General features: G+C 56.5%; 102 protein-coding genes (1 of these 102 only partly in view). 55 read left to right on the plus strand and 47 right to left on the minus strand.

Translation table 11 applies throughout. The annotated features are described in order from the left end of the window. From livJ to CSE01S_RS07995, 3 genes are all read right to left on the minus strand, one after another. Positions 1-770, minus strand: the 5' portion of a protein-coding gene (gene livJ / locus CSE01S_RS07985; RefSeq protein ID WP_148365383.1) for a branched chain amino acid ABC transporter substrate-binding protein LivJ. Its footprint begins 334 nt before the window's first position; only the first 770 of its 1,104 coding nucleotides appear in the window; it begins with the start codon at positions 768-770; its stop codon lies off the left edge, out of view. Between the two features lie 252 nt (positions 771-1,022). After that, the gene (locus CSE01S_RS07990; RefSeq protein ID WP_042286519.1) at positions 1,023-2,267 is read right to left on the minus strand and encodes an aromatic amino acid transport family protein; all 1,245 of its coding nucleotides are present in this window, start codon (positions 2,265-2,267) and stop codon (positions 1,023-1,025) included. A gap of 136 nt (positions 2,268-2,403) precedes the next feature. Further along, a complete protein-coding gene (locus CSE01S_RS07995) occupies positions 2,404-3,669 on the minus strand; it encodes a 4-aminobutyrate--2-oxoglutarate transaminase (protein WP_042286522.1) in 1,266 nt (421 codons plus the stop codon). Between the two features lie 118 nt (positions 3,670-3,787). On the opposite strand from CSE01S_RS07995, the gene pdxR reads away from it, so the two are divergent. Further along, positions 3,788-5,284 carry a MocR-like pyridoxine biosynthesis transcription factor PdxR gene (pdxR, locus tag CSE01S_RS08000; protein WP_042286524.1) on the plus strand — a complete coding sequence of 499 codons (1,497 nt, stop codon included), beginning with the start codon at positions 3,788-3,790 and terminating at the stop codon, positions 5,282-5,284. 51 nt (positions 5,285-5,335) lie between these two features. Here the strand turns inward: pdxR and rpoH are convergent, their stop codons facing one another. From rpoH to ftsY, 4 genes are all read right to left on the minus strand, one after another. Then, complete coding sequence (gene rpoH, locus CSE01S_RS08005; protein ID WP_042286526.1) at positions 5,336-6,190, minus strand: RNA polymerase sigma factor RpoH; 855 nt, start codon at positions 6,188-6,190, stop codon at positions 5,336-5,338. 253 nt (positions 6,191-6,443) lie between these two features. Beyond that, the gene (gene ftsX / locus CSE01S_RS08010) at positions 6,444-7,502 is read right to left on the minus strand and encodes a permease-like cell division protein FtsX (RefSeq protein ID WP_042286529.1); all 1,059 of its coding nucleotides are present in this window, start codon (positions 7,500-7,502) and stop codon (positions 6,444-6,446) included. After that, on the minus strand, positions 7,495-8,163 hold the full coding sequence (ftsE, locus tag CSE01S_RS08015; protein WP_012908291.1) for a cell division ATP-binding protein FtsE: 669 nt from the start codon (positions 8,161-8,163) through the stop codon (positions 7,495-7,497). Before ftsE ends, ftsX begins: the two co-directional genes overlap by 8 nt. 2 nt (positions 8,164-8,165) lie before the next feature. Beyond that, the gene (gene ftsY, locus CSE01S_RS08020) at positions 8,166-9,656 is read right to left on the minus strand and encodes a signal recognition particle-docking protein FtsY (RefSeq protein WP_042286532.1); all 1,491 of its coding nucleotides are present in this window, start codon (positions 9,654-9,656) and stop codon (positions 8,166-8,168) included. 125 nt (positions 9,657-9,781) lie between these two features. Between ftsY and rsmD the strand changes: the two genes are divergently transcribed. Beyond that, positions 9,782-10,378 carry a 16S rRNA (guanine(966)-N(2))-methyltransferase gene (gene rsmD, locus CSE01S_RS08025; RefSeq protein ID WP_042286534.1) on the plus strand — a complete coding sequence of 199 codons (597 nt, stop codon included), beginning with the start codon at positions 9,782-9,784 and terminating at the stop codon, positions 10,376-10,378. Beyond that, entirely contained in the window at positions 10,368-10,637 is a 270-nt protein-coding gene (locus tag CSE01S_RS08030; protein WP_042286536.1) for a DUF1145 family protein, read from the plus strand. Before rsmD ends, CSE01S_RS08030 begins: the two co-directional genes overlap by 11 nt. 20 nt (positions 10,638-10,657) lie before the next feature. Here CSE01S_RS08030 and CSE01S_RS08035 read toward each other — a convergent pair whose 3' ends face one another. Beyond that, positions 10,658-11,023, minus strand: a complete 366-nt coding sequence (locus tag CSE01S_RS08035; RefSeq protein ID WP_042286539.1) for a DUF2500 domain-containing protein — start codon at positions 11,021-11,023, stop codon at positions 10,658-10,660. A gap of 141 nt (positions 11,024-11,164) precedes the next feature. On the opposite strand from CSE01S_RS08035, the gene CSE01S_RS08040 reads away from it, so the two are divergent. Then, a complete protein-coding gene (locus tag CSE01S_RS08040) occupies positions 11,165-11,791 on the plus strand; it encodes a lysoplasmalogenase (protein ID WP_042286542.1) in 627 nt (208 codons plus the stop codon). Positions 11,792-11,867: 76 nt separating this feature from the next. Next, the gene (gene zntA / locus CSE01S_RS08045; RefSeq protein WP_042286544.1) at positions 11,868-14,066 is read left to right on the plus strand and encodes a Zn(II)/Cd(II)/Pb(II) translocating P-type ATPase ZntA; all 2,199 of its coding nucleotides are present in this window, start codon (positions 11,868-11,870) and stop codon (positions 14,064-14,066) included. 76 nt (positions 14,067-14,142) lie between these two features. Here the strand turns inward: zntA and CSE01S_RS08050 are convergent, their stop codons facing one another. From CSE01S_RS08050 to tusA, 6 genes are all read right to left on the minus strand, one after another. Beyond that, complete coding sequence (locus CSE01S_RS08050) at positions 14,143-15,429, minus strand: TRAP transporter large permease (protein ID WP_042286546.1); 1,287 nt, start codon at positions 15,427-15,429, stop codon at positions 14,143-14,145. 10 nt (positions 15,430-15,439) lie between these two features. Continuing rightward, on the minus strand, positions 15,440-15,949 hold the full coding sequence (locus tag CSE01S_RS08055) for a TRAP transporter small permease (RefSeq protein WP_042286548.1): 510 nt from the start codon (positions 15,947-15,949) through the stop codon (positions 15,440-15,442). A 23-nt stretch (positions 15,950-15,972) separates the two neighbouring features. Beyond that, positions 15,973-16,944, minus strand: a complete 972-nt coding sequence (locus tag CSE01S_RS08060) for a TRAP transporter substrate-binding protein (protein ID WP_042286551.1) — start codon at positions 16,942-16,944, stop codon at positions 15,973-15,975. A gap of 184 nt (positions 16,945-17,128) precedes the next feature. Further along, positions 17,129-17,389, minus strand: a complete 261-nt coding sequence (locus CSE01S_RS08065) for a hypothetical protein (protein WP_042286554.1) — start codon at positions 17,387-17,389, stop codon at positions 17,129-17,131. After that, positions 17,383-18,522: a type VI secretion system tube protein TssD gene (gene tssD, locus CSE01S_RS08070; protein ID WP_042286556.1), complete on the minus strand. Its 1,140-nt coding sequence runs from the start codon at positions 18,520-18,522 to the stop codon at positions 17,383-17,385. Before tssD ends, CSE01S_RS08065 begins: the two co-directional genes overlap by 7 nt. A gap of 412 nt (positions 18,523-18,934) precedes the next feature. After that, positions 18,935-19,177 carry a sulfurtransferase TusA gene (gene tusA, locus CSE01S_RS08075; RefSeq protein ID WP_042286560.1) on the minus strand — a complete coding sequence of 81 codons (243 nt, stop codon included), beginning with the start codon at positions 19,175-19,177 and terminating at the stop codon, positions 18,935-18,937. Positions 19,178-19,419: 242 nt separating this feature from the next. Between tusA and CSE01S_RS08080 the strand changes: the two genes are divergently transcribed. Both CSE01S_RS08080 and CSE01S_RS08085 read left to right on the plus strand, forming a co-directional pair. Further along, positions 19,420-20,085 (plus strand): 7-cyano-7-deazaguanine/7-aminomethyl-7-deazaguanine transporter, encoded by a 666-nt coding sequence (locus CSE01S_RS08080; RefSeq protein ID WP_042286562.1) that lies wholly within the window; start codon positions 19,420-19,422, stop codon positions 20,083-20,085. A 72-nt stretch (positions 20,086-20,157) separates the two neighbouring features. Further along, positions 20,158-20,715 carry a DcrB family lipoprotein gene (locus CSE01S_RS08085; RefSeq protein ID WP_042286564.1) on the plus strand — a complete coding sequence of 186 codons (558 nt, stop codon included), beginning with the start codon at positions 20,158-20,160 and terminating at the stop codon, positions 20,713-20,715. 4 nt (positions 20,716-20,719) lie between these two features. Here CSE01S_RS08085 and CSE01S_RS08090 read toward each other — a convergent pair whose 3' ends face one another. Continuing rightward, a complete protein-coding gene (locus tag CSE01S_RS08090; RefSeq protein WP_072014968.1) occupies positions 20,720-21,979 on the minus strand; it encodes an MFS transporter in 1,260 nt (419 codons plus the stop codon). A gap of 89 nt (positions 21,980-22,068) precedes the next feature. Between CSE01S_RS08090 and CSE01S_RS08095 the strand changes: the two genes are divergently transcribed. From CSE01S_RS08095 to acpT, 20 genes are all read left to right on the plus strand, one after another. Continuing rightward, positions 22,069-23,118, plus strand: coding sequence for an AI-2E family transporter (locus tag CSE01S_RS08095; RefSeq protein WP_042286945.1), 1,050 nt, complete (start codon positions 22,069-22,071; stop codon positions 23,116-23,118). Between the two features lie 376 nt (positions 23,119-23,494). Then, entirely contained in the window at positions 23,495-23,872 is a 378-nt protein-coding gene (locus CSE01S_RS08100) for a hypothetical protein (protein ID WP_131729044.1), read from the plus strand. Between the two features lie 73 nt (positions 23,873-23,945). Further along, positions 23,946-25,007 carry a methyltransferase gene (locus CSE01S_RS08105; protein WP_042286572.1) on the plus strand — a complete coding sequence of 354 codons (1,062 nt, stop codon included), beginning with the start codon at positions 23,946-23,948 and terminating at the stop codon, positions 25,005-25,007. 54 nt (positions 25,008-25,061) lie between these two features. Further along, entirely contained in the window at positions 25,062-25,784 is a 723-nt protein-coding gene (locus CSE01S_RS08110) for a beta-ketoacyl synthase chain length factor (protein ID WP_042286575.1), read from the plus strand. Further along, the gene (locus CSE01S_RS08115; RefSeq protein WP_148365385.1) at positions 25,763-26,602 is read left to right on the plus strand and encodes a lysophospholipid acyltransferase family protein; all 840 of its coding nucleotides are present in this window, start codon (positions 25,763-25,765) and stop codon (positions 26,600-26,602) included. The genes CSE01S_RS08110 and CSE01S_RS08115 overlap by 22 nt, the downstream gene beginning before the upstream one ends. After that, complete coding sequence (locus tag CSE01S_RS08120; RefSeq protein WP_042286581.1) at positions 26,577-26,834, plus strand: phosphopantetheine-binding protein; 258 nt, start codon at positions 26,577-26,579, stop codon at positions 26,832-26,834. Before CSE01S_RS08115 ends, CSE01S_RS08120 begins: the two co-directional genes overlap by 26 nt. Before the next feature lie 11 nt (positions 26,835-26,845). Then, entirely contained in the window at positions 26,846-27,097 is a 252-nt protein-coding gene (locus CSE01S_RS08125; RefSeq protein ID WP_042286585.1) for an acyl carrier protein, read from the plus strand. 5 nt (positions 27,098-27,102) lie between these two features. Continuing rightward, positions 27,103-27,684: a COG4648 family protein gene (locus tag CSE01S_RS08130; RefSeq protein ID WP_042286588.1), complete on the plus strand. Its 582-nt coding sequence runs from the start codon at positions 27,103-27,105 to the stop codon at positions 27,682-27,684. Then, complete coding sequence (locus CSE01S_RS08135) at positions 27,681-29,039, plus strand: class I adenylate-forming enzyme family protein (protein WP_042286591.1); 1,359 nt, start codon at positions 27,681-27,683, stop codon at positions 29,037-29,039. Before CSE01S_RS08130 ends, CSE01S_RS08135 begins: the two co-directional genes overlap by 4 nt. Next, positions 29,026-29,379 carry an ApeI family dehydratase gene (locus CSE01S_RS08140; RefSeq protein ID WP_042286593.1) on the plus strand — a complete coding sequence of 118 codons (354 nt, stop codon included), beginning with the start codon at positions 29,026-29,028 and terminating at the stop codon, positions 29,377-29,379. The genes CSE01S_RS08135 and CSE01S_RS08140 overlap by 14 nt, the downstream gene beginning before the upstream one ends. Next, on the plus strand, positions 29,370-31,061 hold the full coding sequence (locus CSE01S_RS08145) for a glycosyltransferase family 2 protein (RefSeq protein ID WP_042286597.1): 1,692 nt from the start codon (positions 29,370-29,372) through the stop codon (positions 31,059-31,061). Before CSE01S_RS08140 ends, CSE01S_RS08145 begins: the two co-directional genes overlap by 10 nt. 3 nt (positions 31,062-31,064) lie before the next feature. After that, positions 31,065-31,487: an acyl-CoA thioesterase gene (locus CSE01S_RS08150; protein ID WP_042286599.1), complete on the plus strand. Its 423-nt coding sequence runs from the start codon at positions 31,065-31,067 to the stop codon at positions 31,485-31,487. Continuing rightward, complete coding sequence (locus CSE01S_RS08155; protein ID WP_042286603.1) at positions 31,484-32,089, plus strand: outer membrane lipoprotein carrier protein LolA; 606 nt, start codon at positions 31,484-31,486, stop codon at positions 32,087-32,089. Before CSE01S_RS08150 ends, CSE01S_RS08155 begins: the two co-directional genes overlap by 4 nt. Continuing rightward, positions 32,058-34,376 (plus strand): MMPL family transporter, encoded by a 2,319-nt coding sequence (locus tag CSE01S_RS08160; protein WP_042286605.1) that lies wholly within the window; start codon positions 32,058-32,060, stop codon positions 34,374-34,376. Before CSE01S_RS08155 ends, CSE01S_RS08160 begins: the two co-directional genes overlap by 32 nt. Further along, positions 34,373-34,948 carry a DUF3261 domain-containing protein gene (locus CSE01S_RS08165; RefSeq protein ID WP_042286608.1) on the plus strand — a complete coding sequence of 192 codons (576 nt, stop codon included), beginning with the start codon at positions 34,373-34,375 and terminating at the stop codon, positions 34,946-34,948. The genes CSE01S_RS08160 and CSE01S_RS08165 overlap by 4 nt, the downstream gene beginning before the upstream one ends. 1 nt (position 34,949) lies before the next feature. Further along, a complete protein-coding gene (locus CSE01S_RS08170; RefSeq protein ID WP_042286611.1) occupies positions 34,950-36,119 on the plus strand; it encodes a beta-ketoacyl-[acyl-carrier-protein] synthase family protein in 1,170 nt (389 codons plus the stop codon). Beyond that, positions 36,116-36,592, plus strand: a complete 477-nt coding sequence (locus CSE01S_RS08175; RefSeq protein ID WP_042286614.1) for a hotdog family protein — start codon at positions 36,116-36,118, stop codon at positions 36,590-36,592. Before CSE01S_RS08170 ends, CSE01S_RS08175 begins: the two co-directional genes overlap by 4 nt. After that, positions 36,589-37,320 carry a 3-ketoacyl-ACP reductase FabG2 gene (locus tag CSE01S_RS08180; RefSeq protein ID WP_042286618.1) on the plus strand — a complete coding sequence of 244 codons (732 nt, stop codon included), beginning with the start codon at positions 36,589-36,591 and terminating at the stop codon, positions 37,318-37,320. The genes CSE01S_RS08175 and CSE01S_RS08180 overlap by 4 nt, the downstream gene beginning before the upstream one ends. Continuing rightward, positions 37,317-38,546, plus strand: a complete 1,230-nt coding sequence (locus CSE01S_RS08185) for a beta-ketoacyl-ACP synthase (RefSeq protein WP_042286622.1) — start codon at positions 37,317-37,319, stop codon at positions 38,544-38,546. The genes CSE01S_RS08180 and CSE01S_RS08185 overlap by 4 nt, the downstream gene beginning before the upstream one ends. Position 38,547: 1 nt before the next feature. Next, on the plus strand, positions 38,548-39,132 hold the full coding sequence (acpT, locus tag CSE01S_RS08190; RefSeq protein WP_042286624.1) for a 4'-phosphopantetheinyl transferase AcpT: 585 nt from the start codon (positions 38,548-38,550) through the stop codon (positions 39,130-39,132). On the opposite strand, the gene CSE01S_RS08195 is transcribed toward acpT, so the two are convergent. After that, complete coding sequence (locus tag CSE01S_RS08195) at positions 39,129-39,635, minus strand: phenolic acid decarboxylase (protein WP_042286629.1); 507 nt, start codon at positions 39,633-39,635, stop codon at positions 39,129-39,131. The two genes, acpT and CSE01S_RS08195, sit on opposite strands and share 4 nt — an antisense overlap. Before the next feature lie 99 nt (positions 39,636-39,734). Between CSE01S_RS08195 and CSE01S_RS08200 the strand changes: the two genes are divergently transcribed. The 7 genes from CSE01S_RS08200 to nikR all read left to right on the plus strand — a co-directional run bounded on the left by CSE01S_RS08200 (position 39,735) and on the right by nikR (position 46,046). Beyond that, positions 39,735-40,595, plus strand: coding sequence for a LysR family transcriptional regulator (locus CSE01S_RS08200; protein ID WP_042286632.1), 861 nt, complete (start codon positions 39,735-39,737; stop codon positions 40,593-40,595). Positions 40,596-40,722: 127 nt separating this feature from the next. Next, the gene (nikA, locus tag CSE01S_RS08205) at positions 40,723-42,297 is read left to right on the plus strand and encodes a nickel ABC transporter substrate-binding protein (RefSeq protein ID WP_042286635.1); all 1,575 of its coding nucleotides are present in this window, start codon (positions 40,723-40,725) and stop codon (positions 42,295-42,297) included. Continuing rightward, the gene (nikB, locus tag CSE01S_RS08210; RefSeq protein ID WP_042286639.1) at positions 42,297-43,241 is read left to right on the plus strand and encodes a nickel ABC transporter permease subunit NikB; all 945 of its coding nucleotides are present in this window, start codon (positions 42,297-42,299) and stop codon (positions 43,239-43,241) included. The genes nikA and nikB overlap by 1 nt, the downstream gene beginning before the upstream one ends. Further along, entirely contained in the window at positions 43,238-44,071 is an 834-nt protein-coding gene (gene nikC, locus CSE01S_RS08215) for a nickel ABC transporter permease subunit NikC (RefSeq protein WP_042286641.1), read from the plus strand. The genes nikB and nikC overlap by 4 nt, the downstream gene beginning before the upstream one ends. Next, entirely contained in the window at positions 44,071-44,835 is a 765-nt protein-coding gene (gene nikD, locus CSE01S_RS08220) for a nickel import ATP-binding protein NikD (RefSeq protein WP_042286643.1), read from the plus strand. The genes nikC and nikD overlap by 1 nt, the downstream gene beginning before the upstream one ends. Further along, positions 44,832-45,632 (plus strand): nickel import ATP-binding protein NikE, encoded by an 801-nt coding sequence (gene nikE / locus CSE01S_RS08225; protein ID WP_042286647.1) that lies wholly within the window; start codon positions 44,832-44,834, stop codon positions 45,630-45,632. Before nikD ends, nikE begins: the two co-directional genes overlap by 4 nt. A gap of 12 nt (positions 45,633-45,644) precedes the next feature. Next, positions 45,645-46,046 carry a nickel-responsive transcriptional regulator NikR gene (gene nikR / locus CSE01S_RS08230; RefSeq protein WP_042286649.1) on the plus strand — a complete coding sequence of 134 codons (402 nt, stop codon included), beginning with the start codon at positions 45,645-45,647 and terminating at the stop codon, positions 46,044-46,046. 81 nt (positions 46,047-46,127) lie between these two features. Here nikR and CSE01S_RS08235 read toward each other — a convergent pair whose 3' ends face one another. From CSE01S_RS08235 to CSE01S_RS08255, 5 genes are all read right to left on the minus strand, one after another. Beyond that, entirely contained in the window at positions 46,128-46,487 is a 360-nt protein-coding gene (locus CSE01S_RS08235; protein ID WP_042286652.1) for a type II toxin-antitoxin system HicB family antitoxin, read from the minus strand. Then, positions 46,484-46,759: a type II toxin-antitoxin system HicA family toxin gene (locus CSE01S_RS08240; protein WP_042286656.1), complete on the minus strand. Its 276-nt coding sequence runs from the start codon at positions 46,757-46,759 to the stop codon at positions 46,484-46,486. Before CSE01S_RS08240 ends, CSE01S_RS08235 begins: the two co-directional genes overlap by 4 nt. 124 nt (positions 46,760-46,883) lie before the next feature. After that, a complete protein-coding gene (locus CSE01S_RS08245; RefSeq protein ID WP_042286658.1) occupies positions 46,884-48,008 on the minus strand; it encodes an ABC transporter permease in 1,125 nt (374 codons plus the stop codon). Beyond that, positions 48,008-50,752 (minus strand): ribosome-associated ATPase/putative transporter RbbA, encoded by a 2,745-nt coding sequence (rbbA, locus tag CSE01S_RS08250; protein ID WP_042286662.1) that lies wholly within the window; start codon positions 50,750-50,752, stop codon positions 48,008-48,010. Before rbbA ends, CSE01S_RS08245 begins: the two co-directional genes overlap by 1 nt. After that, on the minus strand, positions 50,749-51,816 hold the full coding sequence (locus tag CSE01S_RS08255; protein ID WP_042286665.1) for an HlyD family secretion protein: 1,068 nt from the start codon (positions 51,814-51,816) through the stop codon (positions 50,749-50,751). Before CSE01S_RS08255 ends, rbbA begins: the two co-directional genes overlap by 4 nt. Before the next feature lie 632 nt (positions 51,817-52,448). Between CSE01S_RS08255 and CSE01S_RS08260 the strand changes: the two genes are divergently transcribed. From CSE01S_RS08260 to CSE01S_RS08280, 5 genes are all read left to right on the plus strand, one after another. Beyond that, a complete protein-coding gene (locus CSE01S_RS08260) occupies positions 52,449-53,402 on the plus strand; it encodes a hydroxyacid dehydrogenase (protein ID WP_042286667.1) in 954 nt (317 codons plus the stop codon). A gap of 10 nt (positions 53,403-53,412) precedes the next feature. Further along, positions 53,413-54,111, plus strand: a complete 699-nt coding sequence (locus tag CSE01S_RS08265; protein WP_042286670.1) for an RraA family protein — start codon at positions 53,413-53,415, stop codon at positions 54,109-54,111. A gap of 65 nt (positions 54,112-54,176) precedes the next feature. Further along, positions 54,177-55,571: a DASS family sodium-coupled anion symporter gene (locus CSE01S_RS08270; RefSeq protein WP_042286947.1), complete on the plus strand. Its 1,395-nt coding sequence runs from the start codon at positions 54,177-54,179 to the stop codon at positions 55,569-55,571. 11 nt (positions 55,572-55,582) lie between these two features. Then, the gene (locus CSE01S_RS08275; RefSeq protein ID WP_042286672.1) at positions 55,583-56,746 is read left to right on the plus strand and encodes a metallo-dependent hydrolase; all 1,164 of its coding nucleotides are present in this window, start codon (positions 55,583-55,585) and stop codon (positions 56,744-56,746) included. A gap of 81 nt (positions 56,747-56,827) precedes the next feature. Next, entirely contained in the window at positions 56,828-58,711 is a 1,884-nt protein-coding gene (locus CSE01S_RS08280) for a sigma-54-dependent Fis family transcriptional regulator (protein WP_042286676.1), read from the plus strand. On the opposite strand, the gene CSE01S_RS08285 is transcribed toward CSE01S_RS08280, so the two are convergent. Further along, positions 58,701-59,909, minus strand: coding sequence for a BaiN/RdsA family NAD(P)/FAD-dependent oxidoreductase (locus CSE01S_RS08285; RefSeq protein ID WP_042286678.1), 1,209 nt, complete (start codon positions 59,907-59,909; stop codon positions 58,701-58,703). The two genes, CSE01S_RS08280 and CSE01S_RS08285, sit on opposite strands and share 11 nt — an antisense overlap. Positions 59,910-60,139: 230 nt before the next feature. Between CSE01S_RS08285 and pitA the strand changes: the two genes are divergently transcribed. Then, positions 60,140-61,639: an inorganic phosphate transporter PitA gene (gene pitA / locus CSE01S_RS08290; protein WP_042286680.1), complete on the plus strand. Its 1,500-nt coding sequence runs from the start codon at positions 60,140-60,142 to the stop codon at positions 61,637-61,639. Between the two features lie 146 nt (positions 61,640-61,785). Here the strand turns inward: pitA and uspB are convergent, their stop codons facing one another. Further along, a complete protein-coding gene (gene uspB / locus CSE01S_RS08295; RefSeq protein ID WP_042286682.1) occupies positions 61,786-62,121 on the minus strand; it encodes a universal stress protein UspB in 336 nt (111 codons plus the stop codon). Positions 62,122-62,519: 398 nt separating this feature from the next. Here uspB and uspA point away from each other — a divergent pair, with 398 nt between their 5' ends. Further along, the gene (gene uspA, locus CSE01S_RS08305) at positions 62,520-62,954 is read left to right on the plus strand and encodes a universal stress protein UspA (protein WP_000323571.1); all 435 of its coding nucleotides are present in this window, start codon (positions 62,520-62,522) and stop codon (positions 62,952-62,954) included. A 234-nt stretch (positions 62,955-63,188) separates the two neighbouring features. After that, positions 63,189-64,661 carry a dipeptide/tripeptide permease DtpB gene (gene dtpB / locus CSE01S_RS08310; protein WP_042286688.1) on the plus strand — a complete coding sequence of 491 codons (1,473 nt, stop codon included), beginning with the start codon at positions 63,189-63,191 and terminating at the stop codon, positions 64,659-64,661. A 97-nt stretch (positions 64,662-64,758) separates the two neighbouring features. Here dtpB and CSE01S_RS08315 read toward each other — a convergent pair whose 3' ends face one another. Further along, positions 64,759-65,262 (minus strand): RrF2 family transcriptional regulator, encoded by a 504-nt coding sequence (locus tag CSE01S_RS08315; RefSeq protein ID WP_042286691.1) that lies wholly within the window; start codon positions 65,260-65,262, stop codon positions 64,759-64,761. A gap of 219 nt (positions 65,263-65,481) precedes the next feature. Between CSE01S_RS08315 and CSE01S_RS08320 the strand changes: the two genes are divergently transcribed. Further along, positions 65,482-66,684, plus strand: a complete 1,203-nt coding sequence (locus tag CSE01S_RS08320; protein ID WP_042286694.1) for an NAD(P)/FAD-dependent oxidoreductase — start codon at positions 65,482-65,484, stop codon at positions 66,682-66,684. 24 nt (positions 66,685-66,708) lie between these two features. Here CSE01S_RS08320 and rsmJ read toward each other — a convergent pair whose 3' ends face one another. Together rsmJ and prlC are read right to left on the minus strand one after the other, a co-directional pair. Further along, positions 66,709-67,467, minus strand: a complete 759-nt coding sequence (gene rsmJ, locus CSE01S_RS08325) for a 16S rRNA (guanine(1516)-N(2))-methyltransferase RsmJ (protein ID WP_042286698.1) — start codon at positions 67,465-67,467, stop codon at positions 66,709-66,711. Between the two features lie 7 nt (positions 67,468-67,474). Further along, positions 67,475-69,517: an oligopeptidase A gene (gene prlC / locus CSE01S_RS08330; protein WP_042286700.1), complete on the minus strand. Its 2,043-nt coding sequence runs from the start codon at positions 69,515-69,517 to the stop codon at positions 67,475-67,477. A gap of 214 nt (positions 69,518-69,731) precedes the next feature. Here prlC and CSE01S_RS08335 point away from each other — a divergent pair, with 214 nt between their 5' ends. Then, entirely contained in the window at positions 69,732-70,574 is an 843-nt protein-coding gene (locus CSE01S_RS08335) for a 23S rRNA (adenine(2030)-N(6))-methyltransferase RlmJ (RefSeq protein ID WP_042286702.1), read from the plus strand. A gap of 71 nt (positions 70,575-70,645) precedes the next feature. Beyond that, the gene (gorA, locus tag CSE01S_RS08340) at positions 70,646-71,998 is read left to right on the plus strand and encodes a glutathione-disulfide reductase (RefSeq protein WP_042286705.1); all 1,353 of its coding nucleotides are present in this window, start codon (positions 70,646-70,648) and stop codon (positions 71,996-71,998) included. A 49-nt stretch (positions 71,999-72,047) separates the two neighbouring features. Here gorA and CSE01S_RS08345 read toward each other — a convergent pair whose 3' ends face one another. Next, positions 72,048-73,442 carry a cytochrome-c peroxidase gene (locus CSE01S_RS08345; RefSeq protein ID WP_042286708.1) on the minus strand — a complete coding sequence of 465 codons (1,395 nt, stop codon included), beginning with the start codon at positions 73,440-73,442 and terminating at the stop codon, positions 72,048-72,050. Between the two features lie 421 nt (positions 73,443-73,863). Between CSE01S_RS08345 and CSE01S_RS08350 the strand changes: the two genes are divergently transcribed. Then, positions 73,864-75,513, plus strand: coding sequence for an alpha,alpha-trehalase (locus CSE01S_RS08350; RefSeq protein ID WP_042286711.1), 1,650 nt, complete (start codon positions 73,864-73,866; stop codon positions 75,511-75,513). A 47-nt stretch (positions 75,514-75,560) separates the two neighbouring features. Here CSE01S_RS08350 and CSE01S_RS08355 read toward each other — a convergent pair whose 3' ends face one another. Next, the gene (locus tag CSE01S_RS08355) at positions 75,561-77,144 is read right to left on the minus strand and encodes an STY4199 family HEPN domain-containing protein (RefSeq protein WP_042286713.1); all 1,584 of its coding nucleotides are present in this window, start codon (positions 77,142-77,144) and stop codon (positions 75,561-75,563) included. Between the two features lie 151 nt (positions 77,145-77,295). Here CSE01S_RS08355 and CSE01S_RS08360 point away from each other — a divergent pair, with 151 nt between their 5' ends. Continuing rightward, positions 77,296-77,850: a GNAT family N-acetyltransferase gene (locus CSE01S_RS08360; RefSeq protein ID WP_042286716.1), complete on the plus strand. Its 555-nt coding sequence runs from the start codon at positions 77,296-77,298 to the stop codon at positions 77,848-77,850. A gap of 12 nt (positions 77,851-77,862) precedes the next feature. On the opposite strand, the gene CSE01S_RS08365 is transcribed toward CSE01S_RS08360, so the two are convergent. Together CSE01S_RS08365 and CSE01S_RS08370 are read right to left on the minus strand one after the other, a co-directional pair. After that, the gene (locus tag CSE01S_RS08365; protein ID WP_042286718.1) at positions 77,863-78,462 is read right to left on the minus strand and encodes a response regulator transcription factor; all 600 of its coding nucleotides are present in this window, start codon (positions 78,460-78,462) and stop codon (positions 77,863-77,865) included. 358 nt (positions 78,463-78,820) lie between these two features. Then, on the minus strand, positions 78,821-79,579 hold the full coding sequence (locus CSE01S_RS08370) for an SDR family NAD(P)-dependent oxidoreductase (protein ID WP_042286722.1): 759 nt from the start codon (positions 79,577-79,579) through the stop codon (positions 78,821-78,823). 119 nt (positions 79,580-79,698) lie between these two features. Between CSE01S_RS08370 and CSE01S_RS08375 the strand changes: the two genes are divergently transcribed. From CSE01S_RS08375 to CSE01S_RS08385, 3 genes are all read left to right on the plus strand, one after another. After that, positions 79,699-80,598, plus strand: coding sequence for a LysR family transcriptional regulator (locus tag CSE01S_RS08375; RefSeq protein WP_042286725.1), 900 nt, complete (start codon positions 79,699-79,701; stop codon positions 80,596-80,598). A gap of 48 nt (positions 80,599-80,646) precedes the next feature. Beyond that, positions 80,647-81,675: an inner membrane protein YhjD gene (gene yhjD, locus CSE01S_RS08380; RefSeq protein WP_042286727.1), complete on the plus strand. Its 1,029-nt coding sequence runs from the start codon at positions 80,647-80,649 to the stop codon at positions 81,673-81,675. Positions 81,676-81,983: 308 nt separating this feature from the next. After that, a complete protein-coding gene (locus CSE01S_RS08385; RefSeq protein WP_042286730.1) occupies positions 81,984-83,306 on the plus strand; it encodes an MFS transporter in 1,323 nt (440 codons plus the stop codon). Positions 83,307-83,404: 98 nt separating this feature from the next. Here CSE01S_RS08385 and CSE01S_RS08390 read toward each other — a convergent pair whose 3' ends face one another. Together CSE01S_RS08390 and pdeH are read right to left on the minus strand one after the other, a co-directional pair. Next, positions 83,405-85,465, minus strand: coding sequence for an AsmA family protein (locus tag CSE01S_RS08390; RefSeq protein ID WP_042286733.1), 2,061 nt, complete (start codon positions 85,463-85,465; stop codon positions 83,405-83,407). A gap of 76 nt (positions 85,466-85,541) precedes the next feature. Further along, a complete protein-coding gene (gene pdeH / locus CSE01S_RS08395; protein WP_042286736.1) occupies positions 85,542-86,309 on the minus strand; it encodes a cyclic-guanylate-specific phosphodiesterase in 768 nt (255 codons plus the stop codon). 229 nt (positions 86,310-86,538) lie between these two features. Between pdeH and kdgK the strand changes: the two genes are divergently transcribed. Further along, positions 86,539-87,468: a 2-dehydro-3-deoxygluconokinase gene (gene kdgK / locus CSE01S_RS08400; RefSeq protein WP_042286740.1), complete on the plus strand. Its 930-nt coding sequence runs from the start codon at positions 86,539-86,541 to the stop codon at positions 87,466-87,468. Positions 87,469-87,522: 54 nt separating this feature from the next. Here the strand turns inward: kdgK and CSE01S_RS08405 are convergent, their stop codons facing one another. From CSE01S_RS08405 to bcsR, 9 genes are all read right to left on the minus strand, one after another. Continuing rightward, the gene (locus CSE01S_RS08405; RefSeq protein ID WP_042286742.1) at positions 87,523-89,016 is read right to left on the minus strand and encodes a M16 family metallopeptidase; all 1,494 of its coding nucleotides are present in this window, start codon (positions 89,014-89,016) and stop codon (positions 87,523-87,525) included. A 221-nt stretch (positions 89,017-89,237) separates the two neighbouring features. Continuing rightward, positions 89,238-90,524: a C4-dicarboxylate transporter DctC gene (gene dctA, locus CSE01S_RS08410; protein ID WP_042286745.1), complete on the minus strand. Its 1,287-nt coding sequence runs from the start codon at positions 90,522-90,524 to the stop codon at positions 89,238-89,240. Positions 90,525-90,699: 175 nt separating this feature from the next. Beyond that, positions 90,700-92,688: a biofilm formation regulator HmsP gene (hmsP, locus tag CSE01S_RS08415; protein ID WP_042286748.1), complete on the minus strand. Its 1,989-nt coding sequence runs from the start codon at positions 92,686-92,688 to the stop codon at positions 90,700-90,702. Positions 92,689-92,852: 164 nt separating this feature from the next. After that, entirely contained in the window at positions 92,853-96,350 is a 3,498-nt protein-coding gene (gene bcsC / locus CSE01S_RS08420) for a cellulose synthase complex outer membrane protein BcsC (RefSeq protein ID WP_042286750.1), read from the minus strand. Beyond that, complete coding sequence (gene bcsZ, locus CSE01S_RS08425; RefSeq protein WP_042286949.1) at positions 96,332-97,438, minus strand: cellulose synthase complex periplasmic endoglucanase BcsZ; 1,107 nt, start codon at positions 97,436-97,438, stop codon at positions 96,332-96,334. Before bcsZ ends, bcsC begins: the two co-directional genes overlap by 19 nt. 6 nt (positions 97,439-97,444) lie before the next feature. After that, complete coding sequence (gene bcsB, locus CSE01S_RS08430; protein WP_042286752.1) at positions 97,445-99,796, minus strand: cellulose biosynthesis cyclic di-GMP-binding regulatory protein BcsB; 2,352 nt, start codon at positions 99,794-99,796, stop codon at positions 97,445-97,447. A 10-nt stretch (positions 99,797-99,806) separates the two neighbouring features. Continuing rightward, the gene (gene bcsA / locus CSE01S_RS08435; RefSeq protein ID WP_042286755.1) at positions 99,807-102,428 is read right to left on the minus strand and encodes a UDP-forming cellulose synthase catalytic subunit; all 2,622 of its coding nucleotides are present in this window, start codon (positions 102,426-102,428) and stop codon (positions 99,807-99,809) included. Beyond that, entirely contained in the window at positions 102,425-103,177 is a 753-nt protein-coding gene (bcsQ, locus tag CSE01S_RS08440) for a cellulose biosynthesis protein BcsQ (protein WP_042286757.1), read from the minus strand. Before bcsQ ends, bcsA begins: the two co-directional genes overlap by 4 nt. An 11-nt stretch (positions 103,178-103,188) precedes the next feature. After that, positions 103,189-103,377, minus strand: coding sequence for a cellulose biosynthesis protein BcsR (gene bcsR, locus CSE01S_RS08445; RefSeq protein ID WP_042286759.1), 189 nt, complete (start codon positions 103,375-103,377; stop codon positions 103,189-103,191). A 288-nt stretch (positions 103,378-103,665) separates the two neighbouring features. Here bcsR and bcsE point away from each other — a divergent pair, with 288 nt between their 5' ends. From bcsE to bcsG, 3 genes are read left to right on the plus strand one after another with little or no spacing between them, the layout of a single operon-like run. Beyond that, positions 103,666-105,225, plus strand: a complete 1,560-nt coding sequence (bcsE, locus tag CSE01S_RS08450) for a cellulose biosynthesis c-di-GMP-binding protein BcsE (protein ID WP_042286763.1) — start codon at positions 103,666-103,668, stop codon at positions 105,223-105,225. After that, entirely contained in the window at positions 105,222-105,413 is a 192-nt protein-coding gene (gene bcsF, locus CSE01S_RS08455; protein ID WP_042286766.1) for a cellulose biosynthesis protein BcsF, read from the plus strand. The genes bcsE and bcsF overlap by 4 nt, the downstream gene beginning before the upstream one ends. Continuing rightward, positions 105,410-107,089: a cellulose biosynthesis protein BcsG gene (gene bcsG, locus CSE01S_RS08460; RefSeq protein ID WP_042286769.1), complete on the plus strand. Its 1,680-nt coding sequence runs from the start codon at positions 105,410-105,412 to the stop codon at positions 107,087-107,089. The genes bcsF and bcsG overlap by 4 nt, the downstream gene beginning before the upstream one ends. Positions 107,090-107,170: 81 nt before the next feature. On the opposite strand, the gene CSE01S_RS22725 is transcribed toward bcsG, so the two are convergent. Next, on the minus strand, positions 107,171-107,278 hold the full coding sequence (locus tag CSE01S_RS22725; RefSeq protein ID WP_012908207.1) for a type I toxin-antitoxin system toxin Ldr family protein: 108 nt from the start codon (positions 107,276-107,278) through the stop codon (positions 107,171-107,173). A gap of 352 nt (positions 107,279-107,630) precedes the next feature. Between CSE01S_RS22725 and CSE01S_RS08470 the strand changes: the two genes are divergently transcribed. Then, on the plus strand, positions 107,631-108,926 hold the full coding sequence (locus CSE01S_RS08470; protein WP_042286772.1) for an SLC5/6 family protein: 1,296 nt from the start codon (positions 107,631-107,633) through the stop codon (positions 108,924-108,926). A 50-nt stretch (positions 108,927-108,976) separates the two neighbouring features. Here the strand turns inward: CSE01S_RS08470 and dppF are convergent, their stop codons facing one another. The 5 genes from dppF to dppA all read right to left on the minus strand — a co-directional run bounded on the left by dppF (position 108,977) and on the right by dppA (position 114,685). Further along, positions 108,977-109,990: a dipeptide ABC transporter ATP-binding subunit DppF gene (gene dppF, locus CSE01S_RS08475; RefSeq protein WP_042286774.1), complete on the minus strand. Its 1,014-nt coding sequence runs from the start codon at positions 109,988-109,990 to the stop codon at positions 108,977-108,979. Beyond that, a complete protein-coding gene (gene dppD, locus CSE01S_RS08480) occupies positions 109,987-110,970 on the minus strand; it encodes a dipeptide ABC transporter ATP-binding protein (RefSeq protein WP_042286777.1) in 984 nt (327 codons plus the stop codon). Before dppD ends, dppF begins: the two co-directional genes overlap by 4 nt. Before the next feature lie 10 nt (positions 110,971-110,980). Further along, a complete protein-coding gene (gene dppC / locus CSE01S_RS08485; protein ID WP_042286779.1) occupies positions 110,981-111,883 on the minus strand; it encodes a dipeptide ABC transporter permease DppC in 903 nt (300 codons plus the stop codon). Positions 111,884-111,892: 9 nt separating this feature from the next. Beyond that, positions 111,893-112,912 (minus strand): dipeptide ABC transporter permease DppB, encoded by a 1,020-nt coding sequence (gene dppB / locus CSE01S_RS08490; protein ID WP_042286783.1) that lies wholly within the window; start codon positions 112,910-112,912, stop codon positions 111,893-111,895. Between the two features lie 165 nt (positions 112,913-113,077). Next, positions 113,078-114,685 carry a dipeptide ABC transporter periplasmic-binding protein DppA gene (dppA, locus tag CSE01S_RS08495; RefSeq protein WP_042286785.1) on the minus strand — a complete coding sequence of 536 codons (1,608 nt, stop codon included), beginning with the start codon at positions 114,683-114,685 and terminating at the stop codon, positions 113,078-113,080. Positions 114,686-115,343 lie beyond the last annotated feature (658 nt).

Here is a 115,343-nt window from a genome sequence, read left to right on the forward strand (position 1 = left end):
GACAGCGAGACGTTCGCCACCCCTTCCGGCCCCATAAACTGGGTTTTCAGACCGGCGGCACGCGCCTGGCGTAGGATCTGCCCCATTTCCGGGTGATAGCCCCCGTAATACACAAAATCGATATTCTCTTTCTTCAGACGCGCCACCAGCGTGGAGAAGTCTTTCTCTCCGGCGGTAATGCCGTCAAAGAACACCACGTTCGCATTGCCTTTTTTCAGGCCATCCTGCACCGCGCGCGCCAGCCCTTCACCGTACTGCTGTTTGTCGTGGACGATGGCGATGCGCTGCGGCTTCACTTTTTCCAGAATGTATTTCGCGGCGGTCGGTCCCTGATCGGAATCCAGACCGGTGGTGCGCAGCACCAACTGATAGCCACGCGCGGTCAGCTCCGGCGCGGTGGCAGCCGGGGTGATCATCAGGATGCCTTCATCTTCGTAGATATCAGACGCGGGTTGAGTCGATGAGGAGCACAGGTGACCGATGACATATTTAATGCCGTCATTGATAACCTTGTTCGCCACCGCGACAGCCTGTTTCGGGTCACAGGCGTCGTCATACTTTACCGCAACCAGCTTATTTCCCTTGATGCCGCCCTTGGCATTGATATCGGCGATGGCCTGCTCCGCACCGGTAAATTCCTGGTCGCCGTACTGCGCGACCGGACCAGACATCGCGCCGACAACGGCGACTTTGATATCTTCCGCCAGCGCCGGGCTGCTCATCATTAAGGCAATACATCCTGCCAGTAACGTTTTACCCTTCATATTCATCCTGAAGCTCCCCATTATTGTGGTTTTTGCATTTGTTATGATGTTGTTTATCAGCGCATTATTCTGTTATATGAAATAAGAAAAGCATATGATAGCTATCTCAAGGGCTGCCTTTCGCGCTTTTGCAGCACACTATGCTAAACATACCGTTATTTACTGGCGTTTGAAAAGACTAAATTGCGGCGAATGTAACAAATGAGTGACAAAAAAAACCGCGTCCTTCCGGAAGACGCGGGGGAGTAAAATACCGGATTACCAGCCAGCCGGAAGGTAACCCAGCGCAGAAGCAATGGCATACACGGCGCTGCACAGGTAAAGCAATACGATGAATCCCTGAATAACAGGATGAGTAATCCATGCCGGGCAGGTCCAGCCAGGCGTTACATCGCCGCGCTGACGCGCGCCTTTCAACATGAGAATGGGCATAATCGACAGAATCACGCCGCTGAACACCCCGGCGAAATAGAGCGCATTTACAAACGACACCATACCGCTGTAGGCAAGGATAAACGGCGGCACGGCCACCACCACCAGCACCAGAAAGCGCTTCAACGGCTGCGCATCATCGCCCAGGCGAAACTGATCGAAAATATTGGTCAGAAAGCTGCCGCCCAGCCCCCAGTACGAAGTCAACATGGCGCACAGCGCAAACAGGTTCGCCGAGAAGAAAGCCCACTCTCCCAACGCGCGTCCCCATGAGATGGTCGCCACATCGGTAATGTTATCGAGGCCGTTTAACATGATGACCGACATCGGCACCAGCGCCAGCAGGCTGAAAGTAATCGCCATTCCGACCATAATCGCTTTTGGCAGTTTTTCCGGCTTATCGACAAAGCCGCGCGCCATTTCCGGCACGATGTACTGCGCGGAGAAGCAAAACGCTACCACGTTAAACACCGGCACCATGTACAGCCAGTTGCCGTCCAGCAGATAGCGTACCTGAGTAGTCTCTTTCAGCATCGTGGCGACGATCAGCACAGCGATCATGACGACCATCCCGATGCTGATAAATTTCTCCCCGCGACCAATTGCCTTCAGGCCAAGATAAAGCACGCCGGCCGCCGGAATAAAAAACAGCGCGCTGCCGAGCGCGGGCGAAATCCCCAATAACGAGTGCAACAGTTTGCCGCTACCGGTCATGTAGGCAATGAGCGCGCCGACGCTGTTGACGCAGACGGACATAAACATCATCAGCGCCCCAAACCGTCCGACGTAACGGTGCGACAAACCGCTGAGCTGTAGATGCTTGCGGGTGCGAAGGGTGGATTCTGCAACGTACAACATGGTGATGGTGGTCAGGCTGCCAACCAGCACCAGCCAGAACAACAGCGGCAGGAAACCCGCTTTGCTGGAGGCGTAAGCGATGGATAATACCCCTGCGCCGATGTTGGTGCCGACGATCATCGACACGCCCTCAACAAAGCTCAACGATTTAGCGGGTACAGCGGTACGCTCCCGACGCGTCAGCGCCGGAGAAAAGGTGGAGTTTTCAGACATAATATTTTCCGTTTTACTCCGGCGACGAGCGCCGCCGGAAAAAAGGTGATATCAGGGTGATTAACCACTCACGCTGAACGGGAACAACTCAGTTGTCGTAGAGGCTTCCCTGCCGCTGCCTGCCGGTCCGGGTGCGTCAGCCCCGTAGCGCGCGGGTCAGAATATCCAGCGCTTTAGAGAACTGCGCATCCGGGATCGTTAAGGGATAAAGAAAACGTATGACGTTGCCATATACGCCACAACTCAACAGCAGCAGGCCGTTTTCCTGCGCTTTGCGCTGGACCTCGCGGGTAAATTCGGCAGACGGTTCGCCGGTTTGCGGATCGTTAAATTCCACCGCTACCATCGAACCGAGTCCCCGAACGTCAACAATCGCCGGGCAGTGCTCGCGCGCCTGATTCAGCACTTCTTTCAGATGCTCGCCCAGCTGGCTCGCCCGCTGGCACAATTGCTCTTCTTCAATGATGTCCAGCACCGCGTGCGCGGCGGCAACCGCCAGCGGATTACCGGCGTAGGTACCGCCCAGCCCACCGGGAGCGGGCGCATCCATTACCTCAGCACGCCCCACAACGCCAGAGAGCGGGAAGCCGCCCGCCAGGCTTTTCGCCATCGTCATCAGGTCGGGCTTCACGTCATAGTGCTGCATCGCAAAGACCTTGCCGGTACGGGCAAAGCCGGTCTGCACTTCATCCGCAATCAGCAGAATGCCGTGGGTATCGCAAATTTTACGCAACGCCTGCATAAACGCCGCAGGCGCGACGTTAAAACCGCCCTCGCCCTGAATCGGCTCAATAACAATGGCAGCGACCTGATCCGCGGCGATATCGGCCTTAAAGAGGCGCTCCAGGCTTTTGATCGCGTCCTCGACGGTCACGCCGTGAGCCGCGTTCGGGTACACAGCGTGATAGACCGAACCGGGGAAAGGCCCAAAACCTATTTTGTAAGGCGCCACTTTGCCGGTCAGCGCCATGGTCATGAAGGTACGTCCGTGAAACCCGCCGCCGAAGGTGATCAACCCCGGACGACCGGTATGGGCGCGGGCAATTTTGACCGCGTTTTCAACCGCTTCGGCGCCGGTGGTGAAAAACGCGGTTTTCGCCGGACCGTCGATCGGCGCAATGGCGTTGATGCGCTCCGCCAGCGTCACGTAGCTCTCGTAAGGCACAATCTGGTAGGCGGTATGGGTAAACGCCTGAAGCTGTTTTTCTACCGCCGCGACAATTTTCGGGTGGCGGTGGCCGGTGTTAAGGACGGCGATCCCGGCGGCAAAATCGATCACTTCTTTGCCTTCAATGTCCCAAATTGTGGCGTTTTCGGCCTTTTCGACAAAGTAGTCGCACATCACACCAACACCACGGGGAGTCGCCTGCTGGCGACGCTGATTCAGTTCTGAACTTTTCACCCTCGGATCTCCTGTTATGAATGTCACTTTATTGCAACAAATTCGAAACGATGACGTTTATTTACACAGGTGTTGGCCCTATAATCGAGTACCAATTCAGAATATCTGAGGGATCCAATTGCGGGCATTAGTGGGCGATCTCCTGTTGGTCAGACTCCAGCAGGAACAGGATGAATTCCTGCACAAACGGCTCTACAACGCGCTTCGCCGGGCGATTCTCGACGGTTCTTTACCGCCGCATAGCCGCTTGCCCGCATCGCGCGATCTCGCGGGCGAGCTTGGGATTTCCAGAAACACCATATTAACAACTTATGAACAATTGCTGGCGGAAGGATATGTGGTTTCCCGACGAGGAAGCGGGACATTCGTCGCACAAACCACCCCCGATACCTTTTTAACGGCGGCAGCCGGGGTGGAAAACAGTGAGACGGCCGCACAGGCATCCTCCGTTTCGCAGCGCGGCCATTTTTTGCTGCAACACGTCAGCGCCAGCCCACGACAATGGGGAGCATTTATTCCCGGCGTTCCCGACGTCAATGCCTTTCCCCATCCACTTTTCAGTAAGTTACAGGCACGCATCAGCCGTCGACCGAAGCCGGAACGGCTGAGCTACAGCTGCAATGGCGGGACGCCGGAACTGCAACATGCGTTGGTGGATTATCTGCGCGTCGCCCGGGGTGTGCGCTGTCAGGCAGATCAAATACTTATCACGGAGGGGATCCACCAGGCTATCGACCTGGTGACGCGGATGCTGGCTGATACCGGCGACCTGGCGTGGGTGGAGGAACCCTCCTACTGGGGGATCCGCCATGTGCTGGCGATGAACGATCTACGCATTACGCCTGTCCCCGTTGATGCCAGCGGCCTCGCGCCGCCCGACAGGCCCGATGAAGCACCGCGTCTGATCTTCGTTACGCCCTCTCATCAGTACCCGCTGGGCGCGGTGATGAGTCTTGAGCGACGTCAGCGGCTGCTGGCACTCGCCCGGCAGTACGGCAGTTGGATTGTGGAAGACGACTATGACAGCGAGTTTCGCTTTTCTGGACAACCGATCCCGGCGTTGCAGGGTCTGGTGCCGGATGCGCCAGTCGTTTATATCGGCACCTTCAGTAAAACGCTCTATCCGGGGCTTCGACTGGGTTATATGGTGCTGCCCCGCCCGCTGGCGCACGCCCTGAAAAGCGCCCATGCGGAGCTGTATCGCGGTGGGCATTCACTGATTCAGATGGCGCTGGCAGAGTTTATCAACGGCGGACATTATTCGGCGCACATCCGCCGTATGCGTTTGTTATACAGCCGCCGTCGCGCCTTTCTCACCGAGCTGATTGAACATCACTGTGGGACGCGGGCGCTGTCGGATTTCAGCGATAATGCCGGGCTCCATTTGATCCTCAACCTGCCGGATGAGGTGGATGATGTCGCCGTCGCGGCCAGCGCCAATGCGCAAAATATTCTGGTACGTCCGCTTTCGCGTTATTACCTGACCGCCCAGCGCAAGCAGGGGCTGTTGTTGGGGTTCGCCTGTCTGACGGAAGAACAGATGGTGCCTGCATTCACCACGCTGCTGGACTGTTTGCGTGACAACTGCCCGCAGGTGCTGCTGATGAACGCCTGAAAGCAAAACGCCCCAACCAATGTCGGGGCGTTTTTAGCTGCGCTTGCGGTGTTATGCTTCGATCGCGGCGCGCAGTTTTTTCATTGCGTTCTTTTCAAGCTGGCGGACACGTTCAGCAGACACGCCATAGCGGTCAGCCAGTTCCTGCAAGGTGGACTTGTTGTCTTCGTCCAGCCAGCGGGCGCGAATGATGTCCTGACTACGTTCGTCGAGACCTTCCATCGCGTGGGTCAGCTTGTTGGCCGCCTGATCTTCCCAGTTATCCTCTTCAATGCCGTCGGCAAAGTTAGAGGTTTTATCCTGCAAATACAGGACCGGGGCCATCGGCTGGCTGTCGGATTCATCGTCCGAAGACATGTCAAAGGTCATGTCCTGCGCCGCCATGCGGGACTCCATCTCACGCACGTCTTTGCTGGACACGCCCAGCTCGCGCGCCACCATTTCAACTTCATCCTGGTTAAACCAGCCCAGGCGCTGCTTGGTTTTACGCAGGTTAAAGAACAGCTTACGCTGCGCTTTGGTGGTCGCGACTTTGACGATACGCCAGTTACGCAGAACGTATTCGTGGATCTCCGCTTTGATCCAGTGTACGGCGAAGGAGACCAGGCGCACACCCACTTCCGGGTTGAAACGGCGCACGGCTTTCATCAGGCCGATATTACCTTCCTGAATCAAATCCGCCTGCGGCAGGCCATAGCCCGCGTAGTTACGAGCAATATGAACAACAAAGCGCAGGTGAGACAGGATCAGCGTCTTAGCTGCTTCCAGATCGCCCTGGTAATGCAGCCTTTCAGCCAGTGCCCGCTCTTCGTCAGCCGATAACATCGGCCACGCGTTCGCAGCCCGGATGTAAGACTCCAGGTTACCAACAGGGGCTAAAGCTAAATTTTGCATTTCTTTGGTCATTCAAATCCTCTCAATTTTTTATCGTCTGGCACTACCTGAAAGTCATCAGCAACAACCGTGCCAGCGTTAATGAGCAACGAGATTATCATTCACTCTTTTATCAGACCGTGATTTTATCCACAAGTTCCATGCAACGTTGTGTATAAATTGCGCACAAAATGTGACATGAAGATGAAAGCGGGGAAGAGGACAACGGAGACTCTTTCCCTGCGAACGGAAATCCATTGCAGGGAAAGATTATACCACGAATTTATTAATCGGGAGTAAAGTGGCGTAAATGTTGAACCGTGGCAAGCCACGCCGCCACCCAGCCGATCATCGAGCAAACCAGCAGCAATAACAGGCATTCATCGAACGATAACCCATTGAGATCAAACTTCGTTCCAAAAACCTGCGCCACTTCTGTCACTGCCGAAGACAGCCGCATCACCAAAATTTCAGATAAAATCAGTGAAAGAAACGCGCCGGAAAAGCCGAGCAGCGCGCCGCCGTAGAGGAACGGACGGAGAATAAATCCATCCGTCGCGCCAATCAGTTTTTGCACGTTAATGGTATCGCGACGGGCAAAAATGCTCAGGCGTACGCTGTTGCCGATCACCAGGAACACCGCTGCCACCATCAGTACGCCGATCATGGCTGATACGCGGCCCACCAGACAGGTCAGCGCCGCCAGGCGGGCAAACCAGCTGTCGTCCATACGTACTTCATCGATGCCGTTAATCTGCGAAATACGATCGCGCAGGGTATTAAGCGAATCGGTGCCCTGGAAATCAAGCTTCGGCACCACCACGGCCACCGCCGGGAGCGGGTTCTCTTCCAGCATGTCCAGCGCGCCGCCAAAGCCGGACCAGTTACGGAACTCACCCAGCGCGTCTTCCCGCGACAGGTAATTCACCTTGTCCACGCCCTGCTCGGCCTGAAGCTGCGCCACCACCCCCGCCGCCGCATCGTCATCCAGCGTTTTTTGCAGATAAACAGTGATCTGTGGAGACGGATAATACTGCGTCGCCGCCTGGTTGACGTTCTTGTAGACCATATAGCAAACGCTCGGCAGCGTCAGAGAGATGGCAATGACCATCACCGTTAAAAAGGTCGCCAGCGGTTTGCTTTTCAGATCCTGTAACGCGCCCTGGAACGCGTAGCGTACCTGCTCGTTGAAAACGTTGGTTTTCCGCGAGTTAGGTTTTGGCGACGGTTTCGCCCGCTTCGGGGTATTGCGGCCACCGTCGCCTGACGAACCGCCAGAGCGGCGCAGACGATCCAGACGCCCGCCGAACTGCCGGATATGATTCATCGCATCGCGCTTATTCATAAGCCACGCCTCCATGCAGGTGTCCATCGCTTAGCACCAGTTGGCGATAAGATCGGCGGGAAATCAGCCCGATGTCGTGGGTGGCCATCAGGACGGTGACCCCCACACGGTTAAATTCTTCGAACAAACGCAGGATCCCTTCCGACAACGCGTCATCCAGGTTACCGGTTGGTTCATCCGCCAACAGGACCGCCGGTTTATTGACCACCGCACGGGCGATACCCACACGCTGCTGTTCACCGCCGGAGAGTTGAATAGGGAAGTTTTTCGCTTTGTCCAGCAGCCCGACTTTATCCAGCGCCGCCGACACGCGGCGACGAATGTCGTCTCCGCTGGCACCGGCAATAATCAGTGGGATCGCCACATTGTCGTAAACGGTGCGGTCCATCAGCAGATGGTGATCCTGGAAAATCATGCCAATCTGCCGACGCAAAAACGGCACTTCACGATTCTTCAAACGGGTAATATCGTGTCCGCTGAAGATAATTTTCCCGGCGCTTGGCCGCTCAATCCCACAGATCAGCTTCAGCAGGGTACTTTTCCCCGCGCCTGAGTGGCCGGTCAGAAACGCCATCTCGCCCGGCTGCATGTGGAACGTGACGCCCTGCAGCGCTTGTCTCCCGCCGAGATAGGCCTTGCTGACATGTTCAAAGCGAATCATTGTTAATCCTCTCGGGCAAAAAGTGCCTCAATAAAATCGTCCGCCTTAAACGGACGCAAATCCTCGATACGTTCGCCCACACCAATATAGCGGATAGGAATGCCAAACTGGTCGGCCACCGAGAAGATCACCCCGCCTTTCGCCGTGCCGTCCAGCTTGGTCAGGGTGATCCCGGTTAACCCCACGGCTTCATGGAACAGTTTGGCCTGGCTTACCGCATTCTGCCCGGTGCTGGCGTCGATAGTCAGCATAACCTCATGCGGCGCGTCCTCGTCCAGTTTCTTCATCACGCGAACGATTTTTTTCAACTCTTCCATCAGATGCGATTTGTTTTGCAGACGCCCCGCGGTGTCGGCGATCAGCACATCAACGTTACGCGCCTTCGCCGCCTGAATAGCGTCAAAGATGACGGAAGCAGAGTCCGCGCCAGTGTGCTGGGCAATCACCGGAATATTATTACGCTGGCCCCAGACCTGAAGCTGTTCCACCGCTGCGGCGCGGAACGTGTCGCCTGCCGCCAGCATCACCGATTTGCCCTGCTGCTCAAACTGACGCGCCAGCTTGCCGATGGTGGTGGTTTTACCGACGCCATTGACGCCCACCATCAAAATCACAAACGGCGTTTTGCCTTCCACGTTCAGCGGTTCATCGACCTTCGCCAGAATCTCGCCCATCTCATCTTTTAACAGACCGTACAGCGCTTCCGCATCACGCAGTTGCTTGCGGCTGGCGCCTTCGGTCAGGTTGGTGATGATTTTACGCGTCGTTTCCACGCCCACGTCGGCGATCAGCAATTGTTCTTCCAGCTCTTCAAACAAATCATCGTCGATTTTCTTCCCGCGGAACAGACTGATAAATCCGGAACCGAGGTTTTCTTTTGTTTTCAGAAGGCTGCGCTTAAGACGGGCAAAGAAACCCTCTTTGGTCGGTTTCTCCTGCTCCTGCGCAATCTCTTCAACCGGCGCGTCTTCTTCCGCTACCGGCACCACCAGCACCGCTTCTTCTGCGGCTTCTGCCGCCAGCGCCTGCGCTTCCCGCTCTTCATCGCTCAGCGGCGGCACGTTCTGCGCCTCTTCTTCTACCGCGTCAACGATCTCAACGGTTTCGGCTTCCGCCTGCCACTCTTCCGGAGAGATTTCTTCAGCCTTTACCTCTTCCGGCAGCGGCAGTTCTTCACGTGCGGCGACCGCAAGCGGTTCCACTTCCGGTTGTGGCTCGTCTGCCACGGCAGGCGGTTCAGGCTCAACCAACTGCGGCTTTTCGCTCTCCTGAACCTGTTCGGTGACCTCAACCACCTCTTGTGCAAAGTGGTCTGTCTCTTCTTTGCTGTGCGCAGGGGATTCTGCTTCTACGTCAGCTGCCGTTTCAACAGGCGTGTCTGCCTGTCGTTGTTCCTCGACAACCTGCTGTTCTTCGGTTTTTTGTTCTTGTTCCTGCTCTTTTTCACCAAAGCCCAGCCAGGAAAAGAAGCCACGTTTTTTCTGTTTTGCCATCTGCGGTTACACTCCTCGCGGCTCTATATACATGGAAGCTAAAAAAATGATGAAATAGTCTATCACTTAACTTAATTTACATCACCGCCTGGAAAGACCGAATTAGGGCGGTTTGAGCAGCAGAAATGAAAAAACCGAATCACTCTGGCAGTGGCCAGATCCGCATTATTGGCGGGCAATGGCGCGGCCGCAAACTTCCGGTACCGGACAGCCCCGGCCTGCGTCCCACCACCGATCGCGTGCGCGAGACGCTGTTTAACTGGCTGGCGCCGGTAATGGTCGACGCCCGTTGTCTCGACTGTTTCGCCGGAAGCGGCGCGCTGGGGCTGGAGGCGCTGTCGCGTTACGCGGCGTCTGCTACCCTGCTGGAAATGGATCGCGCCGTCGCGCAGCAGTTACAAAAGAATTTAGCGACGCTGAAGGCAGGCAACGCAAATGTCGTAAACACGAACACACTGGCATTTCTGGCGCAGACCGGTACGCCGCACAGCGTCGTGTTTGTCGACCCGCCGTTTCGCAAGGGTCTGCTGGAAGAGACCTTACGCCTGCTGGAAAACCACGGCTGGCTGGCTGACGAGGCGTATATTTACGTAGAAAGCGAAGTGGAAAACGGTCTGCCGCCGGTGCCCAATAACTGGTCGCTGTATCGCGAGAAGGTTGCCGGACAGGTTGCCTATCGCTTGTATCAACGCGAAGCACAAGGAGAAAACGATGCTGATTAATATTGGACGTTTACTGATGCTCTGCGTCTGGGCTTTTTTACTCTGGAATCTGGTGCAACCGTTTCCGCGCCCACTCAATATTTTTGTTAACGTCGCGCTGGTGTTTATGGCGCTGATGCACGGTATGCAACTGGCGCTACTGAAATCGACCCTGCCAAAAGACGGGCCGCAGATGAGCAACGGGGAAAAAGTGCGTATTTTCCTGTTCGGCGTGTTTGAACTGTTGGTATGGCAGAAGAAGTTTAACGTCAAAAAATGAGGCTGACAGCCGGATGGTATTTAATCCGGCCTGTGAACCACAAATTCGACAAACCGCGTTCCTTTAAAACTCAGCGTGCCTTTGTCGCCTACCGTCAGCGCGTGGTACTGCTGCGCGTCCAGGCGGAAGGTTTTTTCCTGTCCGCCGCGTAGCGGCTTAAAGCTCGCTTCGTATCGCATACTGGCGCCTGCGGGGGTGACCTGCTGCTGACGCGAGCGGCGGTCATTGAGCGGCTTTTCCCGCTTGTTGCTGACCATCATTGGCGCCTGTTGCAGGGGCGCAGCCTCGTTATCGGCTTTTTCCCGCCGCTGCTGCATAAAACGAAACGAGGCGGCAATGAGAATTAACACAATGATTAAAATAAAAAAGAGCGGTGGCTTACTCATACCCTTAACCCATCAGAAAATGCGGAAATCAACATACCCTGACCGTTATGGTGTTGTCATCCGCCCTTACCCGCCTCTAAACTGAAGAGTAAGACCGTAAGCATACCGCTTACGAAAAAATAACGAATTCAAGGAACTAAGATGCTTTGGTCGTTTATCGCTGTCTGCCTTTCCGCATGGCTGTTTGTGGATGCTTCTTACCGTGGCCCCGCCTGGCAACGTTGGGTCTTTAAACCTGTCACGCTGCTTCTCCTGCTGCTGCTCGCCTGGCAAGCGCCGATGTTTGACGCTATCAGTTATCTGGTGCTGGCGGGTCTCTGTGCGTCGCTGTTAGGCGATGCGTTAACGCTCTTGCCACGTCAGCGTCTGCTGTACGCGATTGGCGCGTTTTTCCTTTCGCATCTGCTGTACACCATCTATTTCGCCAGCCAGATGACGCTTTCATTCTTCTGGCCATTGCCGTTAGCGCTCCTGGTACTGGGCGCGCTGCTCGTCGCGGTAATCTGGTCGCGTCTTGAGGAGCTGCGCTGGCCGGTATGCACCTTCGTCGCCATGACGCTGGTCATGGTCTGGCTGGCCGGTGAACTGTGGTTTTTCCGACCCACCGCGCCCGCGCTGTCGGCGTTTATGGGGGCGGCGCTGCTGTTCCTGGGTAACATTGTCTGGCTGGGCAGTCATTACCGCCGCCGCTTTCGTGCCGACAACGCTATCGCTGCGGCCTGCTACTTCGCCGGGCATTTCCTGATCGTCCGCTCACTTTATCTCTGATAGTGCTTGACTCTGGAGTCGACTCCAGAGTGTATCCTCCGGTTAATGAGAAAATTATCATCAACCGGAGGATGCCATGTCGACACCCGATACTAATGGCAAAAAAGCCCCACAATTTTCATCCTTCAGACTTGCCCCTGCGCCGCAGAAAGCCGATGCCTGCTGCTGCGACGGTGCCTGCGACTCGCCGGAAACCGTCGCTGAAACGGTAAAAGGGGCCCGTTATAGCTGGAAAATCGCCGGTATGGACTGCGCCGCCTGCGCCCGCAAAGTTGAGAACGCGGTGCGCCAGATAAGCGGCGTGAATCAGGTTCAGGTGCTGTTTGCTACCGAAAAGCTGGTGGTCGACAGCGACGGCGATCTGCGTTCACAAATCGCGCGGGCAGTGCAAAATGCGGGCTATACCCTGCAAGACGAGCAGGCCAACGCCGCCGCGCCCGAATCGCGCGTCAAAGAGAATCTGCCGCTACTGACCCTGATTGTGATGATGGCGGTCAGTTGGGGGCTGGAGCAGTTCAACCCTCCGTTCGGACAACTGGCGTTTATCGCCACCACGCTGGTCGGGTTGTATCCCATCGCCCGCCAGGCGCTGCGCCTGATGAAATCCGGCAGTTGGTTTGCCATTGAAACGCTGATGAGTGTCGCCGCCATCGGCGCGCTGTTTATTGGCGCCACAGCGGAAGCGGCAATGGTGCTGCTGCTATTCCTGATTGGCGAGCGGTTAGAGGGATGGGCCGCCAGTCGCGCCCGCAAAGGGGTCAGCGCGCTGATGGCGCTAAAACCAGAGGTGGCAATCCGCCTGCGCGACGGCGTACGCGAAGAGGTCGCCATCAACACCTTGCAACCGGGCGATGTGATTGAAGTCGCCGCCGGAGGACGCCTGCCCGCCGACGGAAAACTGCTGTCTGCGTTCGCCAGCTTTGACGAAAGCGCCCTGACCGGCGAGTCGATCCCGGTTGAACGCGCCAGCGGCGAGAAAGTCCCGGCGGGGGCGACCAGCGTGGATCGTCTTGTCACGCTGGAGGTACTGTCGGAAGCGGGTGCCAGCGCCATAGATCGCATCCTGAAGCTGATTGAAGAAGCAGAAGAACGGCGCGCGCCCATCGAACGCTTTATCGACCGCTTCAGCCGGATTTACACGCCCGCCATCATGGTCGTCGCCCTGCTGGTGACGCTCGTTCCGCCGCTGCTGTTTGCCGGTAGCTGGCAGGAGTGGATTTATAAGGGACTGACGCTGTTACTGATTGGCTGTCCGTGCGCGCTGGTGATTTCCACCCCGGCGGCGATTACCTCCGGGCTGGCGGCGGCGGCGCGTCGCGGGGCGCTGATCAAAGGCGGCGCGGCGCTGGAACAGCTAGGACGTGTCACGCAGGTCGCGTTTGATAAAACCGGGACGCTGACCGTAGGCAAGCCGCGCGTGACGGCAATTCATCCTGCCACGGGTATCAGCGAGGCTGAGCTGCTGGCGCTGGCGGCAGCGGTGGAGCAAGGCGCGACGCACCCGCTGGCGCAGGCGATTGTACGTGAAGCGCAACAGCGGGCGCTTACCCTCCCCGCCGCCGACGGACAGCGCGCGCTGGTCGGTTCCGGCATTGAGGCTCGGGTCAACGGTGAGCGCGTCCTGATTAGCGCCGCCGGGAAACAGCCTGACGAGGCGTTTGCTGCGCGCATTAATCAGCTTGAACGTTCAGGTCAGACGGTCGTATTAGTGCGGCGAAATGACATCGTGCTCGGCGTTATCGCCCTCCAGGATACGCTACGGGACGATGCCCGTACCGCCATAAGCGCACTGAACGCGCTGGGGGTTAAAGGCGTCATCCTCACCGGCGACAACCCACGCGCGGCGGCGGCCATCGCGGAGACGTTGGGACTGGATTACAAAGCGGGACTCCTGCCGGAAGACAAAGTCCAGGCGGTCAGCGCGCTGAATCAGCAGTCGCCGCTGGCGATGGTGGGCGACGGCATTAACGACGCTCCCGCGATGAAAGCCGCCGCCATCGGGATTGCGATGGGCAGCGGTACCGATGTGGCGCTGGAAACAGCAGACGCTGCGCTAACCCACAATCGTCTGACCGGACTCGTGCAAATGGTGACGCTGGCGCGGGCGACGCACGCCAATATTCGCCAGAACATCGCCATTGCGCTGGGGCTGAAGGGGATCTTCCTCGTCACCACCCTGCTCGGCATGACCGGGCTGTGGCTGGCGGTGCTGGCGGATACCGGCGCGACGGTACTGGTGACGGCTAACGCGCTGCGACTGTTGCGTCGTCGGTAAAAAAAGCCCGGTGGCGCTTACCGGCCCTACGCGTAGCATGACGTGTAGGCCGGATAGCGCCATCCGGCTTTGTGTCTTACTGCATTCCCAGAAGCCCCGGCAGCCACAGCGAGATGGCGGGGATATAGGTCACCATTGCCAGCACCACCAGCAGCAGACCGTAGAAGGGCAGCATCGCCCGCACCACGTGTTCAATTTTCTGCTTACTTACCGCGCTGGCCACAAACAGCACCGACCCGACCGGTGGGGTAATCAGTCCAATCCCCAGGTTCACCATCATAATCATGCCGAAATGCACCGGATCGATCCCTAACGCATTGGTCACCGGCAACAGCACCGGCGTCAGGATCAGGATGATCGGCGCCATATCCATCAGCGTGCCAATCAGCAGCAGCATGATGTTGAGATACATCAGGATCACGTACTTATTATCGGAAAGCGAGGTGAAGAATTCGGTGATACGCATCGGCAACTGCATATAGGTCATCACCGCGCCAAACGCCGCGGCGAAGCCGATCAAAATCATCACGATAGTGACCGTTTTCACCGTCCGGCACATCAGTTTGGGCAGCTCATTCCACTTATAGTCACGGTAAATAAACATGGTGACGAAAAAGGCCCACAGGCAGGCCACCGCCGCCGATTCGGTGGCGGTAAAAATTCCCGACAATATACCGCCCAGAATGATCACGACCGTCATCAACCCCCACAGCGCGTCAATGAAGATTTTCACCGCCTGGCGAAACGGGATCCGTTCACCTTTCGGGTAGCCACGCTTACGCGCAAAACAGAGGCACAGCCCCATCAGACACAGCCCGAGCAGCAGCCCCGGCAACACACCCGCGATAAACAACGTGGCGATAGAGACCGTCCCGCCCGCCGCCAGCGAGTAGATCACCGAGTTATGGCTCGGTGGAATCAAAATCGCCTGCACTGAACCGCTCGCGGTGACCGCCGCCGCGTAATCGCGCGGATAGCCCTTTTTCTCCATCTCCGGGATCATCACGCTACCGATAGACGCCGTATCCGCCACCGACGAGCCGGAAATCGCGCCGAAAAAGGTCGAGGCGACAATGTTCACCAGCGACAATCCGCCGCGAATAAAGCCGACGAACAGATAGGCAAAGTTGACCAGCCGCCGGGCGATTCCCCCTTCCGCCATGATCGCCCCGGCAAGAATAAAAAACGGGATCGCCAGCAGGGTGAACTTGTTGACCCCGCTGGTGATTTGGATCATCAGCGCTTCCAGCGGTAAATCGATCCACAGCGCGCCCGCAACGGCGCTCAGGCCGACGGCAAAGGCCACTGGCATGCCCAGCGCCAGCAAAATGGCGAGGGTGAATAACAAGATAAAGGCGTCCATTGTTCACCCCTTAACCGTGGTTGCCGATCGTCACGACCGGACGGTGTTCCTGTGAGCCAAAGAACAGGCGCTCAAGGACGAAGAAAATCAGAATTGCCGAACCGATGGGCAGCGGCAGGTAGCTTTCACCCGACGTCAGTATTGGGAATTCCGCCACTGGCTGCTCCCACAGCTCGACGCACAGCAGATAGCTGTACCAGAACATGATCAGCGAAATCATCAGCATCAACAGATCCACCACCCGTGCGCAGGCGGTTTTCAGCACCGGCGGCAGACGGTCGGTCAGCATGTTCACCGCGATGTGCGATCCGGCGCGGTAGCCCACCGCCGCGCCGATAAAGGTAAAGGTCACCATGCAAATAATGGCGATCGGTTCCGGCCATGACTCCCCGCGATTCAGCACATAGCGCGAGAAGATGCCGATGGGGATGACGGTGGTCATCACCAGCAGCGACACCCCCGCCACGGCCATCGCCAGCAGGTACAGGCGATCCATCCACTTCAGGTACAGTTCGGACATATTTCCTCCGCAACGGGGTGGGATCACTTCACAGCCGCGATAGCGTTCATCAGATCCTGGTGTTTTTCGCCATATTGCGCGCGTACCGGCTCCGTGGCTTTCACAAACACCGCCTTGTCGATGTCATGGAACTGGACGCCGCCTGCCTTCATTTTTTCCAGCGCCTGCTGGTTATAGGCATCCCACAGCTTGCGCTGTTCAAACTGCGCTTCACGGGCGAGAGTGAGGATTTTTTGCTGCTGGTCGGCGTTGAGCTTGTCCCATTTCACTTTCGAATAGAGCAGCATTTCTGGGGTGATAAAGTGCCCGCTAAGGGTGTAGTTTTTGGCGACCGGCAGGTAGTTATGGGCAATATAGGTGGGCGGATTGTTTTCCGCGCCGTCAATCACGCCGGTTTGCATGCCGCTATACACTTCGCTGACGCCCATCGCCACTGAGTTCGCCCCCATATCCTTCAATGTCGCCAGCGCGACCGGACTGCCCTGAACGCGGATCTTCATACCTTTCAAATCTTCCGGTTTCGCTACCGGATTTTTTGTGATCAAGTTGCGGGTACCGGAATCCATCCAGCCTAAAAAGACCAGCCGCGATTTCGGGTTAGCAGTGAGCTTGTCGCCGATCTGCTTCCCGATATCGCCGTCGATCACCTTGTGCATATGGTCTTCGTCGCGGAACACGTACGGTAGGGTAAAGACTTCGATATCGGGCAGAATTGCCGCAACCGGCGCCATTGAGACGCGAATCATATCGATCGCCCCCATTTGCGCCTGCTCAATCATCTGTTTTTCATCCCCGAGCACGCCACCCGGAAAGACTTTGATTTCCAGCTCGCCATTGGTTTGTTGTTTTAATTTCTCGCCCATCTGCTGCACCGCCACCACGTTCGGGTAGCCTTCGGGATGGACGTCGGCGGCTTTAATCGTTTGCGCAGAAACGGCGCAGGAAAAAGCAGACAGGCACAGCACGGCCAGTAACGGCTTGAGGGTCGTTTTCATTACATGAGCTCCAGGGTAGTGAGGTAAGCGTTAAAACAGTGTTTTAGTTTTGTACGCTTAAAAACTAGACTACGCCCTGAAAAGCGGAGGTGAAGCACCTCACAAAATTGTGAAGTTTTGAAACGATGGTTTAGAACTGTGATGACGTTAAGCCGGGCAGAAGGAAATCTTACCCGGCTTTGGATTAAGACTCTTTTAGTTCATCCATATTTTTTATGTATTCATATCCCTTTTCAGAAACACGATATGTTGGCATTGAAGGCACTGTAGAAGGTATGAAATCAACTAAACCTTGCTCTTCAAGGTTTTTCACAAGCCTTGCGACATTGCCAATACCATCCATTTCCCTCGAACTCATCGCACGATCAAGGGTGTACCAATTCCATTTAACATCAACCCTTGAAGCTAACAGCTTAAGGATATTAAATTCAGTTTCATTTACCATGTTGGGGCATCCTTGTGATAAAGATCATCGCCAGTAATTCTATAATCCTCAAGAGTTGCTGTATGAGCATTATTCCATAAATCATATGATTCATCGTAATCCGTAGGCCGTCCAGTTTCCCAACCAAGATTACAGTATCGTTGATACTCTCTACATTCGTGAGTGTAGTAGTTTAAATCAACTTGCTCCGCAGTCATCTTACCATCTGCAATTTTTCTTAATCTATTAACCATGAATTCATTCCCGGGATCAGCATCAAACCGAGAAACATGCTTCTCTACAATGTCAACTCCTTCATGAGTGATCACAACGCCTTCTGTTGTTAAATGTTCAACAGGCCCACCGGCCTTTTTTGCATCAAATGGTCGTGATGTGAATGCTCCTTTCGCTCCATAAACATCAAGTTTTGATAGCTGCGGAAACTTCATCCTCCCCATCATTAATCCAGCCATCAACGACGCGCCAGTAATCAATAAACCCTGGTTATCCATCACTTGGTTGTAACCATCAGGCGCTTCTCCTCCCAGTTTTTTCGCTGTCTCTTCAAAGCCGTCGATATTCCCGTTATAAATCCCGCCAGCAGCGAGAAGCCTACCGACAGACTTGCTATTCAACGTTGTTAACGCATTGACCGCCGTTTCATTTTTGACGGGTATAAACAAGCGGTTATAGTCAGCAGGGAACGCCAGATAGCCAAACTCCGTGTTAGCAATAAGATGTTTGCTGAGGATATATTCATAATTTACAACAATAGTTTCCGTATCTAAATTACCTGGCGAAAATAGATAATGGATACTTGATATGAAAACGCCTCGCAATTGAAGGTAATAATATTTCTCCCATCGGCCATAGGCATTGATGCGGTAGAAATAAAACTCCATATATAACTGTTCGTTATTATTAATCGCATTCGACAACAATGGTGTGCTTTTATCGATCAGTTTCTTGAAACTTAGCCCATGCTGTTGCGAACCATTACCGGTACTGGTAAGACTATTCGTGAGCGAAAAAACAAAAATTTCGTTCTCGTGACCGATTTGTCGACGGTTCCCAATTGAATCAGCGGTTCCACAACTGTCAGAAATAGCGCCTTGTTGTTCCCCTGCGATCGTCAGGTAAACAATATCACTCATTTCATCCCTTTATTACATGTTGAGGTAATACAACAGTGGCAACAATATCCCTGGAAATTAACTTTTACGCTGATAAAGAGATTCCGTATAGCGAAATAATAAATTTTTTCAATTTATCGGCAATAATAAGGATTATCTGACAGGATGAAATGCGTAATGTGAATAGAGTGGTTTAAATTATAGAAGGCGATTATTTTATCGGGACAGGTACAGCATGTCGCCGCTGCGGATAAAAGCCTTTGTCAGCGAGAGTGGCACGATCTGTTGAATACGGACGATGTGGAAGCACCGGAGCGTGCACGCAATACGAAAGCATTTTTCGCGAAGCTCCCCCTTCGGGCCGTCCTGAAGGGGGTTCAAAACGCTCACGCGTTTTATCTGAGCCCGGCGCAGATTCAAAGCGGCAAATGATTTAGCCTTTACGCAGCAGATAACGATAGGGTAGCGCCTCGGTTTCCTGAGCCAGCAGTTCATGCTCCATAAAGGTACAGAAGCCGGGGATGTCGCGAGTGGTCGCCGGGTCGTCCGCCACAATCAGCAGCGTTTCGCCGCTCTGCATACCGCGGACGGTTTTACGTACCATCATCACCGGTTCCGGGCAGCGGAGCCCCTGGGCATCAAGAGTGTGGTCGGGAGAGGTAAACAGATCGCTCATGGTGGTCTCATATACATAAAAACCGCCGTAGTTTACGCCCTGTTGCGCGCTAAGCCAATCAGGTTAACGATTGCGTGAAAAACAACCATTGCAAAGTCCCGCTAAAGCAGTATCATGCGGCGGCCTTACCCGGTTTAAGACGCGTTATTGTCGCAGCCAGTTTACCTTAAGGGCAAAATGGCAAGGAAAATAGCGTGAAGCACGTATTGGGTTCCCTCACCCCAAAATTAAAAAGGTACAATATGACGTCGTTCTCTCAATCGCAGCGCGTAAAAGCGTTGTTCTGGCTATCGCTATTTCATCTGCTGGTGATCACCTCCAGTAATTATCTGGTTCAGCTTCCCATTACCATTTTTGGTTTTCATACCACATGGGGCGCATTCAGCTTTCCGTTTATCTTTCTCGCCACCGACCTGACCGTGCGTATTTTTGGCGCGCCGCTGGCCCGACGGATTATTTTCGCGGTGATGATCCCGGCGCTGCTGGTCTCTTATATTATCTCGTCGCTGTTTTACATGGGCGCCTGGCAAGGATTCGGCGCGCTGGCGCAGTTTAATTTGTTCGTCGCCCGTATCGCCGCCGCCAGCTTCATGGCTTACGCGCTGGGGCAGATCCTCGACGTGCATGTCTTTAACCGCCTGCGACAGAATCAGCGCTGGTGGCTGGCGCCAACCGCGTCCACGCTGTTTGGCAATATCAGTGATACCCTCGCGTTCTTCTTTATCGCGTTCTGGCGCAGCCCGGATGCGTTTATGGCCGAGCACTGGATGGAAATTGCCCTCGTCGACTACGGCTTCAAGGTGCTTATCAGCATGATTTTCTTCCTGCCGATGTACGGTGTGTTGCTGAATATGTTGCTGAAAAGACTGACAGATAAATCCGAAATCCCGGCAATGCAGACGAGTTAAAGGTTCGTTTTCCGAGTTGTGTTAAGATGAACCCATGAGCCGTTATGGCCGTTTATCGAAAGGAAGAAGTCAATGCGCAATCTGGTTAAATATGTCGGGATTGGCCTGCTGGTGATGGGGCTGGCGGCCTGTGATAATAGTGAGACGAAAGCGCCTGCAGACGGTGCGGCGGCAGAAAGCCAGGCCACCGGTCAGCCTATTACGTTGCTCGACGGTAAACTCAGTTTCTCCCTGCCCGCGGATATGACCGATCAAAGCGGTAAGCTGGGCACCCAAGCGAATAACATGCACGTTTACTCGGATTCAACCGGACAGAAAGCGGTGATTGTGATTGTTGGTGACAACACCAGCGAAGACCTGGCGGTGCTGGCGAAACGTCTGGAAGATCAACAGCGCGCCCGTGACCCGCAGTTGCAGGTGGTGACCAACAAATCCATCGAGCTGAAAGGCCACACGCTGCAGCAGTTAGACAGCATTATCTCCGCAAAAGGCCAGACGGCGTATTCCTCTGTCCTGTTGGGTAACGTCGATGACCAATTGCTGACTCTGCAAATCACGCTGCCTGCGGACGATCAGCAGAAAGCACAAACCACAGCCGAGAACATCATCAATACGCTGGTTATCCAGTAACGTTCTACGCGGATGAAGCGGCCTCCTCAGACTCCTGCGGAGGCCGTTTTTTTAACCGCCACGTCAGCAACAGCGCAATGACCACCAGTCCCGCCGCCGCAAGGTAGATCACCGGGACACCCGCCCAGCTCATCACCAGCCCCGCCAGCGGTCCCGTCACCCCAAGCGACAAATCCATAAAGACCGTATATGTCGCCAGCGCCGCCCCCTGATTCTGCTGCGGCACCGCCTTCACCGCCACCACGCCCAGCGCCGGGAACACCAGTGAGAAACCCATTCCCGCCAGCAGCACGCCGACTTTCGCCATCCACGGCATCACCGCCACGCCGACCAGCAACAGACCGACGATTTCGACGCTAAAGCAGATCATCGCCACGTTCAGCCCGCCCAGGCGGTTAATGCCGTTGGGAAACAGCAGCCGCGTCCCGACAAAAGCGCAGCTGAATAAGGTCAGCGCAAAGGCCGCGCCGTCCCAGCCTTTGGCGTCATAAAACAGAGTGATGAACGTGGCGATCACCCCGAATCCGGCGGATGCCAGCGCCAGCGCCATGCCGTACAGCCAGACGCGTCCAAGTACCGCGCGAAACGGCAGCGGTTTACCTTTGTTCGCTTTTACCGCCGGGCGCGGAATCGCCAGTAATACCGCCAGTAGCGCAACGCCCATGATGATCATCGCCAGTCCCTGCAGGCCGCCCCAGGCGTAAAACAGTACGCCAAGCGGCGCGCCCATCGCCATCGCGCCATACGTGACGATGCCGTTCCACGAAATCACCCGGCCAATATGCAGCGAACCGACAACGCCCACGCCCCACAGCGTCGATCCCGTACCGGCGAAGCTCTGCCCAATGCCCAGAATCACACGCCCCAGACACAGCAGCAGCAGACTGGCAACCGGCCACGGGCTGACGCTTGCGGCCAGAAAATAGCCCGCTCCGCTTAAAAAACAGCCGCACAGACCAAAAACGACGATTTTTTTCGGCCCGAGTAAATCGGCGTAGCGACCGGCATGAGGGCGGCTGAGCAAGGTAGCGAAATATTGCAGGCTGATAACCAGTCCCGCCCAGAACGCGCTAAATCCCATGACATCATGGACATAGCCGGGAAGTACCGCCAGCGGCAGGCCAATAGTGAGGTAGCTGGCAAAGTTAAACATGACAACAGAGACAATGCGCAGATTGAGGCGCAATCCAGTAAGCGCCGGGTCAGCGACAGGTTCGGGCATGGGGATCACCACGTTTTTACCACAGTGTTTCCCTTCTACCATGCAACGGCGGGAAAATCAGCATGAAGATTAGGATTATCGGCAGCAAGCCAGACGCTACACTTAATGAAAATCATAAACAGGACGTAACCATGACAACCCCCCAGCCCGACAAAACGGGCATGCATATTTTGCTCAAACTGGCTTCGCTGGTGGTGATCCTCGCCGGGATCCACGCTGCCGCCGATATTATTGTGCAACTGTTACTGGCGCTCTTTTTCGCTATCGTCCTTAACCCGCTGGTCACCTGGTTCGTGCGTCGCGGCATCAAGCGACCCGTGGCGATTACCATTGTGGTGGTGGTGATGCTTATTGCCCTCACCGCGCTCATTGGCGTGCTCGCCGCGTCGATCAATGAATTTATCGCCATGCTGCCGAGCTACAATAAAGAGTTAACGCGCAAATTATTGTATCTGCAGGATATGATGCCTTTTCTCAATCTGCATATGTCGCCAGAGCGAATGCTACAGCGGATGGATTCGGAAAAACTCATGGCCTTCACGACCACCCTGATGACCGGGCTTTCCGGCGCGATGGCCAGCGTCGTGCTGCTGGTCATGACCGTGGTTTTTATGCTGTTTGAAGTCCGCCATGTACCTTACAAAATGCGTTTTGCCCTGAATAACCCTCAAATTCACATCGCGGGTCTGCACCGGGCATTGAAAGGAGTATCACACTATCTGGCGCTGAAAACGCTGCTTAGCCTGTGGACCGGGGTGATTATCTGGTTGGGTCTGGCGCTCATGGATATTCAGTTTGCATTGATGTGGGGCGTGCTGGCGTTTCTGCTGAACTACGTGCCCAATATTGGCTCGGTGATCTCCGCCGTTCCTCCTATGATTCAGGCCCTGCTGTTTAATGGCCTCTATGAATGTTTCCTCGTCGGGGCGCTGTTTCTGGTGGTGCATATGGTGCTTGGCAACATGGTGGAGCCGCGCATGATGGGGCACCGTCTTGGCATGTCGACGCTGGTGGTCTTTCTCTCATTGCTCATCTGGGGTTGGCTGCTCGGCCCGGTAGGAATGCTGCTCTCCGTACCGCTGACCAGCGTGTGTAAAATCTGGATGGAAACCACCAAAGGCGGCAGTAAACTGGCAATACTGCTTGGGCCGGGCCGTCCCAAAAATCGATTACCCGGCTAACGACGTTACCTACCAACCAGGGTAGTTTTATTCCCGGACGGGTGAACGTATTATAAGGTGCGCTTTTTGTTATCATCATGTTTCATTTAGCGCGCCGATGATCATAAAAAATAAAATAAATACTCTGCGTCAATGATTTTAAGGCAAATCAATTCACTACGAAATTTCATTTAAGTAAGCGTTAATTGACTGATCTCATGCAGTACCGCAGGATATTTCCCCGCCTGCATCGCATAATAATTACAGATTTTTCGTGACAATCCGCGAAAGTCATCATTTAAAATAAGCGGTATTATTGTTGCGTAAACCAATAAAGAAATGTGTTCGACGTTAATATAAATAGTTATTTTGATAGGGAGTTTTCATGAAACAATACATTAAGTGGTTTGCGGCGATTGCCGTTGTGGGCGCCCTGGCAGGCTGCGCGCGTACTGCGCCAATCGATCAGGTTCACTCAACCGTGAGCGCAGGCCACACGCAGGATCAGGTTAAAAACGCGATCCTGAAAGCGGGCATCCAGCGTAAATGGATCATGAACGAAGCGGGTCCGGGCGTGATCAAAGCGCGCCAGCAGTCTCGCGACCACGTGGCGGAAGTACGAATCACCTATACCGCGACCAGCTACGATATCAAATACGACAGCAGCCTCAATCTGCAGGCGTCTGGCGGCAAAATTCATAAAAACTACAACCGCTGGGTACGTAACCTGGATAAAGACATTCAGCTGAATCTGTCTGCCGGCGCGGGTCTGTAATTCAAAAAAATTCAATTCGGGCCGTTTTGGCCCGATAACCTTATCATTACCCTTTTAACAGGTTGTGCTCGCCATGTACGAACAGGACTCTCTCAGCGCACTGGATGCGATTACTGAAGCGCAGCGTATCGCCTTCGCCCCGATGCTATTTCAAACCGCGCTGTGTCTGCGAAATACTGGCGTGCTGGCCTGGCTTGATAGCCAGCGAAAAAATGGGGCGACCCTTGCCGAGATAACCGAAAATAGCCAGATAAATGAATATGCGGCCAGCGTACTGCTGGATATGGGATTAAGCGGACGTATTCTTACCTATAAAGAGGGACGGTATTATCTGGGAAAAATCGGACATTTCCTTTTGCACGACACCATGACCCGCGTAAATATGGATTTCACGCAGGACGTCTGTTATCAGGGGCTGTTCTTTTTAGAGAACGCACTGAAAGAGGGGAAACCGTCAGGATTAAAAGTTTTTGGCGACTGGCCAACGATTTATCCGGCGTTATCCCAATTGCCGCCATCGGCGCGTGAAAGCTGGTTCGCCTTCGATCACTACTACTCAGACGGGGCATTTGACGCGGCGCTGCCGCTGATATTCGCCAGCCGACCTGCAACCCTGTACGATGTAGGTGGAAATACGGGTAAATGGGCGATCCGCTGCTGCCGCTACGACGACAATATCGCGGTAACCCTATTAGATTTGCCACAACAAATTGCACTTGCCCGCGAAAATATCGAAAATGCAGGATTATCTCATCGCATCGACTTTCATGCGGTAGATATGCTTGGCGATGCGCCTTTACCTACAGAGGCCGATATCTGGTGGATGAGTCAATTTCTGGACTGCTTCTCACCCGAACAAATTGTCGCCCTGCTCAGCAACGTTGCACGCGTCATGAAACCCGGTGCAAGGCTGTGCGTTATGGAGCTGTTCTGGGATGCACAGCGCTTTGAAGCCGCTTCATTCAGTCTGAATGCGTCTTCGCTCTATTTTACCTGCATGGCGAACGGCAACAGCCGCTTCTACAGCGCAGAAAAATTTTATGGCTATCTGGACATGGCAGGGTTCCAGGTAGAAGCACGCCACGACAATTTAGGCGTTGGGCATACCTTACTGATATGCCAAAAGAAAAAATAACAAAGTAGCGTCACCACGCTACAGGAATCACCGGTTTACCGCGGACGCGCGTTGATGAAATTCTCTTTAAACATGACCGACTGGCGGGCGATGGCGCCAGGGCTCAGCGAAGCTAATCAGTGGCTGCAATGGTCACGGCATTCGCACGCCATCGATCCGGGCGCGGCGCAAGGCAAGTTAAGCGAGCTGCCGATGATGACCGCTCGCCGCCTCAGCTCCGGCAGCAAACTCGCCGTAGAGTGCGGACTGACGATGCTGCGCCGTCACGCTATCGACGCGGTGCTGTATACCAGTCGTCACGGCGAACTGGAGCGCAATTACCGCATTCTGCACGCACTGGCGAACGAACAGGCGCTTTCACCGACCGACTTCGCCCTGTCGGTGCATAACTCCGCCGTCGGCAATCTGACTATCGCGGCCAAACAGCCTGTCGTCTCTTCCTCGCTCTCAGCGGGTCGTGACACTTTCCAGCAGGGTCTGTGTGAAGTGATTTGCCTTTTGCAGGCGGGTTACCAACGGATATTGCTGGTCGATTTCGACGGATTTCTCCCCGAATTTTACCATCCGCACCTGGCGGAAAACATGCCGACCTGGCCCTACGCGGTCGCGCTGGTATGCGAAGCAGGCGATGACTGGCACTGCCAGACCCGTCCGGCCCTTGCGGGCGCGGAGACAACACTTCCGCAAAGCCTGCTGTTTTTACAGCACTTTTTACAAGACGCCAACGCCTTTACGATCCCCGGAGAGCGCATGCAATGGCACTGGAGCCGCGCATGAACGGCGTTTTTACCTCTCTGAACCGGCTATGGCGCATCGCTATGACCGGCTTCTGCTTCGCCCTCTTTGGCCTCGGCGGCCTGCTGCTTTCTGTCGTCTGGTTTAACGTTCTGTTAGTTTTCGTGTGGGATAATTCCCGGCGTCGCCGCATTGCCAGGCGCAGCATTTCCGCCAGCTTCCGTCTCTTTTTAACGGTGACGCGGGTGCTTGGCGTGCTGGACTATCGCATGGAAGGGGTGGACATTTTGCGTCAGGAACGCGGATGTCTGGTGGTCGCTAATCACCCCACGCTCATTGATTACGTGCTGCTGGCCTCCGTGATGCCCGAAACGGACTGTCTGGTTAAAAGCGCGCTGCTGACGAACCCTTTCCTTAGCGGCGTCGTGCGTGCCGCCGACTATCTGGTTAACAGCCAGGCGGACGCGCTGTTGCCCGCCAGCCAGCAGCGGCTGGCGCAGGGCGACACCATTTTGATCTTCCCCGAAGGGACCCGCACAAAACCCGGTGAAACCATGACGCTACAGCGCGGCGCCGCCAATATCGCCGTGCGCTGTCACAGCGATTTACGGGTCGTGACGATCCACTGTAGCGAGCGGATGCTCGATAAAGAGAGTAAATGGTATCAGGTTCCGCCCTGCAAACCGCTGTTCACCATTGAGGTGCGAGAGCGCGTGAAGATCAACCAGTTTTATGACGCAGACTCACAAGAACCGGCGCTGGCGGCAAGACAGCTAAACCGGCATCTTTTACTTAAATTACAACCAGGTACGTTACCTCTCTCAGGAATTAATGATGCAAGCGCTTTATCAGGAAATTAAACATCTCATCATCACCACGCTGAATCTGGACGAGCTGTCGGCAGACGACATCGACACCGAAGCGGCGCTGTTTGGCGACGGCCTGGGGCTGGATTCAATCGATGCTCTGGAGCTGGGGCTGGCGGTTAAAAATCAGTACGGCGTGGTGCTCTCTGCGGAAAGTGAAGAAATGCGCCAGCACTTCTTCTCCGTCGCCACGCTGGCGTCCTTCATTCACGCGCAACGTGCCTGAGGAGAACCGTGATGACCGAACAACAAGCCATTTACGACGAAGTCTCCGCGCTGCTGGTCAAACTGTTTGAAATTGACCCGGAGGATATCAAGCCTGAGGCGCGACTGTACGAAGATCTGGAACTGGACAGCATCGACGCCGTCGACATGATTGTGCACCTGCAGAAAAAAACCGGTAAGAAAATCAAGCCGGAAGAATTCAAAGCGGTGCGCACCGTGCAGGATGTCGTTGACGCCGTAGAACGTCTGCTGAAAGAAGCGTAATCGCCATGTCGGGCGCACGCGCGCTGCCTGGCGTCAAGCTGCTGACGGGCATGTTATTGCTCGCCTGGCCGTTTCTTATCTGGTTTGGGCTGGCGCATAACAGCCTGCGTTGGTTACTTCCGCTGATGGCGCTGCTGCTGTTTCTGCGCTTTCGCCAGACCCGGCGACAGGCGGGTCCCCTGCGCGTAGTGACCCAGGTGGTTGCCGTGGCCGGGATCGCCCTGTGCGTCGGCAGCGCCCTGCTGAAAACCCATCAGCTGCTGCTTTTTTATCCGGTGGTGGTGAACAGCGTCATGCTCGCGGTGTTTGGCGGTTCGCTGTGGACGTCAATGCCGCTTGTCGAACGGCTGGCAAGACTGCGCGACCCGCAGTTGCCAGACGCTGCGGTACGCTATACCCGCCGGGTGACGCAAATCTGGTGCGTCTTTTTCATTCTTAACGGCAGCATCGCGCTCTTTACCGCGATTTATGGCGATATGACGCTATGGACGGCCTGGAACGGCATGATTGCCTATCTGCTGATGGGCGCGCTGATGGCGGGCGAATGGCTGGTTCGCCGTCAGATGATTAAACGAGATCCCCGATGAAGCAAACCCTGACGCTTGCCGAGTGGCTCACCGCGCCGCGTCCCGCACAAACGCCGATTGCCTGGCAGGACGACTTTACCTGGTCGCTGGGCCATCTGCGCCACGACGTCGCCCACCTGATAGCGCAGTTGCGCCAACAGCCGGGCGCTCGCTGGGCGCTGTGCTTTGAAAACAGCTATCTGTTTATCGTCGCGTTACTCGCCACCCTGCATGCGGGCAAAACGCCGGTCATTCCCGGACATAGCCGCGTTTCATTGCTCGACGAGCAGCGTGCCTTGTTTGACGGCGTACTGAGCGACAAAACCCTTGGCTGGCAAGGCACGCTACGGGTTGTCAGCACCGCGAAAACCCTTCGCGACGAGGCTTTCACCTTCCCGTCCGTCCCTGAAGACGCTTACGTGGAACTGTTTACCTCTGGCTCTACCGGCCAGCCGAAGCGCATCGTGAAGCCCATCGCTTGTCTTGACCGCGAAGCCGGGCTGCTGGCGGCGCGTTTCGCTGAAAGGCTGGCGGGCTGTCGCATCGTGGCCTCCGTTGTGCCGCAGCATCTGTACGGCCTGACGTTCCGCATCTTCCTGCCGATGGCCCTTAGCCTGCCGCTACATGCGGCCATGCTCTGGTACGCCGAGCAGCTTGCGGCGCTGGACCATCAACATCGTTACGCGTTTATCAGCAGTCCGGCGTTTTTAAAGCGCCTCGATGCCCAGCTTACGCCGCCGCCGGTGACGATGCTCCTCTCCGCGGGCGGCATGCTGCCCTGGCGGGACGTCACCCAAACTGCCGCCTGGCTCAACGTCTGGCCGGATGAAATTTACGGCAGTACCGAAACCGGCATCCTCGCCTGGCGCTACCGCCAGCAGGATGATGTCAGTTGGTTGCCCTTTCCTGGTATACGGTTTATGCCAGAAGCCGAAGGATATCGCGTATTTTCGCCGCTGATCGCCGACGATAAAGGATTAACGCTCGACGACATTCTGCAGTTCGAGGCGAACGGGCAGTTCCGGCTGATGGGACGCCGGGGCCGGGTGGTTAAAATCGAAGAAAAACGGATATCTCTCAGCGAAGTCGAACAACGCCTGCTGTCGCTGGAAGGCGTCCGCGAAGCCGCCGCATTGGCCCTGAACCGTGGCGGTCGCCAGGGCGTGGGCGTGCTACTGGTGCTGGAGGACGAGGCCCGCGCGCGCTGGCAGCGCAGCGGCAAAGCGCAGGAACTTAACTGGCGACGCGCCTTGCTGCCGTGGCTGGAGCCGGTTGCCGTCCCTCGTTACTGGCGGGTGATCGACGAGATCCCGGTCAACAGTATGAATAAGCGTGTCTATGCGCAACTACAGGAGTTATTTCATGAAACCCCATGAAATTGAGCGCCATCAGGCACAGCCGCACCAGATTGAGATCGTACTGCATCTCGACCCGTCCCTGTTCTGGTTTCGCGGTCATTTTGCCGTGCAGCCGCTGCTGCCCGGCGTGGCGCAGATGGACTGGGTGATGCACTACGCCACTACCCTGCTCGCCCCCGGCTGGCGCTTTCACAGCATACAAAACGTCAAATTCCAGGCGCCGCTGCTGCCTGACAGCACCGTCACGCTCACGTTGAACTGGCAGGAAGCGCGCCAGATCCTGGCGTTCAGCTATCAGCGTCACGACGGTGAAGCCCGTCATACCGCCAGCAGCGGGAAGATCCGGTTATGTCGTTGACCTTCTCCCCGTGCGTACTGATCCCCTGCTATAACCACGGCGCGATGATGGCGCAGGTGCTGGCGCGCCTGGAACCGTTCGGCCTGCCCTGCATCGTCGTGGATGACGGCAGCGACATGGCTACCCGGCAGGAGCTGGATCGGCTGGCGGCACAAACCACCAACCTGACCTTGCTTCGCCTGGCGGAAAACGCCGGCAAGGGCGCGGCGGTGATCCGCGGATTGCAGGCGGCGGCGCAGGCAGGGTTTACCCACGCCGTGCAGGTAGACGCCGACGGCCAGCACGCCATAGAGGATATCCCCAAACTGCTCGAACGGGCGCAGACGCATCCGGACGCGCTGATTTCCGGGCAGCCTGTCTATGATGACTCTGTTCCCCGTTCGCGCCTGTACGGACGCTGGGTGACCCACGTCTGGGTGTGGATAGAAACCCTGTCGCTGCAACTGAAAGACAGCATGTGCGGCTTTCGCGTTTATCCGATCGCGCCCACGCTGAAGCTGGCCCAGCGCGTGACGCTCGGTCAGCGGATGGACTTCGACACCGAAGTCATGGTGCGCCTCTACTGGCAGGGTAACACCAGCTATTTTGTGCCGACCCGGGTGACCTACCCGGCAGACGGCCTGTCGCACTTCGACGCGCTGAAAGACAACTGCCGCATTTCGCTGATGCACACCCGGCTGTTCTTCGGCATGCTGCCGCGCATACCGTCGCTGCTGTTTCGCCGCCCATCCTCGCACTGGGCGCGTCAGGACGAAGTGAAAGGACTTTGGGGCATGCGTCTGATGCTGCTGGTCTGGCGGTTGTTGGGACGCAGGGCGTTTTCACTGCTGCTGTACCCGGTGATCGGCGTGTACTGGCTGACCGCCTCCCGCGCCCGACGCGCATCGCAAGACTGGATCGCCCGCGTACGCGAGCAGCTCACCGCGCGCCAGCAACCGGTACCGCGCACTCTGAACAGCTACCAGCACTTCCTGCGCTTTGGTCATGCGATGCTCGACAAAATCGCCAGCTGGCGCGGTGAACTGCATTTGGGTCGCGACGTGGTGTTCGCCCCTGGCGCGGAGGCGGCGCTTAACGTTGACGACCCACGCGGCAAGCTGCTGCTGGCGTCGCATCTTGGCGATGTTGAAGCCTGTCGGGCGCTGGCGCAGCGTCAGGGCAGCAAAACTATCAATGCGCTGGTGTTCAGCGATAACGCCCAGCGCTTTAAACAGATCATGCAGGAGATGGCGCCGCAGGCCGGGCTAAACCTGATGCCGGTGACCGACATCGGCCCGGACACCGCCATTGCGCTTAAAGAGAAGCTGGAACGCGGCGAATGGATTGCCATCGTTGGCGACCGCATCGCGGTAAACCCGCAACGCGGCGGCGACTGGCGCGTCTGTTGGAGTGACTTTATGGGGCAGCCCGCGCCGTTTCCGCAGGGGCCATTTATTCTGGCGTCAATACTCCGCTGCCCGGTCGATCTCATCTTTGCCCTGCACGAACAGAATACGCTGCGCGTGTACTGTGAGCCGTTCGCCGATCCGCTGGTCCTGCCGCGTGGCGATCGCCAGCGCGCTTTGCAGCATGCCATCGACCGCTACGCCGAACGCCTTGAGCATTACGCGCGCCAGTCGCCGCTCGACTGGTTTAATTTTTACGATTTCTGGCATCTGCCGGATGCCAAAAACAAGGAGTAAAGGGTGCTTAACGATCCCCGTTTTACGGCTGAAGTCGAGCTGACGATTCCGTTTCACGACGTCGATATGATGGGCGTGGCGTGGCACGGCAACTATTTCCGCTACTTTGAAATCGCCCGCGAAGCGCTGCTCAACCAGTTTGACTATGGCTACCGCCAGATGAAAGCCTCCGGCTATCTGTGGCCGGTGGTCGATACCCGCGTGAAGTACCGCAATCCGCTGACCTTCGAGCAGCGCATTCGCGTGCGCGCGCGTCTGGAGGAATTCGAAAACCGACTGCGTATCGGCTATGAAATTTTTGACGCCGAAACCGGTAAGCGCGCCACCACCGGTTACACCATTCAGGTAGCGGTAGAAGAAAAAAGCCGTGAAATGTGCTTCGTCAGCCCGGATATCCTGTTTGAACGCATGGGGGTGACACCATGAGATTTTTGCCCCTGCTGGCCTTGCTCGTCAGCCCGTTCGTCAGCGCCCTGACGCTCGATGATTTACAGCAGCGCTTTACCGGGCAGCCGGTCGTACGCGCCCATTTTGATCAGACCCGCACGATAAAAGATCTGCCGCAGCCGCTGCGATCCCAGGGCCAGATGTTGATCGCCCGCGACCAGGGGTTGCTGTGGGATCAAACCGCGCCGTTCCCGATGCAGCTTCTGCTTGACGACAAACGGATGGTGCAGACCATCAACGGTCAGCCGCCGCAGACCATCACCGCCGACAATAATCCGCAGATGTTCCAGTTCAACCATCTGCTGCGCGCGCTGTTCAGAGCCGACCGCAAAGTGCTGGAGCAAAACTTCCGCGTTGACTTTACCGATGCAGGCGAAGGCCGCTGGTCGCTGCGCCTCACTCCAATCACCACGCCGCTGGATAAAATTTTCGCCACTATCGATCTCGCCGGAAATGCGTATCTGGAGCGAATTACGCTAAACGACAAACAGGGCGACCGCACGGACATTACGCTCTCCCAACACCAACTGACGCCCACACAACTGACCGATGACGAACGCCAACGCTTTGCCGCCCAGTAAACGCCCCGCGCTGTTATGGGGTTTTGCCTGCCTGCTGATGCTGGGCGTCTTGCTCACGTTGCTGCCCCAGGCGCGGCTGAACAGCAGCGTGCTGGCGATGCTGCCGAAACAGGCGCTGGGGACGATTCCGCCGACCCTGAACGACGGCTTTCTGCAGCGTCTGGACCGCCAGTTGGTCTGGCTGGTCAGCCCCGGCAAACAGGCCGACCCGCAGGTGGCGCAGGCGTGGCTGACGCTGCTTAAACAATCGCAGGCGCTGGCGGAGGTGAAAGGCCCGATGGACGCCGACAGCCAGCAGGCGTGGGGCGCGTTCTTCTGGCAGCACCGCAACGGCCTTGTGGATCCCGACACCCGCGCGCGCCTGCAAAACGGCGGCGAGGCGCAGGCGCAGTGGATCCTGTCTCAACTCTATTCCGCATTTTCCGGCGTGAGCGGTAAAGAGCTGCAAAACGATCCGCTGATGTTGATGCGCGGTTCGCAACTGGCGATGGCGAAAAACGGTCAACGCCTGCGGCTGATGGACGGCTGGCTGGTGGCGCAAGACGCGCAGGGGAATTACTGGTACCTGCTGCACGGTGAACTGGCTGGCTCCTCGTTTGACATGCAACAGACGCACCGGCTGGTGACCACACTCAACGCGCTGGAAAGCGACCTGAAAGCACGCTATCCGCAGGCGCAGCTGCTGTCGCGGGGAACCGCGTTCTACAGCGACTATGCCAGCCAACAGGCGAAGCAGGATGTTTCGACGCTCGGCGTGGCGACGGTGCTGGGCGTGCTGCTGCTGATTGTCACGGTGTTCCGCTCCTTGCGTCCGCTGCTGCTGTGCGTGATCTCCATCAGTATCGGCGCGCTGGCGGGCAGTGTGGTCACCCTGCTTCTCTTTGGCGAACTGCACCTGATGACGCTGGTGATGAGCATGAGCATCATCGGCATTTCCGCCGACTACACGCTCTATTATCTGACCGAACGTATGGTACATGGCGCAGACGCTACGCCGTGGCAAAGCCTCGGCAAAGTGCGCAACGCCCTGCTGCTGGCGCTGCTGACCACTGTGGCGGCGTATTTGATCATGATGCTCGCGCCGTTCCCCGGCATACGCCAGATGGCCGTCTTCGCCGCCGTGGGGCTTTCCGCCTCATGCCTGACGGTGATCTTCTGGCATCCGTGGCTGTGCCGCGGTTTGCCGGTGCGACCGGTACCGGCGATGGTACTGATGCTGCGCTGGCTTGCCGCCTGGCGCCGTAACAAGGCGCTTTCCGTGGGGCTCCCGCTGGCGCTCGCCGTCTTCTCGCTGGCCGGACTGGCAACCCTGCGCGTCGATGATGACATTTCGCAGTTGCAGGCGCTGCCGCAGACCCTTCTGGCGCAGGAAAAAGCAATTACCGCGCTGACAGGCCAGAGCGTCGACCAGAAGTGGTTTGTGGTTTACGGTGACTCCGCCCAGCAGACGCTGGAGCGGCTGGAAGCCTTCCTGCCCGCGCTGGAACAGGCTAAAAAAGAAGGACTGATTGACCACTACCGCAGCATTCCGCTCAATTCGCTGGCGCGCCAGCAGCAGGATCTCGACTTGCTGAAAAACGCCGCGCCTGCCGTTACCCGAAGCCTGAACCACGCCGGACTGGCGACGGTTACGCCGGACCTTAACGCCATGCCGGTGACGGTGGACGCCTGGCTTGCCAGTCCGGCAAGCGAAGGCTGGCGCCTTTTGTGGCTGACGCTGAAGGACGGCGAAAGCGGCGTGCTGGTGCCGGTTGAAGGGGTCAGACAGAGCGCAGCGCTGAACGCTCTCGGCGAGCGGTATTCCGGCGTGGCGTGGGTGAATCGGAAAAGCGCCTTTGATGCGCTGTTCGCGCTATATCGCCACATACTGAGCGGTCTGCTGTTTGTCGCGCTGGCGGTAATCGCCTGCGGCGCGATAGCCCGGCTCGGCTGGCGAAAAGGACTTATCAGCCTGGTGCCCTCGGTACTCTCGCTCGGCTGCGCCCTGGCGGTGCTGTCGCTGAGCGGCCATGCGGTCAATCTGTTTTCCCTGCTGGCGCTGGCGCTGGTGCTGGGCATTGGCATTAACTACACCCTGTTTTTCAGTAATCCGCGCGGTACGCCGTTGACCTCGCTGCTGGCGATAACGCTGGCGATGCTGACCACGCTATTGACGCTTGGCATGCTGGTGTTTAGCGCCACCCAGGCAATAAGCAGTTTTGGCATTGTGCTGGTGAGCGGTATTTTCACCGCATTCCTGCTTTCGCCGCTGGCGATGCCGTCGAAAAGAGAGAAGAAAAAACGATGATAAAACGTATTTTTGCCATGTGGCTTGGCGTGCTCATTCTGACCGGCTGTAGCCACTCCCCCAAGGAGCAGGAAGGCCGTCCGCAGGCGTGGCTGGAACCCGGCGTGCGGGTCACGCTGCCTGCGCCGGGCATCTCTCCGGCGGTAAATTCCCAGCAGTTGCTTACCGGCAGCTTTGACGGCAAAACCCAGTCGCTGCTGGTGATGCTCAACGCCGACAATAAAAAAATTACCCTTGCAGGCTTGTCGTCCGTCGGCATTCGGCTGTTTCTGGTCACCTACGATGAAAAAGGACTGCATACCGAGCAGTCCATCGTGGTACCGCAGTTGCCGCCAGCCAGCCAGGTGTTGGCGGACGTGATGCTGAGCCACTGGCCTGTCAGCGCCTGGCAGCCACAGTTACCGGAAGGCTGGACGTTAACAGACACTGGCGACAAGCGTGAACTGCGCAACGCGCGCGGCAGGCTGGTCACTGAAATCAGCTACCTGAACCGTAACGGGAAGCGCGAGCCGATCGGCATTGAACAGCACGTCTTTAAATACCACATCACCATTCAATATTTAGGTGGCTGAGATGATCTACATTTCCGCGGTCGGCACGATCAATGCGCTGGGCAACGATAACGACGCGATCGCCGCGAACCTGACACGCGGCGTGGCGCCCGGCATGCGGTCGCACGCGGGCTGGCTGCAGGGTTATCCCGACGCGGTACTGGCAGGCGTCGACGGTGAACTGCCAGCGATTCCAAACGCGTTTCACGCCCACCGTTCGCGCAACAATCAACTGTTGCTGGCGGCGCTGGCGCAAATTCAGCCGCAGGTGGACGACGCCATCGCGCGTTATGGCCGGGATCGGATTGCCGTGGTGCTCGGCACCAGCACCTCGGGGCTGGATGAAGGCGATGCTCACGTCAATCTGACGCTGAATGGCCAGCAAAGCACCGCATGGCAGTACCCGCAGCAGGAACTGGGTGACCCGTCGCGCTTTCTCAGTCACTGGCTGGCGCTGGACGGCCCGGCCTTTACCCTTTCTACGGCCTGCTCCTCCAGCGCCCGCGCCATCATCAGCGGGCGCCGGTTAATCGAGGCGGGCCTGGCGGACGTGGCGATTGTTGGCGGGGCGGATACGCTCAGCCGGATGCCGGTCAACGGCTTTCACAGCCTCGAGTCGCTCTCGCCGACGCGGTGCCAGCCGTTTGCCCGCGATCGCAGCGGTATCACCATCGGCGAAGGGGCGGCACTGATGCTGCTCACCCGCGAGCCGCAGTCCATCGCGCTGCTGGGCGTCGGCGAATCCAGCGACGCGCACCATATTTCCGCCCCACATCCGGAAGGCGAAGGGGCGATCCGCGCGATTCAGCAAGCGCTGAACGACGCGGGCATCGCTGCGGACCAGGTGGGCTATATCAATCTGCACGGCACCGCCACGCCGCTTAATGACAAAATTGAATCGAAAGTGGTAAACATGCTGTTTGGCGAACGCGTCCCCTGCAGTTCCACAAAACACCTGACCGGGCATACGCTGGGGGCGGCGGGCATCACCGAGGCCGCCCTGAGTATGTTGATTTTGCAGCGCAACCTTCCGCTGCCCCCTCAGGACTTTAGCGCATCGCCGCACGACCCGGCGCTGCCAGTCTGCGGCATCATTACGCAGCCGCAGCCGCTGGAGCGGCCGGTCATTCTTTCCAATTCCTTCGCCTTTGGCGGCAATAACGCCAGTATTCTGCTCGGGAGGATTTCATGAGCCCTTATTTATCACCCGGCGAATACCTGCCGCACGACGCGCCGATGCTGCTGCTTGAGCAGGTCGATAGCGTGACCGACGAGACCGCCATCTGCCGCGTGACGGTTGCGCCCGACGGCGTGCTGGCGCCGTTTCTCGATCCAATGGGCTATCTCCCCGGCTGGTACGCCCTGGAACTGATGGCGCAAACCGTCGGCGTGTGGTCTGGCTGGCATCGCCATCAGCAGGGACAGGGCGCGATTTCGTTGGGCATGGTGCTCGGCGCGCGGGAACTCATCTGCGCGGCGGGGAGGCTTCCCGCCGGTAAGACGTTGATCATTGACGTCAAATTGCTGATGCAGGACGAACGCTTCGGCAGCTTTGAGTGCGTTATCTCGGCGGATGACGAGACGCTGGCAACCGGGCGCGTCAACACCTTCCAGCCAACGGCTGATGAACTTAACACCCTATTTCAACAAGGAGCGTCTGTATGAGTCGTTCAGTTTTAGTGACCGGCGCCAGCAAAGGTATCGGTCGTGCTATCGCCCGGAAGCTGGCGGCAGACGGCTTTGTGGTCGGCGTGCATTATCACCGCGACGCGCAAGGCGCGCAGGCGACGCTGGAAGCGATCCTCGCCGTTGGCGGCGCGGGCCGTCTGCTCAGCTTTGACGTGGCTAACCGCGAGCAGTGCCGGGAGGTGCTGGAGCAGGATATCGCCGCCCACGGCCCCTGGTACGGCGTGGTGAGCAACGCAGGTATCACCCGTGACGCCGCGTTTCCGGCACTCAGCGATAACGACTGGGATGCGGTGATCCACACCAATCTCGACAGTTTTTATAACGTTATCCAGCCCTGCATCATGCCAATGATCGGCGCACGCCAGGGCGGACGCATCATCACCCTGTCGTCGGTATCCGGCGTGATGGGCAACCGCGGGCAGGTCAACTACAGCGCCGCCAAAGCGGGGATCATCGGCGCGACCAAAGCGCTGGCGATTGAGCTGGCGAAGCGCAAAATTACCGTCAACTGTATCGCGCCCGGGCTGATTGATACCGGGATGATCGACATGGAAGACGCCGCGCTGAAAGAGGCGATGGCGATGATCCCCATGAAACGCATGGGGCAGGCGGACGAAGTGGCCGGGCTGGCCAGTTATTTAATGTCGGATATTGCGGGTTACGTCACCCGCCAGGTGATTTCCATCAATGGAGGGATGCTATGACACGTCGCGTGGTGATTACAGGGATGGGCGGCGTGACCGCTTTTGGTGAAAGCTGGCAGGCTGTCTCCGCGCGGCTACTGGCCTATGAAAACGCGGTGCGAAAAATGCCGGAATGGCAAGTGTATGACGGGCTGCATACGCTGCTGGGCGCGCCGATCGACGACTTCAGCCTGCCGGAGCACTACACCCGCAAGCGCATCCGCGCAATGGGCCGCGTGTCGCTGATGTCCACCCGCGCCAGCGAACTGGCGCTGGAGCAGGCCGGACTGATTGGCGATGAGGTATTAACCAACGGCCAGACCGGCATCGCCTACGGTTCATCCACCGGCAGCACCGGCCCGGTAAGCGAATTCGCCACCATGCTGACCGAAAAGCACACCAATAACATTACCGGCACCACCTACGTGCAGATGATGCCGCACACCACCGCGGTGAACACCGGACTGTTTTTCGGTCTGCGCGGGCGGGTGATCCCGACCTCCAGCGCCTGCACCTCCGGCAGTCAGGCCATCGGCTACGCCTGGGAGGCCATTCGCCACGGTTATCAGACAGTGATGGTTGCAGGCGGCGCGGAAGAACTCTGTCCGTCGGAAGCCGCGGTTTTCGATACCCTGTTCGCCACCAGCCAGCGCAACGACGCGCCAAAAACCACGCCTTCGCCATTCGATGAAGCGCGTGACGGACTGGTGATTGGCGAAGGCGCCGGGACGCTCATTCTTGAAGAACTGGAACACGCGAAAGCGCGCGGCGCAACGATCTACGGTGAAATTGTCGGCTTCGCCACCAACTGCGACGCGGCGCATATCACCCAGCCGCAGCGGGAAACAATGCAAATCTGCATGGAGCAGGCGTTAAACATGGCAGGCTTAAGCCCGCGGGACATGGGTTATATTTCCGCGCACGGCACGGCCACCGACCGTGGCGACATCGCGGAAAGCCAGGCAACGGCGGCGATCTACGGCGACAACGTGCCGGTCTCCTCGCTGAAAAGCTACTTCGGTCATACGCTCGGCGCCTGCGGCGCGCTGGAAGCCTGGATGAGTCTGCAAATGATGCGCGAGGGCTGGTTTGCGCCTACGCTAAATTTACGTCAACCGGACGCCAGCTGCGGCGCACTGGATTACATCATGGGTGAAGCCCGTAAGATTGACTGCGAATACTTACAGAGCAACAATTTTGCGTTTGGCGGCATCAATACCTCCATCATCATTAAACGTTGGTCGTGATATGTACCAGATTTTGCTGGGAAAAGTATCGACACTGAGCACAGGCGTTTTGCCGCCGGCGTTAACAGAGCAGGCGCCTCAGGGAGCGCGCCGCGCGCGCTGGCTGGCGGGTCGCGTACTGCTTTCCCATGCCCTTTCGCCGCTGCCGGAGATCGTCTACGGCGAACAGGGAAAGCCCGCCTTTGCCCCGCAACACGCGCTGTGGTTCAACCTGAGCCATAGCGGCGATGATATTGCGCTACTGCTGAGTGATGAAGGGGAAGTGGGATGCGACATCGAAGCCATCCGCCCGCGAACCAACTGGCGTGAACTGGCAAATGCGGTTTTCAGCGTCGGGGAGCACGCTGAAATTGAAGCAGAACATCCGGACCAGCAGTTGGCTGCTTTCTGGCGTATCTGGACGCGCAAAGAAGCGATGGTGAAACAGCGCGGCGGCAGCGCCTGGCAAATCGTTAGCGTCGACAGCACGCTGGCCTCCGCGCTTTCCGTCAGCCATTGCCAGATCAACAACTTAAGCCTCGCCGTCTGCACGCCGACGCCGTATACGCTGAGTGCGGCGTCGGTGCAATGGCTGGAGACGGTTTAGCGTAAGTTATCCGGGAAATTCGCCGGCAGCTCGCTCGCCGCACAGTCGATCACGCTGTCATTGTCAGCGCCGCAGTCGCGGACAAAAGTGATGGTCGCAAACTCGTCAATCACTTCCGTTGGATACGCCGGGCCCGCTTCGCGATACGACTCCATCAGCGGGATATGCTCGTTCTGGAAGCAAACCGTTTTTTCGGGGTTATTCATTACCCAACGCGGGAAGAAAATGGTGCCGTGGAACAGTTTGTCGCCGAGGTTGACGATCAGGCTGACGTCAGTCCCGGTCGGCTCGGTCCACGAAATTTTATAGATGCTTTCCCCGACACGCACAATGTAAGCCTTCTGATCTTTCACCCAACGGTTTGCGACGATACCGCTGTGGATCCGGTAGTCCAGGGTAGTGTCATTTTTGACGTAAATTTCGTAGTTCCAGCCATTATCGTAGGTATAAACCAGATGTTTGCCAACGAAGCCGCTTAAATCTTGTTTGTCGAAAGTGCTCATAATCTTTCTCCTGTTGGTTGATGCGAAGATCATAACGCTTCAAAAAATCGATGAATAACGCTATGTTTGCATCACATTCATTCAATTTTTAGATGAGTTATGCACAAAACGACGCTGGAACAGTGGGCATTGTTAGAAAAGGTGGTGGAGGCAGGCAGCTTTGTCAAAGCGGCGGAAGTCACTCACCGCAGCCAGTCATCGGTGAGCTATAACCTCGCGCTGCTCCAGGAGCGCCTCGGGGTGACGCTGCTGGCGCCGGAAGGCCGCCGGGCGGTATTAACGCCAGCGGGTGAACTGCTGCTCAATCAGGTGAAGCCGTTACTGAAGGGGTTCACCTGGCTGGAAACCCGCGCCGCGACGTTACAAAACGGTATGCGCACGCGGCTGGATTTGGTGGTCGAGAGCATTTTTCCTCGCCGCCGTCTGTTTGCCATTCTCAAACAGTTTCAACAGGCGTGGCCGCAAACCCAGGTACGCCTCACGGAAGTGCTGGAAAACAGCCCCGAACAGCAGGCGGCGTATGCCGATGCTGACGTCATGGTGCTCACCCGCCGACAGGATATCACCGGGCGCGGCGAGTGGCTGATGAACATTGATTTCATCGCTGTCGCCCATCGCGATCATCCGCTGTGCGCGCAGACGATACCGCTGGATGAAGACGCGCTGCGCGCCTGGCCGCTTATTCGCATTGCCGACCGGGATAATCCGCAGCAGCCTGGCCGCGATGGCTGGACCTTTTCCACCGTCGACGCAGCCATTGACGCGGTGATGTATCAGGTCGGCTATGGCTGGCTACCGGAGGAACGGATTGAACCTTTGCTGGAACAGGGCGTACTGCGCAGGCTGCCCTTGACGCATGGCGCCCGTCGCGCCACGCCGCTGCATCTTATTGTCAAAAATACCCTCGCCCCGCTCGATGATCAGGTCAGCACTCTGCTGCGGTTATTAAGCGAGAGATAACATATGATTTTCGTATAATTCCCGCCTTTCACCGCCCTTCTATTGATCCAGAACACGTCAAAAGTATGATGATTCCTTAGAATCGTCATACTTCTTTAGTCGTACTCCTACAGCATTCAGGATCACTATTTTGTCCAGACTACGCCGCACACTCTTTGCGCTGCTGGCCTGTGCGTCCTTCTTCGCGCACGCCGCCGCGCCTGACGAAATCACTACCGCCTGGCCGGTCAACGTCGGGCCGCTTAACCCGCATCTCTATACCCCTAATCAGATGTTCGCCCAGAGCATGGTGTACGAGCCGCTGGTGAAATACCAGGCGGACGGATCGGTAAAACCGTGGCTGGCAAAAAGCTGGACCCACACGGCGGACGGGAAAACCTGGACCTTCACGCTGCGCGATGACGTGACGTTTGCCAATGGCGAACCGTTTGACGCCCCTGCCGCGGCGGAAAATTTCCGCGTGGTGCTCGACAACCGCCAGCGTCATGCCTGGCTTGAACTGGCCAACCAAATCGTCGACGTCAAAGCGCTGGGCAAAACCGAACTGCAAATTACCCTGAAGAGCGCCTATTACCCGTTCCTGCAAGAGCTGTCCCTGCCGCGCCCTTTCCGCTTTATCGCCCCGTCGCAGTTTAAAGACAATGAAACCCTGCGCGGCATTAAAGCGCCGATCGGCACCGGACCGTGGGTACTGAAAGAATCAAAGCTTAACCAGTACGACGTGCTGGTGCGTAACGAACGTTACTGGGGCGACAAGCCGCCGATCAGGCAAATCACCGTCAAGGTGATCCCTGATCCAACCACCCGCGCGGTGGCGTTTGAAACCGGCGAAGTTGACCTGCTGTACGGCAATGAAGGACTGTTGCCGCTCGACACCTTTGCCCGGTTCAGTCAGAACCCGGCGTACCGTACTCAACTTTCACAGCCGATAGAGACGGTGATGCTGGCGCTGAATTCCGCCAAAGCGCCCACCAACGAGCTGGCAGTGCGTGAAGCGCTGAATTATGCGGTGAACAAAAAATCACTGATCGACAATGCCCTGTACGGCACCCAGCAGGTGGCCGACACGCTGTTCGCCCCGAGCGTGCCCTACGCCAATATCGGCCTGACGCCGCGCCAGTACGACCCGCAGCAGGCCAAAACGCTGCTGGAAAATGCGGGCTGGAAGCTCCCGGCGGGCAAAGACATCCGCGAAAAAATGGGTCAGCCGCTGCGCATTGAGCTGTCGTTTATTGGCACCGACGCGCTGAGCAAATCCATGGCGGAAATCATTCAGGCCGATATGCGCAAAATTGGCGTCGATGTCGCTCTGATCGGCGAAGAAGAGAGCAGTATCTATGCCCGCCAGCGTGACGGTCGCTTTGGCATGATTTTCAATCGCACCTGGGGCGCGCCGTACGATCCGCACGCCTTTATGAGCTCAATGCGCGTCCCCTCCCACGCCGACTACCAGGCGCAGCAGGGACTGGCTGACAAGCCGATCATCGATAAAGAGATCGGCGAAGTGCTGGAAACCACCGACGAAACCACGCGTCAGGCGCTGTACAAAGACATTCTGACCCGTTTGCACAATGACGCGGTGTATCTGCCCATCAGCTACGTCTCCATGATGGTGGTGGCAAAACCTGAGCTGGGCGAAATCCCTTACGCGCCAATCGCGTCGGACATCCCGTTTGAACAGATAAAACCGGTGAACCCCTGATGTTGCGTTACATAGTGCGGCGCATTCTGCTGCTGATCCCGATGATTTTCGCCGCCTCGGTGATTATCTTTTTGATGTTGCGTCTGGGTACCGGCGACCCGGCAATGGACTACTTGCGCCTGTCGAATCTGCCGCCGACGCCGGAGATGGTCGCTTCGACGCGCGTAATGTTGGGGCTGGACCAGCCGCTTATCGTGCAGTATGGCAACTGGCTGTGGAAGGCGCTGCATCTGGACTTCGGCATCTCGTTCGCCACTCAGCGCCCGGTGCTGGATGATATGTTGAACTTCCTGCCCGCGACCCTGCAACTGGCGGGCGCGGCGCTGATATTAATTCTGCTCACCTCTGTGCCGCTTGGTATCTGGGCGGCGCGCCACCGCGATCGCCTGCCGGATTTCATCGTGCGGCTGATCGCGTTCCTCGGCGTCTCAATGCCCAACTTCTGGCTCGCTTTCCTGCTGGTGATGTTCTTTTCCGTGTACCTGCAATGGCTACCCGCGATGGGCTACGGCGGCTGGCAGCACCTTCTTTTGCCTGCGCTGTCGATCGCCTTTATGTCGCTGGCGATCAACGCCCGTCTGTTGCGCGCCAGCATGCTGGAGGTTGCCGGGCAGCGCCACGTCACCTGGGCGCGACTGCGCGGTCTTAACGAGAAACAAACCGAACGTCGCCATATTCTGCGCAACGCCTCGCTGCCGGTCGTCACCGCGGTGGGGATGCACATCGGCGAGCTGATCGGCGGGACGATGATTATTGAAAACATCTTCGCCTGGCCCGGCGTCGGGCGCTACGCCGTATCGGCGATTTTTAACCGCGACTATCCGGTGATTCAGTGTTTTACGCTGATGATGGTGGTGGTGTTTGTGGTCTGTAACCTGATTGTAGATTTGCTGAACGCCGCGCTGGACCCGCGCATTCGCCGCCATGAAGGAGCGCATTCGTGAACTTTTTTCTCTCTGCTCGCTGGTCGGTACGTCTGGCGCTGGTCATTATCGCGTTGTTGGCGGTGGTTGCGATCACCAGTCAGTGGTGGTTGCCGTACGATCCGCAGGCGATCGATTTACCGTCGCGTCTGCTGGCCCCCGACAGCCAGCACTGGCTTGGCACCGACCATCTGGGGCGCGATATTTTTTCCCGCCTGCTGGCGGCGACAAAGGTGTCGCTGGGGTCAGTGATGGCCTGCCTGCTGCTGGTACTGGCGCTGGGGCTGGTCGTTGGCGGCAGCGCCGGACTGATGGGCGGTCGCGTCGATCAGATAACGATGCGCGTCGCGGATATGTTTATGACGTTCCCAACCTCGATCCTGTCGTTCTTCATGGTCGGTGTACTGGGAACCGGGCTGACCAACGTAATTATCGCCATCGCGCTGTCCCACTGGGCGTGGTATGCGCGAATGGTGCGCAGCCTGGTGATCTCCCTGCGCCAGCGCGAGTTCGTACTCGCTTCGCGCCTTTCCGGCGCCGGTCACGTGCGGGTGTTTATCGATCATCTGGCCGGTGCGGTAATCCCTTCCCTGCTGGTGCTGGCGACGCTGGATATCGGCCATATGATGCTGCACGTCGCCGGTATGTCATTCCTCGGCCTCGGCGTCACCGCGCCGACGGCGGAATGGGGAGTAATGATTAATGACGCGCGCCAGTATATCTGGACCCAGCCGCTGCAAATGTTCTGGCCGGGGCTGGCGCTGTTTGTCACCGTGATGGCCTTTAACATGGTGGGGGACGCCCTGCGCGATCACCTCGATCCTCATCTGATTACGGAGCATGCCCACTGATGCCGCAACAGATTGCATTACAGACTCTTGCCCTGGAGGCGGACCGTCCGCTGGTACACGGAGTCTCATTAACGCTGAAACGCGGACGGGTGCTGGCGCTGGTGGGCGGCAGCGGCAGCGGTAAGTCGCTGACCTGCGCGGCGGCGCTCGGTATCCTGCCCGCAGGCGTTCGCCAGACGGCAGGCGTCCTCCTTGCCGACGGCAGGCCGGTATCGCCCGGCACGCTGCGCGGCATCAAAATCGCCACTATTATGCAAAACCCGCGCAGCGCCTTTAATCCGCTTCATACCATGGCGACACACGCGCGGGAGACCTGCCTGGCGCTGGGGAAATCCGCCGACGACGCCACGCTTATCGCGGCGCTGGATGCTGTCGGGTTGGACAACGCGGAGCGTGTGCTGAAGCTGTACCCGTTTGAGATGAGCGGCGGCATGTTGCAACGTATGATGATTGCTATGGCGGTGCTGTGCGACGCGCCGTTTATCATCGCCGACGAACCGACGACCGATCTTGACGTGGTCGCCCAGGCGCGCATCCTCGAGCTGCTGGAACGCATTATGGCTGAGCGCGCGCCAGGTATGCTGCTGGTGACGCACGACATGGGCGTGGTGGCGCGGCTGGCCGACGACGTAGCGGTGATGGATAACGGCAGGATCGTCGAACAGGGCGAGGTGGAAACGCTGTTCCATGCGCCGCAGCACAGCGTAACCCGCAGTCTGGTGTCGGCGCATCTGGCACTGTACGGAATGGAGTTAGCCTCATGACCTTACTCAGCGTCTCTGCCCTGTCACATCAGTATGCGCACGCGAACCTCGGCGGAAAACATCCGCATCAGGCGGTACTGAACGATATCTCACTGAACCTGCAAAGCGGCGAAACCGTGGCGCTGTTAGGCCGTAGCGGCTGCGGGAAAAGCACCCTCGCGCGTCTGCTCGTCGGGCTGGAGTCACCGACGCAGGGGAGCGTAAGCTGGCGCGGCGAACCGCTGGCGACACTGAACCGGGCGAAACAGAAAGCCTTTCGCCGGGATATTCAGATGGTGTTCCAGGACGCTATCAGCGCCGTTAATCCGCGCAAAACCGTCTGCGAGATCCTCCGTGAGCCGATGCGTCATTTGCTCTCGCTGTCGAAAGCCGACCAACTGGCGCGGGTGCGCGAGATGCTGAACGCGGTCGATCTCGACGTTTCGCTGCTGAACAAACGCCCGCCGCAGTTGAGCGGCGGCCAGCTGCAGCGCGTCTGCCTGGCGCGAGCGCTGGTGGTAGAGCCGAAACTGTTGATTCTGGACGAGGCGGTATCGAACCTCGATCTGGTGTTGCAGGCCGGGGTGATCCGTCTGCTCAAAAAATTGCAGCAACAGTTTGGCACCGCCTGTCTGTTTATCACCCACGATCTGCGGCTGGTCGAGCGTTTCTGCGAGCGGGTGATGGTGATGGACGACGGGCGAATCGTGGAAACGCAGACCGTTGGCGAGAGGTTAACATTTTCCTCTGAGGCGGGACGTGTGTTACAAAACGCGGTACTTCCCGCTTTTCCCGTGCGCCGTCGCGCCATAGCCTGAGGTTTATAACAGATGCAACGAGTCACCATTACCCTCGATGACGATCTCCTGGAGACGCTGGACAGCCTGAGTCAGCGCCGGGGCTATCACAACCGTTCCGAAGCGATCCGCGATATCCTGCGCGGCGCGCTGGCGCAGGAAACCACGCAGGAACACGGCACCCAAGGCTTCGCGGTGCTTTCCTATGTGTACGAACATGAAAAACGCGACTTAGCCAGCCGGATTGTTTCCACGCAGCACCATCACCACGACCTTTCCGTTGCCACCCTGCATGTGCATATTAATCATGACGATTGCCTGGAGATCGCGGTGTTGAAAGGCGACATGGGCGACGTGCAGCATTTCGCCGACGATGTCATCGCCCAGCGCGGCGTGCGCCACGGCCATTTGCAGTGCCTGCCAAAAGAAGAATAACGTCGCCGCATCCGGCAAAAGATCGAGTGCGCTGCGCTTCTCCGGCCTGGCGCAGTTCGCGACCGCAGGCCGGCTCAGGCATTAAGCCTGTTTCAAACGTTCACTAAGGGTATCGATAATCCAGGTATTGACGGACACCTGTTCTTCCGCCGCTGCGGAACTTAAGCGTTCGCCAAAAGATTCCGGATAGCGAAGCGTAAACGTTTTCATTTTTTCCGTATGTGCATAAGGTTCGATTCCCGCTTCCCGGCAATCCGCAAGATATTCGTTTAAAGAGATTTCGCCCTCTTCCTGTAAACCCTGAATGCTGTCTGAGACAAAATCGCAATGACCCGATAACCCAAGGAATTTACCGCGAAACGCGTTTAGTTCAGGCACATAATGAATCACGGCAGGATGCCCCGCGATTTCCATTGCGTTTGGCGTTTTAGGTTTGATCATGGTTTAACCCCTATGCTTATTAGCCAGTCGCGCACACTCTCCACTGCGCCTTTATCTGTATCCGGTGAAGGATGCGGTCGGTGAAAACAAGCAATACTATTGTTTAATAAGAATTTGCATCGAGAGCCGCGTCCTTCTTTAATTTCACCGCCTAACGCTTTGACCAGAGACTCTATGTCTAACCACTTTATTGCTTGTGGTACAGGCGTTTTAAAGAGTTGCTCCAGCGTATTCCTTTGCTTTTTCCGCAAGGATAACACCTGCTGCCTCATAACATTCCCTTTTTGACTTCATCCTTTGACGTCAATTTTATGACAGCATAAAGTGAAGTCAAGCCTCCGCTACCGGGTGCGCTGCGCTTCTCCGGCCTGGCGCAGTTCGCGACCGCAGGCCGGATTACGCCATCGTGCCGATCGTTTTCCGGAAGCGGAACAAGGCGATCAGGAAGAAGGCGCTGCCAATAGCCAGCAGGGTGAGGAACTGCGGCCACACGATGCCAAACCCCGCACCGCGATAGAGAATCGCCTGCGCCAGCGAGACAAAATGGGTGGTTGGCATGGTCAGCATGATGTCCTGGACCGCCTCCGGCATACTTTCGCGCGGCGTCGAACCGCCGGAAAGCATCTGTAACGGCAACAGCACCAGAATCATTAGCAGGCCCAGTTGCGGCATGGAACGCGCCAGCGTGCCCATAAAGATACCAATGGAAGTGGTGGCGAACAGGCTCAGCGCTACGCCCAGCATAAACAACGGGATCGAACCTTCGATCGGCACGCCGAGCACGCCTTTCACCATCAGCAGCAGCGACAGGCCAGAAACCACCAGCACCACCAGCCCCATCGACCAGACCTTCGCCATCATGATCTCAAACGGCGTAATCGGCATCACCAGCAGGTGTTCAATGGTGCCGTGTTCACGTTCACGGATCAGCGCCGAGCCGGTCAACACAATCGCCAGCATGGTGATGTTGTTAATAATCGCCATTACGCCGCCAAACCACGCCGGGTCAAGGTTCGGGTTAAAACGCATTCGCGTCTCCAGTGAGACCGGCGGCTCGCTGTTGTCGCGATAACGGGCGACAAAACTGTTCACCTCGCCGTTAATGATATTTTGAATATAGCTGTTGCCGGTAAACGCCTGGCTCATCCGCGTGGCGTCAACGTTGACCTGAATATCCGGTTGCCGTCCGGCCAGCACGTCGCGCTGAAAATTGGGCGGAATGTTCACCGCAAAGGTGTAGCGACCCGCGTCCAGCCCGGCGTCCATTTCGTCAGCGGTGATCATTTCCGGCGGTAAAAACCACGGGCGATAAAAGCTGTTCACGATGCGATTCGACAACGGCGATTGATCCATGTCGGCAATCGCAATCGGCGCCAGATGCAGCGAACCGGGCAGTACGGTGGCGGAGGAGTATACCGAGACGGTAAACGCGAAAACGATCAGCGTCAGCATCGCTTTATCACCCAGCAGGCTGCGTAACTCTTTAATGCCCAAATTGAAAATATTGCGTAACCGGCGCATTACCCCTCCTGTTTTTTCAGCAGCAGAATGCTCAGTCCCAACACCAGCGGAATGGCCACCAGCAGCGGCAGGAACTGCGGCCAGAGATCGGCGAGATCCAGCGCTTTCGAAAATGTTCCGCGGGCGATCGTCAGAAAATGGCTGGTCGGGTAGATCTCGCCAATCCACCGGCCTGGACCTTCCAGCGAAGCCACCGGATCGATCATTCCTGAAAACTGGGTGGCCGGGATCAGCGTGATAATGGACGTACCGAAAATTGCCGCAATCTGGCTTTTCATAAACGTAGAAATCAGCAGACCCATGCCGGTGGCGATGGTGACATATAGCAGCGCCGCGAGGCTGAGCGTCAGAAAACTGCCCTTATGCGGAACGCCAAACACGAACACCGACAGCGCGCAGAGCAGCAGAAAATTGAGCATCCCCAGCGCGATATACGGCAGCTGTTTGCCGAGCAGAAATTCGCTGCGGGTGGTCGGCGTTACGTACAGGTTGATGATTGACCCGAGCTCTTTTTCCCGTACCACGCTCAGCGCGCTGAGCATGGAAGGGATCATCATTAATAGCAACGGGATCACCGCCGGAACAATAGCGGGCAGACTTTTCACGTCCGGGTTATAGCGATAGCGGGTTTCGATGGTCAGTAAACCGGACTGCGTTACGGGCGTTGGCTGGCGGCCCGCCACCTCCTGCAGCCAGCTTTGGTGCATCGCCTGTACATAACCTTTCACCGTCTCGGCGCGGCTCGGCATCGCGCCATCAACCCATACGCCAATGTCCACCGGCGTGCCGCGGGCAATGTCGCGGCCAAAATCAGGCGGAATTTCAATCGCTACCGCCACTTCACCCGCGCGCATTCGCCGGTCGAGATCGTCATAACTGGTAAGCGGTGGTTGTTCAATAAAATAACGGGAACCGGACAGGTTGAGCGTCCACGCCTGGCTGCTGACTGTCTGGTCGCGGTCGAGCACCGCAAAGCGCAGGTTTTCAACGTCCATGCTGATGCCGTAACCCATGATCAGCATCAGGATCACCGTCCCCATCAGCGCCAGCGTTGAACGAACCGGATCGCGACGCAGCTCCAGCGCTTCGCGACGGCTATAGCTGAACAGACGGCGCAGGCTGAAGCCCTGGCGCGGCGGTTTTTCCTGTTCATGCGTCATCTTCAGCGGCAACGACGCGTCCGGCGTCGGGGCCGGACCCGACGCTTCCGCCAGCCAGGCAATAAACGCGTCTTCCAGCGTGGCGGCGCCGCGCCGTTCTACCAGTTCCCGCGGTGTGCCGCTGGCCAGCACTTTCCCGGCGTGCATCAGCGACATGCGGTCGCAACGCTCCGCCTCGTTCATAAAGTGGGTGGAGATAAAAATGGTCACTTTGTCGCGACGGGATAAATCGACCATCAGTTGCCAGAACATATCCCTGGCGACCGGATCGACGCCGGAAGTCGGTTCGTCAAGGATCAGCATTTCCGGGCGATGGATCACCGCCACGGCCAGCGACAGGCGTTGACGAATGCCGAGCGGGAGCGACGTCGGCAGGATGTCTTCCACTTCGGTGAGCATAAAGCGTTTGCTCATCTCATTGACCCGCGCCGGGATCTCCGCTTGCGGTATATGAAAAAGGCGGGCGTGCAGCTCCAGATTTTGCCGCACCGTCAACTCGCTGTAGAGTGAAAAGGCTTGCGACATATAGCCGACGCGGCGGCGAGTTTCGATATCCTTCGGATCGACCGGTTGACCAAACAGCCACGCTTCGCCTTCGCTTGCGGGCAGCAACCCGGTCAGCATTTTCATGGTGGTGGATTTCCCGCAGCCGTTCGAACCGAGAAAGCCAAAAATCTCGCCGCGCGGAATGCGGAAGTTAACGTGATCGACAGCGACGAAATTGCCAAAGCGCATAGTCAACGCTTTCGCCTCTATCGCAATTTCCGCCTGTTCCGCGTCATACGGCGGGATAGTCACCGGTTTGTGGGCCTGCCGCTGCGCCTCGGGTAAAAGGGCGATAAACGCCTGCTCCAGCGAATCGCTGGCGGTTTGCTCGCGCAACGCCTGCGCGCTGCCGGTTGCCAACACCTCACCCGCGTTCATTGCCACCAGCCAGTCAAAACGTTCAGCCTCTTCCATATAGGCCGTCGCGACCAGCACGCTCATGTTGGTCTGACGCTGGCGAATGCTGTCGATAAGGTCCCAGAACTGCGCGCGGGAAAGCGGATCAACGCCGGTGGTCGGCTCGTCGAGAATCAATAACTGCGGGTCGTGGATCAGGGCGCAGCACAGTCCCAGCTTTTGCTTCATGCCGCCCGACAGTTTTCCGGCGGGACGGTCGCGAAACGGCGCCAGCCCGGTGCTGTTCAACAGTTCATTGATACGCGCTTCGCGCTCGGCTTTGCTATGCCCAAACAGGCGGGCAAAAAAGTCGACATTTTCATACACCGACAGCGTGTGGTAGAGGTTTTTTCCCAGTCCCTGCGGCATCCAGGCGATGCGCGGACACACCTCGCGGCGGTGCTTCGGGTCGCGCATATCGCCGCCAAGCACCCTCACGTTTCCCTGTTCGATCGCCCGCGCGCCGGAAATCAGCGACAGCAGGCTTGATTTTCCCACCCCGTCCGGGCCAATCAGCCCCACCATGCAGCGGGCGGGAATGTCCAGCGTGATGTTGTTCAGCGCGACCGTAGCCCCGTAATGCTGACTCACGCCGTCAAGGTGCGCCACGGGAGGTACGGAAACCTGCGCCAGATGCGTCATTGCGGCAGCCTCACTGCCAGCGACTCAGGCCACGGGAGTTTTTCATCCAGCCTCACCCACGCCATTCCCGGTAGCCCGGTTTTCACATATTCCAGATGCTGTTCGAGCAGTTCCGGTGGGATACGCGCCTTGACGCGAAACATCAGCTTCAGTCGCTCATCGCTCGTCTCAACGGTCTTCGGAGTGAACTGGGCGACGCTGGCGACAAAGCTAATGGTGGCGGGAATACGCAGCGTCGGCGCGGCATCCAGCACCAGTCGCGCTTCGCCGCCAATCTTCAGCAGTCCGGCCTGTTCGGTAGGCAGGAAAAAGGTCATATAAACATCGCTGAGATCGACCATATTCAGCACCCGACCTCCCGCCGCCAGTACTTCGCCCGGTTCCGCCACCCGGTACTGCACCCGGCCATCGCGCGGCGCTTTCAGTTCACTGTCCTCAATGTCGGCGACGATGCGACGTTCGGTGGCCTGCGCGGCTTCCACGCGGGTTTGCGCCTGAATGATGCTGGTACGCGCGGCCTCGATCGCCGCGTTAGCGGCAGAGACCTGCGCTTTTGCCGACTCCAGCGCCGCGCGGGCGCTTTCGGCGGCGGCGCGATCGTCATCCAGTTGCTGCGCCGACACCGCGCCACGCTGGGAAAGCGAGCGTGAGCGAAGGTGACGATTAGAGACCGAAGCCAGCTCGGCTTCACGCTGTTTCACCACCGACTGCGCGGCGCGGGTTTCGCTCTGGCGCTGCTCAAGAAGCGCCCGCGCGGCGGCAACGGCGCTTTCCGCTTCTTTAATTTGCGCGATGGCTTCCAGCCGTTGCTCCTGCAACACGCGGGTATCCATCTTCGCCAGCACCTCGCCCTGGCGAACAAACTGCCCCTCTTTCACCAGAATAGCGTCAATGCGTCCGGCGATTTTGGTGGCGATATCCACTTCCGTCGCCTCGATCCTGCCGTTACTGGCGGCAAAGCCCTCCGGCACGCCAGCGGGGCGCAGCATCCACCACGCCGCCGCCGCGACCACCGCCAGCACGCCTGCCACCCACCACGCCAAATGACGTTTACTCTTGTCCATAATCGACCCGCCATAATCCCTGTCAGCAAACCATGCGTGTTACAACACCCACCGAACGCGCGTTCAGCGGGATCTTCCTTCCGGGATAAGAAGGAAAGCGAGAAAGTAGCCGTGCGGCATCCGGGCGTCAGCGCGACGCGTGCCGTGAAGGAAAGTGAATGATGGAGAAGTGCGAAAAACGGGTAGTAATGTTGTCATCATCAGCGATCCTGGCCGTAAATGAAACACGCATACTCATAACTACTATCAATAGGATACTAACACCTGCGATTAATAAGTCTATTCAGTAATTCTTGTCAATGACGCCCGTAACGGAATTCACTTATCGCCCTGCATTGTCCCGGGCTGAACGAAGGCCGTACTCTGGCGCCGCAGGGCGCTGGCATGGACGATGTGATCGCGTTCCATTTCGGATTTCATTCTGCATTTCACCCCCCTTTCACTTTGCAAATATCGCTATTTCGGCGGCCAGCCAGAATGTGAAGAACATCACCTGAACAGTTCTCACCCGCCTCACCCATTTAAAAAATAATAGATTATTTTCAATGCATTATAAAAATTCACTGCGTTCTGCAAGGTTATGGCACGCCCTCTGCAATATCACCGGTGTAATCAACACTGGAGATAGTTAAATGACGTACAAAATTTTACTCCCGCAGGAAATCATGGCAGAAGGGAGAGAATATCTGGAAAGCCGCGGTTATGAGCTGATTACCGGCTCAGGCATGGAAGAAGAGGACATTATCCGCGATATCCCGGATTGCGACGGTATTATCGTTCGCCTGTCCAAAATGTCCGATCGCGTCTTTGAAGCGGCTAAAAAGCTGAAGGTGGTCGCACGTCACGGCGCGGGTTACGACACTGTCGATCTTGAATCAGCCAAACGCCACGGCGTGGTGGTTCTTAACGCGCCTATCGCCAACAGCATGTCGGTTGCCGAACTGACGATTTTCTACATGTTGCACTGCTCGCGTAACTTTAAGCTGGTCGAAGAAAAGATGCTTGAAGATTACTACTGGGCCAAACTGCGTACCCCCAAAGTGGAGCTGGATGGCAAAACGCTCGGCCTGATCGGGGTGGGGAATATCGGCTCCCGCGTGGCCCTGAAAGCCCTGCACGGCTTCAACATGAAAGTCATTGCGTACGATCCGTATAAAACCCAGCAGCAAGTGCCGCAGGGCGTCCAGATGACGGATGACTTCGAACGCATCTTTAAAGAGAGCGACTTTGTTTCGCTGCATTGTCCGACCACCGCCGAAACCACCGATTTTGTCGGTGAAAAACAGTTCTCCCTGATGAAACCTTCGGCCTATTTCATCAACACCGCGCGCGGCAAGCTGGTGGATGAAAAAGCGCTTTATCACGCGCTCACCAGTAACACCATCGCAGGCGCAGGCATCGATGTGCTGAAAAAAGAGCCATTCGACGCCAACGATCCCATTTTTTCACTGAGCAATATCGTGATTGGGCCGCATATCGGCGCCGCCACGATCGAAGCGACCGATCGCGCTTCACTGCATTCCGCCATCGGGATTGATGAAGTCCTGTCCGGTAAAAAACCGTCCTGGCCGGTTCCGGGTTTTTAAGGAGAAAAACATGTCTATTGGCAACCGTATTTTTTTACAACGCCCGCAAGGCAATCCTGAACTGCTCAAAGCGTATGAACAGCTTCCGGCGGCAAATATTGCCGACACCATGAACCGTATCGCGGTACTCGGCAACGGCATAAAGCGTATTTCCGCGCCGAAGAAGCCGATTATGGCAGGGTTTGCTATCACCGTGAAAGCGCGCGCCGGGGATAACCTGATGCTGCATGCGGCGCTGGATATGGCGACGGAAAACGACGTGATTGTGGTCTCTAATGAAGGCGACCGCTCCCGCGCGCTGATGGGGGAGATCATGGTGGCCTACGCGCACTGCTGCAAAAAAATCGCCGGAATTGTGCTCGACGGCCCCATCCGTGATATCGACGCGCTTTCCGTCCTCGACTTCCCGCTCTTTGCTACCGGCGCAAACCCGGCAGGCCCCTTTAAGGAAGGGCCGGGCGAAGTGAATACGCCGATCGCCGTCGGCGGTGTGGCGGTGAATCCCGGCGACCTGATTGTCGGCGACGCCGATGGCGTCATCGTGGTGCCGCTTGGCGACGCCGAAGCGCTGCTGGCGAAAGCAAAAGAGTATTCAAAATTTGACGCAAGTAAGGTCGAAGCGGCTAAAAACGGCGCCGCGAACCGTCAGTGGGTTAAGAAGACGCTTGAAGACAAAGGCGTTGAGTTCATCGACGACACTTACCGTTAATACGAATAAATAATAAAACGCCGCGACGCCTGATGAGCCGCGGCTTTAAAGCAAAGGTAATTAACATGCTTTATTTAAAACTCTTACCCATTATTTTTTTCCCGGTCTTGTTCTGGATAATACCTAATCCTGAAGGCGTTTCCGCCGCCACCTGGCATATGGTGGGGATTTATCTGGCAATGCTGTGCGGCCTGGTGCTGCGCCCGTTTACCGATGCGGTGATCATGCTGATTATTCTGGGGTTCGCGTCTCTGGTGCTCGATCCCGGTCCGCTGTTTGCCGGATTCGGCAGTCCGATGGTCTGGTTTATTATCAGCGCCTTTATCATCTGCAAAGCGTTTGTGATCACCGGCCTCGGCAAGCGCATCGCCTATATGCTGCTTAAGCGTTACGGGAAGAATACCCTGACGCTCGGCTATTTGATGATGGTAACCGATACCGTTCTCGCGCCCGCCACCGGCTCAAACATGTCCCGTTCCGGCGGCATCACCTACCCCATTTTCCGCAACATTGCCGAAGCGCTGGGCTCAAAGCCGGATGAGGGCAGCCGCAAAATCGGCGCTTATCTGACTATCCTGATGTATGTCGTCTCAATGGGCACCTCCAGCCTGTTTCTGACCGGGATGGCCACCAACTCAATTACCGTGTCGCTGGCGAACGAAATTATGAAGGTCAACCTGGAATGGATGACCTGGTTTAAGGCCGCCATCGTGCCCGCCGGACTGGTTCTGCTGCTGTCGCCATGGATCCTGTATAAAATCTACGCGCCAGAGTTAAAAACAATCGCCAACGTGAACGACATCGCTGAAAAAGGCCTGCGTGAGCTGGGGCCGGTGAAGCGGGAAGAAAAACTGCTGATCGTCTTTTTCATCCTCGGCGTACTGGGCTGGATGACGGGTTCGCTCACCGGCATCGCCTTTATACCTGTGGGACTGGCTTTCCTTGCCTGTCTGTTGCTGTTTGGCGTTTTAAGCTGGAACGATGTGGTCAGTGAGAAATCCGCCTGGCAAACCTTTGTCTGGTACGGCGCGTTCTATGGCTGCGCGGTGGCGCTGTCAAAGGGCGGTTTTTATGTCTTCCTCGTCGACGTCATCAAAAACTATCTTGATTTGTCGCACCTGAGCGAATTCAGCGCCATCGCGGTGCTGGTGTTTATCAGCCTCGCGGTACGTTACTTCTTCGTCTCTAACAGCGCTTTTGTCGTCTCGTTCTACCCGGTGCTGTTTACTCTTGGCATGACCACCCAGGCGCACCCGATGTATGTGGCGCTGTCTTTAGCGTTTTCAGCAGGTTATGGCGCATTGTTGACCCACTACGGCAACGGCGCGGGGGTTTTTACCTTCTCCAGCGGCTATGTCCCGCAAAAAACCTTCTGGCTGTTAGGTACCATTATGGTGGTGATTAACGTTCTGGTTTACTTCCTGATCGGCATTCCTTACTGGAAATTCATCGGTATTTAAAGGAGATAGCAATGAAACTGGATATTCTGATCAAAAATGGCCTGATTGCCGATGTCGAAAGCAATGAATACCTGAATCGCAGCATCGGGATTATTGGCAACCGCATTGTCGATCTGGATAACGTCGACGCCACCCAGGCGGAAACGGTGATCGATGCCGCTGGCTGTCTCGTCCTGCCGGGTCTGATCGACTTTCATGCCCATGTGTTTCATGGCGGTACGGCAATCAGCGTGAACCCGGATATTATCTGCCTGCCGAATGGCGTCACCAGCGTGGTGGATGCGGGAAGCAGCGGATGGGTGAACTACGCGTTGTTTCGTCACAGCGTGATCGCATCTTCAATGGTAAAGATAAAAAGCTATCTCAACGTGGTGAACGTCGGGCTTTCCACGCTCGGGGGCGGGCCAACCGGTTATCTGGAAAACACCAATCCCGCGAATTACAACGTGGAACGCATTGCCCGGACGCTGGCGGAAAACAGCGACAATATCCTTGGTCTGAAGCTGCGTTACAGCCAGGATATTGCGAAGGGAAAAGCGTACTCCAGCGATCCTTTCCTTACCACCGTCGCGCTGGCGCGTGAGCTGAACACTTCCCTCTGCGTTCATGTTACAGATGCCCTGCTGCCCGCCGATGAGCTGATAGGTCATTTTCAGGCAAACGATATATACGCCCACTGCTTCCACGGTACGGGTCACTCGATACTGAACGCGCAGGGCGAAGTTTACCCGGCGGTGAAACAGGCCAAAAAGCGGGGCGTGATTTTCGACTGCTCCAACGGGGTGGCGCATTTTGACTTCAACGTGGCCAGCAATGCGATGGAGCAAGGTTTTTACCCGGATATCATCAGCACTGACCTGACGCAAAGAAATAGCCTGCGGACGGATAAGGTGTACAGCCTGCTGCACGTAATGTCGAAATATCTCAACATGGGCATGTCATTTTTTGACGTCCTGCGCGCAGTCACCACCACGCCAGCCCGCCTGATGAAAATGGAAGGAGACATCGGCACGTTAAAGCCTGGCGCGTTTGCCGATATTTCCCTTGTGAAGCTACGCAAGGAGCGGATCGTCTTTGAAGATACCCGCGGCGTAAAAATAGAGGGCGATCGGTATATCGATAACTGCGCCACACTCTGCAACGGTCAGATTGTTTATCGTCGTCTTCATTTCTGAGCATTGCCTGTTGAACCTTACACAATGGTTTGTGTAAGGTTCTTTTTATAAATCAGGACGCCAGCCGTAAGTGATGAATAAATGAAGAATAATGAGATTGTTATCTTTTCTGTTTCCAGCACCATCACTCAGCGCATCGCCAATGTGTTAATAGAACGCAAGCTGGATATTCCCGTATACGAATTTCATTATTCTGACGTGCTGGAAAAAGCGGATGAGATGATTCGCGCCGGCACAAAAATTATTATCAGCCGCGGTGGCACCGCCGCCCTGTTGCGCAGCAATATGACCATTCCGGTTATCGAGATCGCCCATGATTTTCACGGCGTTTATCGCATCCTGCAGGAAGCCAAACACAAGTCGCAGAAAATCGCCGCTATTGGTTTCCCTCAGTTTTGTAATGCGCTGCGCCATTATCAAAATATGACCAACGAAGAGTTCAAGATCTGCCAGGTCTATAACCATTATGATATTGAAAACGTGGTTAAAAATCTGGCCGAAAATGACTATCAACTGGTGATTGGCGGCCTGACAGTGGCTGAAATGGCGAAAAAGTACGGCTTAAATGCGGTCATGGGCGATACCGATAATATCTCCATCGAACAAGCCATTAACGAAGCCTGGAGTCTGCTGAAATATATCAATCAGGAAAACACAAAACTGCTAATGAGCCAGTCGGCGCTGAATCAGTCGCGTGAAGGCATTATGTGTATTGACCAGATGGGGGAAGTCATTAGCGTTAATGCCACCGGTATGACCCTGTTTCAGTGCCATCCGGGCGATAAACTCTTCAAAAAAGAGGCGTTTAAAGATCTGTACGGTAGCATTATTAATGAAATAAGCCTGAAGGAACAGCCGACGGAAATTAACGGAAATCTGGTCTACGTCTCGATCAAACATTTTGCCAACCGTCGACACTCGTTTTCGATTATCACCGGTTTAAGCCAGGATAATGCGCTCTGGCATTCCGTGGCGAATAAAAAAAGCAAACTGCGCGGCTTTACCACATCGTATCACTTTGACGATATTATCGGCCAGTCGCGGCAAATCCTTGACGTCATTGCGAAAGCAAAGCTGTGCGCCCAACATGATTTACCGGTCAATATCTCCGGTGCTACCGGGACGGGGAAAGAGCTTTTCGCCCAGAGCATCCATAACCATAGCGCACGCAGCCATTGTCCTTTTATCGCCATCAATTGCGCGGCCATTCCGGAAAGCCTGCTGGAAAGCGAACTGTTTGGCTATGCCGATGGCGCATTTACCAACGCCCGTAAAGGCGGCAAACCCGGCATTTTCGAAATGGCGAAAGACGGCACGGTGTTCATTGATGAAATCAGCGAAGCGCCGTTATCGGTGCAGGTAAAATTGCTGCGCGTATTACAGGAAAAACAGTTTTCCCGGATCGGCGGCGACTCGTTGATTACCGCCAACTTCCGCCTTATTACCGCCAGTAATAAACCGCTGAAGGCGCAGGTCGACGCGGGTGAATTTCGTCAGGATCTCTGGTACCGCATTAACATTCTCGAACTGGCGTTGCCCGCGCTCCACGAGCGCCCCGGCGACGTCATGCTGATCGTGCAGCACCTGCTGGCGCAGCAGGGCAAAACGCTGATATTTACCCCGGAAGCCCAGGCGTTTTTAAACGCGTATACCTGGCCGGGCAACATTCGTGAGCTGCAGGCGGTGGTTTATCGGCTCGTTGTGTTATTACAAACGGATGTGGTGAGCAAAGCGGATCTTCAGCAGTTGTGCCAGATGTCCTCCGTTTCGCCGGAGGAGGTTTCGCGCCTCCCCACAAGCGAAATGACGGTGGACGCTACCAACCTGCTTAAGAAACAGGAAAAACAGCTCATTACCCGCGTCATTGAAACCACGGCAGGCGACCGTACCAAAGCCGCGACAATGCTCGGAATAAGCCCCACCACATTGTGGCGTAAGCTTAAAGAACATCGCATCAGCGTTTAGCGTCCTCATGAGACGTTAAGTCCTGCGCGCAGGCCCAGGCGCTCGACCACGCCCACTGGAAGTTGTAGCCGCCCAGCCAGCCGGTCACGTCCATCACTTCACCAATGAAGTAGAGCCCCGGTACGTTACGGGCTTCCATCGTTCGCGATGACAGTTCGTTGGTATCGACACCGCCCAGCGTCACTTCCGCCGTGCGGTAACCTTCAGTGCCATTTGGCTGTATACGCCACGCGGTGAGGGTGTCGACCAGCGTCTGCTGCTCACGCGCGTTAAGCTGCTTAAGCGAAACGTCGGGGATTTGCCCAAGCTGCTGCAAACATTCCACCAGCCGCTTCGGCAGGAGCATCGCCAGCGTATTTTTCAGGCTTTGATTGGGGTGTGCGCTGCGCTGCTCGTTTAAGAAAGTGTCGGGGTCGGCATCCGGCAGCAAATTAATGGTAACAAATTCGCCAGGTTGCCAGAAGCTGGATATCTGTAAAACAGCCGGGCCTGACAGACCGCGATGAGTGAACAGCAGATTTTCGCGAAAGATGGTGCCGTCCTCGGCGGTAATGACTGACGGCACAGAAACGCCGGAAAGCACCTGAAGCTGCTCCAGCAGGGGTTTATGCAGGGTGAAAGGCACCAGACCTGCACGCGTCGGCAACACCTTCAGGCCAAACTGTTCGGCAATTTTATAACCGAACGGCGTGGCGCCCAGTCCCGGCATCGACAGCCCGCCAGAGGCGATCACCAGTTTTTTTGCGCCAACGTTCATGCCATTCAGCGCCAGCGTATAACCGTCGTTGTCCCGCGTAACGCTCAGCACTTCGCTGCGTAACCGCAGGGTAACATTGCCTTTTTCACATTCGGCCACCAGCATGTCGACGATTTGCTGCGCGGAGTCATCACAAAAAAGCTGTCCGAGCGTTTTTTCGTGCCATGCGATGCCGTACTTGCCGACCAGATCGATGAAATCCCACTGGGTATAGCGCGCCAGCGCCGATTTGCAAAAATGCGGGTTTTCGCTCAGATAGGCCGCAGGCTCAACATAAAGGTTAGTAAAGTTGCAGCGCCCGCCGCCGGACATGAGGATCTTGCGACCCGGTTTCTTACCGTTATCGATAAGCAGCACCCGGCCCCCCGCCTGTCCTGCCTGCGCCGCACAAAACATACCTGCCGCGCCAGCGCCTATAATAACGGCATCAAACCTTTCCACTTTGCGTTCCTCTCTCAAAACCGGGCGTGAATTGTAAAGTTATCTAAGTGGTCGCACCAGCGCCAAAATCCTCAGTAAGGAGTATTTGTCTGAAATCTATAAGATAATTCTTTAGAGGCAGCTCAGGATGCCGACGTTAAATCAAAAAAAGTCTATATTTCACTTTGCCCGCGCCGCCAAAGTCACTGATAATGCGCCGCGTTCATGTCCTCAAGATGGCGTAACGTCCTATGCTACATTTGTTTGCTGGCCTGGATTTACATACCGGGCTTTTATTGTTACTTGCTCTGGCTTTTGTGCTGTTCTACGAAGCGATCAATGGCTTCCATGATACAGCCAACGCAGTCGCAACCGTTATCTACACCCGCGCGATGCGTTCGCAGCTGGCGGTGGTGATGGCTGCGCTGTTCAACTTCTTAGGTGTGCTGCTGGGCGGACTCAGCGTAGCCTATGCCATCGTGCATATGCTGCCAACGGACCTGCTACTCAACATGGGCTCCACGCATGGACTTGCGATGGTCTTCTCCATGCTGCTTGCGGCGATCATCTGGAACCTCGGCACCTGGTACTTTGGCTTGCCTGCATCCAGTTCCCACACGCTGATTGGCGCGATTATCGGTATCGGTTTAACCAATGCCCTGATGACCGGCACGTCAGTTGTCGACGCGCTCAACATCCCGAAAGTTATCGGCATTTTTGCTTCGCTTATCGTCTCGCCGATCGTCGGTCTGGTGGTCGCGGGCGGCCTGATTTTCATTCTGCGTCGTTACTGGAGCGGCACCAAAAAGCGCGCCCGTATCCACTTGACGCCAGCGGAACGTGAAAAGAAAGACGGTAAGAAAAAGCCGCCGTTCTGGACCCGTATCGCCCTGATTCTTTCCGCTATCGGCGTGGCGTTCTCTCACGGCGCGAACGATGGTCAGAAAGGCATTGGTCTGGTGATGCTGGTTCTGATTGGCGTCGCTCCGGCGGGCTTCGTGGTGAATATGAACGCCTCAGGTTATGAAATTACCCGTACCCGCGATGCGATCAATAACGTCGAAACTTACTTCCAGCAGCACCCTGACCTGCTGAAGAAAGTGACAGGCGTCGACCAGTTGATTCCTTCCCCGGAACCGGTCGCCACCCAGCCAACGGAATTCCACTGCCACCCGGCAAACACCATCAACGCGCTTGAGCGTGCGAAGGCCATGCTGGCGAACAACGTGGAAAGCTATGACAAACTGAGCGTTGAGCAACGTAGCCAGTTGCGTCGCATCATGCTGTGCATCTCCGACACCACTGATAAGGTGACGAAGCTGCCAGGCGTGAGCACAGACGACCAGCGTCTGCTGAAAAAACTGAAAACCGATATGCTGAGCACCATTGAGTATGCGCCTGTCTGGATCATCATGGCGGTCGCGCTGGCGCTGGGTATTGGTACCATGATCGGCTGGCGCCGCGTGGCGACCACTATCGGTGAGAAGATTGGCAAGAAAGGCATGACCTATGCACAGGGGATGTCCGCGCAGATGACGGCGGCTGTCTCTATCGGTCTGGCCAGCTATACCGGTATGCCGGTTTCCACCACCCACGTACTCTCCTCCTCTGTGGCGGGGACGATGGTGGTTGACGGCGGCGGTTTGCAGCGTAAAACGGTAACCAGCATTCTGATGGCGTGGGTCTTCACGCTGCCAGCCGCGATCCTGCTTTCCGGTACGCTGTACTGGATCTCGCTGAAGCTGATTTAAACATCACTGTGCCGGAGGGCGGCAACGCCTTATCCGGCCTACAGATAAACGAAGCACTCTGGCCCGGTAAGCGAAGCGCTTTCAGGTAAGGGGATGCGAAATAAACCGTATCGGGCGGGTCAGGAAACTGGCCCGCTTTTTTTTGCTCAGTGCCAAATCATCAACGCGATAAGGCTGATGACCACCAGGCCGCACAGCGCACTGGTCAGGATAAACTGACCGCGCACCCGCTCACAGCGGCGAATGAATTCATCATCATGGTGATCGCGGTAACGCTGGGCGTAGATATACCACACCAGCCGCACCTGCTTGTTGGGCTGGCCGTGCGAGGTAAAAAAGCCGCCCCCATCCACATACTGGTAAAGCAAAGGATCGCAACCACGAAGTACCACTAACAGTGCGCGTAACGATGAGAAATAGCGCGCCATATTAACAATGCATACGACACATAACGCCCAGAACAATGCGACGGTGCTTATCATACGACCTCCCCGGCGACCCGCCCACGGAGATCCTCTCCGGGACTACCGCTCCCCAAACTTGCCAGACAGTTCAATGAAAGAGTACGACGAAACCGCCCACGATGGTGCATAAAATCCGAGCGGCTTTATTAATAGTGTAGGAGATCAGTTAATTTTTTTGCCAGAAGGTTAATCACTATCAATGCAATTAACGCAAAAATTTGTTTAACTAACTGGTAAGCAAGGCGGATTGACGGATTATCCTGGTCGCTATACTGTAAGGATCGTCTCAACAATTCATCGCGGCTGAGCTGGCCCCGCGTAGACAAAATCGCATAGTTCGCAGGACGCGGGTGACGCGACGGCACAAGAAACGCCAGCTGGCTGGTCATCGACAACTTTATGGAAGGAGTAATACTATGGCTTACAAACACATTCTCATCGCAGTTGATCTTTCTCCGGAAAGTAAAGTGCTGGTAGAAAAAGCGGTCTCTATGGCGCGCCCGTACAACGCAAAAGTTTCCCTGATCCACGTAGATGTAAACTACTCTGACCTTTATACCGGCCTGATTGACGTTAATCTGGGCGATATGCAAAAGCGCATTTCTGAAGAAACTCACCATGCGCTGACCGAGCTTTCCACCAACGCAGGCTACCCTATCACTGAAACCCTGAGCGGTAGCGGCGACCTGGGCCAGGTGCTGGTCGACGCGATTAAGAAATACGACATGGACCTGGTGGTATGTGGTCATCATCAGGACTTCTGGAGCAAGCTGATGTCTTCAGCGCGCCAGTTGATCAACACCGTTCACGTTGACATGCTGATCGTTCCTCTGCGCGACGAAGAAGAGTAAGTTTTCCCTGCCAGATCCCACGCCCGCTTTTGCGGGCGTTTTTATTTCTCCCTCAGGACATCATTCCAGCCCACAAAACATAATTAGTGTGATCAGCTAATTAGATCGAAATCTATCTGTATAATAATCTACTCATTCGGTTAATGACCGCAGTCTATAACAGAGTCATACATTTTCGGCGCGTTTTGTTTTACGCGTCATACTTTTTGGGATGGCATCGAAAGGCGAAAAAATATGAACACATCTGCACCGACGGGTTTGCTACAACAACCCCGCCCCTTCTTCATGATCTTTTTTGTCGAATTATGGGAACGATTCGGCTATTACGGCGTTCAGGGCATCCTGGCCGTTTTCTTCGTCAAACAGCTTGGCTTCTCGCAGGAACAGGCCTTTATCACCTTTGGCGCCTTCGCTGCGCTGGTCTACGGCCTGATCTCCATTGGCGGTTACGTGGGCGATCACCTGCTTGGCACTAAGCGAACGCTGGTGCTGGGGGCGATTGTACTGGCAATCGGCTACTTCATGACCGGGATGTCGTTACTGAAGCCCGACCTGATATTTATCGCACTCGGAACCATCGCTGTCGGCAACGGCTTATTTAAAGCCAACCCGGCGAGCCTGCTTTCGAAATGTTATCCCCCGAAAGATCCGCGTCTGGATGGCGCTTTCACCCTGTTTTACATGTCGATCAACATCGGTTCGCTGCTGTCGCTTTCCCTGGCGCCCGTGATTGCGGAAAAGTTTGGCTATGCCGTCACCTATAACCTGTGCGGCGCGGGGCTGATTGTCGCGCTGCTGGTCTATTTCGCCTGCCGGGGGATGGTAAAGAATATTGGCTCCGAGCCGGACCATCGGCCGCTCAGTATGCGGAATCTGCTGTCTGTGCTGATTGGCACAGTGGCGATGATTTTCCTCTGCGCCTGGTTGATGCATAACGTACAGGTCGCCAACCTGGTGCTGATCGTTCTGTCCATCGCGGTGACGATTATCTTTTTCCGCCAGGCGTTTAAGCTGGATAAAACCGGGCGCAACAAAATGTTCGTGGCGTTTATCCTGATGCTTGAAGCGGTGCTGTTTTACATTCTTTACGCACAGATGCCAACCTCGCTGAACTTTTTCGCCATTAATAACGTCCACCATGAGATCCTCGGCTTCACCATTAACCCGGTGAGTTTCCAGGCGCTGAACCCGTTCTGGGTAGTCGTCGCCAGCCCGGTACTGGCAGCGATCTACACCCGTCTGGGCAGCAAAGGCAAAGACCTGACGATGCCAATGAAATTTACCCTCGGAATGTTTTTATGCTCGCTGGGCTTTTTAACCGCCGCCGCCGCAGGCATGTGGTTTGCCGACGCGCAGGGGCTGACGTCGCCGTGGTTTATCGTACTGGTGTATTTGTTCCAGAGTCTGGGCGAACTGCTGATCAGCGCGTTGGGGCTGGCGATGGTCGCGGCGCTGGTGCCGCAGCACCTGATGGGCTTTATTCTGGGGATGTGGTTCCTGACGCAGGCCGCGGCGTTTCTGCTGGGCGGCTACGTGGCCACCTTTACCGCCGTGCCGGAAAATATCACCGACCCGCTACTGACGCTGCCCATTTATACCGGGGTATTCAGTAAAATCGGACTGGTGACGCTGGGCGTAACGGTGGTGATGGCGCTGATGGTGCCGTGGCTGAACCGGATGATCAATACGCCGGACAGCGAGAAGTAACCGTACTGCTTGTGCCGGAGGGCAGCCTCGCCCTGTCTCGCCTTCCGCACCGGACTCCAGGCCCGATAGCGCAACGCCATCGGGCCATTCATCCGATTTACCCTTTACGCGCGTCGATCCACGCCTGCACTTCGACGACAAATGTATCCGGGGCTTTACGGTACATTTTACGCGCCAAATCGAGAATGGTATGTTGGCCCAATGCCTCTTCCATTCGCTGCTGCGCCATATCCATCACTGAACGCACGCCACAAATGCCTTCACAGGCCCACGTCGGCGGTTGCTCGTCAAATACTGCCAGACGTTGGCGGATCTCGCGACATTCGAAAATACGCTTGTCGCCATCTATGGCATTAACCACATCCAGCACGGTAATGTGTTCGGCGGGTCTGGCAAGCTGAAAACCGCCCCCCTTTCCTTCTATGCTGCGCACCAGTCCCGCCTTCGACAGTCGGGTAAAGATTTTAGCCAGGTAGTCATACGGCACGCTTTGTAACTCAGCTATTTCGCGCACGCTCATATCGCGGGCATCGCCTTTGCTGTCCACCATACACATCAAGCTGTGGATGCCATACTCAACCCCGGAACTGTAGAATGCCATGCCTTTATCTCAGCCAAATTAATTCTGAGTTATTGTAGCTTTTTCGCCCTTATCATTCCACTCCCTCCCTTTATAGCAGCGATGATAGCAAAAATAACCAACTATTAATCAAGAGGATAATAACTAAATATTGACCGTCATGATTTTTCGCGTTGCTTTTTCAAACTACGACCAATAAAATCCGAGTAAATAAATCAGTGTTAACGGAGCAGGTAAGCAATGCGTAAACAAATTTTGATCGTTGGTGCGGGTTTCGCCGGAATGTGGGCAGCCCTGAGCGCCGCTCGTCTGGTGGATAAAAATGACAGCCAGTCTATTGATATTACGGTGATTGCCCCGCAGCCTGAGCTTCGTGTGCGTCCCCGCTTCTATGAAAATGCCTTAGAAACATTGGTTGCCCCTTTACAGCCTTTGTTCGACGTTACGGGCGTAAATTTCCTGCGCGGAACGGTCACTCAAATTCTGCCCGCCTCAAAGGAGGTCAGTTGGACTGACACCAACGGTGAATCACACTTACATCACTATGACCGTCTGATTCTCGCCAGCGGAAGCCACGTCAACCGTTCACTCGTGCCGGGCGCACAAACTTATACGTTCGATCTGGACCAACTGGAGAGCGCCGCGGTCCTGGAGCGGCACCTGAACGAACTGCCGCGCCAGGTGGAAAGTGACGCGCGTAATACCGTTGTCGTTTGCGGGGGCGGTTTTACCGGTATCGAGATGGCGCTGGAACTACCGGGACGGCTGCGTGAGATCCTCGGCGCGAATGCTAAGACCAGAGTAGTCGTAGTTGAACGTGGACCGACGCCCGGCTCACGCTACAGCGAAGCCCTGCGAAACACTATCATCGAAGCTTCCGCTGAGCTTGGCGTGGAATGGCTGGTGAATAGTGAGATTGAAAAAGTCGATGCCAGCGGCGTAACGCTGAGAGATGGACGCGCCATCCCTTCACAAACGGTAATCTGGACGGCTGGCGTACAGGCAAACGCCCTGACAGCGCAAATTGATGCGCCGCGCGATCGCCAGGGCCGTCTGCACGTCAACAGCAAACTTCAGGTGCATGGACACGAGCATATTTTCGCCACTGGCGATGTGGCCTACGCAGCCACCGACGATAAAGGCAATCACGCCCTCATGACCTGCCAGCACGCGATTTTGCTGGGCAAATTTGCGGGTAATAACGCCGCTGCCGATTTGCTCGGCATCGAAGCGCTACCGTATCGCCAGGAAATGTATGTCACCTGTCTGGATCTCGGCGCCTGGGGTGCTGTCTATACCGAAGGATGGGACCAGCAGGTGAAACTGACGCGCGCAGAGGCGAAAAAAGTGAAGCAGTCGATCACCCGCGAATTAATTTACCCGCCGGTAGCAGAAAAAGAAGCCGCGTTTAAAATGGCGGATCCGTACGCACCATTTGTGTAAGCAGAAGCGCCATCCGGGGCTTCGTCACGCGTCCAACGGCGTCCCGGGATAAATATCAAACCGATGCCCTTTGGTCACCACCGCGTTGGGAGTGGCGATATTCGCCAGAGGCGGCGCATAATCCGGGCGCTTGACCACCACACGTTTCGTGGCGAGCTGGCGCGCCGGTTCCAGCAGACCGTCGGCGTCTAAATCCGGCCCCACCAGCGACTGAAACACCCGCATCTCTTTTTTCACCAGCGCGCTTTTCTGCTTATGAGGAAACATCGGGTCGAGATAGACCACTTGCGGACGCGGCGTGATGTCCGTCAGCGCCGACAGGCTGGAGGCGTGGATCAACTGTAAGCGTTCCTGTAACCAGCCGCCAATCTCCGGATCGGCATAGGCGCGCGTCAGGCCATCGTCGAGTAAGGCCGCCACCACCGGGTTACGCTCCAGCATCCGCACGCGGCAACCCACCGAGGCCAGCACAAACGCATCGCGTCCTAACCCCGCCGTGGCGTCAACAACGTCGGGCAGATAGTCGCCTTTAATGCCGACCGCTTTCGCTACCGCTTCGCCGCGACCGCCGCCAAACTTACGCCGATGCGCCATCGCCCCGCTAACAAAATCAACGAAGATACCGCCCAGTTTGGGTTCGTCGCGCTTACGCAGTTCCAGATGCGCGGCAGTCATCACCAGCGCCATCAGGTTGTCTTCATCGTGCTCCAGTCCCCAGCGGGACGCCAGAACAGATAAGGCGCCGTCTCCGGCGCCTGTTTCATTAACTAAGCAGATTTTCACGTCGGGATTAGCCTTTTATCCCATAATGTTCCAGCATTGCGTCCAGCTGCGGCTCGCGGCCACGGAAGCGTTTGAACAGTTCCATCGGCTCTTCAGAACCGCCACGGGTCAGGATGTTATCAAGGAACGACTGTCCGGTTTCGCGGTTGAAAATCCCCTCTTCTTCAAAGCGGGAGTAGGCATCTGCCGCCAGCACGTCTGCCCACAGGTAGCTGTAATACCCCGCCGCATACCCGCCGGCGAAGATGTGGCTAAACGCGTGCGGGAAGCGGCCCCAGTGCGGTGATGGCACCACGGCCACCTGCTTTTTGATCTCTGCCAGCGTTTCAAGGATCTTTGCCCCCTGCTGCGGGTCAAATTCCGCATGCAGGCGGAAGTCGAACAGGCCGAACTCCAGCTGGCGCAGGATGAACAGCGCCGCCTGATAATTCTTCGCCGCCAGCATTTTATCCAGCAGTGCTTTCGGCAGCGGCTCGCCGGTCTCAAAGTGACCGGAGATGAACGCCAGCGCGTCCGGCTCCCAGCACCAGTTTTCCATAAACTGGCTTGGCAGCTCGACCGCATCCCACGGTACGCCGCTAATCCCCGAAACTCCGGCAGTTTCAATACGGGTCAGCATGTGATGCAGGCCGTGACCGAACTCATGGAACAGGGTAATCACTTCATCGTGGGTAAACAGCGCAGGTTTGCCGTTCACCGGACGGTTGAAGTTACAGGTCAGATAGGCGACCGGTTTTTGCAGGGAACCATCCGCTTTACGCATCTGGCCGACGCAGTCGTCCATCCACGCCCCGCCGCGTTTGTTTTCGCGGGCGTACAGGTCGAGGTAGAAGCTGCCGCGCAGCACGTTTTTCTCATCATACAGCTCGAAGAAACGCACGTCCGGATGCCAGGTGTCCACGTCGTTGCGCTCTTTAGCGGTGATGCCGTAAATGCGTTTCACCACTTCAAACAGGCCATTAACGGCTTTGTTTTCCGGGAAGTAAGGACGCAGTTGCTCGTCGCTGATGCTGTACAGATGCTGTTTCTGCTTCTCGCTGTAGTACGCGATGTCCCACGGCTGCAGTTCATCAACGCCAAACTCCGCTTTGGCAAAGGCACGCAGTTGCGCCAGCTCTTTTTCGCCCTGTGGACGGGCGCGTTTCGCCAGATCCGTCAGGAAGTCGAGCACCTGCTGTGGGTTTTCTGCCATTTTAGTGGCGAGGGATTTATCCGCGTAGCTGTCAAAGCCAAGCAGTTGCGCCAGTTCGTGACGCAGGGCGAGGATTTCCGCCATCACCGGGCTGTTGTCCCACTTTCCGGCGTTTGGCCCCTGATCAGAAGCGCGGGTGCTGTAGGCGCGGTACATCTCTTCACGCAGCGTCTGGTTGTCGCAGTAGGTCATCACCGGCAAATAGCTCGGAATATCCAGCGTCAGCAGGTAACCGTCCTGCTCTTTCGCTTCGGCCTGGGCTTTCGCCGCCGCCAGCGCGCTTTCCGGCATACCCGCCAGCTCCGCTTCGTCGGTAATTAGCTTCGTCCAGCCCATGGTGGCGTCGAGGACATTGTTGCTGTACTGGTTGCCCAGTTCGGACAGACGGGTGGCGATTTCACCGTAGCGTTGTTGTTTATCTTTCGGCAAGCCGATGCCGGACAGCTCGAAATCACGCAGGGCGTTATCTACCGCTTTTTTCTGCGCGGTGTTCAGAGTGGCGTAATGATCGCCGTCGCGCAGGTCGCGGTACGCTTTGTACAGTCCTTCATGTTGCCCTACCCAGGTGCTGTATTCAGACAGCAGCGGCAGCGTTTGTTCGTAGGCTTCGCGCAGTTCCGGGCTGTTTTTCACCGAGTTCAGGTGGCTAACCGGCGAAAAAATGCGCCCCAGCACATCATCAACTTCGGCAAGCGGCTGACACAGATTTTCCCAGGTGTACGGCGCGCCCTGCGCGACCACACGTTCCACATTTTCACGGCAGTCGTTCAGCGCTTTGGTGACGGCGGGAACAACATGCTCAGGCTGAATCTGGGAAAACGGCGGTAGCTCGAAGGGCGTCAGTAAAGGATTAGTCATAAACGCTGTCCTGTTTGAAAGAAGTGTATGAAGCGCGCATCCGGCGCTGTGCAATATCCCTGTACAATGGGGATAAGTGTAGAGGATTTCAATACCGGGCGTTGCGCTTTCGCGGCAGGGGGAACTTTTCTGTATACTGTGGCGATACGCTCTATTTTTGCCCGATGGCGCGCAGCTTTTGGGTCTACGTTTATTATCTGGAATACTTTCATCCATGCTCAGTTATCGCCATAGCTACCACGCAGGCAACCACGCCGACGTCCTTAAACACACCGTTCAGAGCCTGATCATTGAATCGCTGAAAGAGAAGGAAAAACCGTTTCTTTATCTGGACACCCATGCCGGGGCAGGTCGCTATCAGCTGAGCAGTGAACATGCCGAGCGCACCGGGGAATACCTGGAAGGCATCGCCCGCATCTGGCAGCAGGACGATCTGCCCGCCGAGCTGGAGCCGTACATTAACGTAGTGAGCCACTTCAACCGCAGCGGTCAGTTGCGTTATTACCCGGGCTCGCCGTTGATCGCCCGTCAGCTGCTGCGCGAGCAGGACAGCCTACAGTTGACCGAGCTGCACCCGAGCGATTTTCCGCTGCTGCGCGGCGAATTTCAGAAAGACAGCCGCGCCCGTGTGGCGCGCGCCGACGGCTATCAGCAGTTGAAGTCTAAGCTGCCTCCGGCTTCCCGCCGCGGCCTGATTCTTATTGATCCGCCTTATGAAATTAAAAGTGACTACCAGGCCGTGGTCAGCGGCATCAGCGAAGGCTATAAACGGTTCGCCACCGGCACTTACGCCCTGTGGTATCCGGTGGTGCTCCGCCAGCAAGTCAAACGCATGATCCACGACCTGGAAGCCACTGGCATCCGAAGGATCCTGCAAATTGAACTGGCCGTGCGCCCGGACAGCGACCAGCGCGGCATGACCGCCTCCGGAATGATTGTGATCAACCCGCCGTGGAAGCTGGAAGCGCAAATGAACAACGTGCTGCCATGGCTGCACAGCAAACTGGTTCCCGCCGGAACCGGACATACATCGGTGAACTGGATCGTGCCGGAGTAATCGCAGCCATTGGTGGAACCAATTGATTTCAGGTATACAATCGCGGCAATCTGAACGGAAGGATAAGACCTATGAGCAAACATTATGACTACATCGCTATCGGCGGTGGCAGCGGCGGTATCGCCTCGATTAACCGTGCAGCGATGTACGGCCAGAAGTGTGCGCTGATTGAAGCCAAAGAGCTGGGCGGCACCTGCGTCAACGTCGGCTGCGTGCCGAAAAAAGTGATGTGGCATGCTGCGCAGATTCGCGAAGCGATCCATCTGTACGGCCCGGACTACGGTTTTGATACCACCATCAATAATTTCAATTGGGACACGCTGATTGCCAGCCGTACCGCCTATATTGACCGTATTCACACCTCGTACGATAACGTGCTGGGTAAAAATAATGTTGATGTGATCAAGGGCTTTGCCCGCTTTGTCGATGCAAAAACCATCGAAGTTAACGGCGAAACCCTGACCGCCGACCATATTCTGATCGCCACGGGCGGCCGCCCAAGTCATCCGGATATTCCGGGCGTGGAATACGGCATCGACTCTGACGGTTTCTTTGAACTTCCCGCGCTGCCGGAACGCGTGGCGGTAGTTGGCGCAGGCTATATCGCCGTCGAGCTGGCGGGCGTGATCAATGGTCTGGGAGCGCAAACGCACCTGTTCGTTCGTAAACACGCGCCGTTGCGCAGCTTTGACCCGATGATCACCGAGACGCTGGTCGAGGTGATGAACGCTGAAGGCCCGACGCTGCACACCCAGGCCATTCCGAAAGCGGTGGTAAAAAACGCCGACGGCAGCCTGACGCTGGAACTGCAAGACGGTCGCCGCGAAACGGTTGACTGTCTGATCTGGGCGATTGGCCGCGAACCGGCGACAGATGATTTTAATCTGGCGGCAACGGGCGTGAAAACGAATGAAAAAGGTTACATCATCGTTGATAAATACCAGAACACGAACGTGGAAGGGATTTACGCGGTAGGCGACAACACCGGCGCGGTCGAACTGACGCCAGTCGCGGTGGCGGCGGGCCGTCGTCTTTCTGAACGCCTGTTTAACAACAAGCCGGACGAGCATCTGGACTACAGCAACATCCCAACCGTGGTCTTCAGTCATCCACCGATTGGCACCGTTGGCTTAACCGAGCCGCAGGCGCGCGAACAGTACGGCGATGACCAGGTGAAAGTCTACAAATCATCGTTTACCGCCATGTATACCGCCGTTACCTCTCACCGCCAGCCGTGCCGCATGAAGCTGGTATGCGTCGGTCAGGAAGAGAAGATTGTCGGTATTCACGGTATTGGCTTCGGCATGGATGAAATGCTGCAGGGCTTCGCGGTTGCGCTGAAAATGGGCGCCACCAAGAAAGACTTCGACAACACCGTAGCGATTCACCCAACCGCCGCGGAAGAATTTGTGACGATGCGTTAAATATGATCAAGGCCGGATAGCGGTTTCACGTTACCCGGCCTGATTTTTATCACTTGCCCTGCATATACGGCGTATACACCCCGGTCTGGCTTTCGAGGAAGGCGACGATATCATCGATATCTTCCTGCGGGATCTCTTTCCCGACCTGGTAACGCAGCATCAGCTTCACCGCGCCGTCCAGGGTTGGCACATCGCCCCGGTGGAAATAGGGCGCGGTTAACGCAACGTTACGCAGACCCGGCACCTTCTGGCGCAGTTTATCGCGCAACTCGTTGGTAACGTTCATACGCCCAATATCCGCTGCGGTCATTTCACCAAAGTTAAAGTCCCGCTTTAAACCCAACGGCTCAAACGACCGACCGCCGAGAATCACGCCGCCATGACAGGTCGCGCACTTGTTATCCTTGAACAGCTGATAACCGTGCTTCTGCTGAGCCGTCAGCGCGTTTTCGTCGCCGCGCAGCCACTTGTCAAACGCGGAGTCTGGGGTGATCAGCGTTTTCTCGAATTCGGCAATCGCGTCGGTGATCGTCTCTCCGCTGAAACCCTGCGGGTAAACCGCCAGGAACTGCTGCTTCAGCACAGGATCCTTGTCGAGCTTACTGATGATCTCATCCCAGGATTTCGAGGCCATCTCGATCGGGTTCAGCGGCGGTCCACCGGCCTGCGCCTGTAACGTTGGCGCGCGTCCGTCCCAGAACTGCTCAACGTTAAAGACGGAGTTAAACACCGTCGGCGCATTGATTGGCCCTACCGCGCCGCCCACGCCGATCGACGTTTTACGACCATCCACTCCGCCCGCGTTCAGCGCATGGCAATGGGCGCAGGAAATCGTGCTGTCGCCGGATAAACGCGGATCGTGATACAACGTGAAGCCCAGCGCCACTTTTTGCGCATCGGTCGGTAAGACTTTTGGAATCGGCTGCACCGGCTCATTGCGATGCTGCGCGGCGGTGTCATGGCTGGCGTAATACTGCTCACGCTGCTTCGCGATCCAGTCCAGAATCGTCTTCCGTTCCTCGTCGCTCACCTTCCCCGCCCAGTGCAGCGCGGTATAGCGCGTCGGTGGCATGGTTTCGTATTGCATCACCCACTCGATTTTATTCAGATCGCTCTGGGAAACAGGCTCGTTGGCCACCAGCGCGGCGCGAACGGCCTCGAGATTGAAAGATTTATAGCCAAGCTGAATATCATAATTCATCAATTGCCTGGCGATGGGGAAAGAAGAATAAAAAGGAAGTTCAGCGGAGGGGGTATGGCAATAATCGCATCCCTTCTCTCTTAAAAACCCCAACACCTGGTTATTTTCCTTCAGCGCAGAGGCCTGAACGGATGCGGTCTGGCTACGCTGCTTTTCGTGGTACCAGACGTAAGCGGATAAGCCGAAATAACATAGAACGATGCCAGCGATGGCTATCGCGGTAAGACGGGTAATGATTTTCATTATTTTACCCTCACGGTAGTGAGTTAGTGGGTCCCAGAAAGATAAAATGACGTGTCTTGTAAAGACCCAGTCATAATAAAAAAGACGCTGAAGCGGGGATTGATAAGTATCAAGCAATAACATGGGCGGTAACTATCGTTGAGATAGCTTATCCCTATTATTTAACGGGTTTTTTATTTTTTGCTATTTATACTTCGTTGCAATCGAATGTTCCGAAAATAGCGACGGTCGACACGACATCATTTTTCAGAATATCGCTGTCTTTCAAACAGATAAATTATTTATATGATAAAAGAGGAAATATCGAAACGTGATCGACCGCACACTTTGCACCGCACAGACCGAAGCGAATGTCTACGCTTAAAAAACAGCCGGGCAACACCCGTATCATTTACGACGCAATCCGGAGGTCCTTCTCATTATGATCAACCAGAACCTACAACACGTCCCGTCAGAGGAACTCACGATCGATGTCGATCTGATGTACGAAACGGATCCGTGCGAGTTAAAGCTGGATGAGATGATCGAGGCAGAACCGGAACCTGAGATGATTGAGGGGCTCCCCGCCTCTGACGCCCTGACGCCAGCCGATCGTTATCTTGAACTGTTTGAGCATGTGCAGTCCGTAAAGCTGTTTCCCGACAGCAAAACGTTCCCGGACTGCGCGCCGAAAATGGATCCGCTCGATATTCTGATCCGCTACCGTAAAGTCAGACGTCATCGGGATTTCGATTTGCGACAGTTTGTCGAAAACCACTTCTGGTTGCCGGAAGTGTACGACAGCCAATATGTCTCAGACCCTGAAAATACGCTTAAAGAACACATTGACCGTCTGTGGCCGGTGCTTACCCGCGAACCGCAGGATCATATCCCGTGGTCCTCGCTGCTGGCGCTGCCGCAGTCTTATATCGTGCCAGGCGGCCGATTTAGTGAAACCTACTACTGGGATTCCTACTTCACCATGCTGGGCCTGGCGGAAAGCGGCCGGGAAGATCTGCTGAAATGCATGGCGGATAATTTTGCGTGGATGATCGAGAAATACGGTCACATTCCTAACGGTAACCGCACCTATTATCTGAGCCGCTCGCAGCCGCCGGTCTTCGCCCTGATGGTCGAATTGTTCGAAGAAGATGGCGTACGCGGCGCGCGGCGTTATCTCGATCATTTGAAAATGGAGTACGCCTTCTGGATGGATGGGGCGGAGTCGCTGGTGCTTAACCAGGCCTATCGTCACGTGGTTCGCATGCCGGACGGCTCGCTGCTCAACCGTTACTGGGACGATCGTGACACGCCGCGCGACGAGTCGTGGCTGGAAGATGTGGAAACCGCCAAGCACTCAGGGCGTCCGCCAAATGAGGTCTACCGCGACCTGCGTGCGGGCGCGGCCTCCGGCTGGGACTACTCTTCCCGCTGGCTGCGCGACGCCACGCGTCTGGCGAGCATTCGCACAACGCAGTTTATCCCGATCGATCTCAACGCCTTCCTGTTTAAGCTGGAAAGCGCTATCGCCAATATTTCGGCGCTGAAAGGAGAACGCGAGGTGGAAGCGGAATTTCGCCAGAAGGCCAGCGACCGACGGGCAGCAGTAAACCGCTATCTGTGGGATGAAGAAAACGGCTGCTATCGCGACTATGACTGGCGACGCGGAGAGATGGCGCTGTTTTCCGCCGCCAGCATCGTGCCGCTGTATGTCGGCATGGCGACGCACGAACAGGCCGATCGCCTTGGCGACGCGGTACGTAACCGCCTGCTGACGCCTGGCGGGATCCTCGCCACCGAGTATGAAACCGGCGAGCAGTGGGATAAACCCAACGGTTGGGCGCCGCTCCAGTGGATGGCGATTCAGGGCTTCAAAATGTACGGCGACGACGCGCTTGGCGATGAGATAGCGCATAGCTGGTTGCAAACGGTGAATCTTTTTTATCAACAGCACCACAAGCTGATCGAGAAGTATCACATCGCTGGCGGCACCCCGCGTGAAGGGGGCGGTGGTGAATATCCGTTGCAGGACGGCTTCGGCTGGACGAACGGCGTGGTGCGTCGGCTGATTGGCTTGTACGGCGAACCTTAAAGCGAGTGCCGGATGGCGGCGCGAAGCGCCTTCTCCGGCCTACCGCATTACCTGATGGCGTCATAAATGGCGCGTTGGATCCTGTGCCACTTTTTATTATCCGCGCTGGGGTCGGCGCGCAAGCGCCGTTCCGCCTGCTCCATATCATACTGCTGGCGCTTCACCACCGCAGGCACGGTGCAAAATCGTTGCAGGTAGGCTTTGTGTTCACTGGTCATCGTCGCGCCGCCTGACATGGCGTGACCCAGCGTGTTGATGAACCGTCGACAGGGCTTGTTTTCGTCCATCTGGGAGGGATAGCGCAGCAGCAGCTGTAAAACGTCGTCGTGTCCGCGGGCAAACGCCGTCTCCGTCCAGGCAATCTGCCAGTTCATTCCGCCTTGTAAAAAAAGGCTGGTGACCCGCACATCGTTACGATCGATGGCCGCCCGAAGTGAAAACGCATCCCAGGTAATCCCCATCTGGCTGACCGTCTCCCGTGCAGAAGGCATTTCACGCTTGGGTTCGCTCTGCACGATAGCCACGCTTGGGGCTGGGGCTGGCGGCTGGGAGCTGACCAGCCACGCGCCGCCGCCGAGCATGGCGAAGACCATCACGCCGACGGCGCCCCACAGCACGCCGGAAATCAGCTGCTCGCGTTCTTCCGCCGTGCGCTGCGGCCGCTTGCGCGGTGGATCAATGGATTCGCCGATCTCCTGCGCGTCACCGCCTGCCTGATGGTCTTTATGCCGCGCATCGTCCCAGTATTGCGCCAGTTTTCCTTCTTCCACGATCATGAACGCCGTCGGGTTTACCCGCCCTCGTCCCTGTTCGTAAGCCCGCTGTACGGGGCGGACAATATGCTGAAACTGGCAGGCCAGTAGCGTCAGTTGCGCCGATGATAAGGGAACGCCGGCCAGTACGCTGTTACGCGCCTGCCGGCAGTCATCAAGAAACATGCGTAATGTGAGGCGCGGTTCTACAAACAGCGTCAACACGGATGCATCGTTAAAGATCCCGGCATAATGGCGGCTAAAGGTTTTCTTATCGACCACCATTAGCGCCAGTTCGCTAAAGCGCATTCCGCTCAGCGGATCCTGCTTTTCACCCTGCTTAATCCAGCGTCTGAGCTTATCGGCGCCAAAGCTCTGTCTGAGATAGTTGTTGAGCTGACTCTTGTCCGGCCACATTTGCGCAATCAGGGCGATTAACGTCAGTTCAATCGCGCGCAGCTGGCGCTCGGCGCGCATCTGCTGGCTTGCATCGGTTTGCTCTATGTCTGTCTTGTAATTCAGCAACGGCTGATGCTGGCGCAGTCGTTCAAGGGCATTCACTACCCGCAGGGCGGCAATAAGCTGATTCTCGTTGACCTCTTGTCCACTGTCGTATTGCGGCACGCACTGCTGAAGGTGGCGAAGTTGCAGCGTCAACTGGCTCAGTTGCGCATCGTTAAGATGCAGCCGCCGGGCGACCGCGCTCCAGCCCCCCAGATTCAGTCGGGCCTGATCCAGTTGTTCAAGAAACCAGCGCGGATCTTTGCCTTCAGAAGCATGTACCCCCAACAACAGCAGGATTTCAACGGAAGCCTGGCGGATGATTCCCAGGCAGTGTTCAAACGTCGTGCGTGTGGTCTGTAAAACGCTAATCGTCATTTCCTTCCTTCACCAGAAAGTCCACCCCACCGGGAAATAAATTTTGCTTTAGTGCATTGTTTTAATTATTACTTTTTATAGATATAACACGTTTAATCATTAATACAGTGACCGCTGTGTGAACATCGAGAAATTTTCAGGAGTGTGCCCCGTGCCCGTGTTAACGACCGACCGCCTGACCTGCCGCCCCATCGTCTCCCACGACTGGCCCTTTTTTCTCGCGCTCCAGCGACACCCGTCGGTGATGCGTTACGTTGCTGACGCGCGCAGCGAAAAACAGATCCGTGACGCCTTTGACGCGCGCCTGCCGGCATGGCAGCCTGGCGCAGCGCACTGGCTGTGCCTTGTGGTGTGCGACACGGCGACGCAGACGCCGCTGGGCGTGACGGGGTATATTCAGCATGATGAAGGAAGCGCGGAAGTGGGGTTCCTGCTGGCAGCGGAGGCGCAGGGGAAAGGGTATGGCATGGAGTCCCTGCGCGCAGTCTGCGACTACGCCTTCACAACGGGCGGCTTACGCCGCCTGACAGCCTGCGTCACAGAAGGAAACCAGGCCTCGCGGCGCTTGCTGGAAAAAACAGGATTTGTACTGGAAGGCACGCTACGGGAAAGCTACTGGCTCGAACAGCGCTGGCAAAATGACTGGCTGTTCGGTCTACTGAAGCGGGACTATTTCGCGACCAGCCCATCTCTGGCCACGAAATAAAAAGCGATAGCCTTATGGCTGAAACAACAGCATGGCCGCCTGCGTACGGTTTTTCACGTCGAGGCGGCGATAAAGCGTTTCAAGATGCGCTTTAACCGTTCCGGTACTGATATTTAACGCGCGGCCAATTTCTTTATTTGATTCGCCCGCTGCAAGCATTGTTAAAATTTCTCGCTGTCGGCTACTTAATGCGTTTATATCGCGATATTCAGGTGATGGAGTTGTTAACAGTTCACTGGGTAAAAATAACATTCCCATCGCGACGCTATTTAAGGCAAGGGCGAATTTTTCGGCGACAGAATCACGCGGCACAATCGCCAGCACGTTATATTGCACCATTTCCTGAAGCCACTTTTTGCTGCAGTCTGTCACCGAAATCAAGGTCCTCACCTGCGGAAACCGCTGGACCAGAGTCTGTAATAACCAGCGGCAAAACTCGCCGTCAAGGTCGCCGTCCAGCATCAGCAGGGCGTCCGGGGTGTTTTCCAGCGTTTGCCAGAGTTCATCCGCCTGACTGACGCCCTGAATACTTACTCCTGGAATTCGCTGTTCTAAACTGATTTTCATTCCATGAATAAATATTGACTGCCTGTCAAACATGATGATGTTCATTACTCTCTCTCCACCGTTTTCCAAAATCGCATTAAGGAGTGAAAGGGTATTACCCGGGGGGTAAAATAAGAATTCGCCTTTTGGCGGGGGCCATTCTACCGATATCACGCACGGAGAGAAGAAAAAAAGACGAATAGTTACAGCTCAGCCCCATAAATTACACATTTGACGAAAATACCGACGCTAAATTAAGGATATCCTTATAAATTCGTGGTGAGGTAATGATTTATAATATTATTTATCAAAATATTATCGAAAGCGCGCAGAAAGGGAAAGAAGTGAAAAACCCGCAATATGTAACATAATAAAAATTCGCATTTTAGGTTAATTCAGCGGACTTTCGCCCGCTGAACCGCGGTTATAAAAACATACCGCCTGACACCTCAATACGCTGTGCGGTCATCCAGGCCAGATCGTCACTGAGCAACGCGGCAATAGCGTCACCGATGTCATCGGGTAGCCCTGCGCGGCCAAGCGTCGTTTGCGACGCGATCCACGCGTTCAGCGCCTGATTGTCCCGCACACGACCGCCGCCGAAATCCGTTTCAATTGCGCCGGGCGCGATAACATTAACGGAAATGCCCCGTTCGCCAAGTTCTTTCGCCTGATAGCGCGTCAGGACTTCTATTGCCCCTTTCATCGCAGCGTAGGCCGCGTAACCCGGCAGGGCAAAACGCGCCAGCCCGGTTGACACATTGAGAATGCGTCCGCCATTTTTCAGCAGCGGCAACAGATGCTGAGTCAGGAAAAAGGGGCCTTTAAAATGAATGCGCATCAGTTCGTCAAACATCGCTTCGGTCGTGTCGACATAAGGCGCATATACGCCAATACCGGCATTGTTCACTAAATAATCAAATGTCTCGCGATGCCAGTGTTGTTGAAGCTGTTCTTTTACTGTTTGCGCAAAGTCGGAAAAGCCGGATGTATCGGCGACGTTTAGCTGAATTGCCGCCGCTTTTCTGCCTTTTCCTTCAATTTCGGCGACAACATCCAGCGCCGCCTGCTGCTGGCTGTTGTAGGTAATGAGGATATCCGTTCCTTTGTCCGCCAGCTTAAGCGCGGCGTTTTTACCCAGTCCACGGCTTGCGCCAGTCACCAATGCGATACGTTGCGTCATAAGAAACCTCATTTCTGCGCTTGTGAAGATTGAGACAAAGCTTATTAGGTGATAGAAAAACAATAAATGTCGCGAATTGCGCATGACTGTTTCATCCAGAACAACAATAGGTCAATCGAATGGATAAAATTCATGCAATGCAGTTATTCCTTCGCGTCGCGGAGCTGGAAAGCTTTTCGCGTGCCGCCGATACCCTGGGCCTACCTAAAGGTAGCGTATCGCGCCAGATCCAGGCACTGGAAAACCATCTCGGCACCCAGTTGCTGCACCGCACCACGCGTCGGGTTCAACTGACCCAGGACGGCATGGTCTACTACGAGCGGGCAAAAGATGTGCTGAGCAACCTCGATGAGCTGGACGGGTTGTTTCAACACGACCCGACCAGCATCAGCGGCAAGCTGCGGATCGATATGCCGGTAGGCGTCGCCAGAAATCTGGTGATCCCGCGCCTGCCCGCCTTTTTACAGCAGTATCCCGGCATTGAGCTGGAGCTGAGCAGCAGCGATCGGCTGGTGGATCTGGTCCGCGAGGGGTTTGACTGCGTGGTGCGCGTCGGCACGCTTAAGGATTCCGGTTTGATCGCCCGTCCTCTCGGTAAGCTGACGGTGATCAACTGCGCCAGTCCGCAGTATCTGGAGCGTTTTGGTTACCCGGAAAGCGCCGACGATCTCGCCTCACATGCCGTGGTGCATTATTCGCTGAATCTCGGGACGCGCCCGCCCGGCTTTGAGATCGCCAGCGCCGGCGGCACACACTGGATAAAAACCGGCGGCACGCTGACGGTAAACAGCACCGAAACCTATCACGCCGCCTGTCTGGCGGGTCTGGGCATCATACAGGTGCCGCGGGTCGGCGTGCGGGAGGCATTACGCAGCGGCAGCCTGATCGAAATCCTGCCCCAGTACCGCGCCGCGCCGATGCCGGTGTCGCTACTTTATCCCCATCGGCGGAATCTTTCGCGGCGGGTCCATTTGTTTATGGAATGGTTATCCGGCGTTATGCGGGACTACGTGGACTGAGAAGCTATACTCTGTGCAGACATGAACAAAAGAAGGACGACCGACCTGATGACGCAGGATAACGACGTAAAACGCCCCACTCAGGAACTTGAACACCAGCCGATCCCAAAGGTCGACACGACTGAAGCCATTGAGACCCCGAAGCAGGAAAGCAGCAACCCGACGCTGAAAAAGTTGACCACCACGGTGGAACAGATCCAGCGCATTCCGATGATTGCGCATCTGATCCGCGCGACTGAGCGCTTTAACGACCGCCTGGGCAATCAGTTTGGCGCGGCCATCACCTACTTCTCGTTTCTGTCGATGATTCCGCTTCTGATGGTGTCGTTTGCCGCCGCCGGTTTTATCCTCGTCTCTCATCCCACGCTGTTGCAGGATATCTTTAATAAGATCCTGATGAACGTCAGCGACCCGACGCTGGCCGCCACGCTGAAAAGCACCATCAATACCGCGGTGCAGCAGCGTACCACCGTTGGCCTGGTGGGACTGGCGGTGGCCCTCTATTCGGGGGTGAACTGGATGGGTAACCTGCGTGAGGCGATACGCGCGCAGTCGCGTGACGTATGGGAACGCACGCCGCAGGATCAGGAAAAAATCTGGATAAAGTACCTGCGCGATTTTATCTCGCTGATCGGGCTGTTGGTCGCGCTGATTATTACGTTGTCGATAACTTCGGTTGCGGGTTCGGCGCAACAAATGATTATTTCGGCGCTGTATCTGGACAACATTGAATGGCTGAAACCGGCCTGGCGTCTGATTGGCCTGACGATCTCTATCTTCGCCAACTACCTGTTGTTCTTCTGGATTTTCTGGCGTCTGCCGCGCCATCGTCCGCGCAAAAAAGCGCTAATTCGCGGAACGTTTATTGCGGCGATTGGCTTTGAGGTGATCAAAATCATCATGACCTATACCCTGCCCGCGCTGGTGAAATCGCCGTCCGGCGCCGCATTTGGCTCGGTGCTGGGGCTGATGGCGTTCTTTTACTTTTTCGCCCGCCTGACGCTGTTTTGCGCCGCGTGGATCGCCACCGCCGAATACAAAGACGACCCGCGTATGCCGGGCAAAAGCCACCGCTAGAGGCGGTATCGACGTGCCGGATAGCGACTCGCTCATCCGGCCAGCTAAGGCCGACCAGGCATGGACTTCCGCCAGCACTCATTGATTCAGCATATAAATCCAGGCCGTAACTTTTATTTAACCAAGAACCAGTTTTATCCACTAAGTTTACAATTATGTGAAGCATTTCATGGACGTGAAATCTAAGGCGTAAAAATTATCCGCTTTTTGCCCATTTTTTAGCCATCCCACTACATTGTTACAGATTGAAATGTCGCTTTTGCTGTGCGTAATATGGCCTTTCGTTCGCCAAAAAATAAGAAAATTGTATGCAAGCAACAGCCACCACGCTCGACAATGAACAGGAACACACGCCGGTCAACTCGCGTAATAAAGTCGTCGTCGCCTCACTCATTGGCACCGCCATTGAGTTCTTCGACTTCTACATTTACGCCACCGCCGCGGTGATTGTTTTCCCACATATCTTCTTCCCGCAGGGCGACCCGACAGCCGCCACGCTGCAGTCGCTCGCCACCTTCGCCATCGCCTTTGTCGCGCGTCCCATCGGCTCCGCGCTGTTTGGTCATTTTGGCGATCGGGTGGGGCGTAAAGTGACGCTGGTGGCGTCGCTGCTAACCATGGGGATTTCAACGGTTATCATCGGCCTGCTGCCAGGCTATGCCACCATTGGTATCTTCGCGCCGCTGCTGCTGGCGCTGGCGCGTTTTGGTCAGGGTCTGGGACTCGGCGGCGAATGGGGCGGCGCGGCGCTGCTGGCCACCGAAAACGCGCCGCCGCGCAAGCGCGCGTTATACGGTTCGTTTCCGCAGTTGGGCGCGCCGATTGGCTTCTTCTTTGCCAACGGCACTTTCCTGCTGCTCTCCTGGCTGCTGACCGACGAGCAGTTTATGACCTGGGGCTGGCGCGTGCCGTTTATCTTCTCGGCAGTGCTGGTGATCATCGGCCTGTACGTTCGCGTGTCGCTGCATGAAACACCGGTCTTCGCCAAAGTCGCCGCAGCGAAAAAACAGGTCAAGATCCCGCTCGGTACGCTGTTGACTAAACATGTGCGCGTGACAATCCTCGGCACCTTTATCATGCTGGCGACCTACACGCTGTTTTATATTATGACTGTTTATTCAATGACCTACAGTACCGCAGCCGCTCCCGTTGGGCTGGGCATGCCGCGTAATGAGGTGCTGTGGATGCTGATGATGGCGGTCATTGGTTTCGGCGTAATGGTCCCCATTGCAGGTCTTCTCGCGGATGCGTTTGGGCGTCGTAAGAGCATGGTGATTATTACCAGCCTGATCATCCTCTTTGCCCTGTTCGCGTTTAAACCGTTGCTCGGTTCCGGAAACCCGGTGCTGGTGTTTGCTTTTCTGCTGTTGGGGCTGAGCCTGATGGGGCTGACCTTTGGCCCGATGGGTGCGCTGCTGCCAGAGCTATTCCCCACGGAAGTACGCTACACCGGCGCGTCGTTCTCCTATAACGTGTCGTCGATTCTTGGCGCGTCGGTGGCGCCGTATATCGCCGCATGGTTGCAGTCAAACTATGGGCTGGCCGCCGTGGGTCTTTATCTGGCATCAATGGCCGCGCTGACCCTGATTGCGCTGCTGTTAACGCACGAGACGCGTCATCAGTCGCTGTGAGTCGTTGGCCGGATGGCGCTGACGCTTATCCGGTCATCCTGTGTGCCTTCCCGACAGCCCGGCAAGCATAGCGCCGCCGGGCAACGCGGCGAAGGACATTATTTCTTCATCTGGGTCAAAATCGTTCGGCACTGATTCGCCTCGCCTTCAGAGGGCGAAATCAGCGCTAACAGCGCAGCGGCTGGGGTGACCAAAGTCGCCAGCGCAGCGGCGACGGCCCCACGCGCGATCAGCGGCCCCGCCTTCACCCCGGCCTGCGGATTTTTGAAGGTGCCGCGCACGTACAGCGGCGAGCGCAGAGTAATAATGCGGATCCCTTTACTTTCCGGATCAATGGTTAAATCGAGTTGCTCAGACGCGAAGCTCGCCGTTCCGGTAATGTTGATCAGCGCATTCTCGGTATCAAAAGCGAAAATCTGCGGGCGCGCCACGCCGTTAACGATATCCAGATTGGCTGCCGCGCAGTTCACCCGTACCTCATCGTCGCCAAAAATCTGCCCGACAATGTAGTTACCGACGTTCAGCCCGACGATCTCCATCAGGTTGCGGCTGATTAAACCGTCGTTCATCAGCAGTTTCAGGTTGCCATTGCTGTTGCCAAGCAGCGCCGCCACGGAGTTCCCGGTGCCGCGAAACTCGGCGTCACCGTTCATCTCGCCCAGCGTCTTCTGCATCAGTTCAACATCCGGCATCAGCTCTTTCAGTTTCAGACGGCGCGCCTGAATATCCGCCCGTCCGTGCATAGGCTTTTTATCACCTTCCAGATGGATGTTGGCGTTGATGCTGCCGCCTGCCAGGCCAAACTTCAGCGGCTGCAGACGCAGATCGGCGTTTTTCAGGATGATATGGGTAGAGAGATCGCTAATCGGCAGGCTGCTACCGTGCTCAATGCGCCGTCCTTTGAAGCGCACGTCGGCGTCCATGACGTCCCACTTATCGGTTTCAAAACGGTCATAGGGCAGCACTTTGTCCGCAGGCTGGACGCTTTTTTCACCCTTTTTCTGTTCTGAACGCCGGGTCTGTTCGGCTCCTTTGCCGGAATCGACGCCAATCAGCGGGCCTAAATCCGCCAGACGCAGTTGGCGAGACTCCAGATCTCCTTCCAGCTTCGGACGCGGTTTACCGGTGGTATAGGTGAGCGAGCCGTGAATGTCGCTGTCGCCAATCTGTCCGTTGAAGCCGCGGTAGTCATAGACCGAGGATTTTTCGCTGTCGATTTTCGCCACCAGCCTGCCATCGGTTTCAAACGGCGGCGTATCCGGCAAGAGGACGCCGGTCAGGTCATACAGTTCCGCCAGCGAATCGCCGGAAAACGTAAGCTGTAAATCGACGCCGCCCATTTTCATCGGGTCGTTCACCACTCCGACAAACGCCACGCGGGTATTTCCGGAACGAAAATCAGCCTGCACCGGGAATGGCGCATCAGCGCTACGCAGCGCCAGCATACCGCCGATTTTCCCCGTCCCGCTGAGCGGTTCGCCGTTATAACGCCCTTTCGCCTTCAGGCCGAAAACGTAATCCTCAACGTTGGCGTTTTCATTTTTACCTTTGCTTCCCGTCACTTCGCTAAACGGAAGTGGTTTACCCAGCGGATCGACAAGGATCTCAATATCCGCCTTGCTGACGTTGTCATCAATGGCGATCCGCCCCTGATCGAAAAGGATGTTGTCGAGGCGGAAAGACCAGGAAGACGGCTTCGCGTTGGGATCTTTTTGTTCATCCCCGGCGAGATCAAACGTCCAGTTATTGTTTTTCTCCGTCAGACGAATCAGCCGCGCGTCGGGCTTCACCAGCTTGATCCACGGTAGCCACACGGTTTTCGTGAGCAATGCCAGCGGGGCAATCGTCGCTTCAACACGAGGCAGATGCACCATCGTCACTTCGGGGATATCCGGCGGGTTGCCAAGGATAATATCCTCGGCGTGGATGTGCGGCCACGGCACCCAGCTTCGCCAGCCGGTTTCCTGTTTCTGACGCTCCCACACCACGCCTAAATCGCCGCGAATGGCGAACGGACGGTTCAGTTCCGCAGAGACTTTCTGGTTGATGGTCGGTTTGAGTCGGTTCCAGTCAAATGTCGCGATCAGGACGATGAGCACGACGATCAACAACAAGAAAGTCCCTGTTACAGCGGCGGTAATTTTGCCTGCTCTGGTCATGTTCTGCTTCCTCACTTCTTCCCTTGCCTGTCCTAAAGATAGTCCAGCCAGGCGGATTTACCGGAAACAGCCTGATTTAATGCGACAAATTCACCTCATCCAGACAGGCAAAAGGTCGCGGACGAGAGAGGAAATAGCCCTGAGCGGCATACGCGGGCGAGCGCTGTACGTCTCGCCACTCTTCCTGCGTCTCGACACCTTCTACGATAACGCCACGGCAGTAGCGGTTCATCAGCTGTAGCAGTTGGGTGAAGAGGTTACGCCCTTCTGACGTCTGACGAAGCAACACAAACAGCTCGCGGGCTATCTTAATAAAATCGTAGCGCACTTCGCTGAGGGCGGAAAAGTTAGCCATCCCGGTGCCGAAGTCATCCAGCCACAGCGGTCCTGCCTCGCACATCGAGGCAAACGAGGCCTCTTTCGGCAGACGGATGTGTTCCACCAGCTCAAAGCGCAGCCAGGGCATACGCTCGATATTCTGCAGGATCTGCGGATACTCGCGCAGAGCGATTAAGGTCGGGCCATCAACGTTGACGGACGCCAGAAGCGCGTGACGCTGGAAAAAGTCTGCCTTTTGTTCAAGTAGGCAGAGCTGCTCTTTTATCACCTCAATACGCTGGCGTACCGCCACTTCAGCAAAATAACGGTCGGGCGCAATGCGTTGCGCGGGATTATCCGGATGCGTGACCACCGTCAGAAGCTCCACCGCCAACAGACGCCCGTTGGTCTGATAGATAGGCTGAAAAGTGTAAGCGCGCTCACACTGCAGCCAGTAGCGACGCTCCTGCAAGCATTCAGGGCTCGCTGCGGACGTGCTTAGCTGCTGGATAATCTGGTTTATCATCGCCGATGTCCCGTGATTAAGTGTGTGGCTGCCCGGACTCGTCAAGGGTTATCGGCCTTCGCGCGAAGAACTTTATGCTGCGTCACACGCAAAAACGACAACAGTCAGGAAAAAACAACGCAGAATACGGACTGGCTCAAAAAAATAATGGAACGTTGTTTTAATATGATTGACCACCAAACAGCCACAGCGCACACTAACGTTAATTTTTCCAGGTAGGTTCACGACTATGTCCAAAAAGATTGCCGTGATTGGCGAATGCATGATCGAACTGTCACAGAAAGGCGCTGACGTTCAGCGCGGCTTCGGTGGCGATACGTTGAATACTTCCGTTTATATTGCCCGCCAGGTTGACGCTGCGGCGCTTTCCGTTCACTACGTCACGGCGCTGGGCACGGACAGTTTCAGCCAGCAGATGCTGGACGCCTGGCACGGTGAAAACGTCGATACCTCGCTGACCCAGCGTATGGAAAACCGTCTGCCGGGGCTGTACTACATTGAGACCGACAGCAGCGGCGAACGCACGTTTTATTACTGGCGCAACGAGGCCGCGGCGAAATTCTGGCTCGAGAGCGAGCAGTCTGCGACGATCTGTGAAGAACTGGCGACGTTTGATTATCTCTACCTGAGCGGCATTAGCCTGGCGATCCTCAGCCCGGGCAGCCGTGAAAAGCTGTTGTCCCTGCTGCGCGAGTGCCGCGCTAACGGCGGCAAAGTCATTTTCGACAACAACTATCGTCCGCGTCTGTGGACAAGCAAAGAAGAAACGCAGCAGGTGTATCAGCAGATGCTCGACTGCACCAATATCGCCTTCCTGACGCTGGATGACGAAGACGCGCTGTGGGGCGTCAAACCCGTAGAAGAGGTGATTGCGCGGACGCACGCCGCGGGCGTAGAGGAAGTGGTGGTGAAACGCGGGGCGGATTCCTGCCTGGTGTCTGTTGCGGGACAAGATCTGATTGACGTCCCGGCGGTAAAACTGCCGAAAGAGAACGTCATTGATACCACCGCCGCAGGGGACTCGTTCAGCGCAGGATATCTGGCCATTCGCCTGACCGGTGGCGATACCGTAGCGGCTGCGAAGCGCGGACACCTGACCGCCAGCACGGTAATACAGCATCGCGGGGCGATTATCCCGCGCGACGCAATGCCGCAGTAAGCCATTCACCGTTGCCCGGTAGCATTACGCTTACCGGGCCAACAGAATTGCAGGTTACTGCGCGGCCGGAATATCCGTGACTTCCGGATGCGCATCATCCGTTTCAACCGTCGCCGCCGCCGCGCTCACCGGGGCCATAATCTGATCCCACGTGGCCTGCAGTTCCTTCATGTTAAATTCCGGTTCTCCCTTCGGCTGCAGCAGAATCAAAGCCATCTCCTGAGACAGTTGCTGACGCAGGCTTTGGTTCATCATCTCCACGGTCAGACCATTAAGAAAGTCCTGACGCAGACGCTGATACTGCTCCGGCGCGATATCCACCACCTGATTTTGCAAAGAACGCAAGCGCTGGCTGATTAAAATGTCAGTATCAGTGCGGGCATAGGTGGCAAAAAGCTTTTGTAGCTCCAGATTCTTCTGCGCCACCAGCGCGTTGAACTCGTCTTCCGGCAAACCGTTATCGCGCACTTTCGCCAGTTCGCGCGCCACGGTGCCTAAATTGGCGTTGAGCTTATCGTTCGGCGATTCAATATTGATGGCGCACTGAGCGCGCAGAAACAGCACGCGGCAGTCAAAGCCGAGGCCGATATCTTTAGCATTGTTCTTACTCAGCGCCTGCTGTACGTGCCAGAACAGCGCCTCTCGCGCCAGATCCGCGCGCCAGTAGCGCAGCAGCGCGGATGACTCGCGAATCGGCTGCCACGGCGTATCCCACATGACTGACAAACGATCCTGGCGCACGGCGTCGGTCATGATGCTCACCGCCTCAGCGCGCAGCGGCGACAGCGTCGGCACTGGCGCAGGCGTTTCGCGTTTGCCCTTCAGTTCGCCAAACGTTTTGTTGATTTGCTCAGCTACCGTCCGCGCGTCGACGTTACCGACAATAATCAGCGTCATCGCGTCCGGGGTATACCATTTCTGGTAAAAATCGTGGATTTTCGCCGCATCGATCGGCTTCTTCAGCGGTTCAGCGGGATCGTGGCCCAGCAGCGCGGAGCCTTTCAGCCGGTAGCGCCACCAGCCTTCTTTGGTATCGACCGGCAGCGTAGTGACCATATCTTCGCTATTGATCGCATGGTTCACCGTTTCCGGGGTGATCGCCAGTTTGCCCATCGTATTCGCCAGATAGGTCAGCGACTCTTTCAGCAGATCGTTACGGTTGTTGGGCAGGCTGAGATTGTATTGCGTGGAGTCATAGGAGACGGTAACGGGCGGCATTGGACGCTTGGGGTCGAAACCCTGTTGCCAAAGCGAACGCGCCTGGGTGGCGTCCAGTCCGCCGCTCTGGGTTAACGCAATACGAGGAATAATATGACTGAAACCGCTCTGTTGCGTACTTTCGGTGAGCGAACCGGTATTTACCAGCAGGCGGACCTCAATGCGGTCGCTGGGGCGCTGCGGGGTGGCTAACACTTGCCACTGTAATCCATTCGCCAGCGTCCCCTGTTGCCATGCCGGGTCAGGCTGGAGCGCATCTGCCTGCACATAGCCAGCAGTGGCCATCATCAGCAAACCGCCCGCTATAAGTCGAATTTTTGTGCCCTGCATGTGAACCCCTGATCAACAATCCTGGTAATAAAAAGACAGCCCTGCGAAGGCCAGTCTGAATATGACGTAAAAACACTTCGTGTTAGACCGCAAGAACATGGAAATGTCACGGCAGAAGTGAAATAAACCCAATGCCTTCATGTTGAAGGATTAAGGTGCAGGGGTCAATTATGCGCAGGAGCCCGCAGCCCCACAAGGGACTGCGGTCATAAGACGTGAGATTATGAGGATATTTCGTTCGTTTTGCCGTCCGGCGCACGATTATTCAGTACATCGTCGAGCTTTTGGGAATCCAACTCTTTCACCCATTTCGCCACCACGACCGTCGCCACGCCATTGCCAACCAGGTTAGTCAGCGCACGGGCTTCCGACATAAAGCGGTCGATACCGAGGATAAGCGCCAGGCCCGCCACCGGCAGATGGCCTACCGCAGAGATGGTCGCCGCCAACACGATGAAGCCGCTTCCGGTTACCCCCGCCGCGCCTTTAGAGGAGAGCAGCAGCACGACCAGCAGCGTGATCTGATGGAAGATATCCATATGGCTGTTGGTCGCCTGGGCGATAAACACCGCCGCCATCGTCAGGTATATCGACGTCCCGTCAAGGTTGAAGGAATACCCGGTGGGGATAACCAGCCCAACCACCGACTTGCGGCAGCCCAGTTTCTCCATCTTATCGAGCATACGCGGCAGCGCGGACTCAGAAGAGGAGGTACCCAGCACGATCAGCAGCTCTTCGCGGATATAGCGGATAAACTTGAAAATGCTGAAGCCCGTCGCCCGCGCGATAGAACCCAGTACCAGCACCACAAACAGGATACAGGTGATGTAAAAGCAGATAATAAGCTGCCCCAGTTGCACCAGCGTCCCGACGCCATATTTACCGATGGTGAAGGCCATTGCGCCGAACGCGCCGATAGGCGCCAGGCGCATGATCATATTGATAATGCCGAAAATGACCTGTGAGAAACTTTCAATGACGTTGAAAATCAGCTGGCCTTTGCTGCCCAGGCGATGCAGGGCAAAGCCAAACAGCACCGCAAACAGCAGCACCTGCAGGATGTTACCACTGGCAAACGCGCCAATGACGCTGCCCGGAATCACATCCATCAGGAAGGCGACAATGCCCTGATCTTTCGCCTGCTCGGCGTAAACCGCCACCGCCTGCGCATCGAGAGTCGCGGGATCAACGTTCATCCCGGCCCCTGGCTGCACGACGTTAACGATAATCAGACCAATGATCAGCGCAATCGTACTGACGATCTCAAAGTAAAGCAGCGCTACCGCACCGGTGCGGCCAACGGCCTTCATGCTTTCCATGCCTGCAATGCCGGTCACGACAGTACAGAAGATGACAGGAGCGATGATCATCTTTATCAGCTTGACGAACGCGTCGCCAAGCGGCTTCATTTGTGCGCCTAATTCAGGGTAGTAATGGCCAAGGAGAATACCAATGGCAATTGCTGTCAGGACCTGAAAATAAAGGCTTTTGAACAGAGAGGTTTTCATAGGGTGTCCTTGAAGTAAAAACCACAGGTCTTGTAAGGTTATGATTAACCTGCGGCCTTAAAATAACACCCGGACAACACGACAGAAATGCACCTGGATCATAATTGAAACAAAAATGTTAAAAACTTTGAACTGGCTCGCATAAGCCGGGCCTTTTTAAAGTTTTGTAATTACGTCACTTGTGCGTGAGATACTGTTCCTGGAAGGTTTCAGCCGTCACGGCATGGGCAAAAAGATAGCCCTGAGCGATATCCACACCGGCTTGCGCCAGCCAGTCGCGCTGCGCCTCGTTCTCAACGCCCTCGGCGATCGTTTGCAGATTCAGGCTGCGCGCCAGCTGAATAATCGCCGTGATCATGCTGTTATCTTCCGGCAGACCGTCGACAAACATTTTGTCGATTTTCAGCACGTCTACCGGCAGCGACTTCATATGCTGAAGCTGACGCAACCCCGCGTAACCCATACCAAAATCATCCAGCGCAATGCGCACGCCAGCGTTTCGCAATGGTCGTAATATCGCCACCGCGGCGTGCGGGTCGTCGATACGGCGGCTTTCGGTCACTTCCAGAATCAGCGTACCCGGCTGGATGCGATAACGGGCCAGCAGCTCAAGCATGTCCGACACCATGGTCGGGTGCATCAGTTGCAGCGCCGACAGGTTGACCGACAGCGGCATGACCATTCCGCGTTCCTGCCAGGCGGCAAGCAGACGGCAAGACTCCTCCAGTACCCAGCGCCCCACGGTGACCATCAGGCCGCAGGACTCGATGCGCTCAATCAGCCCTTCCGGTAACGCCCAGCTTCCGTCCGGTTGCTGCAAACGCAATAGCGCTTCCGCGCTCACCACCTTGCCGCTGGCGATCGCCACCTGCGGCTGTAGCCAGAGCGCAAACTGGTGGTTTTCCATCGCGGTAAGAATGTCGCTCTCTTCGGTCAGCCTTTTTTGCGCCTGCGCCATCTGTTCAGGGTCGAAGAACTGAATCTGGTTTTTGCCTTTCCGACGGGCGGTAAACGCCGCCGAAACGGCACGAACGTAGAGCTGCTCGGCGCTGAGGTCGCCATAAAACATCGCCACGCCAATGCTGCAACTCGGGCGTAGCTGGATCCCCTGGACCGGCAACCGCTCATTAATAATAGTGAGCACTTGCTGACCTAACGTGATGGCGTGCCACGGCTCTTTCACGCCGTGAGCGACAATCGCAAAGTCGTAGCCGCTGATCTGGGCCAGCACCATTCGCGGGGAAATCACCGATTTCAGTTTTTCCACCAGCGTGAGCAGCAGGATTTCCCGCTGCGCCTCTTTCAGCACGCCTGCGGTATCACGCAGCGTTTCGCAGGTGACGATCATCAACGCGGTGGTCTGCTGTCGCGCCACCACTTGCTCCAGCAACCCCATCAGAAAGGCTTTGTTGGGCAGCTCGGAAACCGGAAAACGCATCGCGTTCCCCGTCAACTCTTCGCTGTGGCGTTTAAGCATTTGTTGATTAAGGTTATAACTGCGCACCAGCATCCCGATCTCATCGTCATGGTGCAGACGCGGCAGCGCCAGCTGATGCCCGATAAGATCCTGTTGCGGAATATCGTTCAGCTCGCGGGCGATTTTGCGCAACGGGTGCAGAATCAGGCGGTTTACGCACCAGCTAATCGCCACGGTCAGCATGAGTGACAAAAGTAAGTAAATAGTCACTAACGTGGAGAGGGTGCTCATGACGAACTTATACATACGGAACGAATCCGCCTGTAGCACCAGATAGGCCAGCGGCTGTGGGTTCGCCGGACGCTCGAGCGAATAGACGGGCAGGGAAATTTGCACCGGTAATTCAAAAAGACGGGTGACCATGACCGGCACCGGGCGTTCAGGAATGAAGCTCATGCGCAGCGCCTGAAACTGATTTGGCAGCACGACATCGGCGCGCTGAACCACCCCAGCCGGTTTTATGCTGGCGAGAATCGCCTCCGCGCCGGGGAGATCCGCTTTTAATATGGCGGCAGACAAGGGTTCACGAACGGAGCGGGCGATACTTTCCAGTTGCGTAGCCGTGTTATAGCGGTTCTGCTGGACCAGATGGAATAGCAAAACGGTGCAAAAAATAAAAACGAACACCATGACAACGGCCGCGACCATTGCCATCTGCTTAATTGTTAACGAGCGACTCACGCGCAATATTGTCTCCCCCGGATATCCCAAATTGCCGCCCGAGTATACCCGATTGCGGCGGCATTAAGAGAGGCCGTATCTGAAAAGGACTTTTCTGAGTTCAGGTCGTCGGATGGCGGCGTTGTCTTACCTGGCCTTCACGCCAGCGCAGCGCCATCCGACCCTGGCGATTACCAGTCGGCGTAAGGCACCAGCGGCTGCGGCGGTAAATCCATATCGCCCTGCCAGCCTGCGGCGGAATAACGCACGTAAAGAAGGAAATGGCTTGGGGTGTAATCTTTCGCCTGCTGGATATCGATAGCGGTGCCGACAAACCAGTTGGAGGTGACCCGCCGCTCCACCAGCGCCCGGGCGGTATAACCAAAGCCCTGGCTGCTGCCGCCATCATTGGTCTGATCGCGCGCCGCCTCCTGGTAATCCGCCGGAATGAGGTTCGTCAACGGATAACGCGGCATCGTTTTCGTGCGTGAATGCGACCACGACACGGAACCGCCCAGCTCCCAGGACCAGTTTTCCGTACGCTGACGCCACATTACCGGCACCGCAAACGACACATACTCCTGCGGACTGTAGTAACCACCGTGACCGAGCGAATAGCCGCTGAGGTCTTTGTCGTAGTGCCAGATCATATTGTTCAGACCGACAGTGACGCGGCGGTTATTCTCGTTAATCACCTTGTAGTAGTACCCGGTCATCCAGCGCACGCGCCAGTTGTCCGCCACGTTTTTGCCGGTTAACTGGTCGCCGCTGAGCGAAGCCCAGACGCCATTCGCTTCCCCTTTGTCGTAACTGAGGCTGATGCCGCCGCCGTCGGCGCGTACGCCGCCCCATTTTTTACCGGTGTTAATCGCATCGCTGTCGCCGTTATGGCTCTGCGCGTCTTTCTGGCCGCCAAACGCCAGCAGCGAACTGGAAATGGGACGACGATGCGCGTTAAGCGTATACCCTAACGGCCCGATATCGCTGCTGTAGCTGACGCCGCCAACCACATCAACCACGTTGAAGCCCATTGGCGTGGTGCCGATGTCCCAGCGCCAGGTGTCGTTTGCCCAGCCCACCGCCACGCTCGCCCCGGCGTCCGACTGGCTGCGGTTGCCGCTACAGTCTTCCAGCGTACAGGTGCCCCAGTTATTGTCATAACGCCCGTCGGCATCGGTTGCGAAGCTGCCGACATTCATATTGACCAGGTCGGTGCGGAAGAACATACGCCCATCGGACCAGGGCGCATCAACGTGCAGCATGGTGGTGTGCGCTTTCAGATCGGAATAACCGCCGGTACCGCTCGATCCCCAGTAATCGTGTTCGAGGGTTACGTTCAAATCTTGCTGGCGATACAGATCCGCCGCGTCGCTGCGCACGCCGCGCTTCAGCCAGTCGTCTGTTTCATCGTTGCGGGTCAGACGGGTAAAAGTGTCGTCATCCTGCGGACGCGTCGGGGTGACGCCAGAGGCGACCATGGCATCTTTATACGTTTCCAGCGCTTGCTGCGGCTCGCCGCTCTGGGCCTGAAACCTGGCGGCATCACGTAGCACCATCGCGCTTTCCATCGACGGCGGCTGCGATTTCGCCTGCGGAATCAGGCTATCGAATGTCTGTCTGGCCGCCACGGTATCGCCCAGTTGCATCTGCGCCAGCGCCACCCGACGTTGCATATTCATTGAAGACCCGTTGGTCGTCGGCAGTGCCGCCAGTCGCGCCCGCGCGGCCGCGTTGTCGCCCTGAGCGATGTCGATCTCCGCCAGCCCAAGCAGCGCGTCAACGTTGTCCGGTTCGCGCGCCAGCACGCCGCTGTAATATCCGCGCGCGGCCGTAACGTCCCGGCGCTGCTGCGCCCAGTCGGCGAGGGTTAAGTCGATACGGGTAGAAGCAGGCTGCTGACGTAGCAGCGCTTCGGCTTCACGCTCCTTGCCGCTTTCGCGCAGACGGTTAGCGGTTTCCAATACCTGGTTGCTTTGCAGCCTGTCGGCCAGTTCCTGAATATTTGGGTTCCACTGGCTGCGCGGCAGCGCGTTGATATGCGCCAGCGCCGCGCGGTCCCGATCGGCGCCGGACAGGTACAGCCCGTAAGCATAGACCTGCTCGGGATCGCCAGGTTTCTGACGCGCCAGCGCGTGCATCTGCGCGTCGGCCTGGCTACGCTGACCGGCCTGCCACAGATCGCGCGACAGACGGTAGGTTATCCAGACGCTGCCCGGATCCAGCGCCAGACGACGCCGGTGCAGCTCCGCCGCCTGCGCCCAGTTGCCCTGGCTCTCCAGCGTTTCAGCCTGTTGCGCCAGACGATCGTTTTCCAGCCCGCGTTCAATGTCATCAATACTGCGGCGCTGGCTGGCGGAAAGCGTGGCGATAAAAGCGCTGGCTCGCTCCGGCGACTGCTCGCGATAGAGGTTCGCCAGGCCGCGCACGGCGTTGGTGTTGCCGCTGTCCATACGCAGCGTCTGCTGATAGTAACGTTCGGCAGCCGGGTAGTTTTTACGTGCCATTGCCGCATCGCCCAGCCCCAGCACCGCGTAGCTATCGCTATTGTCGATGCGTCTTGCCTGTTGATAAAACCGTTCGGCCTGGTCGATATCATTCGCCTTCAGCGCGGCGTCGCCCTGCTGGATCGCCAGCCAGTAGCTGTTCACCTTCAGCAGGCTTTCCCATTTGTCGCGGCTCGGGCTTTGCGGATCCATCGCCAGCGCTTTTTTAAACTGCGCCACCGCGCTGGCGCGATCGCCGCGCTGTGAATACGCCTGACCCAGCGCGCCAACGGCTTCGCTGTCGTTTTGATTCGCTTTCACCGCCTGCTGCAGCCCGGCAACCGCTTTGTCGCCCTGCCCGGCCTCTACCGCCGCCAGCCCCTGCGCACGGGCGCGGAACGTCGGATCGGCAAGCTGTTGTTGCTGTTCGTTCAGCTTACTACGCGCCGCCGTCACGCTGTCCCCTTCACTAAACACGGCGAGGTACTTTTGCAACGCTTTTACGCTGGCGTCGCTGACCGGCAAATCTTTTATCTGGGCGTACCAGAGCGTTGCCGCCGCGTTGCGTCCGGCGCTGGATTTCGCCATTTGTTCCAGCACGACAAAACCTTCAGCCGGACGGTCGTTATCGAACAGCAGTTGCGCCAGAGTATTCTGCAACCCGGTATTGCCGGGGCTGCGGGCGTTGATCGCCTTAAGCTGGTTGATCGCCTGACCGCGTCTGGCAGGCACTTTCGCCACCGTACTCCAGTACTCCACCTCCAGCTCGCCTTCCGGCGGCGCGCCTTTGAATAACTTATCGTAAGCGGCGATGGCCTCTTCCGCATGTCCGGTCGTCGCCTGTAACCGCGCTTCCTGCAGCGCCTGGCGGCCATCCGACGTCGCCAGCAGTTGGGTGGTGCGCGACGATTTATACGCCGCCGAATTGGGCGCGATCTCTGCAAGCCTGTCGAGCTGCTTTTGAGCGCCGTCGTTGTCGCCCTGACGCAGCATATAGCGGAAGCGGGCAGCAATAACGTCAGGGTTATTCGGGTCGATCAGCTCCAGCCGGTAGAGCGACTGACGCACCAGGTCTTCGCGGTGCGTGGCCTCGCCCAGCCGAACCTGGTCGAGTAACAATTGTTGCGCCGACGGCGCGGCTTCCGCGAAGGGCATCAGCGCAATACCGAGCGATACCCCAAGAAAACTTAGTGTGAACTTGCGCATTCCTGGCCCCAGTCAGGTAGTAACTCACCTTTGGCGGTGAAGCGATAACGATGCTGGTCCCACCCTTGTCCGAAGAGGGTCAGCACGTAGCTGTAATAGGCATCGCTGCCAGGAAAGTGGTCTGCAACGCGCTGTCGCTGCACCGCTTGTGCGTCGCGGTTTTGCAGAAAAGGCAGTAAAGAAGCGGAAAAGCCTACCGGGCCGTTGCCCTCCGCCTTGCCGCTGGCGACATCCACTTTCTCCGGCGGAACGCCGTGTTGGGTTGTCAGGGTAGCCATCGGTTTGAATTTAGTGAGCAGCCGCGCTTTCTGCGGGTCGCCGTCATGCATCATCCCGGCCCACAGATAGACGCGAATGGCGTCGTAGCTGCTGACCAGCGTTTTTTCTGGTTTTAACTGCCAGCCTTTGTTTTTCTCGTAACGCACCCAGTCCGGCGAAAAGCCTTTCGGCGCGGTTTCTAACAGCAGCCGCTGATTCGTCTCCCGCAGGGTGGTCCACGGCGCGCCGAAACGGGTAAAGTACTGCGCCAGCTGCGGCGGCAGATAACTCGGGTTGAAGCGCCAGCGGGTTTCTTCGGCAAAACCGATTTTACCCGGCAGCAACATCGACCCCAGCCCTGGCACCGTCACCACTTCTTCAGTGGCAATCTGCTTCAGCAGCGCTTTACCGATATCGGTGTATCGCGGCTCCTGCCATAAACGCCCGGCTTCCAGCAGCGACCAGGCGATCCAGATATCGCCGTCAGAAGCGGAATTGCTGTCCAGCACTTCCCAGGTCGCTGGATCTTTTTGTCCCCACAGCCAGGCGGGCAGATGCGCTTTCAGCGAGCCTTGCGCCAGGTTGTTTTCGGTCCATGCCAAAAGCGTATCAAACGCCGGACGATCGTTAGCCGCGAGGGCAAAGAACATGGCGTAGCTTTGCCCTTCCGAGGTGGTGATTTTCCGCGCGTCGCTCGGATCAATCACCCGGCCCTCCTTGCTGATGTAATCCTTTTTGAACTGATCCCAGGCGGGCCAATGACAGGCCGCCTGAACGCTCAGGGCGGCCAACATCAGGACAACAGCGATTCCACTACGCAGCGCGTTCATCATGCGTTACTCATGGTCTGGATCAAGACGGCGGCGGCTAATGATGCGCAGCAGGCGCCACAACACCCAGGCTAGCAATACCACGCTGATGGCCGCCAACACCGCTAACAGCACCGGATGATTTCCCAGCGCATACCACAGACGTTCAAACCACGGCAGATGTCCGACGTAATAAACATCGCCCACCCGCAAGCTGTTGACGCCCGACTCGCGAATGACGGACACCGAACCAAACATCGCCGCACGTTTGCCGCTGTCGTTAATCGCTTCGTTCAGCAGTTCATAACCGCGCGGGCTGTCCGCCAGCAGGGCGATAACGCTGCGCTGATCGTTAAACGGCGACTGGAAGCCCACCACGGCGGCCATTGGGCCGCTCGACGTGACAGTGGCCTGCGCATCCGCTTTGCGGTCGGCCTCATCCGGCATGATCCCCGGGAAGGCGCTCTGGCGAAGCGGCGTTTTCACCCAGCTCTGCGCCGCCTGCACCAGCAGGTCAATACGCTTCTCATCCTTTAACTTGTCCGGAATCGTGCCAATAATCAGGATATCGGCATCTTTCCCCTGAATCTGGCTGCCGTCTTGAGTGATGGTCAGGTTGATGGCCGGGAAGCCGGTTTGCGCGCCAATCGTGCCCGTCGCCTCCAGCAGTGTTTCCATCTGCGCTTCATTCGGCGTTTTCGGCATCACGGCGATGGTGTCAGAAAGATCGGCCATTCGGCTGAACGGGAACCCCGCGTTCGCAAAGGCGCGCAGATCCGGCATCGCAATAAAGTGATAGTACTTCGAGAAGTCGATGGTCGAGTCGTCGCCGATCACCACATGGTTCGGCACCGGCTGGAAGGTAATACAGTTATCCACCGTACCACCAGGCATCGGGTTCATGTACTCAAAGTCAAAACGCAACTGGTTCACCGCCCCCAGCTTCAACGCCGGGATCGAGACGTCGGTTTTACCATCCAGCAGCCCTTGCAGCACCGGCAGACGCAGCAGCAGACGGTTGTTCTTTTCGTTGCTGGTGAGGCTAAAGGCTTGCAGGAACTGGTTATTCAGGCTGATATCCATGCGCGAACTGTCTTTGGTCGGCGGCGTGGTGTAACGGTAGTTGAGGTTCATATCAATACCGGTACTGCGCAGCAGATACAGGTCCGGCGGCAGGTTAAGGGAAACGTTGATGGCGGCGGGCTCGATGCCGCTGGACTGCAACTGCTGCTCATAGGTTTTCAGCTCGCCAAAGGTCACCGGACGATCGGTCCGCACCCAGTTCGGCGCATCGTACGGTTTACGCGCCAGCAGCGGTTTTACCTCGTTCACTTCGACACTGCTGCCGCGGAACAGAATGTTGCCCTGCGCAATACCTTTCGCCGCCTGCAACAGATCGTTTTCATCACGCCCCATCACCACCAGAAGTTTTACGTAGGGATTCTCCGGATGGTCGATCATCGCGATCGTCGGCGCTTTCACCGGGGGCTGCTCGCGCAGGAAGTCGGGACGGCTGTCGTTAGTGGCGAACACAATCGCATTCCGATCCGGCAGTTGATTATACAGCACCGGGAAGTGCTGCCCGCGCCAGCCTGAGCGGGAACCAAACCATGACGAGACGATAGAGGCGGCCTGCTGCAGTTTAAGATCGGGCGCGCCGGCGAAGATCATCGGCAGCGTCATCGCGCGGTTGTCGCGCGGGTCAAAGAACGGAACCGGGAAGTGCGAGAGATCGTTTTTCACTTCCAGCGTCTGGTAGGTGAGATCGAGTACGCTGCTGCGACCTACATCCAGCCACAGCGTACTACTGGACGGGTTTTCACATACCTGCTGGTAATGGCCGACAAACTCCAGCCGTACGCGGTTGAAATCGGTGATAAACAGCGGGTTGATGGGGATCTGCGCCAGCGTCTTTTTGCCAAGCTGTTCCTGGGTGACGGGTAGCACGCCCATGAGCTCATCATTCAGATAGACCTTGAGCTGGGACTGAACGGGCAGTAGCGATGGCGACGGCGTGTATTCCAGATTCAGCATCGCCTTCGTGACCACTTCATCACTGCGCATGCCAAATTCAATGCTGCCGTTCGGATTAACGCCGCGCAGCACCATACTGCCCGGCGGCGGCGCGATTTGCGCAAACGTCAGTTTCACATCACGCGAAGGACCATTTTGCGCGACGATCGGCGCATCCGCTCCCGGCACGCCCGGCATCACCTGGCCCACCGGCTGATTGTCGTCCGCCTGAACGGGAATGGCCGGGGCCGCGGTTGGCTCAGCCGCTGTCTGCGGTTGTATTGCTGGCGCCGCATTCGACATGAAACTGGGGATAGCGCTCATCCCCATTGCCATCGCACAAATCCAGGAAAGTTTTCTTTTCATCGCGTTATCATCATTGTTGAGCCATAACCTGAGCCGGTGGTTGCACCGCCATATCATCCTGCACCGGACGGCGCGGAATGAACGACACAATCCAGGCAACCAGAGACGTCAGAGACCGGAAAATTACTTTGACCGACGCTGGGGCAAATTCCGCAAGATGGCGATAGCCGCGGAACCCCAGTTTCAGAATATCGAGCAGGCTTTCCAGCGGTTTGTCTTCCGGATAGCTGTCCTGCCAGAGCGCCCATGTATCCGCACGGGCAAACGTACATTGCACAAAATCGATATGCTGTTTAGTGGTCAGCGGCATCAGTTGTAACCCCACCTGTTCACCCCATACGCGCGCCACCTGGGTGGGAAAGACATACTCCTGCTGTCCACGCTTGAGCAGTAAATTCACCTTTTGCCCTTCCAGTACCTGCGCCTGACCGTTGATTTTGATCCCCAGACCGCCGTCGGAGAAGTCATGCACGGTACACGAGAACAAATGACCGTCTTCGCGAGCAATCGCCGCTGGCATTGAGATCTCCACGCGGTGAGAACGGCGTACCTGTTTACTTTCCACCGACACCGCCACCGCGCCGCCGAGGATAATCAGGTTATAGAATACCCACACCATACTGACGATGACGGTGAGCATTTCACTTTCCGGCCCGTAGAAATAACGCCAGATACCTACCGCCACGCCGACCATGTTAAGCAGCACCAGGAAGATATACGGACGGGAGATCACCCAGTCGACATACTCTTCTTCCACCAGCCCGCCTTTCGCGGTGACGTTAAATTTGCCCTTATGCGGATTAATCAGCGCCACCAGCGTCGGCGGCGCGATGTACCAGGCCAGCACCGTTTCGTAGATCTCACTCCAGAAGGAGTGGCGGTATTTTCCCTGAATCTTCGAGTTGGTCAGGCTGGCGTGAATCATATGCGGCAGTACGAACAGCGCAATCATCAGCGCGGGCGCGTAGATGATATAGGCATGCAGCAACAAGAACGCCAGCGGCGCGGTCAGGAAGATGAGCCGTGGGATCCCCGACAGGAAGTGGAACATCGCATTGACGTAGCATAACCGCTGGGCGAATTTCAGCCCTTTCCCGGTAAGCGGGTTGTCGAGGCGGAAAATTTGCACCATCCCGCGCGCCCAGCGGATACGCTGGCCGATATGGGCGGACAAACTTTCGGTCGCCAGCCCCGCCGCCTGCGGAATACGCATATAAGCCGAGGTGTAACCGCGACGGTGCAGACGCAGCGAGGTGTGCGCATCTTCGGTGACGGTTTCGACGGCAATACCGCCTATTTCATCCAGCGGCTTACGGCGAATCACCGCGCAGGAGCCGCAGAAAAAGGTGGCGTCCCACATGTCGTTGCCGTCCTGCACCAGCCCATAGAACAGCGTGCCTTCGTTGGGGGTTTTGCGGAAGCGGCCAAGGTTACGTTCGAACGGGTCCGGCGAGAAAAAGTGGTGCGGCGTCTGCATCATCGCCAGTTTTTTATCTTTCAGGAACCAGCCCATGGTCATTTGCAGGAACGAGCGCGTCGGCACGTGGTCGCAGTCGAAGATCGACACGAATTCGCCTTTGGCGTACTTCAGCGCATTGTTGATGTTCCCGGCCTTGGCGTGCTCATGGGTGGTGCGGGCGATATAGTGGACCCCGACATTCTGGGCAAACTGGCGAAACTCTTCCCGCCCGCCATCGTCGAGAATCCAGATGTTGAGCTTATCTTTCGGCCAGTCGATGCCCAGCGACGCGTAGATGGTGTTTTTCACTACGTGCAGCTCTTCGTTGTAGGTCGGAACGAAAATATCCACCGACGGCCACTGCGACATATCCTTGGGCAACGGCACCGGCTGACGGTTGAGCGGCCAGACCACCTGGAAGTAGCCCAGCACCAGCACAATCCACGCGTAGGTTTCGGCAAACAGCAGGATCAGTCCACAAACCAGGCTTACCGGATCGTCCCAGTTCAGGGTGGACGTGTAGCGCCACCAGATATAGCGACATGACACGGTCAGCGACAACACAATCAGCATCAGCGCCGAGAAACGCCCCGGCATCCGCCGTACAATCAGCGCAACGCCCCATAGCAGCATCAGGAAGATAAACTGCGCCAGCGGGTTGAACGGCTGCGTCACGCAGATCAGCGCCAGTATCAGCGAGAAAGTGACAATAATCCCAATGATTAAACGGCGCGCGCCAGCGCTCAGATGCCCCAGTTCCTTTTGCTTATCAAGATGGGTTGTGTTTTGCGTGACCCGTTCAGGCAGTTTATCCAGCCACTGATGATAACGGCCCCGGACGCCTTCCAGGCGGGAAAAGGTCTGCCAGCGCGGTTGGGCCGTTTGTCGACGCGAGGCGGTCGCCATCAGCCAGAGCGTTTGAATAACGTAGCGGGCGGGATCTAACGGGCGCGGACGAGCGGCGTTGATATGCGGGTAAAGCGCCTTGTGCGCGGCGCGGATCCGCTGCCAGCGCGGATGCTCCAGCGGGATGAACACCCATGCCAGAACGGCCCAAAAACAGCCCAGGGCCGCGCTAAACGCTGGCGCGCCATGACGACGGTAGCCCTGATAGCGCTCGCTCAGGCGCGCGCTGACCGGCGGGATAAGCAACCACCGGGACAGGATACTCATGTTGCGCTCCCGGCGGCGTCTTTGCGGCCTGAATAATGCAATAAACACCAGTTCGCCAGCGTCAACACTTCTTCGGCGGCCAGCGAATCGCTGCGGTATTCTCCCAGTGGCTGTTTCGCCGCCATGCATTCGGCCAGGGCTTCATCGCGATGAATAACCATCGGCAACAGCCGACGCTGGCTTTGGAGCCAGACCTGGTAAAGATCGTCCTGCATCTGGCTGCCAATGCGTAAATCGTTAATCAAAATATGCGAACCGGCGGGTAGCGCCTGCTGATGCAGGCGAATATGGCAATTGGCATCGGCTTTGACGACCGCCAGCGTACGATCGCAGGCGTTGACCAGTTGGCGAGTGAGCGGCGCGGCGCCGGTGGGCAAATCGAGTAAAATCCAGGAATACCTGCCGCTCTCTTTTAGCAGCTGGAGGCCAGGGACAATCTCGCCGAGCCGTTCCTGCCATTGATCGGGGTAGTCACGTTCCGGCGCCGTGAGCTGGCCAAACGGCAGCAAATCGAGCTGCGAGGTATAGCGCATTCCGCCTTCGCGCCAGTCACGCCCGTCCAGCAGCGCTCTGGCCCAGCCGTCGCGATGCACAAAGTCGACATTAAATGACAGGCGTAGCAAATTATCGGGGCAGGCATCCACCACCAGGACGTTTTCACCTAACAGTTGTAATGCCCAGGCCAGCGCCGCAGTGATAGACGTCGTGCCTACGCCACCACGGATGCCCTGAAGTCCCAGAATAGCCATCCACGACTCCCTTATTCTTGTTGCGCAAATTCAGCCAGCAGCGGCCAGCGTTTAATCGCAGCGGCAAGCTGTTCACGTTGGGATATATCGGTGTAATCGAATTCAGGTAATGAAAAAGCCTGGCTCAGGGCCAGGAAATCGTTTTGAAAGGTATAGCCTAAAGCTGAATCAGGCAGCGTATCGGGTTCGTTGTCAGACATATTTTTTATCCCTTTGAATATACTCGCCATGCTTCAGACATTTTTTCTGTTTGCATTCAGCCCCCCTTCCCAACGAAAATTGATGGCGTCAGAATCCGCGCATTTTCTGATTTTTCATCACTCAAAGAATACGAGTCATGGAATCGGAAAGGCCGACGTAAAGAGGCTTCCTGCCAGCCAAATTGATTCACATGCTAAATCTGATACGTTTTAATTTCAATGTTAGGTTTATTTCTGCGCTTTCGCTAGTAAACTGATAAGCAGACAAATAGCGACCCGAGGAACGCTGTGGACCCAGTATTTTCAATAGGTATCTCATCATTATGGGATGAACTTCGCCATATGCCAACTGGCGGTGTCTGGTGGGTTAACACTGATCGCAGTGAAGATGCTATCAGCCTGGCGAATCAAACGATTGCTTTTCAAACCGGGACTGCAAAAGTCGCGGCGATGAGTATGGGCAGCGATCCAGGGAAAGTTTTCAAATTAGACGAAACGCAAGGTCCGGAAAAAATTCAGTTATTTTCGATGCCAGATTCAGAGAAGGGACTATACTTTATGTCCCGCGATATACTCTGCTCAGTTGATCCTACCCATTACTTATTCATCCTTATATGCGCAAATAATGCGTGGCAAAATATTCCAGCGGAACGATTGCGTCAGTGGCTGGATAAAATGAATAAATGGACACGTCTTCATCGTTGTTCTGTTCTGGTGCTTAACCCTGGGAATAATAATGACAAACAGTTCTCGCTGTTAATGGGGGAATATCGCTCGCTGTCTGGTCTTGCCAGCATGCGTTTTCAGGGCGACCAGCACCTGCTGGATATCGCCTTCTGGTGCAACGAGAAAGGAGTCAGCGCCCGCCAACAGTTGACCATTCGCCATCGCCAGGGTCGCTGGGAACTGGCGCAAGAGGCCGAAGCCGACATCCAGCCCCGCAGCGACGAAAAGCGGATCCTCAGTAATGTGACCGTACTCGAAGGTGCGCCGCCGCTATCGGAGCACTGGAAATTATTCGACAGTAATGAAGCATTATTCAATGAGGCCCGTACCGCCCAGGCGGCAACATTGGTCTTTTCTCTCCAGCAAAATCGTCAGATTGAACCGCTGGCGCGCAGCATCCACACCCTGCGCCGCCAGCGCGGCAGCGCGCTAAAAATTCTTGTGCGGGAAAATATCGCCAGCCTGCGCGCCACCGACGAACGTCTGCTGCTGGGCTGCGGCGCCAATATGGTGATCCCGTGGAACGCCCCGCTTTCCCGCTGCCTGACGTTGATTGAAAGCGTGCAGGGCCAACAGTTCAGCCGTTATGTGCCGGAAGATATCACCACCCTGCTGTCGATGACCCAGCCGATGAAGCTGCGCGGCTTTCAGAAGTGGGATGTCTTCTGTGACGCGGTGAATAATATGATGAGCAATACCCTGCTCCCCGCCGACGGCAAAGGGGTGATGGTGGCGCTGCGTCCAGTGCCAGGTATTCGCGTGGAACAGGCGTTAACGCTTTGCCGCCCACACCGTACCGGCGATATTGTGACCATTGGCGGCAACCGACTGGTGCTGTTTTTGTCGTTCTGCCGGGTCAACGATCTCGACACCGCCCTGAATCACATCTTTCCGCTGCCGACCGGCGATCTGTTCTCTAACCGCATGGTGTGGTTCGAGGACAATCAGATCAGCGCCGAACTGGTGCAAATGCGTCTGCTGTCGCCGGAGCTGTGGGGTCAGCCGCTGCCGCTCACCCAGGAGGTCAAACCCGTACTGAACGCTGAACACGATGGTAAGGTCTGGCGTCGAATTCCTCAGCCGCTGCGCTTACTGGACGATGAAATGGAGCGTTCATCATGATGACCATCAGCGATATTCTGCAAATCATCGTCGTCTGCGCGCTGATTTTTTTTCCACTGGGCTATCTGGCGCGTCATTCTCTGCGCCGTCTCAGCAACACCGCCCGTCTGCTATTTGCTAAACCTCGTTATGTCAAACCGGCCGGAACACTGCGCCGCACGGTAATTCCCAGAGCGACCAAAAAATGACTCAACATACTCAACATGCCTCGCCGCCTTCGCCTCTCTGGCAATACTGGCGCGGACTTTCGGGCTGGAATTTCTATTTTCTGGTGAAATTTGGTCTGCTCTGGGCAGGCTATCTTAACTTCCACGCCCTGATGAACCTGGTGTTCATGGCGTTCCTGCTGATGCCGATTCCGCGCTACAGCCTGCATCGCCTTCGCCACTGGATCGCCATTCCGATAGGTTTTGCCCTGTTCTGGCACGATACCTGGCTGCCAGGGCCAGAGAGTATAATGAGCCAGGGCTCCCAGGTCGCGGCGTTCAGCACTGACTATATGCTCGATCTGGTCACCCGCTTTATTAACTGGCAAATGATCGGCGCGGTGTTCGTGCTGCTCGTGGCGTGGCTGTTTTTGGCGCAGTGGGTTCGCGTCACCGTTTTTGTGGTGGCCATAATGGTCTGGCTAAACGTTCTGACCCTGGCGGGGCCGAGTTTTTCACTGTGGCCTGCCGGTCAGCCGACCAACACCGTCACGACCACCGGCGGTACCGCGGCGGCCACGATCGCCACCGCTGAAGGCGCGCCGGTTGTCGGTGATATCCCGGCGCAAACCGCGCCACCGACGTCCGCCAACCTCAACGCCTGGCTGAACACCTTTTACAACGCGGAAGCAAAACGTAAAACGCCCTTCCCGGCGGCGCTGCCGGAAGATGCCCAGCCGTTTGAACTGCTGGTGATCAACATCTGCTCGCTTTCGTGGTCCGATATCGAAGCGGCGGGGCTGATGTCGCATCCGCTGTGGTCGCATTTTGATATTCAGTTTAAGCACTTTAACTCGGCGACCTCTTACAGCGGTCCGGCGGCGATTCGCCTGCTGCGCGCCAGCTGCGGTCAGCCGTCACATACCAATCTGTATCAACCAGCCGGCAATGAATGCTATCTGTTTGATAATCTGTCGAAACTGGGCTTCGCCCAGCATCTGATGATGGGTCACAACGGTGAGTTCGGCGGCTTCCTGAAAGAAGTGCGCGAAAACGGCGGTATGCAGGCTGAGCTGATGGATCAGAGTGGTTTACCGGTGCCGCTGTTGGGCTTTGACGGCTCGCCAGTCTATGACGATACGGCAGTGCTTAACCGCTGGCTTGAAACCACCGAAAAGAACAAAGATTCGCGCAGCGCAACCTTCTATAACACCCTGCCGCTGCACGATGGCAACCACTATCCAGGCGTGAGCAAAACGGCGGATTACAAAGCGCGTGCGCAGAAATTCTTCGATGAACTGGATGCGTTCTTTACGCAGCTCGAGAAGTCTGGCCGTAAAGTCATGGTGGTGGTGGTGCCGGAACATGGCGGGGCGCTGAAAGGCGACAGAATGCAGGTCTCCGGTCTGCGCGATATCCCCAGCCCGTCGATCACCAACGTCCCCGCCGGGGTGAAATTCTTCGGCATGAAAGCGCCGCATCAGGGCGCGCCGATTGAAATTACCCAACCGAGCAGCTATCTGGCCATCTCAGAACTGGTGGTGCGCGTGCTCGACGGCAAGATCTTCTCCGAAGATCCGGTTGACTGGACGAAGCTCACCAGTAATCTGCCGCAAACCGCGGCGGTCTCGGAAAACGCCAACGCGGTGGTGATTCAGTACCAGGATAAACCCTACGTGCGCCTGAACGGCGGCGACTGGGTGCCGTATCCGCAGTAAACGAAAAAGGCCGCAAGGATATCCCTGCGGCCCGGTTCGGGCGCATGTTGCCACTGCGGCAGGCAGGCGCCCGTCAGGGGATTACTTCCTGCTACGTAACCAGTTCACAACCATTCCCGCGATTATACCCGCGATGGCTGGAGCCGCTAAATCGTGCCAGAAGGCAATGCCTAACTGAATCAGCGTCATATAGCCGCCTGTGTTGCAATGGCAACCGTTCGCGGCTATCCTTGAATTGTTGAGGTTCAAGATTAGCCCCCGTTTTGTTGCCAGGTTTTTACCGAACAACGTGCGGGGGTTTTCTCTTTATCCAGCGACAAACGCCGCCAGGGATCAAGCCCCCGCAACGTTGCGCCTCACCGGGTCGCCCCGGCTTGCTGCGGATTCTACGGCAAGCGGTTTGCCTACACATCCGCCCGTGTTTTACTCTGCGTGGCGTCTCGCAAATCCTCAATCGGCTGGCAGTGTCTCCTGCGCTTCTGTAGAATTGCGTCCCCTTGCGGCCATGACGCCGTGAAGGCTATTTCTGGCAGGGGACTTCATGCAGCACGACACATCACTTTCTCATCTTAACGGCTCAGGCGAACAGGTTTCGCGCAGACTTCCTTTTACCCGCTACGACTTTGGTTGGGTATTGCTGTGCATTGGTATGGCGATTGGCGCGGGTACGGTGCTGATGCCGGTGCAGATTGGACTTAAAGGGATTTGGGTATTTATCACCGCGTCGCTTATCGCTTATCCGGCGACCTGGATCGTACAGGACGTGTATCTCAAAACGCTTTCGCAAAGCGAAACCTGCCATGACTACACCGACGTCATTAGCCATTATCTCGGCAAAAACTGGGGCGTTTTTCTCGGTGTGATCTATTTTTTGATGATTATCCACGGCATCTTTATTTACTCGCTTTCCGTGGTATTCGACAGCGCGTCTTATCTGCGTACCTTTGGCCTGACCCAGACCGATCTCTCCCAGTCGCTGCTTTTTAAAGCGGCCATCTTCGCAGCGCTGGTCGCTATCGCCTCGGGCGGCGAGAAACTGCTGTTCAAAATCTCCGGGCCGATGGTGGTGGTAAAAGTGGGGATCATCGTGGTATTTGGCCTGGCGATGATTCCACACTGGAATTTCGCCAATATCACCGCCTTTCCCCAGGCATCGGTGTTTTTTCGCGACGTCTTGCTTACTATTCCGTTCTGCTTCTTTTCGGCGGTGTTTATTCAGGTGCTGAATCCGATGAACATCGCCTATCGCAAGCGCGAGGCCGACAGGGTGCTGGCAACCCGGATGGCAATTCGCACCCACCGCATCAGCTATATCACGCTGATTGCGGTGATTCTGTTTTTCTCTTTCTCGTTTACCTTTTCCATCAGCCATGAAGAAGCGGTGTCGGCATTCGAGCAAAACATCTCCGCCCTGGCGCTGGCGGCTCAGGTTATTCCCGGTCCGGTGATCCATATCACCTCGACGGTACTGAATATCTTCGCCGTCCTAACCGCGTTTTTTGGTATTTATCTCGGCTTCCACGAGGCAATGAAAGGGATTGTGCTGAATCTGCTGGGTCGTATCGTCAACGTGGAGCGCATTCCTTCGCGCATGATCACGCTTGGGATCTGTGCGTTTATCGTGACGACGCTGGTGATTTGGGTCTCATTTCGCGTGTCGGTGCTGGTGTTCTTCCAGCTCGGCAGCCCGCTATACGGCATTGTCTCCTGCCTGATCCCTTGCTTCCTGATATACAAGGTCGCGCAACTGGAAAAACTGCGTGGCCTGAAAACCTGGCTGATACTGCTGTACGGCGTACTGCTGTGCCTGTCGCCGCTGCTGAAATTGATTGAGTAACAGAGAAAAGGCCGGATCAGGCGCAAGCGCCACCCGGCCTTGCGGGAAGGTTACGTCACCGGCTTCTGCCCATTCTCGTCCTGATCGACAGCAAAACAGGCGACCAGTTGTCCGTTGTACTCCTTCAACTGCGGCTGCAACTGGGTGCAAGGGCCGAAGCGGCGGCGGCAGCGCGCATTGAACGCGCAGCCGGGCGGTGGATTCAGCGGGCTGGGCAACTCGCCGGTCAGTTTGATACGTTCGCGACGCTCGTCCGGATTCAGACGCGGCGTGGCGGAGAGCAGCGCCTGCGTATACGGATGGCGCGGGTTGTTGAAAATTTGCTCCTTCGTCCCTTTCTCGACGCAACGGCCCAGATACATCACCATCACTTCATCGGCAATGTGCTCAACCACCGACAGGTCGTGGGAGATAAAGACGTAGGACAGCCCCAGATCCTGCTGCAAATCCATCATCAGGTTCAGCACTTGCGCGCGGACAGAAACGTCAAGCGCAGAGACCGGCTCGTCGGCAATCACCACGTCCGGGTCCAGCATCAGACCACGGGCAATGGCGATACGCTGACGCTGGCCGCCGGAAAACATATGCGGATAGCGATCGTAGTGTTCGGTTTTTAGCCCCACTTTCGCCATCATTGCCAGCGCTTTTTCGCGACGCTGCGCTTTGCTGAGCGACGTATTGATAAGCAGCGGCTCCTCCAGAATCTGCCCCACTTTCTTACGCGGGTTCAGTGAACCATACGGGTTCTGGAACACAATCTGGATTTTCTGCCGACGCAGCTTCTGCGCCTGCGGGTCGTGCTTGAGCAGATCCTGCCCCTGATAGTACAGCTCGCCGCCGGTCGGCGTTTCGATCATCGTCAGCAAACGACCGAGCGTCGATTTCCCGCAGCCGGACTCGCCCACCACCGCCAGCGTTTTACCGCGCTCAAGGGTGAACGACACGCCGTCCAGCGCTTTCACCAGCCGTTCAGGAGAGAAGATCCCCTTCTTCACTGGATAATGTTTTTTCAGGTCGATGGCCCGCAACAGCGGCTGTTGCAAGGTGGCCTCGTGCGTACTCATAGTGTGGGCCTCCCGGCATCATCGAGTGGGTAGTGGCATTTTGACTGACGTCCGCCGTCCAGTTGGTTCAGCGCAGGTTCTTCTGCGCGGCAGCGATCGGTGGCATAGGGGCAGCGCGGATTGAGCAGACAGCCCGTGGGACGGTCGTATTTCCCTGGCACCACACCCGGCAAAGACGCCAGCCGCGCTTTGTCCTGAGCGAACTCCGGCAGCGCGCGAAGCAGCGCCTGGGTGTACGGATGACGCGGCGCGCGGAAGATATCGTGCGCATCGCCCGTTTCCACGACCTGACCGGCGTACATCACGATGATTTTATGCGCCGCTTCCGCCACCAGCGCCAGATCGTGCGTAATCAGCACCAGCGCCATGTTCTCTTTCTGTTGCAGTTCCAACAGCAGCTCGATGATTTGCGCCTGGATAGTCACGTCCAGCGCGGTCGTCGGTTCGTCGGCAATCAGCAGTTTTGGCCGACAGGCAATGGCCATCGCGATCATCACGCGCTGGCTCATCCCGCCGGAAAGCTGATGCGGATACACGTCCAGACGCGACGCCGGGTCCGGTATCCCCACCTGGGTCAGCAGGTCGATGGCCCGCTGACGGCGGGTTTTCTTGTTGCCGCCCTGATGTACCTTGATGGCTTCCATGATCTGGAAACCGACGGTGTAGCAGGGGTTCAGGCTGGTCATCGGGTCCTGGAAAATCATCGCCACTTCGGCGCCCACCAGGTTGCGCCGCTCTTTCTCAGAGATGCGTTTCAGATCCTGATCGTTAAACACCAGGTTTTCGGCGTTTACCCGCCCGGGATAGTCAATCAGCCCCATTATCGCCAGTGAACTGACGGACTTACCGGAACCTGACTCGCCAACGATACCGACCACTTCGCCCTGATTCACGCTGTAACTAATCCGGTCTACGGCGCGGAATTCGCTGCCTTCGTCACCGAAGTGCACCGATAATTTATCTACATTTAATAACGCCATCTCGAACCTCTTACTGCTTCAGCTTGGGATCGAGCGCATCACGCAGACCGTCACCCATCAGGTTAAATGCCAGCACCGTCAGCAGGATCGCCAGACCCGGGAAGGTCACGACCCACCAGGCGCTTTGCGCAAACTGCAACACGTCGGAGAGCATGGTGCCCCACTCCGGCGTTGGCGGTTGCGCACCCATGCCGAGGAAGCCGAGTGCGGCCATATCGAGAATGGCGTTAGAGAAACCGAGCGACGCCTGAACGATCAGCGGCGCGAGGCAGTTCGGGAAGATATTGATGAACATCTGACGCATCGCGCCTGCGCCCGCCACGCGGGAAGCCGTCACGTAGTCGCGGTTCACCTCCACCAGCACCGCCGCGCGGGTAAGCCGGACATAGTGCGGCAGGGCGACAAAGGTCAGCGCCAGCGCGGCGTTACCGATTGACGGCCCAAAGACCGCTACCAGCACCAGCGCCAGCAGCAGGCTCGGCAGCGCCAGCATGATGTCGACCACGCGCATAATGACGTTATCAACAATGCCGCCAAAGTAACCGGCAATCAGCCCGAGCACGATGCCCATCACCAGCGACAGCACCACCACCAGGCAGCCGACCAGCAACGACAGGCGCGCGCCATACATCAGTCGCGACAGCACGTCGCGACCCACATCGTCGGTACCCAGCAGGTGCGCCAGGCTCCCGCCTTCCTGCCAGGCCGGCGGCGCGAGCAGCGCATCGCGAAACTGTTCCGCCGGGTTATAGGGCGCAAGAACGTTGGCGAATACCGCAATCAGGATCATGATGACGACATACGCCAGGCCAACAACCGCGCCTTTGTTGCGTTTGAAATAGTGCCAGAACTCCTGTAGCGGGGTCATCGGCACCGGTGCGGCAATAACTTTATTTTCAGTAACCTGTGACATGATGGCCCCTTACTTCTTATGACGAATACGCGGGTTCACCACGCCGTACAGCAGGTCAACCAGCAGGTTGACGAGGATAATCATCGTCGCCACCAGCAGCACCCCGCCCTGTACCACCGGGTAATCGCGTCGTTGCAGCGCATCAATCAACCAGCGTCCGAGGCCAGGCCACGAGAAGATGGTTTCGGTCAGAATGGCGCCCGCCAGCAGCGTGCCCACCTGCAGGCCAATCACGGTGACCACCGGCAGCATGGCGTTGCGCAGCGCGTGAATAATAATGACCCGCATGCGGGTCAGCCCTTTGGCGCGGGCGGTACGAATGTAGTCTTCACCCAGCACTTCCAGCATCGACGAGCGGGTCATACGCACGATGACCGCCAGCGGAATCGTGCCGAGGACCATTGCGGGCAGAATCATGTGCGCAACCGCATCAATAAAATTGCCCTCTTCGCCCCAGATGGCGGTGTCGATCAGCATAAAACCGGTCAGCGGATTGGTATCGTCAAGAAACACCATGTCGCTGACACGCCCGGAAACCGGCGTCAGGTTCCAGTGTACGGAGACCAGCATGATCAGCATCATCCCCCACCAGAAGATCGGCATGGAATAACCGGTCAGCGCCAGGCCAACAGCGGTGTGATCGAAAATGGACCCGCGCTTGACGGCGGCCAGCACACCGACCGGAATGCCCACCGCGGTGGCGAAAATCATGGCGCAGACGCCAAGTTCCAGCGTCGCTTTAAAGCGCGGCACGAACTCGTCCCACACCGGCAAACGGCTTTTCAGCGAGATGCCTAAATCACCCTGCATGACTCCCCAGATATAATGGAGGTACTGCTGCCACATCGGTTTATCGAGACCGAGTTCAGCCAACAGTTGAGCATGACGCTCAGGGGAGATACCACGCTCACCCGCCATGATCATCACCGGATCGCCGGGGATCATATGGACAAACGCGAAGGTGAGAAGGGTGATACCGATAAACGTAGGGATGACGAGTCCCAAACGTCGGAGAATGAACTGCAACATAACCCGGATTCTCTCTCAGGACGCACGGCGTGGAACCGTGAGTCTGTATTGCTCACAAATCTTATCCCTTCCCGCTTACAGAGAAGGAATAAAGCACTGCTGCCGGGTGGCGCTACGCCTGCCCGATCTTCGGGGGCGTAGCGCTTACCTGACGATAGCGTTTAATTATTCGACAGAGACGTTATCGAAGTGGTGTTTGCCTAACGGATCCACCACATAGCCTTTGACTTCTTTACGCACCGGCTCATATACGGTGGAGTGAGCGATGATCAGGGCCGGTGCCTGCTCGTTCATTACCACCTGAGCTTGTTTGTATAGTTCAATACGCTTGTTGTGATCATCGGTGGCGCGCGCTGGCTGAATCAGATCTTCAAACGGCTTGTAGCACCAGCGAGAGTAGTTGGAACCGTCTTTCGCCGCCGCGCAGCTGAACAGCGTCGCGAAGAAGTTGTCAGGATCCCCGTTATCGCCGGTCCAGCCCATCATGACCGCCTGATGCTCACCCGCTTTGGCGCGTTTCAGGTACTCACCCCACTCGTAGGTGACAATTTTGGCCTGCACGCCGATCTTCGCCCAGTCCGCCTGAATCATCTCCGCCATACGGCGCGCGTTCGGGTTGTAAGGACGCTGTACCGGCATTGCCCACAGTTCGACGGTGAAACCTTTGTCCTGCCCTGCTTCTTTCAGCAACGCTTTCGCTTTCTCAGGGTCGTAGGTGTAGTCTTTAATATCGTCGTTATAACCCCACATGGTTGGCGGGATCAGGTTCTTGGCCGCGACGCCCGCGCCCTGGTAAACGGCTTTGATGATCGCTTCTTTGTTCACCGCGTAGGTCAGCGCCTGACGCACTTTGACGTCATCAAACGGTTTCTTCTCGGTGTTGAACGAGAGGTAACCCACGTTCAGACCCGCCTGCTCCATCAGGTTGATGTTTTTATCCTGCTTCATGCGCGCGATGTCTGCCGGGTTCGGATACGGCATCACCTGGCATTCGTTCTTCTGCAGTTTGGCATAGCGCACAGAGGCGTCAGGCGTGATGGAGAAGACCAGGCGGTCAATTTGCGGCTTGGTGCCCCAATAACCGTCAAAGGCTTTATAGAGGATACGGGAGTCTTTCTGGTACTGCTGCAACTGGAACGGACCGGTGCCGATAGGGTTCAGATCCACTTTTTCCGGCGTACCGGCTTTCAGCATGTTGTCCGCATATTCTTTAGAAAGAATAGAGGCAAAGTCCATCGCGAGGTCGGCGAGGAACGGCGCTTCCGGACGCGTCAGCACAAACTGGACGGTCATATCGTCCACTTTTTTCACTTCGCTGATCAGATCGGGCAGGCCCATCCCTTCGAAATATTCATAGCTGCCGCCGGACACTTTATGGTACGGGTTTTGCGCGTTTTTCTGACGATCGAAGGAGAAGACCACGTCGTCGGCGTTCATGTCGCGCGTCGGTTTGAATTCTTTGCCGGATTGCCACTTCACGCCAGAACGGAGGTGGAAGGTGTAGGTTTTCCCGTCTTCACTGATTTCCCATTTTTCCGCAAGGCCTGGGATCACTTCGGTGGTGCCGGTTTTAAATTCCACCAGACGGTTATAGATTGGTACTGAACTGGCATCATAGGTTGTGCCAGAGGTAAAGAGTTGCGGGTTGAACCCTTCAGGAGAACCTTCTGAACAATAGACCAGGGTTTTAGCCTGTACGCTTGCTGCGACGGTCATAGCCACCAGGCTCAGACCAAGCTTCAGCATCCCTGACTTCTTCAAGGAAATACTCATTCTTCTGCTCCAAATGTGATGTTGTTGTTTTACCCTTTGCAGTGGGTTAGCGCCGCCTGGCCTTTTTTATTTTTGACCGGCCGGGTCGGCGTGATGAGGTAGGGATTCCATTCACTTAAACGACTGAGTTGCAGCGCGGATTCTCCATGAAATGCCCCTCATGCCCTACAATCTGTCAACAGAATGTGAAAACGTCAATACAGCTAACCGCGTTTTACGACAACGGTGAGAATTGACAAACAAAGATTAAAAAAACTCCAGAGGGGTATTTTCAGCAGAGAAATTTATGCTACGCGCGTAATGCCAGAATATAAATCTTAATATTTCGCAACATTTGGTGATTAAGTTTTGTGCAGATTATGAAAAATTTCTGACGAAATGCTGTATATCTGAGCGATTAATGCCATGAACGTTAAAACGCACAGCGGAAAATGCTGGGGTCAGCCATAAGTAACGCAAAAAAAGATTGATGCAAAGATAAAAAAAGACAATGGAATATGTCACAAAATCGTTAACGAATAGTGAGAAGTAAGGCGCAATTTTTGTAGCAAAAATGAAGATGGCAGAGTTTCGAATTGGGGTCGGTGATCGCTCGGGTCGAACCTCTTTCCCCCGGAGGTTCTCACCTCATTGGCTTCAAATGCAAAAAACCCTGCTC

The sequence above is a fragment of the Citrobacter sedlakii NBRC 105722 genome (assembly GCF_000759835.1).
Taxonomy (GTDB): Bacteria; Pseudomonadota; Gammaproteobacteria; order Enterobacterales; family Enterobacteriaceae; genus Citrobacter_A; species Citrobacter_A sedlakii.

Coding starts and splice junctions, on each gene's coding strand:
- CSE01S_RS08170 (WP_042286611.1), top strand. CDS start 34,950: ATGATCTACATTTCCGCGGTCGGCACGATCAATGCGCTGGGCAACGAT.
- CSE01S_RS08040 (WP_042286542.1), top strand. CDS start 11,165: ATGCTTTGGTCGTTTATCGCTGTCTGCCTTTCCGCATGGCTGTTTGTG.
- CSE01S_RS08030 (WP_042286536.1), top strand. CDS start 10,368: ATGCTGATTAATATTGGACGTTTACTGATGCTCTGCGTCTGGGCTTTT.
- uspB (WP_042286682.1), bottom strand. CDS start 62,121: ATGATAAGCACCGTCGCATTGTTCTGGGCGTTATGTGTCGTATGCATT.
- CSE01S_RS08060 (WP_042286551.1), bottom strand. CDS start 16,944: ATGAAAACGACCCTCAAGCCGTTACTGGCCGTGCTGTGCCTGTCTGCT.
- nikD (WP_042286643.1), top strand. CDS start 44,071: ATGCCGCAACAGATTGCATTACAGACTCTTGCCCTGGAGGCGGACCGT.
- yhjD (WP_042286727.1), top strand. CDS start 80,647: ATGACGCAGGATAACGACGTAAAACGCCCCACTCAGGAACTTGAACAC.
- CSE01S_RS08355 (WP_042286713.1), bottom strand. CDS start 77,144: ATGACGATTAGCGTTTTACAGACCACACGCACGACGTTTGAACACTGC.
- CSE01S_RS08280 (WP_042286676.1), top strand. CDS start 56,828: ATGAAGAATAATGAGATTGTTATCTTTTCTGTTTCCAGCACCATCACT.
- dppF (WP_042286774.1), bottom strand. CDS start 109,990: ATGAGTACGCACGAGGCCACCTTGCAACAGCCGCTGTTGCGGGCCATC.
- uspA (WP_000323571.1), top strand. CDS start 62,520: ATGGCTTACAAACACATTCTCATCGCAGTTGATCTTTCTCCGGAAAGT.
- CSE01S_RS08035 (WP_042286539.1), bottom strand. CDS start 11,023: ATGAGTAAGCCACCGCTCTTTTTTATTTTAATCATTGTGTTAATTCTC.
- bcsB (WP_042286752.1), bottom strand. CDS start 99,796: ATGAAAAGAAAACTTTCCTGGATTTGTGCGATGGCAATGGGGATGAGC.
- CSE01S_RS08320 (WP_042286694.1), top strand. CDS start 65,482: ATGCGTAAACAAATTTTGATCGTTGGTGCGGGTTTCGCCGGAATGTGG.
- ftsX (WP_042286529.1), bottom strand. CDS start 7,502: ATGAATAAGCGCGATGCGATGAATCATATCCGGCAGTTCGGCGGGCGT.
- CSE01S_RS08245 (WP_042286658.1), bottom strand. CDS start 48,008: ATGCGCCGGTTACGCAATATTTTCAATTTGGGCATTAAAGAGTTACGC.
- CSE01S_RS08135 (WP_042286591.1), top strand. CDS start 27,681: ATGAAGCAAACCCTGACGCTTGCCGAGTGGCTCACCGCGCCGCGTCCC.
- CSE01S_RS08385 (WP_042286730.1), top strand. CDS start 81,984: ATGCAAGCAACAGCCACCACGCTCGACAATGAACAGGAACACACGCCG.
- rpoH (WP_042286526.1), bottom strand. CDS start 6,190: ATGACCAAAGAAATGCAAAATTTAGCTTTAGCCCCTGTTGGTAACCTG.
- rsmD (WP_042286534.1), top strand. CDS start 9,782: ATGAAAAAACCGAATCACTCTGGCAGTGGCCAGATCCGCATTATTGGC.
- CSE01S_RS08180 (WP_042286618.1), top strand. CDS start 36,589: ATGAGTCGTTCAGTTTTAGTGACCGGCGCCAGCAAAGGTATCGGTCGT.
- CSE01S_RS08260 (WP_042286667.1), top strand. CDS start 52,449: ATGACGTACAAAATTTTACTCCCGCAGGAAATCATGGCAGAAGGGAGA.
- CSE01S_RS08375 (WP_042286725.1), top strand. CDS start 79,699: ATGGATAAAATTCATGCAATGCAGTTATTCCTTCGCGTCGCGGAGCTG.
- dppC (WP_042286779.1), bottom strand. CDS start 111,883: ATGTCACAGGTTACTGAAAATAAAGTTATTGCCGCACCGGTGCCGATG.
- CSE01S_RS08120 (WP_042286581.1), top strand. CDS start 26,577: ATGCAAGCGCTTTATCAGGAAATTAAACATCTCATCATCACCACGCTG.
- ftsE (WP_012908291.1), bottom strand. CDS start 8,163: ATGATTCGCTTTGAACATGTCAGCAAGGCCTATCTCGGCGGGAGACAA.
- bcsC (WP_042286750.1), bottom strand. CDS start 96,350: ATGCGCAAGTTCACACTAAGTTTTCTTGGGGTATCGCTCGGTATTGCG.
- CSE01S_RS08470 (WP_042286772.1), top strand. CDS start 107,631: ATGCAGCACGACACATCACTTTCTCATCTTAACGGCTCAGGCGAACAG.
- pdeH (WP_042286736.1), bottom strand. CDS start 86,309: ATGATAAACCAGATTATCCAGCAGCTAAGCACGTCCGCAGCGAGCCCT.
- CSE01S_RS22725 (WP_012908207.1), bottom strand. CDS start 107,278: ATGACGCTGATTCAGTTAGGCATTGCCTTCTGGCACGATTTAGCGGCT.
- acpT (WP_042286624.1), top strand. CDS start 38,548: ATGTACCAGATTTTGCTGGGAAAAGTATCGACACTGAGCACAGGCGTT.
- CSE01S_RS08125 (WP_042286585.1), top strand. CDS start 26,846: ATGACCGAACAACAAGCCATTTACGACGAAGTCTCCGCGCTGCTGGTC.
- CSE01S_RS08165 (WP_042286608.1), top strand. CDS start 34,373: ATGATAAAACGTATTTTTGCCATGTGGCTTGGCGTGCTCATTCTGACC.
- CSE01S_RS08095 (WP_042286945.1), top strand. CDS start 22,069: ATGACAACCCCCCAGCCCGACAAAACGGGCATGCATATTTTGCTCAAA.
- CSE01S_RS08055 (WP_042286548.1), bottom strand. CDS start 15,949: ATGTCCGAACTGTACCTGAAGTGGATGGATCGCCTGTACCTGCTGGCG.
- bcsZ (WP_042286949.1), bottom strand. CDS start 97,438: ATGAACGCGCTGCGTAGTGGAATCGCTGTTGTCCTGATGTTGGCCGCC.
- CSE01S_RS08315 (WP_042286691.1), bottom strand. CDS start 65,262: ATGGCATTCTACAGTTCCGGGGTTGAGTATGGCATCCACAGCTTGATG.
- CSE01S_RS08090 (WP_072014968.1), bottom strand. CDS start 21,979: ATGGTAGAAGGGAAACACTGTGGTAAAAACGTGGTGATCCCCATGCCC.
- CSE01S_RS08345 (WP_042286708.1), bottom strand. CDS start 73,442: ATGAAAATCATTACCCGTCTTACCGCGATAGCCATCGCTGGCATCGTT.
- CSE01S_RS08265 (WP_042286670.1), top strand. CDS start 53,413: ATGTCTATTGGCAACCGTATTTTTTTACAACGCCCGCAAGGCAATCCT.
- CSE01S_RS08080 (WP_042286562.1), top strand. CDS start 19,420: ATGACGTCGTTCTCTCAATCGCAGCGCGTAAAAGCGTTGTTCTGGCTA.
- CSE01S_RS08365 (WP_042286718.1), bottom strand. CDS start 78,462: ATGAACATCATCATGTTTGACAGGCAGTCAATATTTATTCATGGAATG.
- CSE01S_RS08405 (WP_042286742.1), bottom strand. CDS start 89,016: ATGCAGGGCACAAAAATTCGACTTATAGCGGGCGGTTTGCTGATGATG.
- ftsY (WP_042286532.1), bottom strand. CDS start 9,656: ATGGCAAAACAGAAAAAACGTGGCTTCTTTTCCTGGCTGGGCTTTGGT.
- CSE01S_RS08350 (WP_042286711.1), top strand. CDS start 73,864: ATGATCAACCAGAACCTACAACACGTCCCGTCAGAGGAACTCACGATC.
- bcsR (WP_042286759.1), bottom strand. CDS start 103,377: ATGTCTGACAACGAACCCGATACGCTGCCTGATTCAGCTTTAGGCTAT.
- tssD (WP_042286556.1), bottom strand. CDS start 18,522: ATGAGTGATATTGTTTACCTGACGATCGCAGGGGAACAACAAGGCGCT.
- CSE01S_RS07990 (WP_042286519.1), bottom strand. CDS start 2,267: ATGTCTGAAAACTCCACCTTTTCTCCGGCGCTGACGCGTCGGGAGCGT.
- CSE01S_RS08335 (WP_042286702.1), top strand. CDS start 69,732: ATGCTCAGTTATCGCCATAGCTACCACGCAGGCAACCACGCCGACGTC.
- rbbA (WP_042286662.1), bottom strand. CDS start 50,752: ATGACGCATCTGGCGCAGGTTTCCGTACCTCCCGTGGCGCACCTTGAC.
- CSE01S_RS08235 (WP_042286652.1), bottom strand. CDS start 46,487: ATGATCAAACCTAAAACGCCAAACGCAATGGAAATCGCGGGGCATCCT.
- CSE01S_RS08065 (WP_042286554.1), bottom strand. CDS start 17,389: ATGGTAAATGAAACTGAATTTAATATCCTTAAGCTGTTAGCTTCAAGG.
- nikR (WP_042286649.1), top strand. CDS start 45,645: ATGCAACGAGTCACCATTACCCTCGATGACGATCTCCTGGAGACGCTG.
- CSE01S_RS08370 (WP_042286722.1), bottom strand. CDS start 79,579: ATGACGCAACGTATCGCATTGGTGACTGGCGCAAGCCGTGGACTGGGT.
- bcsA (WP_042286755.1), bottom strand. CDS start 102,428: ATGAGTATCCTGTCCCGGTGGTTGCTTATCCCGCCGGTCAGCGCGCGC.
- CSE01S_RS08175 (WP_042286614.1), top strand. CDS start 36,116: ATGAGCCCTTATTTATCACCCGGCGAATACCTGCCGCACGACGCGCCG.
- gorA (WP_042286705.1), top strand. CDS start 70,646: ATGAGCAAACATTATGACTACATCGCTATCGGCGGTGGCAGCGGCGGT.
- dctA (WP_042286745.1), bottom strand. CDS start 90,524: ATGAAAACCTCTCTGTTCAAAAGCCTTTATTTTCAGGTCCTGACAGCA.
- bcsG (WP_042286769.1), top strand. CDS start 105,410: ATGACTCAACATACTCAACATGCCTCGCCGCCTTCGCCTCTCTGGCAA.
- dtpB (WP_042286688.1), top strand. CDS start 63,189: ATGAACACATCTGCACCGACGGGTTTGCTACAACAACCCCGCCCCTTC.
- CSE01S_RS08270 (WP_042286947.1), top strand. CDS start 54,177: ATGCTTTATTTAAAACTCTTACCCATTATTTTTTTCCCGGTCTTGTTC.
- CSE01S_RS08155 (WP_042286603.1), top strand. CDS start 31,484: ATGAGATTTTTGCCCCTGCTGGCCTTGCTCGTCAGCCCGTTCGTCAGC.
- CSE01S_RS08255 (WP_042286665.1), bottom strand. CDS start 51,816: ATGGACAAGAGTAAACGTCATTTGGCGTGGTGGGTGGCAGGCGTGCTG.
- CSE01S_RS08115 (WP_148365385.1), top strand. CDS start 25,763: ATGGCACTGGAGCCGCGCATGAACGGCGTTTTTACCTCTCTGAACCGG.
- dppB (WP_042286783.1), bottom strand. CDS start 112,912: ATGTTGCAGTTCATTCTCCGACGTTTGGGACTCGTCATCCCTACGTTT.
- zntA (WP_042286544.1), top strand. CDS start 11,868: ATGTCGACACCCGATACTAATGGCAAAAAAGCCCCACAATTTTCATCC.
- bcsF (WP_042286766.1), top strand. CDS start 105,222: ATGATGACCATCAGCGATATTCTGCAAATCATCGTCGTCTGCGCGCTG.
- pitA (WP_042286680.1), top strand. CDS start 60,140: ATGCTACATTTGTTTGCTGGCCTGGATTTACATACCGGGCTTTTATTG.
- CSE01S_RS08390 (WP_042286733.1), bottom strand. CDS start 85,465: ATGACCAGAGCAGGCAAAATTACCGCCGCTGTAACAGGGACTTTCTTG.
- CSE01S_RS08275 (WP_042286672.1), top strand. CDS start 55,583: ATGAAACTGGATATTCTGATCAAAAATGGCCTGATTGCCGATGTCGAA.
- tusA (WP_042286560.1), bottom strand. CDS start 19,177: ATGAGCGATCTGTTTACCTCTCCCGACCACACTCTTGATGCCCAGGGG.
- CSE01S_RS08185 (WP_042286622.1), top strand. CDS start 37,317: ATGACACGTCGCGTGGTGATTACAGGGATGGGCGGCGTGACCGCTTTT.
- CSE01S_RS08085 (WP_042286564.1), top strand. CDS start 20,158: ATGCGCAATCTGGTTAAATATGTCGGGATTGGCCTGCTGGTGATGGGG.
- bcsQ (WP_042286757.1), bottom strand. CDS start 103,177: ATGGCTATTCTGGGACTTCAGGGCATCCGTGGTGGCGTAGGCACGACG.
- CSE01S_RS08200 (WP_042286632.1), top strand. CDS start 39,735: ATGCACAAAACGACGCTGGAACAGTGGGCATTGTTAGAAAAGGTGGTG.
- CSE01S_RS08240 (WP_042286656.1), bottom strand. CDS start 46,759: ATGAGGCAGCAGGTGTTATCCTTGCGGAAAAAGCAAAGGAATACGCTG.
- CSE01S_RS08160 (WP_042286605.1), top strand. CDS start 32,058: ATGACGAACGCCAACGCTTTGCCGCCCAGTAAACGCCCCGCGCTGTTA.
- CSE01S_RS08195 (WP_042286629.1), bottom strand. CDS start 39,635: ATGAGCACTTTCGACAAACAAGATTTAAGCGGCTTCGTTGGCAAACAT.
- nikB (WP_042286639.1), top strand. CDS start 42,297: ATGTTGCGTTACATAGTGCGGCGCATTCTGCTGCTGATCCCGATGATT.
- CSE01S_RS08050 (WP_042286546.1), bottom strand. CDS start 15,429: ATGGACGCCTTTATCTTGTTATTCACCCTCGCCATTTTGCTGGCGCTG.
- dppD (WP_042286777.1), bottom strand. CDS start 110,970: ATGGCGTTATTAAATGTAGATAAATTATCGGTGCACTTCGGTGACGAA.
- dppA (WP_042286785.1), bottom strand. CDS start 114,685: ATGAGTATTTCCTTGAAGAAGTCAGGGATGCTGAAGCTTGGTCTGAGC.
- prlC (WP_042286700.1), bottom strand. CDS start 69,517: ATGACTAATCCTTTACTGACGCCCTTCGAGCTACCGCCGTTTTCCCAG.
- nikE (WP_042286647.1), top strand. CDS start 44,832: ATGACCTTACTCAGCGTCTCTGCCCTGTCACATCAGTATGCGCACGCG.
- CSE01S_RS08110 (WP_042286575.1), top strand. CDS start 25,062: ATGAAATTCTCTTTAAACATGACCGACTGGCGGGCGATGGCGCCAGGG.
- CSE01S_RS08140 (WP_042286593.1), top strand. CDS start 29,026: ATGAAACCCCATGAAATTGAGCGCCATCAGGCACAGCCGCACCAGATT.
- CSE01S_RS08145 (WP_042286597.1), top strand. CDS start 29,370: ATGTCGTTGACCTTCTCCCCGTGCGTACTGATCCCCTGCTATAACCAC.
- CSE01S_RS08105 (WP_042286572.1), top strand. CDS start 23,946: ATGTACGAACAGGACTCTCTCAGCGCACTGGATGCGATTACTGAAGCG.
- CSE01S_RS08130 (WP_042286588.1), top strand. CDS start 27,103: ATGTCGGGCGCACGCGCGCTGCCTGGCGTCAAGCTGCTGACGGGCATG.
- kdgK (WP_042286740.1), top strand. CDS start 86,539: ATGTCCAAAAAGATTGCCGTGATTGGCGAATGCATGATCGAACTGTCA.